General features: G+C 32.9%; 96 protein-coding genes, 2 tRNA genes and 1 riboswitch (2 of these 99 running past the window's edge). Of the genes, 56 read left to right on the forward strand and 42 right to left on the reverse strand.

From position 1 onward, the window contains the following. Both AXG55_RS02865 and cydB read left to right on the forward strand, forming a co-directional pair. Positions 1–929: the 3' portion of a cytochrome ubiquinol oxidase subunit I gene (locus tag AXG55_RS02865; protein ID WP_233231331.1), read on the forward strand. The gene continues 421 nt to the left of window position 1, outside the view; only the last 929 of its 1,350 coding nucleotides appear in the window; its start codon lies beyond the left edge, outside the window; it ends in the stop codon at positions 927–929. A 39-nt stretch (positions 930–968) separates the two neighbouring features. Beyond that, positions 969–1,985, forward strand: coding sequence for a cytochrome d ubiquinol oxidase subunit II (cydB, locus tag AXG55_RS02870; protein WP_148696631.1), 1,017 nt, complete (start codon positions 969–971; stop codon positions 1,983–1,985). Here cydB and AXG55_RS02875 read toward each other — a convergent pair. After that, positions 1,975–2,160: a C1orf53 family protein gene (locus AXG55_RS02875; RefSeq protein WP_148696632.1), complete on the reverse strand. Its 186-nt coding sequence runs from the start codon at positions 2,158–2,160 to the stop codon at positions 1,975–1,977. The two genes, cydB and AXG55_RS02875, sit on opposite strands and share 11 nt — an antisense overlap. Before the next feature lie 302 nt (positions 2,161–2,462). On the opposite strand from AXG55_RS02875, the gene AXG55_RS02880 reads away from it, so the two are divergent. From AXG55_RS02880 to AXG55_RS02915, 8 genes are all read left to right on the forward strand, one after another. Beyond that, positions 2,463–5,528, forward strand: coding sequence for an NAD-glutamate dehydrogenase domain-containing protein (locus AXG55_RS02880; protein WP_148696633.1), 3,066 nt, complete (start codon positions 2,463–2,465; stop codon positions 5,526–5,528). Positions 5,529–5,581: 53 nt separating this feature from the next. After that, on the forward strand, positions 5,582–6,652 hold the full coding sequence (locus AXG55_RS02885) for an AI-2E family transporter (protein WP_148696634.1): 1,071 nt from the start codon (positions 5,582–5,584) through the stop codon (positions 6,650–6,652). 148 nt (positions 6,653–6,800) lie between these two features. Then, positions 6,801–8,267 (forward strand): CRTAC1 family protein, encoded by a 1,467-nt coding sequence (locus AXG55_RS02890; RefSeq protein ID WP_148696635.1) that lies wholly within the window; start codon positions 6,801–6,803, stop codon positions 8,265–8,267. Continuing rightward, a complete protein-coding gene (locus tag AXG55_RS02895) occupies positions 8,264–9,328 on the forward strand; it encodes a phytoene/squalene synthase family protein (protein WP_148696636.1) in 1,065 nt (354 codons plus the stop codon). The genes AXG55_RS02890 and AXG55_RS02895 overlap by 4 nt, the downstream gene beginning before the upstream one ends. 178 nt (positions 9,329–9,506) lie before the next feature. Beyond that, complete coding sequence (locus AXG55_RS02900) at positions 9,507–9,692, forward strand: hypothetical protein (protein ID WP_148696637.1); 186 nt, start codon at positions 9,507–9,509, stop codon at positions 9,690–9,692. 162 nt (positions 9,693–9,854) lie between these two features. Beyond that, positions 9,855–11,105 carry a serine hydrolase domain-containing protein gene (locus AXG55_RS02905; protein WP_148696638.1) on the forward strand — a complete coding sequence of 417 codons (1,251 nt, stop codon included), beginning with the start codon at positions 9,855–9,857 and terminating at the stop codon, positions 11,103–11,105. 33 nt (positions 11,106–11,138) lie between these two features. Next, positions 11,139–12,398, forward strand: a complete 1,260-nt coding sequence (locus AXG55_RS02910) for a serine hydrolase domain-containing protein (protein ID WP_148696639.1) — start codon at positions 11,139–11,141, stop codon at positions 12,396–12,398. Positions 12,399–12,414: 16 nt separating this feature from the next. Then, positions 12,415–13,515 carry a serine hydrolase domain-containing protein gene (locus tag AXG55_RS02915; protein ID WP_148696640.1) on the forward strand — a complete coding sequence of 367 codons (1,101 nt, stop codon included), beginning with the start codon at positions 12,415–12,417 and terminating at the stop codon, positions 13,513–13,515. Between the two features lie 5 nt (positions 13,516–13,520). Here AXG55_RS02915 and AXG55_RS02920 read toward each other — a convergent pair whose 3' ends face one another. From AXG55_RS02920 to rfaE2, 3 genes are all read right to left on the reverse strand, one after another. Next, a complete protein-coding gene (locus AXG55_RS02920; protein WP_148696641.1) occupies positions 13,521–14,399 on the reverse strand; it encodes a hypothetical protein in 879 nt (292 codons plus the stop codon). Between the two features lie 153 nt (positions 14,400–14,552). Beyond that, positions 14,553–14,927 carry a RidA family protein gene (locus AXG55_RS02925; protein ID WP_148696642.1) on the reverse strand — a complete coding sequence of 125 codons (375 nt, stop codon included), beginning with the start codon at positions 14,925–14,927 and terminating at the stop codon, positions 14,553–14,555. An 85-nt stretch (positions 14,928–15,012) separates the two neighbouring features. Continuing rightward, entirely contained in the window at positions 15,013–16,536 is a 1,524-nt protein-coding gene (gene rfaE2 / locus AXG55_RS02930; protein WP_148696643.1) for a D-glycero-beta-D-manno-heptose 1-phosphate adenylyltransferase, read from the reverse strand. A 330-nt stretch (positions 16,537–16,866) separates the two neighbouring features. Between rfaE2 and AXG55_RS02935 the strand changes: the two genes are divergently transcribed. Then, positions 16,867–18,723 (forward strand): hypothetical protein, encoded by a 1,857-nt coding sequence (locus AXG55_RS02935; protein ID WP_148696644.1) that lies wholly within the window; start codon positions 16,867–16,869, stop codon positions 18,721–18,723. Positions 18,724–18,742: 19 nt separating this feature from the next. Here AXG55_RS02935 and AXG55_RS02940 read toward each other — a convergent pair whose 3' ends face one another. From AXG55_RS02940 to AXG55_RS02950, 3 genes are all read right to left on the reverse strand, one after another. Continuing rightward, entirely contained in the window at positions 18,743–19,666 is a 924-nt protein-coding gene (locus AXG55_RS02940; protein WP_148696645.1) for a TIGR00282 family metallophosphoesterase, read from the reverse strand. After that, the gene (gene rny / locus AXG55_RS02945) at positions 19,656–21,230 is read right to left on the reverse strand and encodes a ribonuclease Y (protein WP_148696646.1); all 1,575 of its coding nucleotides are present in this window, start codon (positions 21,228–21,230) and stop codon (positions 19,656–19,658) included. Before rny ends, AXG55_RS02940 begins: the two co-directional genes overlap by 11 nt. 195 nt (positions 21,231–21,425) lie before the next feature. Next, positions 21,426–21,508, reverse strand: a tRNA-Leu gene (locus AXG55_RS02950). 330 nt (positions 21,509–21,838) lie between these two features. Between AXG55_RS02950 and AXG55_RS02955 the strand changes: the two genes are divergently transcribed. Next, entirely contained in the window at positions 21,839–23,350 is a 1,512-nt protein-coding gene (locus AXG55_RS02955; RefSeq protein WP_148696647.1) for a hypothetical protein, read from the forward strand. 4 nt (positions 23,351–23,354) lie between these two features. On the opposite strand, the gene AXG55_RS02960 is transcribed toward AXG55_RS02955, so the two are convergent. From AXG55_RS02960 to htpX, 5 genes are all read right to left on the reverse strand, one after another. Continuing rightward, positions 23,355–24,761, reverse strand: a complete 1,407-nt coding sequence (locus tag AXG55_RS02960) for a DHA2 family efflux MFS transporter permease subunit (RefSeq protein ID WP_148696648.1) — start codon at positions 24,759–24,761, stop codon at positions 23,355–23,357. Positions 24,762–24,763: 2 nt separating this feature from the next. Continuing rightward, positions 24,764–25,594: a nitrilase-related carbon-nitrogen hydrolase gene (locus tag AXG55_RS02965; RefSeq protein WP_148696649.1), complete on the reverse strand. Its 831-nt coding sequence runs from the start codon at positions 25,592–25,594 to the stop codon at positions 24,764–24,766. A gap of 78 nt (positions 25,595–25,672) precedes the next feature. Next, positions 25,673–26,392 carry a hypothetical protein gene (locus tag AXG55_RS02970; RefSeq protein WP_148696650.1) on the reverse strand — a complete coding sequence of 240 codons (720 nt, stop codon included), beginning with the start codon at positions 26,390–26,392 and terminating at the stop codon, positions 25,673–25,675. Beyond that, on the reverse strand, positions 26,389–27,510 hold the full coding sequence (locus AXG55_RS02975) for a PorV/PorQ family protein (protein WP_148696651.1): 1,122 nt from the start codon (positions 27,508–27,510) through the stop codon (positions 26,389–26,391). Before AXG55_RS02975 ends, AXG55_RS02970 begins: the two co-directional genes overlap by 4 nt. Positions 27,511–27,622: 112 nt before the next feature. Next, positions 27,623–28,522, reverse strand: coding sequence for a protease HtpX (htpX, locus tag AXG55_RS02980; protein ID WP_148696652.1), 900 nt, complete (start codon positions 28,520–28,522; stop codon positions 27,623–27,625). A gap of 120 nt (positions 28,523–28,642) precedes the next feature. On the opposite strand from htpX, the gene panB reads away from it, so the two are divergent. Genes panB through AXG55_RS02995 form a run of 3 tightly spaced genes read left to right on the forward strand, consistent with a single transcriptional unit; the run spans position 28,643 to position 30,020 of the window. Next, on the forward strand, positions 28,643–29,482 hold the full coding sequence (panB, locus tag AXG55_RS02985; RefSeq protein WP_148696653.1) for a 3-methyl-2-oxobutanoate hydroxymethyltransferase: 840 nt from the start codon (positions 28,643–28,645) through the stop codon (positions 29,480–29,482). Beyond that, the gene (locus AXG55_RS02990; RefSeq protein ID WP_148696654.1) at positions 29,479–29,748 is read left to right on the forward strand and encodes a (2Fe-2S)-binding protein; all 270 of its coding nucleotides are present in this window, start codon (positions 29,479–29,481) and stop codon (positions 29,746–29,748) included. The genes panB and AXG55_RS02990 overlap by 4 nt, the downstream gene beginning before the upstream one ends. A gap of 26 nt (positions 29,749–29,774) precedes the next feature. Then, positions 29,775–30,020 carry a GIY-YIG nuclease family protein gene (locus tag AXG55_RS02995; RefSeq protein ID WP_148696655.1) on the forward strand — a complete coding sequence of 82 codons (246 nt, stop codon included), beginning with the start codon at positions 29,775–29,777 and terminating at the stop codon, positions 30,018–30,020. 73 nt (positions 30,021–30,093) lie between these two features. Here AXG55_RS02995 and AXG55_RS03000 read toward each other — a convergent pair whose 3' ends face one another. Together AXG55_RS03000 and AXG55_RS03005 are read right to left on the reverse strand one after the other, a co-directional pair. Further along, positions 30,094–30,915, reverse strand: coding sequence for a hypothetical protein (locus AXG55_RS03000; protein ID WP_148696656.1), 822 nt, complete (start codon positions 30,913–30,915; stop codon positions 30,094–30,096). Between the two features lie 303 nt (positions 30,916–31,218). Next, positions 31,219–31,294, reverse strand: a tRNA-Trp gene (locus AXG55_RS03005). 87 nt (positions 31,295–31,381) lie between these two features. Between AXG55_RS03005 and dut the strand changes: the two genes are divergently transcribed. The 6 genes from dut (at position 31,382) to AXG55_RS03035 (ending at position 35,756) form a co-directional block, all read left to right on the forward strand. Continuing rightward, entirely contained in the window at positions 31,382–31,837 is a 456-nt protein-coding gene (gene dut, locus AXG55_RS03010; RefSeq protein ID WP_148696657.1) for a dUTP diphosphatase, read from the forward strand. Positions 31,838–32,411: 574 nt separating this feature from the next. After that, positions 32,412–32,672: a hypothetical protein gene (locus tag AXG55_RS03015; RefSeq protein ID WP_148696658.1), complete on the forward strand. Its 261-nt coding sequence runs from the start codon at positions 32,412–32,414 to the stop codon at positions 32,670–32,672. A gap of 1 nt (position 32,673) precedes the next feature. Further along, positions 32,674–33,186, forward strand: coding sequence for a type II 3-dehydroquinate dehydratase (locus AXG55_RS03020; RefSeq protein ID WP_148696659.1), 513 nt, complete (start codon positions 32,674–32,676; stop codon positions 33,184–33,186). Beyond that, entirely contained in the window at positions 33,179–34,105 is a 927-nt protein-coding gene (locus AXG55_RS03025) for a hypothetical protein (protein ID WP_148696660.1), read from the forward strand. The genes AXG55_RS03020 and AXG55_RS03025 overlap by 8 nt, the downstream gene beginning before the upstream one ends. Then, complete coding sequence (locus AXG55_RS03030) at positions 34,102–35,175, forward strand: type I phosphomannose isomerase catalytic subunit (protein ID WP_148696661.1); 1,074 nt, start codon at positions 34,102–34,104, stop codon at positions 35,173–35,175. The genes AXG55_RS03025 and AXG55_RS03030 overlap by 4 nt, the downstream gene beginning before the upstream one ends. After that, positions 35,175–35,756, forward strand: a complete 582-nt coding sequence (locus tag AXG55_RS03035; RefSeq protein WP_148696662.1) for a hypothetical protein — start codon at positions 35,175–35,177, stop codon at positions 35,754–35,756. Before AXG55_RS03030 ends, AXG55_RS03035 begins: the two co-directional genes overlap by 1 nt. On the opposite strand, the gene AXG55_RS03040 is transcribed toward AXG55_RS03035, so the two are convergent. The 3 genes from AXG55_RS03040 to AXG55_RS03050 all read right to left on the reverse strand — a co-directional run bounded on the left by AXG55_RS03040 (position 35,753) and on the right by AXG55_RS03050 (position 39,587). Next, the gene (locus tag AXG55_RS03040) at positions 35,753–36,805 is read right to left on the reverse strand and encodes a hypothetical protein (RefSeq protein WP_148696663.1); all 1,053 of its coding nucleotides are present in this window, start codon (positions 36,803–36,805) and stop codon (positions 35,753–35,755) included. The two genes, AXG55_RS03035 and AXG55_RS03040, sit on opposite strands and share 4 nt — an antisense overlap. An 89-nt stretch (positions 36,806–36,894) precedes the next feature. After that, positions 36,895–38,100 (reverse strand): radical SAM protein, encoded by a 1,206-nt coding sequence (locus AXG55_RS03045; RefSeq protein WP_148696664.1) that lies wholly within the window; start codon positions 38,098–38,100, stop codon positions 36,895–36,897. Beyond that, the gene (locus AXG55_RS03050; protein WP_148696665.1) at positions 38,097–39,587 is read right to left on the reverse strand and encodes an aminotransferase-like domain-containing protein; all 1,491 of its coding nucleotides are present in this window, start codon (positions 39,585–39,587) and stop codon (positions 38,097–38,099) included. Before AXG55_RS03050 ends, AXG55_RS03045 begins: the two co-directional genes overlap by 4 nt. Positions 39,588–39,819: 232 nt before the next feature. On the opposite strand from AXG55_RS03050, the gene AXG55_RS03055 reads away from it, so the two are divergent. From AXG55_RS03055 to rlmM, 6 genes are all read left to right on the forward strand, one after another. Next, complete coding sequence (locus tag AXG55_RS03055; RefSeq protein ID WP_148696666.1) at positions 39,820–40,038, forward strand: hypothetical protein; 219 nt, start codon at positions 39,820–39,822, stop codon at positions 40,036–40,038. A gap of 272 nt (positions 40,039–40,310) precedes the next feature. Beyond that, positions 40,311–40,766 carry a hypothetical protein gene (locus AXG55_RS03060; RefSeq protein ID WP_148696667.1) on the forward strand — a complete coding sequence of 152 codons (456 nt, stop codon included), beginning with the start codon at positions 40,311–40,313 and terminating at the stop codon, positions 40,764–40,766. After that, entirely contained in the window at positions 40,753–42,519 is a 1,767-nt protein-coding gene (locus AXG55_RS03065) for a cholesterol oxidase substrate-binding domain-containing protein (protein ID WP_148696668.1), read from the forward strand. The genes AXG55_RS03060 and AXG55_RS03065 overlap by 14 nt, the downstream gene beginning before the upstream one ends. Positions 42,520–42,593: 74 nt before the next feature. After that, a riboswitch (cobalamin riboswitch) is annotated at positions 42,594–42,818 on the forward strand. Positions 42,819–42,870: 52 nt separating this feature from the next. Beyond that, positions 42,871–45,021: a TonB-dependent receptor gene (locus tag AXG55_RS03070; protein ID WP_148696669.1), complete on the forward strand. Its 2,151-nt coding sequence runs from the start codon at positions 42,871–42,873 to the stop codon at positions 45,019–45,021. Position 45,022: 1 nt separating this feature from the next. Continuing rightward, positions 45,023–46,252, forward strand: coding sequence for a hypothetical protein (locus tag AXG55_RS03075; RefSeq protein WP_148696670.1), 1,230 nt, complete (start codon positions 45,023–45,025; stop codon positions 46,250–46,252). An 18-nt stretch (positions 46,253–46,270) separates the two neighbouring features. Continuing rightward, entirely contained in the window at positions 46,271–47,359 is a 1,089-nt protein-coding gene (rlmM, locus tag AXG55_RS03080) for a 23S rRNA (cytidine(2498)-2'-O)-methyltransferase RlmM (RefSeq protein WP_148696671.1), read from the forward strand. 258 nt (positions 47,360–47,617) lie between these two features. Here the strand turns inward: rlmM and AXG55_RS03085 are convergent, their stop codons facing one another. Further along, on the reverse strand, positions 47,618–48,688 hold the full coding sequence (locus tag AXG55_RS03085) for a threonine aldolase family protein (RefSeq protein ID WP_148696672.1): 1,071 nt from the start codon (positions 48,686–48,688) through the stop codon (positions 47,618–47,620). Positions 48,689–49,065: 377 nt separating this feature from the next. Between AXG55_RS03085 and AXG55_RS03090 the strand changes: the two genes are divergently transcribed. From AXG55_RS03090 to AXG55_RS03100, 3 genes are all read left to right on the forward strand, one after another. Beyond that, a complete protein-coding gene (locus AXG55_RS03090) occupies positions 49,066–49,845 on the forward strand; it encodes a substrate-binding periplasmic protein (protein WP_148696673.1) in 780 nt (259 codons plus the stop codon). Between the two features lie 26 nt (positions 49,846–49,871). Further along, positions 49,872–50,693 (forward strand): leucine-rich repeat domain-containing protein, encoded by an 822-nt coding sequence (locus AXG55_RS03095; protein ID WP_148696674.1) that lies wholly within the window; start codon positions 49,872–49,874, stop codon positions 50,691–50,693. A 78-nt stretch (positions 50,694–50,771) separates the two neighbouring features. Beyond that, a complete protein-coding gene (locus AXG55_RS03100; RefSeq protein WP_233231332.1) occupies positions 50,772–51,947 on the forward strand; it encodes a multidrug effflux MFS transporter in 1,176 nt (391 codons plus the stop codon). A gap of 365 nt (positions 51,948–52,312) precedes the next feature. On the opposite strand, the gene AXG55_RS03105 is transcribed toward AXG55_RS03100, so the two are convergent. The 4 genes from AXG55_RS03105 to ffh form a co-directional block, all read right to left on the reverse strand. Further along, on the reverse strand, positions 52,313–52,720 hold the full coding sequence (locus AXG55_RS03105) for a hypothetical protein (RefSeq protein ID WP_148696676.1): 408 nt from the start codon (positions 52,718–52,720) through the stop codon (positions 52,313–52,315). Between the two features lie 638 nt (positions 52,721–53,358). Then, positions 53,359–53,883 carry a cache domain-containing protein gene (locus AXG55_RS03110; RefSeq protein WP_148696677.1) on the reverse strand — a complete coding sequence of 175 codons (525 nt, stop codon included), beginning with the start codon at positions 53,881–53,883 and terminating at the stop codon, positions 53,359–53,361. A gap of 44 nt (positions 53,884–53,927) precedes the next feature. Further along, the gene (miaB, locus tag AXG55_RS03115; protein ID WP_148696678.1) at positions 53,928–55,463 is read right to left on the reverse strand and encodes a tRNA (N6-isopentenyl adenosine(37)-C2)-methylthiotransferase MiaB; all 1,536 of its coding nucleotides are present in this window, start codon (positions 55,461–55,463) and stop codon (positions 53,928–53,930) included. A gap of 33 nt (positions 55,464–55,496) precedes the next feature. After that, positions 55,497–57,110, reverse strand: a complete 1,614-nt coding sequence (gene ffh / locus AXG55_RS03120; RefSeq protein ID WP_148696679.1) for a signal recognition particle protein — start codon at positions 57,108–57,110, stop codon at positions 55,497–55,499. Between the two features lie 200 nt (positions 57,111–57,310). Here ffh and fabD point away from each other — a divergent pair, with 200 nt between their 5' ends. The 9 genes from fabD to AXG55_RS03165 all read left to right on the forward strand — a co-directional run bounded on the left by fabD (position 57,311) and on the right by AXG55_RS03165 (position 68,371). Next, positions 57,311–58,255, forward strand: coding sequence for an ACP S-malonyltransferase (fabD, locus tag AXG55_RS03125; protein ID WP_148696680.1), 945 nt, complete (start codon positions 57,311–57,313; stop codon positions 58,253–58,255). A 19-nt stretch (positions 58,256–58,274) separates the two neighbouring features. Beyond that, positions 58,275–59,099, forward strand: a complete 825-nt coding sequence (gene map / locus AXG55_RS03130) for a type I methionyl aminopeptidase (protein ID WP_233231333.1) — start codon at positions 58,275–58,277, stop codon at positions 59,097–59,099. A 3-nt stretch (positions 59,100–59,102) separates the two neighbouring features. Next, complete coding sequence (locus AXG55_RS03135) at positions 59,103–59,786, forward strand: dihydrofolate reductase family protein (RefSeq protein WP_148696681.1); 684 nt, start codon at positions 59,103–59,105, stop codon at positions 59,784–59,786. A 33-nt stretch (positions 59,787–59,819) separates the two neighbouring features. Further along, positions 59,820–61,064 (forward strand): multidrug effflux MFS transporter, encoded by a 1,245-nt coding sequence (locus AXG55_RS03140; protein WP_148696682.1) that lies wholly within the window; start codon positions 59,820–59,822, stop codon positions 61,062–61,064. A gap of 204 nt (positions 61,065–61,268) precedes the next feature. Further along, positions 61,269–62,789: an ABC transporter substrate-binding protein gene (locus AXG55_RS03145; RefSeq protein WP_148696683.1), complete on the forward strand. Its 1,521-nt coding sequence runs from the start codon at positions 61,269–61,271 to the stop codon at positions 62,787–62,789. 42 nt (positions 62,790–62,831) lie between these two features. Next, positions 62,832–65,189 (forward strand): hybrid sensor histidine kinase/response regulator, encoded by a 2,358-nt coding sequence (locus AXG55_RS03150; protein ID WP_148696684.1) that lies wholly within the window; start codon positions 62,832–62,834, stop codon positions 65,187–65,189. A 122-nt stretch (positions 65,190–65,311) separates the two neighbouring features. Further along, entirely contained in the window at positions 65,312–66,094 is a 783-nt protein-coding gene (locus AXG55_RS03155; protein WP_148696685.1) for a flagellar hook-basal body protein, read from the forward strand. Positions 66,095–66,447: 353 nt separating this feature from the next. Continuing rightward, entirely contained in the window at positions 66,448–66,777 is a 330-nt protein-coding gene (locus tag AXG55_RS03160; protein WP_237243990.1) for a winged helix-turn-helix transcriptional regulator, read from the forward strand. 157 nt (positions 66,778–66,934) lie between these two features. Further along, positions 66,935–68,371, forward strand: a complete 1,437-nt coding sequence (locus AXG55_RS03165) for a TolC family protein (RefSeq protein ID WP_233231334.1) — start codon at positions 66,935–66,937, stop codon at positions 68,369–68,371. A gap of 14 nt (positions 68,372–68,385) precedes the next feature. Here the strand turns inward: AXG55_RS03165 and AXG55_RS03170 are convergent, their stop codons facing one another. Together AXG55_RS03170 and AXG55_RS03175 are read right to left on the reverse strand one after the other, a co-directional pair. Beyond that, positions 68,386–69,840 (reverse strand): HAD-IG family 5'-nucleotidase, encoded by a 1,455-nt coding sequence (locus tag AXG55_RS03170; RefSeq protein ID WP_148696687.1) that lies wholly within the window; start codon positions 69,838–69,840, stop codon positions 68,386–68,388. 48 nt (positions 69,841–69,888) lie between these two features. Then, the gene (locus AXG55_RS03175) at positions 69,889–70,992 is read right to left on the reverse strand and encodes a saccharopine dehydrogenase family protein (protein WP_148696688.1); all 1,104 of its coding nucleotides are present in this window, start codon (positions 70,990–70,992) and stop codon (positions 69,889–69,891) included. Positions 70,993–71,103: 111 nt separating this feature from the next. Between AXG55_RS03175 and AXG55_RS03180 the strand changes: the two genes are divergently transcribed. Continuing rightward, positions 71,104–72,456 carry an arginine deiminase gene (locus AXG55_RS03180; protein ID WP_233231335.1) on the forward strand — a complete coding sequence of 451 codons (1,353 nt, stop codon included), beginning with the start codon at positions 71,104–71,106 and terminating at the stop codon, positions 72,454–72,456. 93 nt (positions 72,457–72,549) lie between these two features. Continuing rightward, positions 72,550–74,595, forward strand: a complete 2,046-nt coding sequence (locus tag AXG55_RS03185) for a lytic transglycosylase domain-containing protein (RefSeq protein ID WP_233231336.1) — start codon at positions 72,550–72,552, stop codon at positions 74,593–74,595. A 12-nt stretch (positions 74,596–74,607) separates the two neighbouring features. On the opposite strand, the gene AXG55_RS03190 is transcribed toward AXG55_RS03185, so the two are convergent. The 8 genes from AXG55_RS03190 to AXG55_RS03225 form a co-directional block, all read right to left on the reverse strand. Continuing rightward, the gene (locus AXG55_RS03190) at positions 74,608–76,341 is read right to left on the reverse strand and encodes an ATP-binding cassette domain-containing protein (protein WP_148696691.1); all 1,734 of its coding nucleotides are present in this window, start codon (positions 76,339–76,341) and stop codon (positions 74,608–74,610) included. Positions 76,342–76,361: 20 nt separating this feature from the next. Further along, the gene (locus AXG55_RS03195; RefSeq protein ID WP_148696692.1) at positions 76,362–78,326 is read right to left on the reverse strand and encodes an O-antigen polymerase; all 1,965 of its coding nucleotides are present in this window, start codon (positions 78,324–78,326) and stop codon (positions 76,362–76,364) included. A gap of 31 nt (positions 78,327–78,357) precedes the next feature. Further along, entirely contained in the window at positions 78,358–79,575 is a 1,218-nt protein-coding gene (locus tag AXG55_RS03200; protein WP_233231337.1) for a glycosyltransferase, read from the reverse strand. Between the two features lie 114 nt (positions 79,576–79,689). Continuing rightward, positions 79,690–80,649 (reverse strand): bis-aminopropyl spermidine synthase family protein, encoded by a 960-nt coding sequence (locus tag AXG55_RS03205; protein WP_148696694.1) that lies wholly within the window; start codon positions 80,647–80,649, stop codon positions 79,690–79,692. Between the two features lie 17 nt (positions 80,650–80,666). Continuing rightward, positions 80,667–81,350, reverse strand: a complete 684-nt coding sequence (locus AXG55_RS03210; protein ID WP_148696695.1) for a hypothetical protein — start codon at positions 81,348–81,350, stop codon at positions 80,667–80,669. Between the two features lie 92 nt (positions 81,351–81,442). Beyond that, positions 81,443–83,167, reverse strand: coding sequence for an NAD-dependent malic enzyme (locus tag AXG55_RS03215; protein WP_148696696.1), 1,725 nt, complete (start codon positions 83,165–83,167; stop codon positions 81,443–81,445). Between the two features lie 23 nt (positions 83,168–83,190). After that, positions 83,191–83,889, reverse strand: a complete 699-nt coding sequence (ung, locus tag AXG55_RS03220; RefSeq protein ID WP_237243991.1) for a uracil-DNA glycosylase — start codon at positions 83,887–83,889, stop codon at positions 83,191–83,193. Between the two features lie 141 nt (positions 83,890–84,030). Further along, on the reverse strand, positions 84,031–85,671 hold the full coding sequence (locus AXG55_RS03225; protein ID WP_148696697.1) for a DEAD/DEAH box helicase: 1,641 nt from the start codon (positions 85,669–85,671) through the stop codon (positions 84,031–84,033). A gap of 294 nt (positions 85,672–85,965) precedes the next feature. Between AXG55_RS03225 and AXG55_RS03230 the strand changes: the two genes are divergently transcribed. Together AXG55_RS03230 and lepB are read left to right on the forward strand one after the other, a co-directional pair. Beyond that, complete coding sequence (locus AXG55_RS03230) at positions 85,966–86,223, forward strand: hypothetical protein (RefSeq protein WP_148696698.1); 258 nt, start codon at positions 85,966–85,968, stop codon at positions 86,221–86,223. Between the two features lie 24 nt (positions 86,224–86,247). Beyond that, positions 86,248–86,940, forward strand: a complete 693-nt coding sequence (gene lepB, locus AXG55_RS03235) for a signal peptidase I (protein ID WP_148696699.1) — start codon at positions 86,248–86,250, stop codon at positions 86,938–86,940. A gap of 48 nt (positions 86,941–86,988) precedes the next feature. Here lepB and AXG55_RS03240 read toward each other — a convergent pair whose 3' ends face one another. Next, positions 86,989–88,146 carry a glycerate kinase gene (locus tag AXG55_RS03240; RefSeq protein WP_148696700.1) on the reverse strand — a complete coding sequence of 386 codons (1,158 nt, stop codon included), beginning with the start codon at positions 88,144–88,146 and terminating at the stop codon, positions 86,989–86,991. A 221-nt stretch (positions 88,147–88,367) separates the two neighbouring features. Here AXG55_RS03240 and acpP point away from each other — a divergent pair, with 221 nt between their 5' ends. The 6 genes from acpP (at position 88,368) to AXG55_RS03270 (ending at position 93,341) form a co-directional block, all read left to right on the forward strand. Beyond that, the gene (acpP, locus tag AXG55_RS03245; protein ID WP_419248039.1) at positions 88,368–88,619 is read left to right on the forward strand and encodes an acyl carrier protein; all 252 of its coding nucleotides are present in this window, start codon (positions 88,368–88,370) and stop codon (positions 88,617–88,619) included. A gap of 100 nt (positions 88,620–88,719) precedes the next feature. Next, a complete protein-coding gene (rpiB, locus tag AXG55_RS03250) occupies positions 88,720–89,175 on the forward strand; it encodes a ribose 5-phosphate isomerase B (protein ID WP_148696701.1) in 456 nt (151 codons plus the stop codon). Further along, positions 89,172–90,458, forward strand: a complete 1,287-nt coding sequence (locus AXG55_RS03255) for a serine hydroxymethyltransferase (protein ID WP_148696702.1) — start codon at positions 89,172–89,174, stop codon at positions 90,456–90,458. Before rpiB ends, AXG55_RS03255 begins: the two co-directional genes overlap by 4 nt. Before the next feature lie 13 nt (positions 90,459–90,471). Continuing rightward, entirely contained in the window at positions 90,472–90,969 is a 498-nt protein-coding gene (nrdR, locus tag AXG55_RS03260) for a transcriptional regulator NrdR (protein ID WP_148696703.1), read from the forward strand. Between the two features lie 52 nt (positions 90,970–91,021). After that, the gene (locus tag AXG55_RS03265; protein ID WP_148696704.1) at positions 91,022–91,669 is read left to right on the forward strand and encodes a riboflavin synthase; all 648 of its coding nucleotides are present in this window, start codon (positions 91,022–91,024) and stop codon (positions 91,667–91,669) included. Between the two features lie 34 nt (positions 91,670–91,703). Then, complete coding sequence (locus AXG55_RS03270; RefSeq protein ID WP_148696705.1) at positions 91,704–93,341, forward strand: hypothetical protein; 1,638 nt, start codon at positions 91,704–91,706, stop codon at positions 93,339–93,341. A 5-nt stretch (positions 93,342–93,346) separates the two neighbouring features. Here AXG55_RS03270 and AXG55_RS03275 read toward each other — a convergent pair whose 3' ends face one another. The 3 genes from AXG55_RS03275 to AXG55_RS03285 form a co-directional block, all read right to left on the reverse strand. Beyond that, on the reverse strand, positions 93,347–94,015 hold the full coding sequence (locus AXG55_RS03275) for a hypothetical protein (RefSeq protein ID WP_148696706.1): 669 nt from the start codon (positions 94,013–94,015) through the stop codon (positions 93,347–93,349). 90 nt (positions 94,016–94,105) lie between these two features. Continuing rightward, positions 94,106–94,651 carry an aminoacyl-tRNA hydrolase gene (gene pth / locus AXG55_RS03280; RefSeq protein ID WP_148696707.1) on the reverse strand — a complete coding sequence of 182 codons (546 nt, stop codon included), beginning with the start codon at positions 94,649–94,651 and terminating at the stop codon, positions 94,106–94,108. Between the two features lie 6 nt (positions 94,652–94,657). Beyond that, positions 94,658–95,206 carry a 50S ribosomal protein L25 gene (locus tag AXG55_RS03285; RefSeq protein WP_233231338.1) on the reverse strand — a complete coding sequence of 183 codons (549 nt, stop codon included), beginning with the start codon at positions 95,204–95,206 and terminating at the stop codon, positions 94,658–94,660. Positions 95,207–95,493: 287 nt separating this feature from the next. On the opposite strand from AXG55_RS03285, the gene pal reads away from it, so the two are divergent. Further along, the gene (pal, locus tag AXG55_RS03290) at positions 95,494–95,988 is read left to right on the forward strand and encodes a peptidoglycan-associated lipoprotein Pal (RefSeq protein ID WP_233231339.1); all 495 of its coding nucleotides are present in this window, start codon (positions 95,494–95,496) and stop codon (positions 95,986–95,988) included. Positions 95,989–96,048: 60 nt separating this feature from the next. Here the strand turns inward: pal and AXG55_RS03295 are convergent, their stop codons facing one another. Continuing rightward, positions 96,049–96,816 carry an HAD family hydrolase gene (locus AXG55_RS03295; protein WP_148696710.1) on the reverse strand — a complete coding sequence of 256 codons (768 nt, stop codon included), beginning with the start codon at positions 96,814–96,816 and terminating at the stop codon, positions 96,049–96,051. A gap of 102 nt (positions 96,817–96,918) precedes the next feature. Beyond that, positions 96,919–99,615: a tetratricopeptide repeat protein gene (locus AXG55_RS03300; RefSeq protein WP_148696711.1), complete on the reverse strand. Its 2,697-nt coding sequence runs from the start codon at positions 99,613–99,615 to the stop codon at positions 96,919–96,921. A gap of 157 nt (positions 99,616–99,772) precedes the next feature. Here AXG55_RS03300 and pilM point away from each other — a divergent pair, with 157 nt between their 5' ends. Genes pilM through gspN form a run of 3 tightly spaced genes read left to right on the forward strand, consistent with a single transcriptional unit; the run spans position 99,773 to position 103,119 of the window. Next, positions 99,773–101,494 carry a pilus assembly protein PilM gene (pilM, locus tag AXG55_RS03305; RefSeq protein WP_148696712.1) on the forward strand — a complete coding sequence of 574 codons (1,722 nt, stop codon included), beginning with the start codon at positions 99,773–99,775 and terminating at the stop codon, positions 101,492–101,494. A 3-nt stretch (positions 101,495–101,497) separates the two neighbouring features. Beyond that, positions 101,498–102,151, forward strand: a complete 654-nt coding sequence (locus AXG55_RS03310; RefSeq protein WP_148696713.1) for a hypothetical protein — start codon at positions 101,498–101,500, stop codon at positions 102,149–102,151. Positions 102,152–102,180: 29 nt separating this feature from the next. Continuing rightward, positions 102,181–103,119, forward strand: a complete 939-nt coding sequence (gspN, locus tag AXG55_RS03315) for a type II secretion system protein GspN (protein ID WP_148696714.1) — start codon at positions 102,181–102,183, stop codon at positions 103,117–103,119. Here the strand turns inward: gspN and AXG55_RS03320 are convergent. Continuing rightward, positions 103,113–104,126 carry a pyridoxal-phosphate dependent enzyme gene (locus tag AXG55_RS03320; protein WP_233231340.1) on the reverse strand — a complete coding sequence of 338 codons (1,014 nt, stop codon included), beginning with the start codon at positions 104,124–104,126 and terminating at the stop codon, positions 103,113–103,115. The genes gspN and AXG55_RS03320 overlap by 7 nt on opposite strands. Positions 104,127–104,391: 265 nt before the next feature. Between AXG55_RS03320 and AXG55_RS03325 the strand changes: the two genes are divergently transcribed. Continuing rightward, on the forward strand, positions 104,392–106,674 hold the full coding sequence (locus tag AXG55_RS03325; protein WP_148696716.1) for a hypothetical protein: 2,283 nt from the start codon (positions 104,392–104,394) through the stop codon (positions 106,672–106,674). Positions 106,675–106,701: 27 nt separating this feature from the next. On the opposite strand, the gene AXG55_RS03330 is transcribed toward AXG55_RS03325, so the two are convergent. The 3 genes from AXG55_RS03330 to AXG55_RS03340 are packed head-to-tail and all read right to left on the reverse strand — an operon-like array spanning position 106,702 to position 113,726. Beyond that, positions 106,702–109,137 carry a tetratricopeptide repeat protein gene (locus tag AXG55_RS03330; protein WP_148696717.1) on the reverse strand — a complete coding sequence of 812 codons (2,436 nt, stop codon included), beginning with the start codon at positions 109,135–109,137 and terminating at the stop codon, positions 106,702–106,704. Beyond that, positions 109,118–112,660: a transcription-repair coupling factor gene (mfd, locus tag AXG55_RS03335; protein WP_148696718.1), complete on the reverse strand. Its 3,543-nt coding sequence runs from the start codon at positions 112,658–112,660 to the stop codon at positions 109,118–109,120. The genes AXG55_RS03330 and mfd overlap by 20 nt, the downstream gene beginning before the upstream one ends. Before the next feature lie 43 nt (positions 112,661–112,703). Continuing rightward, positions 112,704–113,726: an NAD(P)H-dependent glycerol-3-phosphate dehydrogenase gene (locus tag AXG55_RS03340; RefSeq protein ID WP_148696719.1), complete on the reverse strand. Its 1,023-nt coding sequence runs from the start codon at positions 113,724–113,726 to the stop codon at positions 112,704–112,706. 201 nt (positions 113,727–113,927) lie between these two features. On the opposite strand from AXG55_RS03340, the gene AXG55_RS03345 reads away from it, so the two are divergent. Continuing rightward, entirely contained in the window at positions 113,928–114,896 is a 969-nt protein-coding gene (locus tag AXG55_RS03345; RefSeq protein ID WP_148696720.1) for an AAA family ATPase, read from the forward strand. 29 nt (positions 114,897–114,925) lie between these two features. After that, positions 114,926–115,343, forward strand: partial view of an HAD family hydrolase gene (locus AXG55_RS03350; RefSeq protein ID WP_148696721.1) — the 5' portion only. 95 nt of this gene lie beyond the right edge of the window; only the first 418 of its 513 coding nucleotides appear in the window; the start codon lies at positions 114,926–114,928; its stop codon lies off the right edge, out of view.

A 115,343-nucleotide genomic window follows, 5' to 3' on the forward strand; every position in this document is an offset into this window, starting at 1 on the left:
TGTTTTCTGCCGTTTGGATCATTATTGCCAACGCCTGGATGCAAACCCCAGCAGGTTATCACATTGTGGGCGAAGGAATGCATGCAAAAGCTGTTATCGATGATTTTTGGGTGATGGTCTTTAATCCATCCAGTATGCGTATGCTTTTTCATGCCATAATTGGCTGTTGGTTGATGGGTGCTTTTTTTATCATGAGCATCAGTGCTTGGTATGTTTTAAAGAAAAAGCATTTAGATGTGGCCAAAAAATCTTTTGTGATCGGACTTATTCTTGCTTTTATTTCCTCATTGGCGGCAGCAGGTTCTGGGCATTTTCTAGCAGAAAAAGTTGCAGAAACGCAGCCAGCAAAATTAGCTGCTATGGAAGGTCATTACATAACGGGAACAGAAGGAGCTCCTCTTTATTTGTTTGGAATTCCAAATTCAGAAAGACAAACGGTAGAATATGGAATTAAAATTCCGGGTGGATTGAGTTTTTTATTGTATGGTGATTTTAAAAAAACAATTGCAGGTCTAGATCAATTTAAACCTGAGGATCGTCCTCCTGTTGGTATTACATTTCAAATGTACCATTTGATGATATCATTAGGAACATACATGCTCTTATTAACTTCAATTTCGTTAATACTTTTAAAAAGAAATAAACTATTTGAATCAAAATTCATGATGAAAATTTATTGTATTTCTGTGTTAGCTCCTGTGCTAGCAAATCAAGCGGGTTGGATAGCGACAGAAACAGGAAGACAACCTTGGATTGTTTATGGTTTGATGAGAACTCCGGATGGTCTTTCAAAATCTGTAAAAGCAAATGAAATTCTCACATCAATTATAATGTTTACCTTAATTTATATATTACTTTTTCTTGTTTGGATATTTGTTATTCATAATAAAGTTAAACATGGTCCAGATGAATCTCTTCATGAAAAATGAAAAAGATTGTTATTTAAGAAAAAGTTTAGGAGAATTAAAGTGGATTTAAATATTTTTTGGTTTGTTACTTTAGGTGTTTTGTTGGCGGGTTATGCCGTCCTTGATGGTTTTGATCTTGGGGTAGGCATTTTGCATCCCTTGGCTAAAAATGATTATGAGCGCAGAATATTTTTGAATTCCATTGGGCCTTTTTGGGATGGTAATGAGGTGTGGCTTGTTACGTTTGGAGGCGCTTTATTTGCCGCCTTTCCCGATGCCTATGCTACTGCTTTTTCAGGTTTTTACTTGCCTTTTATGTTACTCTTATGTGCGCTTATATTTAGAGCTGTTTCTATTGAATTTAGAAGTAAACACGAAGCAAAAATATGGCGTAAATTTTGGGATTGGAGTTTTTGCGGAGCGAGTATACTCGCGACTTTTTTATTTGGAGTTGCTGTTGGAAATTGTTTAAATGGTATACTTGTAGGATCTGATAAAGAATATGCTGGAAATGTTTTTAATTTATTAAATTTTTATTCCGCTGTAATTGGTATTTTAGCCGTCACCACTTTTGCCATGCATGGTTCCATCTATTTATATTTAAAAGTGGAAGGTGATTTAAAACAAAGAGTTCATCGTTGGATATGGCATACCTTTGGTTGTTTTTTAGTGTGTTATATTTTTGCAACAATATATACTTTAGTTTCAGTACCAAGGGCTATTCATAATTTTGAACATCATCCGTGGCTTTGGGGAATTGTTATTATAAATGTTTTTGCCATTGGAAATATTCCTCGAGCGGTCTTTTTACAACGTCCTGGTTATGCTTTTTTATCTTCGTCCTTAACATTAATTGCCTTTACAGCATTATTTGGGGCGGCTTTATTTCCAAATTTAATTACATCGAGTCTTTCTCCAGAATTTAGTCTTACAATTTATAATGCCTCTTCTTCAGAAAAAACATTAGGTATTATGCAAATTATTGCATTTTGTGGAATGCCTTTTGTGATTTCATATACAGCAATAATATATTGGGTTTTTCGAGGAAAAGTAAAGCTAGGAAAATTCAGTTATTAATTTCTTCTTTTATAATGCTTTTTTGAAAATTATAAGGACAATGGAAACAACCACTTTGACAACAGTAGCCTCTTTTTAAATGATACTCTTTTGTAAAGACCATGAGTCCTTTTTCATTAAAATAATAATCAATATTTTCTATTAATTTTTGTTGCCTGTCTTTGTTGTGCTCCATAACTTGAATCCTATATGAGAAAAGAGGATATTCCTTTTGCAATAAATTGATATTATTGTATTTTGAAGTCACAGGAGAGACTCTTTGTGATCCCAGCTTAAAAAATAATACTATATTTTTAAGGATTTATATATTTTAATAAGGGGAATAAATATTTCAATTCTTCATTTTAACTGTTTGCAATCCGATAAAAAGCGGTTCACAAATTTGCAAGCCGCTTTTGATGTGCTAGTTACACTTTAAAGATTGAGGAACGGATCTTTTTTATCCGTTCTGGTTAATTAAATGATGTGGAGTAAGTCATGACCTTGCCAAAAATTCATAGTCAAAAGTGGTTGAGTGAAGTTGAGTTGCTTGATTCTGAAATAGAGCCTTCCGAGTCGCTCAAGCCTGCAAACATAGAGAAATTTTTTGCGGGCTTAAGGGATTCTAAGGCCTGTTCAGGAGCTACGAGTGGAATATTGGATGAAATTTCGAAAGAACTCGAACACACCGTTCCATGGTTCTTGACACAAATGCCCCCTCTTTACCTTTGGTCCACATCCCAAAAAGCTATTATGGACGACATCTTAGAGATCGTATCTGGCAAGGTCTTAGGCGAAAATCAAATCGCAGAGCGCGTTGCGGCAACGACTCAGACTGTTACTTTCATCGCTCCAGGTGAGCATTCCACTGCTTCCGTTCGACTGGCTCCCGTTATTTCCGGTCATCATGCGAAAGTGGCACGGTTGTTCAATTCTTTAGATAAGAAAATTGGCCTTTGCGAAATTTATCAAGCTCCCTATAACAATAAAAATGCTTGGAGCCATAATAAAGCCCAAGAAAAGTTAGAGCCACTTCGTAAGTTGCTCTCTCATAAGCCAAAAAAATCGGTGGATCTCTTTATCAATTCTTTGGATAAAGATTATGTTGAAGTTGCAACTACAAAACAAATGGCACTTGCTTATGAAGCTATTAATTATTGCTTAGAAAATGAAAATACATTTGTTAACTTAACAACAATTGTTGATGAGGAAACAAATGATGCTCGAGTTCGTGTTGATATTTGTTTAAAACACTTTCCTGTTACTGCAGCTATGGAAAATATAATTGGTATATTTAATCGTTATAATTTCCAGGTACGCCGTGTCCTAGCTAATGAAGTATTACTGAATGACAATCAAAAATTTACAGTACTACATTTAATTTCAGCAAGTCCAACGGGTGAAGTTATTACCGATAATATGAAAGCATGGGGAAAAGTTTTAAAAAGTTTAAAAACATTATCCTATGTTGATCATGGTGATGAATTCTCAAGTCTTTTATTAGGTGAAAGCCCTTTTAGTCTTAACGAAACAAATCTTGTTCGTGCTATGGCTAATTGGGTTCATATTTTCTTAACGAAACAAAATCCTTATTATTATTCTACAGATCGTGTTTCAAAAATAATTGCAAATAATCATGCTTATATGGATCTTTGTATCAAATATTTTAGAGCGCGTTTCGATCCACGTTATGACGGAGATCGTAAAAAAGAGTCTGTAAGTTGTTTTGATCAAATTAAATTGATGTATGCAGAATTAAATGATGTTATTGAAAAAAATATTTTAAAAGAAGGATTAAACTTTCTTTCTCATATTTTAAAAACAAATTATTTCTTAATTTCCAAAGGCGGTCTTACATTTAGAATTGACCCTAGTGTTTTGGATAAGCAGTATTACCCAGAAACACCGTTCGGCATTTTTTATATGATTGGCCGTAACTTTAGAGCTTTTCAAGTGCGTTATCGTGATATTTCTCGTGGTGGTATGCGTGTTGTGTTGCCAAGAAATTCCGGTGATTATGAAAATGCTTTAGCAGGTGTTTTTGACGAAGTGAACGGTTTGGCTTCGGCGCAACAACTCAAAAATAAAGATATCCCCGAAGGTGGTAGCAAATGCGTTATGGTGGTTCGTCCTGGTGGCGATAAAAATGAAGCCGTAAAAGCAGCAATTTCTGGATTATTAGACCTCATTGTAACAGATCCTAAAACAGGCGCTTTGGCCGATGGCATTATCGATTATTATGGTAAAGATGAAATTATTTATTTGGGACCCGATGAAAATCTTACAGATGATCTCATTGTATGGATTATCGAGCATGCTTTGCATCGTAAATACAAATACGCATATGCGTTTATGTCATCTAAACCAGACTTTGGAATCAATCATAAAACCTACGGTGTGACTTCCGAAGGTGTGAATGTTTATGTAGACAATGTGTTACGTTACCTTGGTTTGCAAAATTCTACCTTTAGAGTAAAAATGACCGGTGGTCCCGATGGGGATGTGGCGGGTAACGAATTAAATATTCTTTATCGTGAATATGGTGAACGGTGTCGTGTTGTTGCCATAGGAGATGGTTTTGGTGCCGCCTATGATCCGCGCGGATTAAATTGGGTCGAACTGTTGCGCTTATATAAAGAGTCTAAGTCTATTGTTGAATTTGATCCCAAAAAACTCAGTGGTGATAGTAAGGCCTATGTTATTTCTGCAAATACAAAAGAAAATATGAAAATCAGGGACAGTCTCTACGCCACTGCCGAAGCAGAAATTTTTATTCCTGCAGGGGGACGTCCTTATACCGTAAAAGAAAGCAATTGGGACAGATATCTGATGCCCAATGGCAAACCAAGTTCTCTAGCTATTGTCGAAGGAGCCAATATCTTTTTTACGAAAGAGGCTCGTCAAAAAATAGTAGATAGTGGTGTTATCGTTATTAAAGATAGTTCCGCAAATAAAGCAGGGGTCAGTTGTTCTTCTTACGAAATCATTGCTTGTCTCACTATTATGCCTGAGGAATTTGCTGAAATCAAAGATATTTATGTTGGCCAAGTTCTTAATATAATTAGACGCAATGCCGATTTGGAAGCAAAATTATTATTCCGTGAATGGCTCAAAAATAAAAATGAAACCGATCTGGTTAAATTAAGTTATGAAATTTCTACAGAAATTAACCAAGCAAAAGACATTTTACTTGATAAATTAAATAAATTAAGTGATGCAGAACTTTCTGCAAGTAAATTTACTTTCGTGCTTTTAAAACATTGTCCAAATGTTCTTGTTGAAAAATATAAAGATCGTATTCTCAATCTTCTTCCAAGAGCACATAAAATTGCAATTTTAAGCGCCCATATGGCAAGTCACGTGATTTATCGTGAAGGATTAAATTGGTTAGAGTCCATGCATCCTGATCAAATTTTTAAAGTGGCACTTGATTATATGGAAGTAGAACGTAACATTGAGAAGATGATTGCCGAGCTACAAGAAAGTTCTCTTTCATTTAAAGATGAAATAGTTGATGTCTTGAGAGCAGCGGGAGCAAAACATCTTGCTTCAAGCCGTATCTAGCATTGGGCTTAGATTAAGGAAACGCACGGCGACATTTCAATAGGGAGGTCTCTGTGCGTTCTTTTTTTACCAGAGAAACAGTTTTTTTTCTTTGCATAGTTCTTCTTTGTTTTTACGTTTTATATCCCTATCTTCTACCTTTTATATTCGGAATTTCTTTAGCGTATTTATACGAACCACTTCATGAAAAAATTATGGTTTATTTCAAATTTAAAAAGTCTATATGGAATTGGTTTGTTGCAGTATTCCTTGTTTTTATTACTTTAACTGCAATAATTGGGCCTATTCTTTCTTTAATTTCAACAGGTATTCAAGAGTTAGTTTCACTATTAAATTTGCTAGATACTGAATTAAAAAATCCGATGTTTTTTAATGAGCTTTCTAAAAATATAAGTCTATTTTTAGATAAATTTTCTATTCATTATTCAGCAGAAGAAATTATCGTCAAAGGTACAGAAATGCTGAAAAAAATTGTTACCTTTGCTGCTTCAGGTGCGGGTACAGCATTGTCAGCAACTCCTGCCTTTATAATTAAGATAACTGTTTTTCTTTTAACATGGGTATTTTTTCTGATTCATGGCAAAGATTATCGAAATTATTTATTACCAAAATTGCTTCCTTGGGACAAAGAAAGAGAAATGATTTCCAAAACAATTTCCTCAATTTTAAAAGCACTTATTGTTGCTAATGTTTTGGTTTCTTGTATTCAAGCTATTATTATCACCTCTGTTCTGGCCATGTTTGGAATTCCACGTTTTGCGCTTATGGGAATTATTGCTTTTTTTGCCTCATTTATTCCAGTTATAGGTACAGCGCCTGTTATGTTGGGTGCCGCTGCGTGGTGCTATTTTAATCAGGGGAGGTTAGGAGCTGCTATTGGAATTATTATTTGTGCGGCGCTCGTAAGTCTTGTTGATAATATTTTGCGACCCTATTTCATGAAGGGGGGAGCCGATCTTAACTTTTTCTGGATATTTTTAGCTATCGTGGGCGGTATGTCTCAGTTTGGTGTTTCAGGAGCCGTTTTAGGACCTGTTTGTTTTGCTTTATTTGTTGCTGCTGTTAGAGCAAATGAAGAAATCCATCAGCCTGTTATTGAGCAAGAAGAAGCGCCAAATCCTTAGAATTTTAGAATATAACTCTCAAATTAATTCAAAAAACGATAAAAACTACTAAAAAACAGTTACTCTTTTGTCTCGATTACGGTAAAGGGTTGGGGGGTAAAGACAACTTTTTCGTTTTACCGTAACCTTTTTGTTTAATGGATATATAATGTCATTAAAGGCAAAAAAAAATAAAATTTTGTTCAAAGATTCATCACATGCTTTGGAAGAAAATGATTCATCGCAGTATTATGGTGTCACTTTATTTGATATTGATGGTGACAACGAGCTTGAAATTTTAATAGCAAACGCTTCCGGTGGCAATATTATTTATAAATATAATGAGCTAACTCAAACATTTAAAAATATAGCACCTGAAAATTTTAAAGCAGTAGATAAAAAAACTTTATGTTTATGTGTGGGTGATTTTTTAGGTAACGGGTCACCTGCAATTTATATGCAGCATTCCGATACTTTTTCAGGAATGAAAACACAATACGATAATATTCTTGTGCGCGATTCAGAACCAAATGAGAATATTTCCTTTCAAGATTATATCAAAAAAAATCCCGATATGAGCAATCCTTATGCAGGGCGCAGTGTTGCCGCTGTAGATTTTCGCGGTGAAGGGAAACACGGGTTTTATGTAGTCAATTATGATGCCCCAAGTTTATTTTATAATTTTAATTTAGAGAAAAATAAACTTGAAGAAATTTCCAAAGAGCTGGGTTTAAGACAATTTGCAGGTGGACGTAGCATTTTATCGCAATATATTATTAATAAAAAAGCAATTGATGTTTTTATTGGGAATGAGAACGATTCCAATGCCCTATTTACACTTTCAAGAAATGGATTGTATAAAGAAGTGGCTTCTGATTTTGAATTAACTGATTACTTTAATGATTCAAGAGGAATTGCAATTGCTGATTTTGATGGAAATGGATTGTCAGACATTGTGGTAGGAACATGGGAAGGTAAAAATTCTATTTTTATTCAAACCTCAGATGGTATTTTTGAAAATCTTTCCCCCCCTTTTTTTACAGAGCCACGCAGTATAAGAAGTGTGATTGTCGCTGATTTTGATAATGATGGTAAAGAAGAAGTTTTTATCAATACTTATAAAAATCGAAATCGTATGTATCGTTATCTTGGAAATAGAGAATGGGAAGAACTGGATATTGGTTCTCTTTCTGGAAAAAACTTGTGTGGAACCGGTGCTGCTGTAGGCGATCTCACAGGAAATGGTTTTTTGGATATATTTATTACGGTTGATAATCAAACATCACAAGAAAATAAATTATTTTTAGGAGTTCCGAATAAAAATAATTGGCTTCGTATCCAGCCTCTTACAAAAAATGGATTTCCTGCTTTAGGAGCTAAAGTAAGATTATATTTAAAAAATGGAAAATCCCAGACAAAATTTATATGCTCGGGCAGTGGTTACTTATGTCAAATGGAACCTGTTGCTCATTTTGGTCTTGGCTTTAAAAAACCTAAGATTGAAAAAATTGAAATTACTTGGCCTGGAAATGGGATTGAGGATCCTCCCTATCGTGAGATATCAGGAGCTAATGTAAATTATGACACATTTATTCAAATACCATTTCCAAATCATTCAGAAAGTTCAAAGGAATGAATTCAATAAATATTGAAAATAATATAATGAAATATCAACACAATAATGTTCAAATATCTTATCATGAATCATTAAATTATTGTTTGTCTATTTTACCAAATGTATCACGCTCTTTTGCAATTGGAATTCAATTTTTGTCTGGCGAGTTACGTAAATCCGTTTTAGTCGGTTATTTATTATGCCGCATTATCGATACTATTGAGGATGATAGGTATCTAGATTTAAATTTAAAGGAACAATATTTAAACAGATTTTTAAATTGTTTTGACGACATAAAAGAAACCTATACTTATTCTAAAGTATCCTCTGAGCTTCAAGGTGATCCCTATCATCTTGATCTTGTAAAAAATACCCATCGTGTTTTTGAAGTTTATACTTCCTTATCTAAAAACACGCAAAATATTTTAAAAAACTGGGTTTCTGAAATGTCAAAAGGGATGTCTTTATTTGTAAATAGATATCCTAAAGGGATTCGTATAGTATCCTTAGATGAATATAAAGAATATTGCTACTATGTAGCAGGTACTGTGGGGTATCTATTAACAGATTTGTGGAAAGAATATGGTTCTTTTATAAATGAAAACGTTTATAATAAAATGCAAAAAAATTCTGTTATTTTTGGTGAGGCATTACAAACTGTAAATATTTTAAAAGATATTAAATGGGATGCACAAAATGAAAATTCAATTTATATTCCTTTAAATATCCTAAAAAAATATGGTGTGAATCACGAATCCTTATTAAATATCAGCTCTCAGGAAAATGCAGAAAAAGCGGTTCGTGAAATTCTTATACTAGCACAGCAAGATTTACAAATTTCAGTTGATTATCTTAAATCTATTCCAAAAATGAATTTTAGAATTCGGTTTTTCTGTATATTCCCTCTTTTTCTTGCCTTTGCCACATTAAGAGAGCTCGATAAATCTCGTAGTATTCTTTCATCTGAAAAAGTCATTAAAGTTTCTCGATTGGAAGTGAAGAAAATAAAAAAATATTCATTATTTGCATCTTTAAGTAACAAATATCTTGATAGAGCTGTGACTAAGATTTTGAAATTTTAATTAAACTTAAAATTTTTCAAAAATAGGTAAGCTATTCTTTTATAAAAAATCTACACTTGACTATATAAAAATTATAGGTATTCTTTTTCTATAGATGTTAAAAAATTTTTAGTAATAATTTTTTTATGGTAATTAACTTTTGTTTTTTATTATAAATATATAAGCATGGAGAGAGTTTATGCTAAAGTCTTTAAAAGTTATTTCTTTAATTATATCAGTCATGTATTGTGGTTTAGGGCATGCAAATGGGCATCAGTATAAAAATATTATTACAAATTATGAAATAACCAGTATACATAAATCTATATGCAAATGCATTTCAGGTAGCAACCCTAAAAAAAAATGTAAAGGAATAAATCTATAAAATAAAAAATATGTAAAATGAATTAAATATCTATAAAATTAGATATTTGTTAAAATTTGACAATATATCCTCCAAAAGCTATTAACTATTTTGATATTTGAAATAGCAAATTTATTTATATTTTTAATTAAAAAAATAAATTTTAAATTTGGAGGAGCAAAATTGATTCCGAATTTACTTAAGTATTTAAAAAAAATATTTTGCATACAAATAATTTATTTCGTTTTTGGTTGTACCGATTCCTCTTCTAAGCAATCGCCTTCTATAAAATTTAAACCAAAAGAAATATTTAGTATTCAAGCTCGCAATGAAAATTTAATTAAATTAAATACGAAAGAAGTGGGAATAACCGGTGTTCTCACGACAGTACAATGTCCTAAATTCAATAAGGGTGAAGCCTTTACTTATTTTTCTGGTACTCAAAATCTTGAGGGTGCATTTGTCTCTGAAAAAAGTTTGTTTCAAATGGGGACGAGTTCAAAGTTACTTTTGACTGTTATTGCCCTTCAACTTGAAGAAGAGGAGCGTTTAAGTTTAAATGATGAAATAAGTAAATTTTTACCTGATATTTTTCCTAATTGGCAAAATATAACATTAAGGCAATTGTTAAATAATACAAGTGGGATTCCTCCCATAGAAATGAAAAAATATATTAATTCAATAAATGATTTTAAAAAAGAATTTATAATTGAACATATATTAAAAATTCAACATGAAATGCCATTGAATTTTAAATCGGGCTTAAAATGGGAAAATTCCGATACAAATATTTTATTAACTTCCTATATTATTGAAAAAATTACGAGTCACAAAATAAAATTTGAAATTGAAAATAGAATTTTAAATCCTTTAAATTTAAGTCGTTTTTTTTACATTCATCATGTTCCAGATAATGAAATTCCAGCCCATGAAAAAAATAATATAATCCACGGCTATTTTTACTCAGAAGAAAATGGTTTTAAAAAATTTAATAAAATGAGCACGCATCATTTTAGCGTCTCTTTGTATAATGCAGCAGCAGCATGGACTGCAAATTCTATTGAATTAAATTCTTTTATACGATCTTTATTTAATAAAAATTCAAATAATAAATCTCTATTAAAAGAAAAAAAATTAAATGAAATGTTATCGTTTATAGACAACCGCGAAGGGCAGGGAGCTACTACTTTACCCGAAGGTGTGAATAAGGAAAATAAAAGCGGTTATGGTGTAGGAGTAAAAGCTATTTATAATGATTTGTTAGAAGCCCCTCAATATTTAAGCGAAGGAAAAAGCTTGGGAATGACATCTTATATCTCGTATATTCCTAGTCTCAATGCGTCTTATGTTTTAGTTGTGAATTCAAGTCATATGGGAGTCTCCGAAGAAGCACATACAAATTTGAAAAAATTTGTTCATCTACAATGCCTTTAAAAATGAAAATAGGATTTAATTTACAGGAAAGTCATGAAATTTTTTAATTCAAAAAACAAAAAAGTATCTTTTTTAATAATAATCTTTTTCAATTCTATTGTGGGTTGCACTCATAATAAAAATTTAAGCGAGGTGAACGCTGCTCCCTATTCTATGGATTTAGCAAAAGAGCTTGATATTTTTATTGATAAAGAGCAATCGATAAATGAAATTACGGGAGTCTCAGTTACTTTTCAATGTCCCGCTTTTCAAAAAGGCTCTCCTAAAACGTGGAATATAGGTTTACAAAGTAAACAGGGTTTGCCTTTAAGCGATGAAAGTTTATTTCAGAGTGGCAGCATTATTAAATCCATGGTTTCCGTTATTATACTGAAACTAGAAGAAGAAAAAAAATTATCCTTAAATAATACAGTAAAAGATTTTTTTCCAAATGCCTTCGAAAAATGGCAAAATATTTCCTTGAAGCAGCTGCTAAATATGACCAGTGGCATTAAAGGGTCTTTTAGGTCTGAATATGATCCTGTGAAAACAAAATTCTTTGCCAATGCCTATTATAAATTTTCAACAGATGAAATATTAAATTTAATGCATGAAGAAGATATTAAATTTAAACCTGGAAGTGAATATTATTATTCTAATACAAATTATGTTTTACTTAATAAAATTATTGAAAAGGTAACTGGAAATGGTTTAGAAATAGAATTGCAAAAAAGAATTTTTGAACCTTTAAATTTGAATAATTCATATTTTATTAAGCATCTTCCAAAAGAGGATATTCCATCCTATAAACTAGTCAATTTGATGAGTGGATATCTGCATCCTGAAAAAGAATCATCAAGCTTTCATTTAAAAGGAACAGAAACGACAAACTTTAGTTTATCATCTGCTAATGGAGCAGGAGCATTAATTTCTACTACTGGGGATTTAAATTTTTATTTACGGTCCTTATTTTTAAACAATAAGCAAAATAATAATTCCTTTTTTTCTGAAAACCAACTTCAAAAAATGATGACTTTTATTGATGTTTCTAATGGAAATAAAATTCCAGATATACAAAAAAGCAAAGAATCTATTGGTTATGGCTTGGCTTTACTTTCTTCCTATAATGAAATATTTAATGAAAGAGAAATTTTTCACACAGGAGGAACATTTGGATATTCATCGAAAATGTCTTATTTTCCAGAGAAGGAAATTTCATACGTTTATAAAATAAATTCAGATAATCGCATTAAGATTATTGAAATGGATAAGGTAATTCAGAAATATATATTTCAGCAATGCAAAGCTAATTAATAAGGATTTCATTGTTATGCAAAAAGAATTCATTGATTTTATCCAGCAACATAGTTTTGAAACAGGAATTACGGGAGCCTCTTTTACAATTCAATGTCCTACGTATCATAATGGCAAAGAAATTACCTATAATGCCGGTCATCAAAGTAAAAATGGGAAACCGGTAACAAATAAAAGCTTGTACCAAATTGGCAGTTTATCGAAATCATTTTTAGTGGTTGTTGTCCTTCAATTAGAAGAAGAAGGGCTGTTAAATTTAGAAGATAAAGTAGCTCAATTTTTTCCCCATGATTTTAAAAAATGGCAAGATATTTCAATTAAAAAATTGCTTAATATGACTTCAAAAATTCCCTCATTTACAGACGGTAATGACTCCGATGTGATATTGGAATTAATAGCCGATCCTATTTTAAATTATTCCAGTCAAGACATTTTAAATTTAGTCAAGGATAAAGAACTTAATAATTTAAATTGGGAATATTCTAATACGAATTATGTCTTAGCTGGAAAAATAATTGAAAAAGTAACAGGAAATAAATTATCAACTGAAATTCAGTCGCGTATATTAATACCTCTACACTTAAAATCAACCTATTATATTAAATCAATCCCCAAAATTGACATTATGTTTCATGATTTAGAAAATTTAATGAGCGGCTATTTTTATGAATTAGAGGGGAGTGAAAAAAAATTTAATGGTTTGGATATTATAAATTTGAGTATGTCGCGCTTAAAAGCAGCAGGTTCCCTTATTTCAAATTCATCTGATATTAATTTTTTTATTCGCACTTTATTTGAAAGTAAAAACTTTTTATCGCGTAAGCAGCAAAAAAAATTAATCACAATGATCGATCAAGCCACAGGAGACGAATTAAAAAGTACAAGTATTCCCGAAAATTCTTTGGCTTATGGTTTAGGTATTGAAGCAAAACATCACCCTAAATTTAAGACATTGGTTTATGGCCATACGGGGGGTACTTTTGGATTTCAATCAGCAATGTGGTATATTCCCGATAAAAAATTATCGTACTATTTTGCCCTAAATACTTCACACGAAGAGGCGTATAATAAACTTGAATTATTAGTAGAAGAGTATATTGTGCAAAGATTTTTTTAAATAAATTATGTTGGTTTTAAAATGACAACTTTAGCTCTGCGTTTGACAACCCACGCCCCTTTATCTTTATTAAAAAAGGAAATAGCGGGTAGAGTTTCTCCAATAACAAGAGATTTTATTTTTTCACCTTCATCAAAAATTCCTAATTTTTGGCAAAGTTTTAAAATAATAAAAAATTCTTCTGAGCTGCAGTTTTCGGTGACTTCTGCTGTTTGTAAGTCTGGTGCGTAAGATTTCCAAATGCTATCTTCAATTTTTAAATTATATTTTTCGAGTTTGAAATTGATTTGAGCAGCTTGGTGTTGAACAATTTGAAGATTTTTTTGCAGCTTCATCAAATGAATTTCAGTATCTTTGGTATTTAATTTGTCTTCCATAATAGTCTGCAAAACTATGCGGATTTGTTTTGCCAGGAGGTTAGACATTAAAAAATTGCGCATAAATTCCGCAATTTCAATGGCTCCTGAGCATTCCATATAATCATTTTGGGTGGAAAGCATGGCTGATTTTGTTTGGATGAGATCTTGCGATGCATTTTGAATAAAGAAGGTTGCTCTGTCGAAGGAGTCCATGATTTTCTGGTGTAAGGCTTCTTGTTTTTCTGGAATATTTTCCATAATTTTAAGGCGATCGGAGATAGCTTGAATATTATTTTGCTGAAAACTCAGGCTTTCTGCGAGTTGATCGGAAAGAGATTTTATCGATTCCATATTTCTTTGGTTCATTAAAATCAATTCCTGATTTTCAGCACGAAGCGCACTCACTACATTTTGGCTTTCAAAGCCAAACAAACGTGCTAACAACGAAGATTTATGTGCCGTATTAAAGTTTTTAGCAGCAGGAATGGGCTTAATCGCTGTTTTTTGCATGGGTTTCATGTTCATCGAGACCTCCTTATCGCATCCTGACTCATCTTATACTTGTCTCGAGCAATCCGTCAAAAAAAATAAAAAAAGAATGTAGGTTTCATAGGAATGCGTTGGTTTTATAATTAATATTTGATTTTTTTAAATAATATTAAATTAATTTGTTACTTTTTACAGAGAAGCAATACACTCAATTTCTACCATGACATCGAGGGGGAGTTTCGCAACTTGTACGGTTGAGCGCGCAGGAGCATGACCTTTAAATAAGCGCTCATAGACGCTGTTCATTTTTTGAAAGTCATCCATATTTTTTAAAAATACAGTCGTTTTGACAACTTTGTCTAGACTTGAACCCGAAGTTTCTAAAATAGCTGACATGTTTTTAATAACTTGTTCTGTTTGTGTTTCAATCGTAGTGGCTTCTACTTTCATGGTTGAGGGATTTAAGGGAATAGATCCTGAGCAAAAAACCATGTTACCTAATACAATTGCCTGTGAATATGGACCAATGGCTTTGGGGGCATTTTCTGTCGCAATAATTTTCATTGACGATATTCCTTAAAAATATTTTATAAAAATAGCCTTATCCTATTTATCTTAAAAGAAGAATAGGGACAAGCTTGGTATTTTGTTATCTATCTAATTGTGCTTTTTGGATAATGGAAGTGGTGCTTCTACCAGGTAATAAAGAAATGTGTTCTACTTTTCCTCCCCAAGATAAAACTTCCTTTGCTCCAATTGTGTTTTCTAAAGTATAATCGGAGCCCTTTACCAAAATATCGGGTTTGAGAGCTAAAATGGTATCTAAAGGAGTATCTTCTTCAAATACGACAATATAGTCCACGCAAGCCAGCGATGCTAATATCGCAGCTCTATCAGACGATGTCTGAACGGGTCGACTTGCTCCTTTGAGTCGGGAAACGCTGCTATCGGAATTGAGACCGACGATTAGTAGGTCGCCCAAAGCGCGTGCTTTTTGTAAATAATCCACATGTCCTGCATGTAAAATATCAAAGCACCCATTGGTAAATACAAAGTTTTTCTTTTGTGATTTCAAATCTTGTGAGATCTGAATGAGAGATTCCATGCTCATGAGTTTTTCAGGATGCGTTGCTTCGCTCTGATTTTTAAAAGCTTCTAGCAACTCTGTAGGAGATAAGGTCGCCGTTCCTATTTTTCCACAGGCCACTCCGGCCGCAAGATTGCCTAGTTCTGTGGCACGTGAAAGCGGATGTCCTGCAGCCAGGCTCATAGCTAAAAAAGAGATGAGAGTGTCTCCTGCTCCTGAAACATCGGAAACTTGAAGGGCATGGGTTTTAATTTTAAGAGTGTCTTCTAAGTTTTTGCCTTTGCTTAAGACGCCATGTTCAGAGAGGCTCATCACTAAATTTTCACATCCGCTGGCCTCAAGGTAACAGTCTGCTATGGTTTCAATTTCATTTGCAAAAGATGTGGGATGAAATCCTGGTTTTAGGACGCGTAAAACGGAACGCCCTTCACTTAAATTAGGCTTAATGACGGTGGAGCCCGAATAGCGTTGGACATCCTCGCTTTTGGGGTCGGTTACGACAGGAACTTTATATTGTTTACTTAATTGAATAAGAGAGTGTATTAAAGATTTTGTTAAAAATCCTTTCCCATAATCTGAAATCACCAGACAGCGATTCCCTCCGCAATCTAAAAATCTTTCAAAAAGTTCAAGTACTCGTTGCTCTTCTACGGAAGAAATGAGCTCTGTAGATTCTTTATCGACACGGACAATTTGTTGTGCTCCTGAGGAACTTAGCATACTCCCCGAAACAATGCGCATTTTTGTTGTTGTGGGGACTTGATTTGATATAATTAAAGAGCTGGTATCTATGCCAAAATCTTCCAATATTCCTTTAAGAATTTGAGCTTCTATGTCATTGCCAACGCGGCCACAGAGAAAAGCGGCTCCTCCCATGGATGCGATATTGGCGGCCACATTTCCAGCTCCGCCTGGAACGGCTCTTCGATTTGATTCCAGCACCACGGGAACAGGTGCTTCAGGTGAAATACGGTTCACTTTCCCTTCAATATAGGTGTCAAGTATAATATCTCCTGCAATAAAAATACGGGTGTTTTTTAAAGCAAGGACGTCTTTCGGGGTAGATTGCCGGTCAAAATTCATCATGAAACATCATCTCCAAAATGAGAAAAGGAGTCGAATCGCATACTTTGCTTGAATTATCAGGTTGCCCCATGAAATTCAAGAACAATGCGCAAAGACTTAGAGATTGCTTACTTTAAAGAACTCTATGGAATTCTTATGCGAGTTCTTTTTATTTTCAAGAGAGTTTTTATACTATTCTTACAAAATTTTTTTGAAGAGTTTATCTCTATAATTTTTTTAGAATCCTTTTTTATTCACCTCTCTGGATTCATGGTATTCTTTCTTATAAACAATTATACCTAATGGCAGAATCGGGCGTGATGCGTCTGAGTGCAGATTACGGGGAAACTCATGTCAAAACAATTTAAGATAATTGTACTAAGCTTATTGGGAGTGCTTACTTTAATAGCATCGATATGCATTGTTTTTTTAGAAAATAAAAATTCTTTTCTGCAGCCACCTCGGCTATCCGAGGTGGGAACAGCGAGTGCTTCACAGGAAGCTAAAACATTCCCTATTCCTGAAATTGTTTCTTCTCCCTTAAAGTATAATGCGTGGTATGTTGTTAAATTAGGAAATATTCCAATTGGAGAAGTTGTTGTTGGCGTTGATGATCTCAATACAGGATTTCCATCAAATTATGCGGGGCAATTTGTCAGTAGAATTGGTTCCTCTCCCTTGTTGTCAATCTTAAAAGGGGATCTCACTTATGAGGACTCTGGGAGCTATAAATTACAACAGTCTTTATTATCGCAAACTGAAAATGGATCTTTTAAAGAAATTCAAAATATTTGGAAACAAGAAAAAGATAGTGGTTTTTTATTGAATAAAGATGCGGGTGCAAGTTTGCAAGGTGTTATTCCTGCGAATATGACCCATGCTAAAAGTAAATTAAGATTTGATGAATTTTCTTCTGTTTTTTATTTTAATCCAAAGGATAAAAGAGCAAAAACAAATAAAATATTTGTTCCTTTTATTGGAGCTTTTTTAAATGTTCAAGACGTCGATCCTAAATATGATGATGATGGTTTTTTAAACACAGGGAAATTAACCTTTGATGGTGGTAGCGAATTAAATTTTATGCGCATTGAGAAAGATCGTTTTGTTGATTTATCTAAAACAATTTCTGATACATTAATAGATTATGGTTGGTTTTCTTCATTAAATTCAATTAAAACTGAGTTTGATACCTTAAAAAAGTCTTTAGATTCTTGCTCTTCTCGTACGGCTAGTTTAAATAGTCGAATGATTAAATATTTACCGCAAAGCTCCTATTTGTCTTACCGGCGTATTATAAATATGTCGCATTTTTGTGTGAGTTTAAATAGACAATTAAATAATAAAGATCAAGAATCTTCTTCGCAAAAGCTGATGCTTGTTTCAAACGCAGTTAAATCGTTATTAAAAGAAAATTCGCAAGAGTTACCTTATTTCTTAGCATATTCTCCAGATACTATTTTATTTTATAACGATACCATTTCATTTTTATGGCCAAGAATAGCCTCTCTTCTTGCTCAAACTGCTATTAATGAACTTGAAAATAATTTTGAATTAGATCGCAGTCGTAAATCTTTAGTAGGAATTCAGTTAAATATAGCAAATTTACAACCACGTGCTGTTGTGAGAGCGCAAATTCAATTGATAGATTCTCCTATCAATTTTATAATTGAACCCTTTAAAGGTTCAAATATGAATTCTTCAAGTTTAGTAGAAATTCCCAATGATATTCAAAGCCCGTTAAAAGTATATTATATAAATGGACAATCCTTTGCGAAAAAAATGGACATTGATTTCAATAGTTTTTGCAAAGCCAATAAAGGAAAAATTGGTGTAGATTTAGGAGATGCTCCGCAAATTGCAATAAATTCTGAATCTGTACGTGGTGTCTGGGATTTGCAGACACGTATTGAAGTAGCTCGTCAATTTGCTATTAAATCAACAATTGCTAAAGGTTGTACCGATATTTATTTTCGCGTTCCTTTAAGCATGGATAAAGCTTTTGCTAAAGAATTAGATCTCTTTAAAAGTGAAGTATTAGGTTCTGAAAATGAATTGTTACTTTCAAATAATGTGCAAAAAAAACTGTGGATTATTCCTGGTAAATATCGCATTGTCGTAACATCATTGGTCACAGGTTCAGTCATGTCTGCACAGGAGTTTTCCGTTACGAGTGGTGTTAATACAAACGTAACAGCAAAAATAAATTAATTGAGTTATATAATTTAAATTAAACAATACTAGAAATGAGCCAGTTTTCTTCATCTACGCCACGGCATTGAATTCGGTGGCAGGCTAGGGATAAATTCGTTTGCGGACTGACTTCCACTAAAAATCCACAGAGCCAAAGATCATTTTCAGCGACTTCATGAGGAAGTTTTACAGAGGGATTAATAAATTTAGTAAGGACTCTCGTTTTATTCATGCCAATGACGCTGTCATAGGGTCCGGTCATTCCCACATCGGTAAGAAACGCCGTTCCATTTTCGGTTAAGCGCTCATCACTGGTTGGGGTGTGGGTATGTGTTCCAATAAGTGCTGCTAAAATACCATCGTAATACCATGCCATAGCCTGTTTTTCCGAGCTGGCTTCGGCATGAATATCGGCAATGACAATATTTGATCCCGATTTTACTTTACTTATAAAGTGTTCTTTTTCTTTTTGTAAAAATTCAAAGGGATTTTTGTATTCTTCTTTCATTGCAAAATTTCCCATTAAATTAATAATATTTATGGTTTTATTGCGATGGGGGAGGTGAAACTCAGGAGCATATTCGACGCCACTGATTCCATTTAAATTTTGCGGCAAAACAAGATCTTTATGTTGTTGACGAATTAAATGCACATCGGATTTGTCCCTCCAGTGGTTTCCCATGGTAAAGGCATCGACACCAGATAATTTCATTTCATCATAAATTTTACTTGTTATTCCAAAGCCACCTGCTAAGTTTTCGCCATTTATTGTGACGAAGTCTATGTCTAATGATTGTTTAAATTGTGGAATTATTTTTTTTGCAATTTTTCGACCAGCTCTTCCTAAAACATCCCCAAGCATGAGTATTTTAATACTTTCCTGATGGGGTTTTAGAATTTTTTTGAATGAAGAATAGAATAATTCACCGGAGAAATGATTCAATAAATATTTATTTTGCAAGATGTGTCGCCCGTTGTTCTCGTACCATTGTTACTTTAATATTACTTGATTGATGGAGATCGTTACGTAAACGTTTTGCAACAGATTTTGCAAGTAAAGTTACTGCTTCGTCATCCATTACAGTAGGAGAAACCATGGCACGGACTTCGCGACCTGACTTAATAACGTATGCTTGTTCTACGCCATCAAACTCTTCCACAGTAGATTCCATGTCTTTTAATCTGTCAATTGCTTTCTCGAGAAACTCTTTTCGAGCACCGGGTCTGAAATTACTTAAAACATTGGCAGTTTGTACAACAACTGTAATGGGATTTACACCATGTAAATTTTCACTATGATGTTTCGCCGCTGCTTCAATAACTTCAGCTGATTCACCATATTTTTGTAAAAATAAAGCACCCACGTGGGAATGGTTTCCTTCGGTTTCTTCATCCAGGCTTTTGCCGATGTCATGAAGAAGAGCAGCTCTTTTGGTAAGGCGCACATTCAAGTCGAGTTCAGCCGCTATAATTCCTGCAATTTGAGCTGTTTCAATAGAGTGCTGGAGGACGGATTGACCTCCTGTTGTCATATATTTTAGTTTGCCTAATGCCTGAATAACTTCTGGGTGAATGCCCGTAATGCCACAGTCAAAGGAAGAGCGTTCGCCTGCTTCACGAATCATTTGATCGAATTCACTACGGGTTTTTTGGACAACTTCTTCAATGCGGGCAGGATGAATGCGACCATCAGCTACGAGTCTTTCTATAGCTGTTTTGGCTATTTCTCTGCGTATGGGATTAAAACAAGAAATAATGACAGCTTCGGGAGTGTCATCAATGATGAGATCGACCCCTGTTGCTTGTTCTATGGTGCGGATATTACGACCTTCTCGACCAATTATACGTCCCTTCATGTCGTCCGTAGGGAGGCTGATCACAGAAACAGTGGCGTCGGTGACAAATTCGTTGGCTATGCGTTGAATTGAAGTCGCAATTATCCCTCGCGCTCTTTCATCGGCTACTTTACGAGCCTCTTCTTCGGCACTGCGGATTTCAGCGCTGGCAGCTTTACGAACCTCGACTTCAATGGTTTTTTTAAGTTGTTCGCGTGCTTCTTCTTGTGAAAGACGAGCTACAGTCTCAAGGCGAGACTTGCTTTCTTCAAGGGTTTCTTGAGCTTTTTTAAGAGCGTCTTGAATTTTTTGTTCCTCGGCCTCAGCGCTGTCCCATTTTTGCTTTAGCTCTTTTTCTTTTTGGTCTAAGAGCTGTGCTTTTTTCTCAATTGTTTCTTCACGTTTTTGAATTCGTGTTTCCACTTTTTTAATTTCTAGGTTTTTTTCTCTTTGAATGCGTTCAAAATCGCGTCCTTCATTTATGGCAACTTCTTTAGCTTCACGTAGGGCTTTTTTGACAAGTTCCTCGGCTTGTAGACGCGCCTCGGCGAGTCTTTTTTCTGCTTCTTCATGCTTGAGTTTGAACTCTTGGGCTAAGGCGCGCATATTCATAGTGTGCACCCCTAAAAACGCAAGAGCGGCCACAGCTATTCCGATAGCTATGAGTAAGATAAATTCCCAGGCTCCCATTTTAAAACAACTCCAACTGCAACTTTTAAGTATATTGATGCCATGGTAAGTCCTTTCAAGGACATACCGGGCGTATTCAGTTTCCGACCTTAGAACATCGTATAGATTTTTACCAGTAATAGATATATTGTGAAATAGCTTTGCTGATTAAAATAAAAAAAGGCTGGCAATATAAATTGTCAGCCTTTTTTAATATGGTGCGGATGGGCGGACTCGAACCGCCATGCTTGCGCACACGCCCCTCAAACGTGCGTGTCTACCAATTTCACCACATCCGCAGTGAGGGGGTTACTACCTTATGGCGTGACAAAGGTCAACTTTTTTAGGGGTGAGGGGATTAAAAAAATTCAAAAGAAAAATTTTTTAATGATTTTAATAATTTATAATTTTTTAAATTCTCGTTTTTAATGTATTTCCATTATGCCCTAGCAATTTGAAAAAATAACATTCCAATTATTATTATTTATTTACAATAATTTAAGATATAAATTAAAAAAGTAATGAAAAATTAAATTATATATTATGTTGATCTTTTTTAATTACTCTATATTTTCTATATTCTTATTAGATATTTTTCTTTTAATTTCTATCTATTGAGGAAATTTAGTGTGACTTTGAATTTAAATAGTATTTTACCATTAAGAAGTTTTCTGCTAGATGTAAAGAATTACATTGAAAATAAAACATATTTTTTTGATTTTAGAAATAAAGTAAATAGAGAAATTATTTTACCAAATGGAAAGAGAAAAAAAACATCGTTATTTTTAAAAAACATTTATGCTTTGTATATCAAAGATATTGATAAAAAAAACACAATTGCTCAAACTATTGGTGTTTCAAGTAATTTAAAAGATAGTATTAAAATTGAATTAGAAAATAAAGACGTATTTGACGGAAATACACTAAAAAAATGGTATGATAAATTAAATTTATTATTAATATATGTTCAAAAAGAAAATATATTAGCCGAAGATTTTAAAAGCAATTGTATTTATCAATTTTCAATTAAAAATGAAAATATGAATGCTTATAGTAGCCTTATCAGTGCGGTATCAAAAAATTTATTTGATCTTAATTTTATGAATAAATACTATGATTTTTGTTATATGTTTGATGAGTATTTAATTCAATCAAAAATAGTAACAAGTGATCTATGCTTTAAAGTGTTATTCAATACTTTTTTTGAAAAATTATTTAAAAATAAAAAAATATCAACAGAAAAATTTAATCAATTTTTTATTACTATTTACGAATCATTAAACTCCGAAAAATATTACCATGATTACAAAATGCTCATGTATTTCAGGAATTTAAGGTATTTAATGCCCTCTGTGCAAGAGGATTCAATTTCATTATTAGGTGAGTCTTATAAATATAATAATTCAAAATGGATAGATGTATTTAAAGAATTTAAATTTATCAATGTCTTTCCAAATTATAGAATAAATGACAGGAATCATGTTTTTAACATATCGCCCTATTCTTTAAAATTTATTTTAAAGGCATATTCAAGCGCAAAAGCAGAACAAGTGAATGCAGATTTAAATAGAGTCACTATCTCTATAAATTTTATGCCTTATAATTATGTCGTGAATAATATACCGCTAGAGAATTATAAAATATTTTTAAATGATCTTAAAAACAATAAAATATACAATTCCAATGTTTTGTCTTTTTTGGAGCGTTATTCTCATCAAGGAGCACTGCAATTTGGTTGGACTACTATATTATTAGAAGCTGGTGGAAAAGAAAATTTTGTAATTTGCAATAAAAATAATGGAACTCTTTATAATATTGATTATATTCATAATGACACTATTCAAGTTACTTCAATAATGCAATTTAAAGTTATAAATATGCACAATCCAGAAGAAAAGGTTTTATTTACAAAAGATTTGGCCATTTTTTTTCAATGTGTTTTTCAGATTTCTCATACCAATATTGTTCATGTATTTGGAGCAAAAATGGGATTATTAAATGCTTCAAATTCAAATAAAAATGATTTGAAGTTTTTAAATATATTTAAAAAAGCAGTTAGAGACGAAAATATCATAGAAGAAATGAAGAAAGTTAAATTAGGTAAGTTAAAATTAAATAATAATGAATTTAAAATTCATTAAAAAATTACTTCGATCCTTTAGCTGCTGCTTCACCATCTTGTTTTTTAAGGCCAAAGCTAACTAAAATTTGTATTAATATTATCATTGATAAAATAAAAAATGTATAGTGAAATGCTTTAATACCATCAATCGAATAAATTGTTGTATTTAAATTATTTAGAAAGACAATGATTAAATAAGATACGAATCCAATGGAGAGACCTGCTGAAAATTGTCTAATAGTTATGTCGAGGCTGGTGGCATTTGCTGATTTTGCTTTTGGAATGTCAACGTAAATCATTGGTCCATTGCTGGACATTAACAAGATAGTAAAAAATCCTAAAAATCCGCATGATAGACAAATATATAAATAACTACTTTCTTTATTAATAAAAGAAATAGCGAGTAAAGAAAAACATATTCCTAAAGGTGCTATAGAAATAACCCGTTTAAAACCATATTTTTTAATAAGCTTAGGCGAAATGCCTCTCATTATGATTGCACCAACAGCCATAGGGGCAATGAGCAATCCAGACATAGCTGGTGATAAACCAAATTGTAATTGAAATAATAAGGGTAATAAAAAAGCAACTCCTCCCGTAGAAATATACGCTATGACATTGCCAATCACTCCAAAACGAAATGTACGATATTTAAAGAGTTGTAAATTTAAAATAGAGCGGTCTTTATATTGAATAGCATGAATAATAAACATTATGAATGCAATAATACCAACAGATAAAATTATTTTTAATAGGGCAGCGGGAATAATTGTTTCACCTACAGATTCCATAGCGATGGCGAAGCACGAAAGTGAAGTTCCTATTAATAAAAAGCCAATAATATCGGCATCCGTTTTATTTTCAGCAACTTCATTTTCAATATATTTATAAGTTAACAGAAGTGCTGCGATGCCTATTGGAATATTTATGAAAAAAATCCAGCGCCAATTTGAATAACTTGTAATTAGCCCACCCACCAGAGGTCCCATTACAGGCCCTAACAAAGCAGGAATAAAGATATTCATGGTAGCTCTTACTAACTCATGAGGTGGAAAAACTCGAACCATAATAAGGCGTGCGACCGGAGTCATCATGGCGCCGCCAAACCCCTGTAAGGCTCTGAATATGGCCATTTCCCAAAGGGAATTTGAAAATCCACAAAAAATAGAACTTATGGTAAAAACAATAATGGCATTTGAAAAAACAGTTTTAGTTCCATATGTATCTGCAGCCCATCCGCTGATAGGAATAAAAATGGCTAAACTTAAAAGGTAACTAGTTACGGCAAATCTTAAATTAACAGGATTTGTTTGAAATGATTTTGCAATTTCAGGAATGGCCGTATTGATGATTGTTGAATCCATCATTTCCATAAATAAAACAGAGGCAAGAATACCTATGATAATTCTTTTATTCATGGGTTTATTCATAATTAGAAAATTTTCCTATCTGCCAATGCAGGCAATCTGAGTCGTGCTTCATTAAGCATATGCTTGTGAATATCTGCACTTAATATACCACACTCTTCTCCAAGTCGGGCAACGATTTTTCCCCAGGGGTCAATGATCATGCTATTACCATAATTTCTATTTTGATCATTATAATAAGATCCTGTTTGATTGCAAGCTACAACGTAACATTGATTTTCAATAGCCCGTGCGCGAAGTAATATTTCCCAATGATCTTTTCCTGTTTGCCATTTGAATGCAGCGGGTACAAAAAGGATATCGTGCGCTATGGAATTTTGAGTGATATTTTTGCGGACAATTTCAGGAAAGCGAAGGTCGTAGCAAATAATATTTAAGGCATTCCAATTTCCTTCAGAAGAATTCAGAGAGTAAGATTGAGGCAGATCGCCAAATTCATAAGAATTACTTTCACAGTATAAGGGTTCGCCATTTTTATCTTTTAAATTAAATAGGTGAAGTTTTCTGTATGTAGAAATTATTTCCCCAATTTTATTAAAAGTAACACAAGTATTGAAAACTTTCTCAGAATTTTTTTCAATTGCTTCAGAATGACTTCCTCCTACAATATTAATTTTTAATTCCCTTGCTGCTGTTTGTAATTCTAAAAAAACACCTTCACCTATTTTGCATTTTGTATTTTTGCGCAAAGATTCATTGCCCATGTAAGTAAACATTTCAGGTAAAACAACAACTTCAGCGCCTTCTTGGGCGGCTTTTGAGATTAATTTTAAAATATGATCAACATTCTCTATTTTATTATTCTGTGGATTGGTCTGAATACATGAAATTCTCATTATAAATCCTCCTTAAGTTTCACTTTAGAGATTTCATAATACTTATGAAATAAAAATGCTATATGAAAAAGGAATTATTTATTCTTGAGAAATAATGTAATTTGCTACTTTGGCAGCATTTGAGGCACCAGTTGTACTATTAATTTGGTTGATTAAATTTGCAAGAATTCCGGAACCAGAACTCGAGCTGCTTGTGACACCTGCGTTGGTATATCCTGTTTGCGCATTTGTTAAGTTTGAATATATAGAATTTGCATCGGTTGTGCTTATTGCATTTGTTAAACTAGTTGAAATATTTCCTGATGAATCTAAACAATCTTGTTTAATGATTAATATAGCTAGGCTTGCACTCGCTACGGCGTAAAGGTAACTTTGACTTGTGTTCATGCTACTCACTGAAATCAGTGAAATTGTACTTACAGCTTTTGTTAAAAGGCTCACATTTGTAGCGTTACCTGCAGGCATAGCTTTTAAAATTGCTTGAAAATTATTTTTAGAACTTCCGGTAGCGCTTTGAATTGAAACCATTATATTTAATAAATTAATACCACTTAAAAGCATATACGATGTCGTTAACATACCAATTGCTTCGGCATCTCCTGGATTTGATGCAACATAAGGCGCAAGAAGACTTATGGAACTAGCATAATTTCCTGAATTAATATCATCTTCAGCTTGTTGTTTCGTTGTTTCTGGCGTTAGGGAACTAAACAAATTTTGACTTCCACAAGACGAATAAAGAGGGATAAAAATAATTATAAATATAAGTGAGATGAATTTTTTAATATGATTTTTCATAGCAACCATCCTAGCACAACTCTTGCAAATAATCTTTGGCTTGGATACTCACCGAGTCTTGCTCCTAACTCTTCGGTATACATACCACCTTCTACTTTAACGATTTTAGTATGAAGAAACATACCGTAGGTTCCATAGCCCTGATTGAGACCTCCCATGATGCCAAATGTATCCATTAAAGAATATTCAGCACCTAAATGAACTCTTTTTCCAAAAACGGCATTTTGTGTATTTGTGACATCGCGGATATCTGCTGCAATGGTAATTTTGCTTCTTTTTGTTCCGTAAGTAGTGCTTATACCAGCATCTAATACAGTAGGTTCTGCTGTAGGAGGAGCGCTTCCCTCTGGAGTGGTCCAAGGATATTGCATGCCAATATTTCTATATACAATTCCAATTTGTGTATTCGTTTCTTTATTGAGTACAAGCATCATACCTAAATCGGTACCAATGCCATCTCCTTGGTTTAAGGAATTATTAATGACTGATGAAAGAGAGCTATTAGATAGTTGTGTTTCTGCATTTAATGCGGAGATACTTAAATTTAGTTCTTTTTTTTGAATGAATTTTCCATTCATACCAATAAAAAGTTTATTATCCCAAAAATCTCTTGCCAAAGTTAAGTAAACACCCGTTCTGTTTGCCGCGTAGATATTTGCTGTAGGAATTCCTGTTGCTGGAGCAATTCCTTCATAAGCATTCGCATTTGCTCTTTCTAAAATTCCAAGAGCTACTCTTCTAAAGATCAGTCCCGAATAATTTTGTGCTGCGGCACTATAAATACTATTTTGATTTTGTGCCAAAAATTGTATGGCACTTCCGCTGTCACTATTTGAATAACTATTAATAATTTGATTTACATTTTGTGTTGCTTCACCTTGTGGACTTGCTAAAATAATCTCGCTTATAATTCCTTTTCCTTGCGCTATTCCTGCGGGATTATAAAAAATGGCATCTTCACCCGTTGCTGTGGCAATTCCCGTATCACCGCGTCCTAAAAAATAGGCAGAGCGATATTCTCTTTGTAATTCCTGCGCGTAAATATTTTGAAAAATCAATAAAGTAACAAATATCAGGGCAAATTTAATATTTTTCTTTTGATAACCTAATCCATCCATGGATTATCCTTTACCGCGAAATCCTATCCGGGATGTAAAGGATATCGGAACATAAAAAGGAATCTTAACATGTTAAGATTCCTTAATTTCTAAAACATAATAAATGGATTTTTTATAATATTTGATTGTTCTGTCTTAAGGCTTGAATTCTGACTTCAAGGGGAGGATGCGTGGAAAATATTTCGAGGAATCCTGATTTATTCGAAATTTTAAAAGCTGCGATTGATTTGGGAGTTTCTTCTCCTTCAGGCAAAGGACTGTCATAAACACGTTGTAATGCCGCAAGGGCAGCGATCATACTCGATTTACCAGCTAATTGCGCTCCTCCCAAATCGGCTTTAAATTCTCTTTGTCGTGAAAACCAAGCAATGACGATGGATCCTAAAATACTGAACAGTATTTCAAGTACGATGACAACAATCATGTTGACTAAGGGTCTAATGTCCTCTTTCACAAATTGAGTTGTTGCATAGGCAATAATTCGCGCAAAGAACATAACAAAGGCATTTACCACACCTTGAATAAGAGTCATGGTCACCATATCACCGTTGGCAATATGGGCAATTTCATGTGCAAGAACGCCTTCTCTTTCATTGCTACTCATTCGGTCGAGCAGACCGCTAGATACTGCCACCAAGGATCGGCTTTTTGAAGGGCCCGTTGCAAAAGCATTGATATCGGCACTTTCATAAATTCCGACTTCAGGAGTTTTAGGAAGACCTGCACGTTGAGCTAGTTTTGCTACTTGATTGTATAATTCTCGTTCTGTGGCGTTGCATTGCTCTGGATTTATAGGAGTGATCCCCATGGAAAACTTAGCAATCCAGCGCGAAATGGCAAGGCTAATAAAAGCGCCTAAAAATCCCCAAACCAAGCAAAAAGCTAATAATTTGGTATAGTCCAACCCTTTGCTTGTCACGTAATGATTTACACCTAGAATAGATGTAATGGCTGTAATTGTTATCATTACTAATATATTTACAAATAAAAACAAAAATATTCTTTTTGCCATATCGATACTTCCTCCTCTATCGTACTGATTTAAGTTATACTATATAAAACTCAACGAGAAAATGTTTAAATGCAAATTTAAACATTTATTTTCATCATTAGTGTAAAGGTTTTATAATATATGCTTTATTCAAATACAAGTGTTACAAATCCATATATAAAACGAAAGAAAATACGCATTCATGATTTCCTAGAAATGAAAAAAAACGCCCAAAAAATTGCGTCAATAACTTGTTATGATGCTACATTTGCTCGTATTATTGAAATGACAAACATACATTTTGTGTTGGTTGGGGATAGTTTAGGGCATGTCATACAAGGAAAAAACTCCACGATATCAGTTACATTAGAAGACGTTGCATATCATGTGAAATGTGTGAGTCAAGCTATTAAAACTCCGCTGCTTGTAGCGGACTTGCCTTTTTTAACGTCAGGAATAAGTCGTCATGAAACCATGCACAACGCAGGTGTTTTGATGAGAGCGGGCGCTGAAGCTGTTAAAATAGAAGGAGCTACAACTGAAATTTGCGATCAAATTCACTTTTTAACAAGCAATGGCATTCCGGTGATGGGGCATATTGGATTAATGCCACAAAGCGTTCATGCGCACAGTGGTTATCGTGTTCAGGGAAAAACCGATTTTGATAAATCAAAACTTTTAAAACAAGCACAAAGTTTACAAGACGCAGGATGTTTTTCTTTGGTGATAGAGTTGACTCAATCTGAACTTGCTATTGATATTAAAAATAAAGTCAAAATTCCTATAATTGGCATTGGATCGGGAAATTATTGTGATGGTAATATTTTAGTATTACAAGATATGCTTGGGATGAATAAACAATTTAAACCAAAATTTTTAAAACATTATTTAGATCTTGAAGACAACATTAAAAATGCTGTGAATCATTATTGCAATGAAGTGATAGCTTCAAAAAGTGAGAATGAGCAAAATTTATTATGACTGAAAAAAAATTATCCATTGAAGAAATTAAAGCTAAAATAAAAATTGTATGTATTTGTAAAGGAATCAAACAAGGGCGTATTTGTGAAGCTATTCAAAAGGGTGCAAATTCCGTTGAAAAAGTAAATAAACAAACAGGCAGTGGCGATGGAGGATGCAAAGCTACCCGCTGTGGGCCTGTGATTAAAAAATTAATTGAAAATAAGGGAAAAGTGATTTTAGAGCCTTATGAAACAAAAATTGACGATGATGATTATGGATTTTAATTTTTTGTAATTTAAGGAAAATACTGTTGAGTTGGAAATTGTATATTATTGAAACAAAAGCTGGAAAACTTTACACAGGTATTACAACAAATTTAACGAGGCGCCTTCAAGAGCATAAAAATAAAAAAAAAGGAGCTCGGTTTTTTTATTTTTCAGAACCTCAATCTGTCGTCTACGTAGAAGATCATATTTCTAGATCGTCAGCTTCTAAAAGAGAATATGAAATAAAAAAAATGAGTAGAACAGAAAAAATGATGCTTATAAAAAAATGAAGAGTTTAATAAATTATTGTGTAACTTAAATTAAATTTGTTTATTTTTTATAAAATAAATTCTTTATTTTTTACTAATCCGCTCTAAATTTAAGCATATCGAAAGAAAATGATTCCACATCATAATCTTTCATATTGTTAAGAAAAAAACTTTTGAAAGCAAAATAATATTTGAAATGATAAGCGCCTTCATTGGGATCAAAAAATGTGAAACTCTCATTAATTTTATTGTTGAATATCATGCAAACGGCATGAGACCCTCCATCTTTTAATATATACATTATATTAAAAATAAAATGCATATTACTGTTTGCATTGTTAAATTGAGCACAGCGATTTAAAAACTCTTTAATACCATTATCATTTGATTCAATATTAACTAAAGTGCCCATGTAATTGCAATTTATTTTATTTTTTTCAAAAAACATTGTCATAACTTTTTGACTAAAAATATAACGTGGTTTATTTTTATTATAATAAGGTGTGTTTTTAATTTTTAATTCATCTAATAATAAATATTCATACTCATCTTTTTGAGAAAAGTCAGTATTTCTTGCATTTAAAATGCTTTTATATAGATGAGCGTCATTTCGGTATTTATATGTGTCATAAATGATATTTTGAATATCTCTCCAAGTTATTAATATCGGTATTATTTTTTCATGATTATTTATTTTAAGTTTTATGGCAGAAAAGATATTGTCATTAATTAATTTGATTTTTGAAATTTCTTCTAAGTAAAACTTTATGAAAAAAAGTGAATAGATATAACAAACACCACCTCTTGAAATAGATTCGCGAACTCCTGTTTTGTGATAAATATTTTCATATTTTTTAATATATTCAAGATCTTGTTGAAATGGGAACTTTCGACTTAATATTCCGTGAAAAAACATAAGTATCACCTTTTAATTCAAGGGTATTTAAAAGTACATTTTGTATATACTTCAATATAAATTAATAGTAAAATATTTATTATGAGAGCTTTTTTTAAATACTTTTATTTTTCTAAATTTAATAGTTTATTTTGTTTTAATATTATTCAATTTATTTTGTTTCTTATGTTAAAAATTGAACTGACACTATTTTTTTTACATAAATCAGACATATAAACACTTCAGCATGCTTTTTATATAAAAGAAAAAAAATAATTATAAACAGGGTAACTTGCATTTTGCTAAGAAATAGGAAAGAAAAGTTGGCAGGCCAGGAGGGACTCGAACCCCCAACAAGCTGATTTGGAATCAGCCGCTCTACCATTGGAGCTACTGACCTACGCAGGATATCTTCGATAGCAGTTGCCGTGCATGAGGTCAAGCTTTTGCGCGTACTGTGTTCTTCTTTTTATAATGAGGTCATTTTATGTTGAAATTAGAGCATTCTGGAACAGGTGAAATCTTTTATGCCACAAAGCATTCCGCGGGGTTTGATATTTGTGCAAATCAAAATTTGACCATTCGCCCTCAAGAATGGGCTCTTGTTAAAACAGGGTTACGGATTGTGGAATCACAAGGAGCGGGCTTTGTTCAATTTGGTTCTCAGGAGCTGTTTGCTGTGCCCGAAATGCAAATTCGTCCACGCAGTGGTTTGGCATTTAAAAACGGGATTACCGTATTGAATGCGCCAAGCACGATTGATGCGGACTATCGTGGCGAGATTATGATAACTCTTATAAATCATTCAAAAAATGACTTTATTATCAATGCAGGAGATCGTATTGCACAAGGAATTTGTTCTTTAGCTATTCATTTACCAGGGTTAAAAGTAAGAGATGTGGAACGAGGTGAGGGCGGCTTTGGTTCCAGCGGGAAAAATTGAGGGATGTTGATTATTAATCAAAAAAAATATTGACTAATCAGTCAATAGGAGTTAATATGCCCTAACTCCAAGGGAATGCTAAAGGTAAGAAAAGTAAAATGCCCATAAAAGGCGCATTCTTATGAAAGTAAAATCAAAAAAAATATCCAATAATATTAAGATTATAAAATTTAAGAAAAATTCTACTACTTCGCTAAAAAGAACGCTTTATTTTTTACCTTCCTCCGTCCCCTTTAATGAAAAACCTTTTGCTGCATTAAAGAATATTTGTGCCACTATACAAGATGTATTTAGGTACCTTGAGACACAAAAAATAGATAAAATTATATTTCACCCGATGACGACGTCACGGACAAGACGCCAGATTTTAAGGTGGGCAATAGTATACAAGCCTAATATTATTGAAAAATTTACACTTAAATTCCCCTCAAAAAATGCTGATTTCCATAAAATTGCTTAAGAAAAATGAATGAATCATTTTTATATATAGGAAAAATTTCGCATTTCAATCACCTTGCCCTTTCTTTAAGGGTTGGTACAATGAAAAAAGAGTCGGATTTGAGGGTTCTTAAGAATGAATTTATTAATAAATGAATACAGTTACGAGAAGTTAAAAAAATTTCATAGAGTAAAATCATTAAAAGAAATCCCCACTTCAGAAATAATACACCCCATTTTTGAAGACGAAACGATTTCTAAAATAAAAGAAAATATAAATTCATATATTAAGTTAGAACAAATACGGATGAAAAAAATCGAATATTTAACCCATCTTCTCGACAAAATTGAGAAAAAAGTAGTTCAAAAAAAAAATTATAAATTAAATAGGCAATAAAATGAATAGAGTTCTTTTTATAAATGGTCCTAATCTTGGTATATTAGGCAAAAGGCAAGTGCAAATATATGGCTCAGAAACTTTGCATGAAATAACTGAAAAATTAATAAAAATTGCTAAAAAAAATGAAATTATTATTGAGGATTTTCAAAATAATATTGAAGGTGAAATTGTTTCATTTTTAAATAATAATTTTGTTGAATATTTTTACAATGGTGATAAATTTAATATAAATAAAAAATCAAATCAAAAATTAAAGCATAAATTAATTGGGATTATTATAAATCCCGGTGCTTATACTCATACAAGTATAGCCATACGTGATGCCTTAGAGGTATTTCATCATGAAAAGATTCCTATTTTTGAAGTTCATATTAGTAACATTTTTGCTAGGGAAGAATTTCGACATATGTCATATGTCAGTCCTATTGCAACGGGAGTGATTTCGGGGCTAGGATCATTTGGGTATGAAGTTGCATTAAATAAAATCATAGAAATGGAAAAAAATGCTTGATCATTTGTTACAAATGATTTCTATTGAAAGCCTTATATTTTCATTTAAAGAACAAGATTTATTTCAAGAATTTAATCTACATCACGAGACGTATGCCCTAAGAGCGGCAAAGGTAACAAAAGTTTCCGATTCTGATATTTTGAAAAATATCTTACCAAAAGAATTATCTAGTAAAATGTTTGGAGCTGGTAATTTAAATCTTTTGGCTTTTATATTTGCATTAAGGCATAAAATATTACAGCTTAATTTACTATTTCATTTATCAGCACTTAAGAATAACAACCATCATTCTTTTAATGAAGTAAAAGATGAATTATGTGCTATATTTGGTGAAGAAATTTTTAATCAGTATAATTTACTGTTTAATATGCTTATGCCCCCTTTTTGGGGAAAAGATAAAAAGCTTCCCATTCTAGGATTTTCATCAGTGGGATGCCATTTTGTCATGAGAGACATATCGCTTTGCAGAGCATTTGACGCTTATAATCTCCCTTATTGCAATCAGTTGGCAAGAGGCTTGTTTTGCGTGAAGCATTCGATTGAGAATTTTTGGACACAAAAAGTCCCAGAAGAGGCCTCAGTTCAAGCAAAACTCTCTCAATTTTATATAAATCCCAATAATTTTTCACAGTTTGACGAAGAAACTTTGAAAAGGTTAATTCAAAACTTTTTTAGGCATTTTGAGCGTTCACAGGCAGAGAATTTTAGTATTCCTATGGATTCTACAAAAATTAACTTTTTGTTAGAATTTTATAGCTTTTCTTCTCTTGAAGAATTAAAAAAGGAAGGCAGTACGGAGTTGCGGAGGCGCTTTATTGAGTTGGCTAAGCATCATCATCCTGATATAGGTGGATCCCATGAGCATTTTCGAGAAGCTCGTGAATACTATGAAAGTTTAAGAGAGATATTAGAAAAATGAAGAATTTTTTTTATAAAATGGATCCATTTAATTTTGTTCCTTTAATAAAAACACCATGGGCCGGAAAAAAAATTGCAGAACTAAAAAATAAATATTTTCCTAATTCATTGCATTTAATTCCTCTATCAATTGGGGAATCTTGGGAAGTTTCAACTGATAGTGTTTTTCCATCAAAAATTTCCTTACCAGAAAACGAAATTGTAACTTTAGAAGAGTTATTAAAAAGAGATGGAAAAAGAATATTAGGTCACACTATTTCTGAAAAGTATGGTGAACATATTCCTTTGCTTTTAAAATGGCTGCATGCAGATGATCTGCTATCTGTTCAACTGCATCCTAAAAATAACAATCCTCAGTTAAAAGAGAATGAGTGTGGAAAACCTGAAAGTTGGCTTGTTTTAGATGTTGAAAAAAATGGATATCTTTATTTAGGATTTAAAGAAGGTTTATCTAGAGAACAAATTATTCATTATTTGTTAAATGATCAACCTGAAAAATGTCTCCATCGTTTTGAACCTCAAAAATTTGATTATATTTCAGTTCCACCAGGCTGTGTACATGCCGTAGGAAATGGAGTGCTTGTTGCAGAGCCTCAATATATTTTGCCAAAAAAATCTGGTAAGACATGGCGCATTTCCGATTGGAATCGATTGTATGACGAAAATGGTTATAAATCTGATAAGGGTAAACCAAGGGAACTTCATGTTCACGAGTCGTTGGATGCCATTGATTGGAATTTGCCACAAGGTAACAACTTAGAAAAATTATTAGTTCACAAACTACAGCATGACTCTGTTTTTTTAGGAAATCACTACAATCCTTTTGCTGTACAAGTCTTTTGTCATGAAGGACAAGAACGTTATCATCCGCTTATAAAGGATTCATTTACTATAGTGACAGTGTGGTCAGGTAAATTGGTTTTAACTTCTGATTGCGATAATATAGCAATGTGCGCAGGAGAAAGTGCTCTTATTTCTTCCGACTCTCAAGAAGTGTTATTAACCCTTCTTAAGCAGGGTGATGACAATCCTTGTGCCGCTTTTTTTGCTCTTAATGAAGAGGTTCTCTAATGGCATTTATCAATGAAGCAACAGGTGATATTCATTTTAAAGTGCTTTATATTGGTAGTCAAAATTCAGGTAAAACAACAAATTTACAATCTATTTATTTACAAAATAACAATATCTCAGATGAAATAAATGATGTCACTATTTTAGAACATATTCCGCGCAATACATTTTTTGATTTTTTACCAGTCAGTTATGGGACTGTTGCAGAAAGGAATTCACGTATTCATTTATATACTTTACCTTCTCATAATTTATGGCCTAGTGTAAATATCAGTTTAATGCTTGGAGTGGATGGCATAGTCAATGTGATTGACAGCCGCGTTCGTTACCTTGATAAATATGAAAATCAGGTCTTTAATACAAGAAAATTAATGGAATCTTTACAAATCGATCCTAAAAATATTCCTTCTGTGTATCAATTTAATCATAGCGATGCCTATGATGCGATCCCTTTTTCAACTTTGAAAAAAAATTATTCACTTCCAGATGAAGATTGTTTTGAAGCAATTGCCATTCAAAGCAAAGGTGTTAAGCCCTCTTTTTTAAAAATCTCAGAAAAAATAATTCAAAAAATTGTTTAAAACATCCAACCAATTTTTAATATATTCCAATAAGGTAAGGGAGTATTTTTAAGAGTATTTGTAAGAGTGGAACTTATTTGATTATTAAAAGAGGTATATTCTGGTGATTGAAGAGCCAGTGGAACATATTGCTGTACGGTAGGGTCTAAAAAAGTTGTTGATGTGGTTACTGAACTTTGCAATGTCAATTGAACACCAAATTCTGATCCAACGGCAAACCAACCAAATTTTCCTCCCCAAGTGGCAAGCCAACCCATTTGTGGTGTCCAGTAAGTTGAATTAATCTGAACAATTTCATCAAAATTCGTTGATAATCTTGTTGGAATACCTGTAATAGTAAGATTGATTGTTCCTACAGAATTGATTTCTATTTTTCTTTGCCCATATGCGGCACCAATAAAAAAACTTCCTCCAAAAGGAAAAATACTTATTTTTCCTTCCAACTGCGAATAATTCATAAGAAGTGAGTTCAGTTGAAAGTCTGTAGATTGACCATTAATCATAGATTGTAAGTTTGGTATATTAAATAAATTTAAATTATTATAGGCTCCATAGCTAATAGAAAAACCAAGATAATGAAATAATTTTGATTCAATACTGATATTAGGTCCCATCGTAACACCGAATCCTACCATAGGACCAATCCGAAATGATCCGAATAATCCGTCTTCAGCATCTCCCTTGGGTTCTTCTTTTTCTGGTGTTTTTTCTTTGGCTTGCTCCTTTGCCTGTTCTTTAACTTCTTCTTTAGGCTTTTCTTTAACTTCTTCTTTAGGCTTTTCTTTGACTTCTTCCTTTTTTAAAATCTGATTTTGTTCTTTTGCTTTATCCTGTTTTTGAGAATTTGGTGTTACTTTTTGAGGGGTCTTAGGAGGCGGTGCTTGAACCGGAGTTTCTCCAATAAAAGGATTTGAGTTTATGATTGGATTGATTAAGGTATTTTGCAAATTTCTTTGAGGAATTGGTATTGTGGGGTCAACTTGTGCATAATTATTTGAGAAATAGCTAATAAAAAATATAAATATTAATATTTTCAATGAGCCTCTCATAAAGTAGAAATCCTCAAAATTTTTTATCACACAATATTAAAATAATCTTCTATGATAGAAATTATAAATATTTTAATGATTTTTAAAAATTAAATCAAGGAGATGAAATCTGCAACCCAGGAATCACCCCTTATTTTTTCCTCAGGACTTAGTGCAATGGAAACTTCAGATAGTAAAATTTTTCCCTCGTGAATCGCTCTTTTTATTTTTAAATTCTGCTTCAATATTTCATTAATATTTTCTTTATTACTATATTTATTTAGCCAATTTAAGGGAATTCCTTTTGGAGTTCGCAATAATGTGAAAATCATTTCTTCAAAATATTCCCTTTGGGATCGTGGACTTTCATATACGACAGAAAAATTTTTCATTCTATTTATTTTGTCAGAAAAAATAAGTTGATCATTTCCAGGTGCATATGTTTTTTCTGAGTCATTTCCAATTTTATAGCGTATGCCAAAAGGATTTTCCTGCGTCGGAGGTAGTAGGCCATGGGCTCCTGTTCCAATGCCGATATAAGGGTAGCCATACCAGTAAATATTATTATGAAAGGTTTCAAGAGAAGAAAAATTACTTGTTTCATGTTGTCTAAAGTTTAATAAGGAACAGATTTTCAGTATTTCAAGATACTCATGGGCTGCAATATCTTCGTTGGCATAATCTGATTTCGCAAAGAGTGTTCGATTTTCAATAGTCAAGGCATATGCTGAAATACCTGAGGCACCTGTATCATGAAGTTTTTTAATTTCATCTTGAATAGAAATTGTTCTAACTCCTTTTTTCAATCCATAAATTAAATCCACTTGAATATTTTCAAAACCAGATTTACGTGCCCAAGCAATATTATTTAATATATGCTCAGGCTTGTGTTTTCTTCCCAAGGTTTTTAAGGTATTTAAGCACAAAGACTGTGCGCCTAGAGTAATCCGATTAAATCCAATATTATAATAATCCTCAAAACGCCGCTCTATATTTGTATAAGGATTTGTCTCAAGAGTGGCTTCTTCAATAATATAATTTTTTCTTAATATATTAAAAAAATTTTCATAATATGATGCTTCAAATAATCCTGGCGTTCCACCTCCAAAATATACTGTAATATGTTGTTTTGTGTATTCAGGGATTTTTGAAATAAAATACTCTAATTGAATTGTTAATTCTTCAAAAAAGGAGGTGACATCTTTTTTAGTAAATTTTGAAGTTTTAATAAAGTCACAGTAGGGACAAATATGAGGACAAAATGGAATATGAAAATAAAATCCAATTTTTGATTTTTGCAAAGGAAGTTCAATCATTTTTTATAAATCCATTTTCTTGAAGAAGCGTTTCTCCAAATTGTAAATAATGTTTCTAGCGCATTATATGTTTGTACAGGTTCTAAAATTGCGAAATTGATTCTCATAAAATTATTTTCATGATGAAGAGGGTAAAATAATTTACCAGGAGCAATAAATATTTTTTTTTCCAAAGCCCGTTCCTCAATGACAGATAAATTTTCACCAGGAGGAAATTCAAACCATAAAAACATTCCTGCTTCGGGATGATTCCATTTAGAACCTTGTGGGGCCATTTTTTTTAACATAGAAATTAATGTATCGCGTTTCGAGCGAAAACTTTCTTTTAATTTTTGAATCGATTTTTTCATAGTGCCACGAATAATCATTTCATAAATAATTTGTTGGTCTAATATGGAAGATGACATATCTTGCATAACTTTAGAAAGTAATAATTGTTGAATAATGTCTTCATGAGCAGCAATATACCCCACGCGAATACCAGAACCAAAGATTTTAGAGTAGGAAGAAACGTATAATGTTGTATTAAATCCATCCATAGCACAGAGCAGTGGGGGAATAAAATCGTCAAAGTTTAATCCTTTATAAATATCCATTTCAATAATCACAGCATTGATTTCTTTTGCAAGATTCAAAAGTTCATGCCTCTCTATTGAACTTAGTATCCCAGAAGTTGGATTGTGGCAATTGGAATATATAATCATGATTTTAGGTTTTTTAGATCGAATTTCAAACTTTTTTTCATCATTTAATATTATTTTATCTGAGGTTCTTTCTAGGTTTATGATATTTAATTTTTTGTATTTAATGCAATTAAAAAGGATATCAATATTTGGAACCTCTAATAAAACAGAATCCTTTTTTTGCAAATAATAATCTAACAATATATTTAAAGCATGGAGGGCTCCATTGCATATTAAAATTTGTTTAGAATTCGCGATGGGCATTCCTTTTTGTTCGAGTTCAAAAGCGATGGCCTCTCTTAAATTAAGATAACCTTGACCATGTGGGTATTGAAAAATGAGAGAAGAATTTGAAAATATATTTCTTGAAATACCTCGTAATTCTTCCAGAATTCCTATATTCTTGGGTAAATCTCCACTTCCTAAATAAGTGACATTTTCTTCTCTATTTGAAAAGAGGGGAAAAATGGGAGAGTTTTGATTTTTTGTTTTGTCTTTATTCTCAAATTTGTTTTCTAATTTGTGATTTTGAATAAAAGTTTCTTTTCTTTTGGGTTTGAATGTCACATAATAACCACTTCCTTGCTTTGCCCGAATGTAATCCGCATCGCTTAATCTGTTGTAGGCTGTAATCACACCAATTTTATTTATTTGCAGTTGCGCTGAAAGATCGCGAATACTAGGCAATTTTGTTCCAACTAAAAGTGTACCGGTCTGAATGGCATGTATGTACTGGTCAACAATTTGTTCAGATATGGGTATTTTCATATTTTTATCAATTTTAATTTTTTGAAAACCAGCCATTTTACAGAGTCCTTACAGATATTTTATTTTTTCATATGACAAAGAGAAGCATTCCTTTTGTAGCATTCTTGTGTCAATTTATCCAGTACAGTTGCAAAAAAGACATCGGTACAGTTTTTCTTACATAGTGAATTCTGTATCTATAATTTTCTTTGCTAAGGGTTTATTTTTTAATAAAGCGTATAGGGCTTTTCATTTAAGAAGTTTTTATTTTAAAAAGAAGAGGTAATTTATGAAAAATTTTAATTTACACGATGTCCATTCTGTTTACTTAAAAAATCATGTAAGAGGAAGTGAAAATTGGGAACGGATTGAAGGAGTCCATGATGCGCAGGCTCGTATCAATCAGCCTTCATCGTATTCATTGCAAAAAAAGAGAATCCTGCAAAATGCTTTAGGAAAAGAAGGTTTGCCAGGAGCTGTTCGTAAAATTGTACGCCTTTTTAAATAAAAAACATATATAAATCGGAATTTTTTTTGTCATGTTTATTTGCTCTATTCTTTTTAATATAAAATATAATTAACTTCTTATTTATTATTTTTCTAATTATCCTCATATATTAAATCTTTTGTGTAAAATAAAAAATTTTTAATTTTACACAAATTTTAATTTTTATTGACATCCTAATTATTTATAATATATAAAATAATTCAAAATCATAACCATTTATTAAATTCTTTATTTTAGAATTTAATTTTTAAAATTAAATAAGGAGAAAATTTGTGAATAAATATATTTTATTTATTTTTATTCAGTTTTTTATTGGATTTTTTGCTAATTCATTCGAGGTTTTAAAAAACTCTGAATTAAATAATCAAATGGCAGAAAAATCTAAAATTCGTGTCGATCTTCTTCCTGGAGCTGGATATGCCATGTGGATTTGTGGAGCCAATGGAGCTGATTGCTCATCTACTTTTATTATTGGAAACGGTGCGGAAATAGAAGTGGTAAAGGGAGATATTTTCCATGTTTCGATAGCTGCTCTCCCTAGAATATGTGATTTTTATAAGGTTAATCAAAGTAACAGTTTTGCTGTCCTTACATACTGGGGAACTGTATTTAATCCTTATTCAAATGTTTATGGAAATGATACGGTAGAATTTATTAAAAGAGAAACAACTTATAATTTGAGTACAGGATGCGCTGGTTTACAAGGAAAAATAAATGAAAAAAAATAATGAAAATAAAAAGTTTAAATACACAAATTCACGAAGAAATTTTATTTCAAATTTTGGTAAATTTGCTTTTATCTCCACAGCAATTTCTTCGTTACCTTTACTAAAAAAAAGTTTTGCAGGTACATCGAATTTGCCTCAGTTGCCAAATTTTCCAAGTAATATAGAAATAAAAGCTCTGGAATATAAAAACTGGTCATTTGAAATTCAAATCCCCTCAATATGGACTTGCCTCCCTAAAAATACAAATGAACTTTTAGCAGTGATCAATTGGGCTCACCAAAATAATTTTAAAGTCAGACCAAAAGGTAAGATGCACAATTGGGCTCCCTTCACGGTTCCTCACGGAATAAATCCTCAAGTAAAAGTGATTTTAATCGATATGGTCACTTACTTTACAAAAATGTCCGTAAATAAAAATCAAAATCCTTGCACTGTCACGGCTCAGACCGGAATTTTAATGGATTCTTTAATGGCACAACTCGAAAATGAGGGATTGGGTTTTACCGCGACTCCGGCAGCAGGAGACTTGTCTTTAGGAGGCGTACTTGCAATCAATGGCCATGGAGCTTCTTTGCCTTCTTTGGGTGAAAATTCATCTTCATTGGGACAAAGTTATGGTTCTGTTAGTAACCTCGTTGTTTCGTTAACGGCTGTTGTTTGGGATTCAAATTCAAATCAATATGTTTTAAAAACTTTTGAACGTTCTAATTTTGAATGCAGCGCTTTTTTAGTTCATTTAGGCAGAGTTTTTATTGTCGAAGCGACATTGCAAGTCATTCCAAACTTTAGAATGCGTTGTCAAAGTATAATGGGAATATCTGTATCACAAATGTTTGGAGCGCCTCATTCTTCGCCTTATAATTTTTCAAATTTTGTAGATAAAACAGGAAGAGTTGAAGCCATTTTGTTTCCTTATACGGAGAAGCCTTGGCTTAAAGTTTGGACTGTGACTGATGATAAGAAACCTGATACTGCAAAATTAGTAGAAGGCTCATATAATTATCCTTTTTCAGACAGTATTAATGAAAGAACTTACAAATTTATTGACTCTATCGTAGCGGGAAATGTGAGTATCACGCCGACTTTTGGACAATTTGAATATTTTATTGCATCAACGGGTTTGCAATATCATAATGCCTTTGATTTATGGGGGTGGTCTAAAAATTTATTGCTATATATTAAACCGACAACATTAAGAATGTCTGAAAATGGTTATGTTATTATTACAAAGCGTGAAAATCTTCAGCGCGTAATTTATGAGTTTTATAATAAATATATTGAAATAATTAATAAATATAAAGCAGCAAATAAATATCCTATGAATGGGCCTATTGAAATTCGTTGTACAGGTTTAGACAACCCTTCAAATATGAATATTGCAAATGCTGAGACTCCGTTACTTTCTGCGTTAAGTACAAATTTAGCTAATTCAGAATGGGATGTAGGAATTTGGATTGATATTTTAACCTTTCCTGGGACACCGGACGCTCTTTCTTTTTATAAAGAAATTGAGGAATGGATTTTCCAGAATTATGTCGGTAATTATGCAACAGTTCGTGTGGAATGGTCAAAGGGCTGGGGTTATCTTAATAATTCTGCTTGGGCAAATGCTAAAGTTTTACAAAATCAAATTCCTCTTTCTCTAAATGCTGCCCATAATTGGGAGACATGGCAGAGTGCTAAAAGCATATTTCATCGTTATGATCCTAATCGCATTTTTACCTCTCCCTTGCATGATACTCTTGGTATATAAATTGAAAATAATGAAGAATAAACCTGTTACTTTAAAAAATTATTTTAAAATTTGACAATATTTAATATTTATGACAATTTTTAACTGTTGATGGTTTTCTCATTATTATGATTTTAAAATGCATATTTTATGCGAAATTAAAAGGGAATTTAGTGCGAATCTAAAACTGTCCCGCAGCGGTATGAAGAAACAAAATCTGCAATAAGGCACTGGGTAAACTGGGAAGCCGCAGAAAGTAGGAATCCTATTTTTAGGAAATGTCTTTAAGTCCGAAGACCTGCCATCATACGCTCTTTGTAAGCGTTTATAGTACAAGATCCGAGGGGATCTTCCTGTAAAAAAGAATATTTCATGCGTCGTATATTTCCTGTTTATACGGCTCTGTTACCTTATTTTTGTTGTGCGCAAGAAAATGAGGTTCCTATTTTTGTGGGGCCTCTGAATGAAGTTCCTGGAAAGCAGAGTCAATCTGAAAAAAAATACTCTCAGTCTTATGAAGTGATTGACAACCCTGCTTCAGGAAATATCAATCAAGAAACCGTTCCTTCTCTTAATATTCCAGGAAGTTTTCCTTCTCCTAAAAGCTTTTCTGACTTAGTCGATCGCATCACCTCAGCACAAGTGGAACATTATGGTGGTGAGGCGGGCGCATTGCACTTGAGACTTCGTGGGGCGCGCGCCTTTGAACCTTCTTATTATTTTAATGGTTTTCCTTTGGTGGGTGCGGGAAGTGGTGAGCAAAATAATGCATTACTTCCTATTTCGCATATGGGATTGCTTCAAGTTTATCCAGACTCTCCTCCCTTTTGGTTGAGTTCTATGGGAATCAGTGGCGATATCGACATTCAAAGTTGTCGCAGAAAAGATTGTTTTTCCTATGGCAAAAATAATAACTTGCATAAATTTAATGTTTCGCAGCGATTCGGTTCCTATGGTTATCAACAAACCACCGCGAAATATTCTTTAAAATTAAATCCCCTTTCTGAAATTTTTTCTTCTGTAGAATATACGCGAAGTCGGGAAAATTATCCTGTTTTCAATAATAACAATTCCTCTTTAAATTCTGATATTGGATTTTATGAGCCCTTGCAAAATAACGATTTTAAGAAACAGGGAGGAGGAATAAGTTATAGTTATTTTTATGAACCCATTGGTAAATTTAATTTCGATTTTATTTATGGCAGCCAGGACAAAGGACTTCCTGGTGTTATTGGTTCTATTTCGTACGCACGTTTAAAAAGAAATTTACTTTTGGGTGCTTTACGTTCTGAGAAACTATTTCCCAAAAATGGCATTACTTGGAATAACCAAATAGGGGCAATGTATAATACCTCTCAAACGCAAAATTTCACCGACGGTTTTGCCTCACAAGCAAATCGGTCTGTAAATTATTCCATACAATTAAAATCGTGGACATTAATTCCTTCGGAAATCATTTCTAAAGAAAAAACGGGATTTGTTTTTGAAATATTGCAATCCCATCAAAATACAAATACATCTGTTCCTGCAAGTAATAGTCCCGAGTTTAATAGTAATGTTTCCGTAAGCAGAAGCGATTTACGTCCCGCTTTATTTCAATCTATTTTATTCCCTTTTAGCGATCAATTTGCGTTATCTGCCAATGTAAATGCTTGGATTTCTTTTTCGCAAGGAAATGCTAATATAGCATGCAATTATCCTAGTATTCAAAGCAATTGTTCTTCAAAATTTCAGGAACAAGAAGAACCTATTTACGGATATACTTTTTCAATACAAAGTAAATTTGATACATTTATTCCATTTGCACGATACTCTCTCAGTATGAGGAGACCTTATTTATCGGAGTTTTATGGAGCCCCAGGAGGGACGTTACCTAATTTAAATTTATTACCAGAAAGCAGTCGTAAAGTTGAAACGGGTCTTCGAATACCTTGGCTAGAAATTGGATATTTTCATGCGGAAGATAGCAATTTAATATTTTTACAGCAAATTTCTTCTACCACAGCCCAATATCAAAATATTGAAAGTGGTTATCGCAATGGTGTTTATTTAAATAGTGATTATTATATTTTAAAATATTGGAAAGCCTCGCTTGCTTATCAATATCTTATGGCACGCATGATACAAAATGGGGAAGAAAGTGATGTCCCACGCAGTGCCCGTCATTATGTGAATGCTTCGACAAATATGGAAGATTTAAAATTCGGAGAAATTTTAGGGTATCAGGCTCTATTGGGTTCCTATGTAAATATGAATTGGCAAAGTTCTTTTTATTTAGATTATGCAAATATAAATGAAATGAGTATTCCTCCCATTTATAATTCTGGAATTTCTGTAACCTTAGCAAGCGAAAAAAAATCACAAAATTTTATAATAGCATTTGATATTTATAATGTATCGAATGAAACTTATGCTACTGTCTCAAATTCAACAGAATTTGTTCAACAAATGCAAACAAATGGTTATATTGGTTATCCCCCACCAGGACGTCGTTATTACATTTCAATTATAGGAGAAATTTAATATGCTTTATCGTGATAAAAAAATTATAATTAGTTTATTTAGTGTGACTCTTTTTGCAGGATGTGGAGAAAAAAAAGCGAACAAAAATCCCGATGTGAATGTTTCAGATACAAAAAGTTATTTTACGACAAATAAATATGGTCAAAATACAAATTTATATAGCTTCAATTTTAAAAATAATTCGATTGAATTAGTTCTCTCTCGCCCCGGAAGTTCAGACAGTCTTGTATTTGAAAAATATAATAACTCCAATTCAAGAGAGGGGATTTATTTTGTAGAAAGATTTTCTGGAACTAAAGATTCTCGTGTGACTTATTTTGCTGGTTCTGCAACCAGTGAAGGTAAGGAGCATACAAGTTTCCCTATGAATGTGAAAAGTCTTTTGTTTAAAGACAATAAATTAATTTCTATTGGTTATGACAAAGGTGAAATTATTCAGACAGATAAAGAACTTCAGCAACGTTTTTTGCCTAAAACTGAAGTTGAAAATTTAATAGATAAGAAAGGCCCTGGAAATGCTTTTAATTCTAGTTCGAATTTAAGTTCTTTACTTCATGCCAATGGAAAGATTTTTGTTGTTTCTCAAGGAGGTTCAACTGTAAATAATATTAAGCCTTATATATATCAATTATCCGATAATTTAAATTCTGTTGAAACATCTTGGCCTATTGACGAGTGTTTTAATGCCGTAGAACATTTTAAAGTCATTGATGAATCTAAAGTTATTCTCAATTGTAATTTATATAAAAATGATCATTCTCAAAAAATGAATGTCTTTTTAATTGATACAAGCACGGTTCAGAATAAGCAAAAACCTGACATTATTAAACTCATAGAAAAGACAAGAGGAGAATCAGGCATAGAACAAATTTCCGTTGGTGGTATTTCTGCAGATAAAAATGCCATATTTATTTCGGAAAGAAAAAAAAGCAATCCTGACGAATGGGAAAATAAAATAATTACCGCTTCCTACTGGTACGATCTTTCCAATTTAAATAATGTCACTTTAAATGAGGGGGCTCGAAGAATGACGGTCAATAATGTCGCTGGTTCTGTTACCTATAATTTTTCTGCAAACTCTTATCTATTTAGCTGCCAGGTGCAGAATGATTCTACTTGTACAAAAGGTAAGGGTGCGGTATCCAAAACTAAAGCGGCTCTTGACAGCATTCCTGTAGAATTTGGGATGAAAGGGTACGATGATATTAAATTTCCTATCCCCTTGTTTTAAAAGAAAGTATTGAGTTTTATGACCTTATCTCTCCTGTTCTATTGTCGTTCTGGTTTTGAAAATGATTGTGCATCAGAGGTGATGGAATATGTCAGTGGGAAAGGCGTTGAAGGGTTTGTCAAAGCCAAGCCCCATACAGCTCATGTTGTGTTTCAAGGGCATAATCCCGACGACGTCATTTCTTTATGGAATGACTTACAATTGAGTGATTTGATTTTTGTAAGACAAATTCTCTTATGCTCCTCTTTATATCAAGACTTACCTGAAAAAAACCGCACTGTTCCTTTATTTAAAGCATTTGAAGAGAATTTTTCTGGTATTCTGAATGGTAAAAAATATTTAGATGACTTATTTATTGAAGCTCTTGATGCTGATGAATATAAAGAAGTTCTCACGTTTTGTAAAAAATTTACCAGTCCTATGCTTTCGGAACTGAAAAAGAATGGTTACATTATTGGAGATAAAAATCAGCGCGCGTTACGTTTGCACATTTTATTTTTAAACGGACAGTCCTGCTATATAGGGCTTTGTGCCCCTAAAAAAGCTTCGCTCTGGTTTATGGGCATTCCCCGACTTAAATTTCCATCGGAAGCGCCTAGCCGTTCCACTTTAAAACTAGAAGAAGCTTTCCTCACGTTTTTAAATGAAAGTGAAAGGGAAGAACGCTTAAAAACAGGTATGACCGCTGTGGATTTGGGAGCCAGTCCGGGAGGTTGGACGTATCAATTTGTCCGCCGTGATATCTATGTGATTGCTATCGATAATGGAGAAATGGCTTCCCCCCTTGTTAAAACCGGTCTTGTAGAGCACTTAAAGGAAGATGGGTTTAAGTACCGCCCCTATAAACCTGTCGATTGGCTGGTCTGCGATATGGTCGAAAGACCTTCCCGTATTGCCAAACTCATTGCTGAATGGGCTGTAAGAAAAATGGCTCGTGAATTTATTTTTAATTTAAAACTTCCCATGAAAAAGAAACACGCTGAAGTAAAAGAATGTTTGAATTTCATAACGGAAGAATTAAATTGTGAAGGCATTACTTTTCAATTGAAATGCAAACACCTTTATCATGATCGCGATGAAGTCACAGTTTGGTTGCGATTGAAATAATAAAATGAGAATTATTTTAAAATTTATTTATTGACAACCTCTCCACCTTTTAAAGTGCCTGTAAACTTACCACCATTGCTTATGACAACTTTTCCTTTTCCACTTGTAAAAGTGATGTCGCCATTAACAGTACATCTCATAATTAATGTTTTTATAATATTTATTGTTAAATTTTCTAGATTTAATAAAAAAATTCTTCAGTGAAGGCCTTAAATGTCTTATGAAGAACTTTAAACTTGAAATTATTATAGGAATATATCAATTATTCAAAAGAGAAAAATTATAATCTAAAGATTTAAAATCAGAAATTAATTTATTAGCGTCATTTAAACTAGTATTATAAGAAGTAATTAAGCGAATGACACAGGTTTTTTTATCAATATTTTCATTAGAAACATATAAGTAGTATGTTTTTAAAATTTCATCTTTTAAAGTTATTGGCAACTCAATAAATATTTGATTTGTCTCTACGGAATTTAGTATTTTTAAATTTTTGCAGTGACTTAAGCCTTCTGCAATCATTTTACACTTGGTATTGGCGTTTTTTGCATTATTAAGCCACAAATCATTTTGTAGATATGCTATAAATTGCGCAGGAATAATGCGCATTTTTGAAAAAAGTTGCATGGATTGTTTTTGAATATAATTAAAATCTTTTGCTAATTTTTTATTAAAAATGACGGCAGCTTCTGCAATAAGAGCTCCATTTTTAGTTGCACCAAAAGATAAAATATCTACACCAGTATCTGTGACCATTTCTTTTAATGAATTATTTAAAGCAGCGGCGGCATTGGCAAGTCGCGCTCCATCCATATGAACATATAAATTATGAGAATGGGCAAAATTACAAATTTCTTTTATTTCTTCGCAGGTATAAACTGTTCCCAATTCTGTTGCTTGAGTAATAGAAATAGCGGCGGGTTTACTATAGTGAATGTTATTTAAGGAATTATACACTTCTTTAATGGCTTTGACATTTATCTTTCCATCAATACTTTTCGCAGTAAAAATTTTAGATCCTGTAAAGTTTTCTAAAGCACCGCATTCAGCGCCATTTATATGTGCTAAGTCGGAACAAATGACGGCATCAATACTTCTAAGCATAGTTTTCAGAGCCATAACATTACAAGCTGTGCCTGTTCCAATAAAAAATACGGCACAATCCGATTGAAATACTTGTTGAATTTCGAGCTGCGCTTTTTGTGAATAAGAGTCCTGTCCGTAAGGAAGCTCTGTGGTAAGCATGGCTTCGTTGATGATTTTGGCAATGTCAGGGTGGGCACCAACGTAATTGTCACTGGCAAATTGAATGATTTTCGTTTCTTGCATAAAAATTCCTAGTAAATATATCGCAACCCGCTTGCCAAAATCACGAGAAATTTGATAGGCTCGGGTTTGGGTCTGTGCATTTAAGCATAGATACCATCTAAAGCAAACTCTTTTGCAGGGTGCAGAAATGACATCAGCAGCATATTTTTTTATAACTAACTGTACTTATAGATATAAGTTATTCAATACCTCGTGCTTAAATTCTGGTCTTTCTACTCATCACGCCCATTATCATCATATCCATCATTAAAAATTTATTAAGTTTACTTGTCTTTAAACATTCGAATAAATTTGTTAAGTCACAAAAAATACTTTTAATATTAAGCGCATAATATTATTAATAATTTTAAATTAAACTGTGTTGAGGTAGGTGTTTTATGAAAAAATCAGTTGCTATTCTTATCTCTTTTATCTCTTTTTTATATTCTTTAACCTTACGAGCGGCAGAGAAACCCAATGATAGCTTTATTCGCATTAAGCAATTGGGATCTCTAAAAGTATGCTCTCAGGCCGGATTTATTCCCTTTGAAATGAAAGATAATAAAGGAAATTGGAAAGGCTTTGACGTAGAAATCATGGCTGCTTTTGCAAAGCAAAATTCTCTTAAATTAGAGATGATTGACACATCTATGGATGGACTCATTCCTGCTTTAATTACGGGAAAATGCGATATGATAGCCTCAGGATTGACAATTACCGAGGAAAGAAAAAAAGTAATTCAATTTTCAGATCCTGTTTATACCGTAGTTGTTTCAGCTGCTTTACTTGACACTCATGAAAATAGATCGAAGTATAAAAGTTTTGAAGATATCGATACTAAAGGAACAAAAGTGGCATCTCATACAGGCACGGCTGCAACTCTTTATATTAAAAGTAAAATGAATCAAGCAACTCATTTGCAATTTGATTCACAAAGTGATGAATTAAACTCGGTGGTTCAAAAAAGAGTTCAAGCGTTTGTTGAAGATGATGTTTTTATCAATCAAGCATCAAAAGAAATGAAGATAAAATTTTACACATTATTTTCAAATGAAAAAGGTGATTTGGCAATGGCAACTCGTAAAAAGGATATTGAACTAAGAGATAAGTTTAATGAATTTCTGGGTGAAATAAAGAAAAATGGTCAATATGAAGCAATAAGAAAAAATTATTTTTAATATAAAACTATTTTAGGAGGTTTAAAATGGGAATATCAACCCTTTTAGAGTATTTGAGTGTACAGTCCGATTCTCCAGAACATGAGTTTTCTTTAAAAACTATATTTAGAATTACAAAAACAAAAATTCCTCAAGAGGCAGAAAAATCATTAAAATCAATAAAATTTCTTGATTTAAGTTCTTTTCCAGAAGGGAGGAAATTTGTTTTGGATTCCTCTTTTTTTAAGTATTTACCACATATTGAAAATTTAAATTTAGATTACCAAAATGTATCTAATTTAGAAGATATCATTCACATGAAAAATCTTAAAAAAATATCTTTAAAAGGTTTGGGGCTGACTGATTTAAACTTTTTAAAATCATTATCGGGATTAAAAGAGTTAAATGGAGATGAAAATAATTTGTCTACATTAAAAGGGATTCAATTTTTTAAGGAATTGACTCATTGCTCTGTTCGAAAAAACAAAATTAAAAGAATTGATGAATTATCAAATTTGTTAAATTTGGAAGAACTCAATCTTTCTGAAAATGATATTTCTGATATGTCACCTTTAAAAGAAATTATGACTCTAAAAAGACTCATTGCAAATAGAAATATTATTGAAAATTTAGATCCTCTTACAAAAATAAAAAGTTTGACCACTTTGTCCTTAACTGAAAATCAAATTTCTGAAGTGAATCCCATTCAGTATTTAAATAATTTGACAAAACTTGATTTGCGCAAAAATCGTATTCGTAATGTAAAATCTTTAAGAGACCTCAGAAATTTATTTGAGCTGGGTCTTTCGGGAAATCCTTTGTACGATGATGACTATGATTTGTTTCCAAGATCGCTCAGAATTGACTAGTTGAATAAACGATGTAAAATTAACCTTAACGTCATTTTAATATTATCTTTTTGTCGGTAACAAAATATGAACGACAGCATGATAAAAAATCATAAGGTTATTTTTTCTATTGTTCTTTTTTTGGTGCCTGTTTCGCAAACTTCCATTGATATATATTCACCTTCGTTACCAAATATTGTAAAAGGCCTTGCTACAACGGAAGCTTATGTCCAATTAACGATATCTTTATTTCTATTATCTCTTGGAATCGGTCAATATTTTTATGGTGCTTTATCTGACAGTATTGGAAGAAAAAAATCATTATTTTTAGGTATGTTACTTTTTGCAATAAGCAGTTTAATATGTTACTTCGCTCCTAATATCTATATTTTAATAATTGCAAGATTTTTTCAAGGGCTGGGAGCAGCATCGATTGCTGTTCTGTCAAAGGTTATTTCTGTTGATCTTTATGAAGGCGTTGCGCTTATGAAAGCAAGCTCTTGGGTGGGCTTGATATGGGGCGTTGCTCCTATCATAGCTCCGGTGATTGGTGGGTATATCGATCATTATGGGGGGTGGCGGCTTACGTTTTTTGCTTTGAGTGTTTATGGAGTAATTGGCTGTTTATTTATTTTCTTATTTATGACAGAGACAAATCATCAGTACAAAAAATTTAATTTGAAATCAATTATAAAAGAATCGATTGAAGTCTCAAAAAATAAAGATTTCATGGGCTCTACAATTATTATTGCAACAACAAACTTAGGTCTTTTTGTTTTTACTCTAATGGCTCCTTTTTTATTGCAAAATATTTTGGGAGAGTCGCAAATATTTTATGGATATATGGCTTTAATTATAGGAATTATTTATATTATGGGAGCGTTTTGTAGTCAATATGCTATTAAACATTTTGAAGGTGAAAAAATTATTCACTTGTTTTCTACATTATTGTTAATGGTTGGAATTATAATGGTCATTATTGCCCTATTTTTTCCTAAATCCATCTTTATTTTAATGATCACATCTTCCGCCTTTGCCTTTGCTTCAGGATTTCTATACCCCTTTTTGGTGGGAAGGATGTTTGCACCTTTTCAAAATATGGCTGGAATTGTGAGTGCCACCTATGGAATTATTTCTTATGCTTTTTCAGGAGTGATTACTATTCTCTTAAGTACTTTTGTAATAACCTCACTTATTCAGATTGCATATGCTTATGCTTTGGTAGGTATTATTACCTATATTGCAATGAAGCTTATGTTTCGATATCCAAAATAACAAAAAATAAATGTTATTTAATATAAAAAATAAAAAGGATGGCTTAATGAGAAGTCAATGCTATAAATTCATTTTATTGGTAATAATCTTTACGGGTTGTATAACCAAAAATGCAAATTATCGTATTCATGATTCTGATCTTATTTAAATTTCAAAAAAAAATAGAAAATAGAATTGAACTATCTCAACAAAAAATTTCCATGCGCGTTCTGCAATGTGTAAATTAAATAATAATAATATTCTTTTACTCGTAGGATTTTCTGAAAAAGAAGTTCTAATGAGAAAAAGAGGCTTGAGTATTAGAATGTTCTCAACTGAATGAGCGGTCGGTATCTGATGCTATTGTTGTCTATAAGAAATAATTCTTATTTTTTAAATAATCTTACAGAATCAACAACATTTCCTTTATTGTCTACTTTTAGAAGGCGTAAAAATCCGCTGGCTTCATCTGACAAATTATGAACAACTTCAAATTGACTGTTTTCTAGTCCATAAACAAGAGTCATACGATTTGCAGGAACATTTTTAACATCTAATTTTCCAGAATAAGTTGCCGTTCCCATAAGAGTGCAACCTGCAACTATGCCAAGATGATTAAAGAAGCATGAGTTGGGATCTACCGTAACAGCAGCATCGCTTTGAGATGTGACGTGAAGTGTATGGGTTGACTTTCCAATAACATAATCACTTTCCCATTTTGAATGTACAGGTAAGTTGTGTGCAAAAATGGAAGTAGACATTAACATTAAAGAGGCAACAGCAATTTTTTTCATATATATCTCCTTAAGAATATATTATTTAGTTAACAGGAATTTATGTAGGGTTGATAATTGAAATATTTTTTGAAGTCAATTATTTGTTGTGTTGTCTAAAAATGTGAATATTATGGTTATGGAATATTAAATGGAAATATTATTTTACTTATGTTTCTATTGTTTTTTAAAGAAAATAGGATTAAAAATAAAATACTTATTTTCGAATATCTAAATCCTGTTTTAAAGATATAGTTTAAAACTTTATTTTATTGTTAAAATTTTTTTGTTTCAAAAATGAGACATAATTTAAAATAAAAAAAAGACAAATAATCGTTTCTATTTATTTGCCTAAAAAAATGTGGAATGATTTTTTAATAGTTCATTTTTTTATTTAATTTAATCCAGCTATTTTCTTTAGTATTATCTTTTGTTGAATTGTCTCTCTGTCAATAGAATAAAATCGATAATTTGTATTTTCTACAGCGACTGTAGTTATGAGTCTGTCTTCAAGGAGTTCAACGAATTTAGCTTTTCCAGATTGTTTAGAAGGGGATATTTTAGTACAGGATTCTTCATTATTAACAATAAAACATGTATTAGTATCGTGCTCAACGGTAACGAAGTCTTGATATTATTTTAATAATTAATTGTCAGATTTACTTAGTTTGATATAATCCCGAACCTAGCATCCAAGTGTCATCCACTTTTAAGACGAATCCCATTTTATATTCCGTCTTTTTTGATTTAGGATTTATCCAGTTGTATTTTACCCAATGATTTTTTTCTGTGCTCGCTTGAATCAGTCTTTTCGTAATATATTGGCCATCACTGTCCTTTAAATTCATTAAATTTAATCCCACTAAATTGGGCTTATTGCCATGAGCTAAGATTGTGCCTTTGTAATCAAAAGCATAGATATAGAGTTCCCCTTTTTTACCTCTTTTGAAACTGCCATTGGGATTCATGAATTCTTTCAAAGCCCCTTCTTTTCCATTTTCTATTGCAAAATTTACAGCGCTTTGAACAAATTCTTCCACATCTTTTGTGGTAAATTGATCTTTTGTTTCATTTGAAATGAGATCGAGGTTATTTATATTTTTTTCTTCAGAAAATACTTTATTTTGGTATGTGAAAAATAATGGCATAAAAAAAATTGAAAATAGAAACATTTTGAAGATCATAGGATTCTCCTAAATATCATATTTTCAATTATTATAACTAAACTTTAAACCAAATGTCCTTCAAGTGCGGTTAAATTCGCTCCTATTATTTTGACTGGGATTAGCTTTCCAATGAGATTCCGAGGTGATTGGACTTTTACCAAACGTCCTTCATAGCTTCGGCCATACCAGCTGTTTTCTTCTTTTCTATTTTTATAGAGCACAAGAACTTCACGTATTTTTCCAATTTCAGCTCTGTTTTGGCGCTCCGTTTCTTTTCTTTGAAACTCCAGAAGAGTTTGTAAACGACGATCTTTAATGTCCTCAGGGACTTGATCTTTAAATCGTGTTGCGGGTGTTCCTTTACGAATGGAATATTTAAAGGCAAAAATGAATGCATATTGCATTTCTTGGACAAGGCTTAAAGTGTCTTCAAAATCCTGCTCAGTTTCTCCTGGAAAACCCACAATGATATCTGTGCTGAACGCGATTTCTGGTCGAACATCGCGGATCCATTTCACGCGTTCAAAATATTCAGCACGAGTGTATTGGCGATTCATGCGATCGAGCATGTGATCGCTTCCCGATTGTACGGCAAGGTGAAAGGAGTTTGTTACCTTAGGTAAATCGGCAAAGGCCTTCGCTAAAGCGGGAGTAAAGTCGTGGGGATTTGAAGTGGTAAATCGAATTCTTTCTACTTCGGGAACGCTGCTTACTGTGTAAAGTAAGTCAGCAAAAGGTAATTTTCCGTTGGAGGAATGAATATCGGGGGCACCAATAAGATCGAGTCCATAGGAATTGACGTTTTGCCCTAGCAAAATAATTTCTTTTACGCCTTTTTGAACTAAGAAATTGACCTCATCCAAAATCTCTTTTTCAGGACGGCTTTTCTCACGACCGCGTGTATACGGAACAACGCAAAAAGTACAAAAATTGTTACATCCTTTGATGATATTCACGTAACGAGTGACTTCATTTTTATTTTCGTCGTAATAAGGAGGAACAACATCAATAGGTATGGAGTAACCTTCCTCTTTTGCATCAAATTTTGTTATGACCATGGGAGCTGCTTTATTCGTAGAATAGCTTTCACTCACTTTTTTATCAACTTCCGATTTTTCAATGACTTTTTCAAGCAGATTGGGAAGATCTTCAATTTGATCGGGGCCAAAAATGATATCAATATAAGGCACTTCTTTTGCTAAAGCTTGAGACTCTGCTTGAGCCACGCATCCCGATACTGCGATGATTAAATGTGGATTTTCTTCTTTTAATGGACGCAGTTCACCTAGGCGACTGACCACTTTGTGGCGTGCTTTTTCACGAATATGGCAAGTATTTAGCAAGATAAAATCAGCATCTTGAGCTAATTCGGTAGGACGATAATTTAAACGGCCTAATAAACCTAGCATGCGCTCGGAATCGGCCACATTCATTTGGCATCCCCAAGTTTGAATGTAAACCTTTTTTAAATATGCTTCATTTTTTTCACCCACATTTGGATATTCAACCTGTGGTTTAGGTATGTATTTTGCAAAAAGCTCTTGTGGGCTAATTGCGGGTGTGGAGTCCAAAGGAGTTTTTTTTGTATATCCAAACATGGATGATTTCCTATCTAAAGTAACTATGACAATTTAGCGTTTTTTTTGTTTCTTTAATTTTTCTTCTTTTTTTCTTTTTTTCATGCGGTTTAATTCCGCAAGATCCGCAGCGCTCATAGCTCCACCGCCGCCCATTCCTCCGGGCATAGCAGGCATACTGCCACCGCCAAACATGTTACCGAGAGCGCCCATGCCTCCAGGCATGCCGGGCATCCCGCCGCCACCGCCCATCATTTTTGCGACTTTAGCCATTTTTGCCATTTGATTGAGTTGACTTAATCCGGGGATTTTAGACATCATCCCGCCGCCCAAACCAAGTCCACTCATCATTTGCATCATTTGACGCATTTGCATAAACTGTTCAACTAAGTCTTTCACTTCTTTTTCGCTGTGGGCAGAGCCTTTAGCAATACGTGCCATGCGGCTGCGGGCGCTTTGTGATTTTTGGATGAGAAGAAGATCGGGATTTTCTCTTTCCTTTTTTGTCATGGATTGAACGATAGAACCCTTACGAGAAATATCTTTATCGTTGACTTTGTTCATATCATTTTCAGAGATTTGCGAGGCCAAAGGAGTTTTAGCAAGGACATCTTTAATAGGTCCCATTTTTCCAATGGTACCAATCATTTCAAGGAAATCATTAAAGTCAAAATGACCTTCCATCATGCGATTTGCACTTTTTTCAGCATGATCCATGTCGATGGCTTTGGTAAAGTCATCCATTAGACCGACCACATCGCCCATGCCTAAAATACGACCCGCCATACCTTCAGGACGAAACTCTTCAAGTTTGTCTAGAGATTCTCCTGTGCCGGCAAATAAAATGCTTTTTCCAGTAACTTTTTTTACGGAAAGTGCAGCTCCTCCACGAGTATCACCATCTAATTTTGTTAAAATGACACCTGTTAAATTAAGGCGCATGTCAAATGCTGAAGCGGTGCGCACGGCATCTTGACCAATCATAGAGTCGATGACGAGTAAGATGTTTTGAGGTTGAACTGCTGATCTTACAGATTCCAGTTCGGTCATGAGATTGTTATCGATAGCAAGGCGACCTGCGGTATCGATAATAACGAGATCGAGCCATTCGGAGCGCGCAAATTCAATTCCTTTTTGCGCAATTTCAACAGCATCATTAGTGTCAAGTGTAAAGACAGGGACGTTTATTTTATCCCCTAATATTTTTAATTGATCGCGCGCCGCAGGACGATACACATCGGCAGCCACAAGCAAGGGGCGCATTTTATGACGTTCTGCCAAGAGTTTTGCCAGTTTAGCAGCATGAGTTGTTTTGCCGGCACCTTGTAAGCCTACAAGTAATATAACTGTAGGTCCTTTGGTATTTTTAATGATTTCAGTTTGATTGCCACCCAAGAATTCAACGAGTTCATCGTGACAGGTTTTAGTGAAATGATCACCCGCTGAAACTTTAAGACCCGATTTTGCTTTTAAAGTAACCACTTCATCAAGTGCTTTTTGACGAATATTTTCAAGAAATTGTTTAGTTACTTTGAGATCTACATCGGCGTCCAGGAGCGATCTTTTAATCGCATCTAGAGCCGGAGAAATGTTTTCATCTGTGAGGCGTGCTTGCCCTTTAAGCTTAAGGGTCGCATCTTTAAATCCTTGGGTGACTAAGTCAAACATGTTGTAACCTTTCCACAAAAAATCAACTCCAAACGAGTTTCTATAACCCCCAAAATAGCCTAAGGTCAATGTAAAACACCATCGGTCTGATACCAAGTCATTTGTAAGAAGATAGATTTATTTAGACTGGTAGCTTACAAAAGACTCTGGTATTCAAAGCAAGTGCATCAATAACAACGCACGGATTAAGGAGATGATTTATGGCTGACGTTGTTTTTATGTTTCCTGGCCAAGGAAGCCAATCTGTTGGGATGGGCAAAGATTTTTTCGAACAATTTCAGGAAGTGAAACAAACTTTTGAAGAAGCTTCTGACATATTAGGCTTCAATATGGCAAAGTTATGTTTTGAAGATTCAGAGAACAAATTAAATTTAACGGAATTTACGCAACCGACTATTTTAACGTTAAGTACAGCTCTTTTTAGAGTTTTAGAAAAACGGGCTTCTGCTAAATCCACTTTGGTCGCAGGTCATAGCCTCGGAGAATATTCTGCTCTGGTTTCATTAGGAGCTCTGTCTTTTTCCGATGCCCTTAAAGCGGTGCATTTTAGAGGCCAAGCTATGCAAAGGGCTGTTCCTGTCGGAGTGGGAGCTATGGCTGCTTATTTAGGCAATGCAGGGCAGAGTGTTCCCAACATTTGTAAAGAAGTTTCAACAAACAATGCTGTGGTGGAAGTGGTCAATTTCAATTCACCAGGACAATTGGTGTTAAGTGGTCACAAGGTTGCTGTGGAAAAAGCATGCGAAGTGATAGCGGAGAAAAAACTTGGTAAAGCCAAAACATTACCTGTAAGTGCTCCTTTTCATTCTTTTTTAATGCAACCCGCAGCAGAAGAAATGAAAGATTTTTTGTCAAATACAAAATTACACTCATTTGCTGGGCAAATTGTTGCAAATGTTGATGCAAAAATTCATACAAATGCGACCTATTCAAAAGAAATACTTGTGAGACAAATTGCAAGTGCGGTATTATGGACGCAGTCCTTAGCGACAATTCATGATTCCTTGCCTGAAGCCCTTTGGATTGAAGTCGGACCTGGGAAAGTTCTTCAAGGTTTAGCCAAAAAAACAATCGAAAACTCCAATTGCATGGGTACGCATGATCTTGTTGCGTTGCATGCGGCATTAGAATTTTTGTTAAAATAAAAAGGGAGAGCCACTACAAGTGCCAAAATTAAAATCTCAAGAAGATGTATTAAAAATGCGCGAAGCAGGCAGACTTGCGGCGCTTACCCTTCGCCATGCCGGCGAAATGATAAAGCCCGGCATAAGTACTGAAGAAGTGAACCGCGCTGTGCATGACTATATTGTTTCGCATGGAGCCTACCCTAGTCCTTTAAATTATAAAGGATATCCGAAATCAGTTTGTACCAGTGTGAATGATGTGATTTGTCATGGGATACCAAGTGAAAAAGAGCTTTTAAAAGAAGGGGATATTGTTAACGTCGATGTCACTGTTACTTTAGATGGCTACTTTGGTGATTGCTCGCGGACTTTTTATGTTGGTAATCACATTTCTGAGGAAAGTAAAAAAGTGACCGAAGTTGCTGAAGAGAGCCTTGCGCGGGGTATTGTCGCAGCGAAACATGGCAACCGCCTGGGGGATGTAGGTTGGGCCATTCAGGGGTATGCGGAAAAAGAGGGCTGTGGTGTTGTGCGTGATTTTGTTGGTCACGGTATTGGAAAAGTCTTTCATGAGCCCGATTTACAGGTTCCTCATTATGGGAGATCGGGTACCGGTCTCAAAATTGTGCGCGGCATGATTTTTACAATTGAACCCATGATAAATGCGGGTGATTGGCGCATGAAAATGATGAAAGATGGTTGGACTGCAAAAACAGTGGATGGCAAACCTTCTGCGCAGTTTGAGCATACGATTGCCATTGTAGGAGATGGCGTCGAAATATTAACCGCGTTAGAAGATGATCCCATCGCTTTAAGAGCAAAAAAGTTAGGCGCAAATATTTTGTGGCCCGCACTCAAGGCATAAAGTATGTCGCAATTTTCATGTAAAGATTTTCATATTCTGAACGTCATGGCGGCTACTATTGATGGCAAAATTGCCAGTCATAATAGGCAATCTTCCTTGGAAAGAAATTTGATGGGCATGTTGTGCTCTGAAGATTTTGAGCGCATGAGGCATGCTGTGGCTTCATGTGATGTTGTTTTTATCGGGGCGCGTAGTATGGAGTCAGAGTTGGGCGCTTTTCGCGTGTCAGAGTTGACTGCAAATAAGGCAGAGCCCGAATGGATTGTTTTTACCCGATCAGGAAATTTTTCCTTTCAACATAAATTCTGGGGACAAAAACATATTCCAAAGAGTATTTTTTTTGTAACCTCATTCGATTTAAGTGAAGAGCCTATATTAAAAGTAGGGCAAAAAATCGAATTTTGTGGAGAAATAAATTATTATTTAGGTAACATATCGGGATTGATAAAATATCTCATTCATAATAATAAAAAAAGATTTGCTTTATTAGGTGGTGGACAATTAAATGCGGCATTTTGGGAGCAGGGCTTGGTTCATGAATTATGGCTCACGTTAAGTCCTATTTTAATAGGAAATATTCAATCACCTTCACTAGTTTCTTCTTCGCACCTTCTTTCTAAGAAACTAGAATGTCAAAAAGTGACCCAATCAGGGGATTTTGTATTTATTAACTATAAGGTGTCTTAAATACTAACTTTTAGATTGGAAAAATTCATAGATATGGAATCTATTCAGCAACAATTAAATGAAAATTCAACTATTAAAAATGAGTTTAAATTTGGTAAAATTCATAGAATACTTTTTGTTACAAGTATTATTATAATCTGTGCCATTGGATTTATTGGTTCAGATATTTATTTACCATCACTACCTGCGATAGCTGAATTTTATAATAAAGATGCTATTTGGTCACAAAGTACCATGACAGTGTTCTTAATTACCATGGCTATTTTTCAAATTTTTTCGGGTTCTTTATCCGATCGTTTTGGTAGAAAGCGTGTGCTTTTTATTTGTATGATCATATTTATGCTTGCTTCCGTTGGTTGTTTTTTTTCGAGCAGTATTTATGAGCTTTTATTTTTTCGTATTTTACAAGCTATTGGGGCTTGTGGTGGCATGTCTATTGGACAAGCTATTGTCGCCGATTTATTTAATGCTCAAGATATGGCAAGAATACTTTCCATAACAATACCTCTAGTTGCTTTTTCTCCTGCTATAGCCCCTGTTTTAGGTGGTCATATTCAAACTCATTTTAATTGGCAATCTAATTTTTTGGTCTTAGCTATTTATGGTGGTATTATTATTTTTATATTAATGACTCCTATTATTCCTAATATAAAAAATAAGACAATTAAAAATTCAACTTTTGATTTTGCTGCATTTTTAAAAATTATTTTTGATAAAAGATTTTTTGGCTATGCTTTATTTATGATGGCTTCAAATGCAACCTATTTTTCATTTGTGGCGGCTTGCCCTTTTTTATTAAATAAATTTGGTTATTCTCCTGCTACAGTAGGCTATGCTTTTTGTGCAGCATCATTTCCTTATATGTTTGCTTCTTTTTTAGGAAGAAAACTCTCATTTTCTATGACGAGTAACCAAATCATCTTTACAGGTATATCAGTAAATATTATTGGAGGCCTTGCGCTTCTTATCATGTATCTTTTTAATTGGCAGCATTTGTTAGCATTGATGATTCCTGTATTTATTATTACTATAGGGAATGGATTGCTCATGCCTTTTTCCTCTGCCAATGCGATTTCTTTATTTCCTAATAATGCTGGTTTAGTTACTGGTACTTTAGGTTCATTGCAATTAACTGCTGCAGGAATAGGTACAGTCGCTATGGGATTTGTTGAAAATGGAACTTTACTTCCTCTTGGATTATTCGACTTCTTTGTGTCCTTGAGCGCGTTCTTGTACTTTTTAATTGTTTTCAAATTATTTGCATTAAAAAGAGAATGAATTGCTTTAAATATTAGCATATAGTTTACTATTTTTGGTAAGTGAAAAAAAATTAATAATGTTGACTAATTTAAATAGGTTTGCTATTTAAGCAATTTATAAAATCATATTTATTCTGATTTTATAAAGTATAATAAATTTAGAGATTATTTTATTAAATTAGACTTTTAATTTTAAATGCTTCAGTTTTGAGATTCTGACTATATGAAAAAAATACTCTTATCTTCGTCTTTTGCTTTTTTTTGTCTTTTCTCTTTTAATTTAATGGCTAATCAATCTAATAGTATTATTTATTATTGTGAAAGTCATTCGCTCAATGCTTGGGATGAAGATACTATTCTCGCCTGTCGTGGAAGTTTTTATCCCGCTGTTTTAAATTCATTATTGTATCTTGATAATAATGTAGAATTAAGACCTCTTTCTCTAGAATCATTTGATTGGGATTTTAAAAATAAATATTACAAATTGAAATTAAAGGAAAACCTGTATTTCCATAACAATCGTAAAGTCACTTCAAAAGATTTAGAATTTAGTATTTTAAGGCATCTGTTTGCAAAATATCCAAATACAGGAAATACGATGCAAATAAACTTAAAAGGAAGTGAAAAAATCAGGCATGGTCAGGAATACAAATCCGGGTTAGTTGAAGGGTTAAAAATATTAGATGAGAGAACAGTTGCTATTGTTCCTGCAAAATTAAATCCTTATTTTTTATATTCGCTATCACATTTTAGTTTTTCATTAGTGCCTATGGAGGAGCTTAATTCAGATTTGCTTACCTGGAAAAAATGGCCCGTAGGGTCAGGACCATATAAAATAATTGAAGCTGATTACCAAAAAAAAATATTTTATTTGTCATTAATTAATAAATTACAATACCCTAAAGCGGCTCATCATATTATATATGAATTAAATAGAATATATGAGCCCGATATCACTTTAAAGGATTCTATTGCAGCAAATACCCCAAAATACAAACAAGATGAATTGCTTGTCCCGTTATATAGAAGAGTGATTGAATTTAATTATGGCAACTCTTTAGGAGCTAATAAGCATTTTAGAAGAGCTGTTTCCTTAGCAATGAGTAGGAATGAAATTACAAAATCAGTTGATATTCCTGTTAAGCCTCTTTATGAATTATTAACCCCAGGTAATATTGGCCGATTGAATCTTAAAGAAGATATTCAATTAACAGACTCCATAGAATCTTTTAAAAGAGTTTTAGGTAAAAATTTTATGATAAAAATTTTTAAAATTCCATATACTGAAGATTCGTCTTATTTAGGATCAAAATATCGAGACGTTATAAAAACGCAACTCAAAAATGCAGGTCTTAACATTCAATTTATTGAAGTCTCTAAGAATATATACAATCCTTTTGGAAGTGAATTTAAAGATTCCCCATTTTATTTATTATCAACTGAAACCGATTTTTTTGATCCTATTTTAAATTTTGCAAAATATAGTAAAATAAGTCCTTCAATAAATTCTCATGGTAATGACAAAATATTAGAAACTCTATTAGATGAAACGAAAGAAGCATCAAGCAGAGATATTTTAAATGAAAGATTGAAAAATATATCAAGGTATTTTTATGATAATAGAATTTTGGTTCCCTTGTTTGAAATACCTACTGTCGCTTACTATAACCCTTTTAAAATTTCATCTATCGGGAATCAATTTGGAGGAGTGATATTTTATTTGCAACATTTGGAATTAAATTAATAATAAATTTACAATAAATTTTAATTTTTAGGAAAAATTTTCTTGAAGCTAAGACCAATTTCAGAAGAAATTTTAAATCGTTCCGCACGAAATGGAATTTTCTTTGCCTCATTTTCATTGAGTCTCATATTAATTATATTATTTCTTTACATTTATGACATCTTTTTTGGAAGAACTGAAAAATTAGTAAAGGGATATATTCCTGAAATAACATCAGCATTAATCATGGGTGATTATCTCTTTGCTAAAAAATTATTGTCATCTATTGAAAAAAGTAACTATTTTTCCACATTATACATTAGCGAAGGCGTTAGTAACAAGATAGTAACATTAAATGGAGAGAAATTATCAATAATAAATAAGTTAGATTCATCAAGTAAATATTCTTTTTATATTTTAAGATTTGATGTGCTTTTTTTTACTTCAACTCCACTAGGTAGTAAAAGTTCTCTAGAAAAAATGTACTTAGTTAGTGTTCAGAAAGTTAACTGTTTTATTATTATACTCTTTATATGTGTACTATTTTCAATATGGTGCTTCATGTTTTTATATATGAAAAATCAGAGTAAAAAAAATTATGAAAAAATGTTTATTCCAATTAAAATGTTATCTGAAAATATAAAAGAAATATCATCATGTAAGGAAAAATATACTAAGTTTGTTACGTATTCCGAGCTTGATCTTATTTATAAAAATTTTAACAATGTCTATATTGAACTTGCTAAAGCACAAGAACAATTGAAACAAATGGAAATGATGCGAGTGATATCGACAACAATTCAAATGCTGGCGCATGATTTAAGACATCCTTTCGCTCATATTAAAAATGCTCTTCATGTTATGTTGAGATTATCTAGTTATGATGAAATAAGACAATATATTAAGGATACAGGTCGTGCCATAGAAAAAGATATTTTAAAAGTAGAAAATATGCTTTCTGATTTATTGCACTTCAGAACAGAAGGACGGCCTAATTCTATTAATACAAGTTTTTATAAACTCGTTTATTCTGTTATAAAAAGCTGTTTTGAAGTGCAAAGTAAAACTGAAATTCAATTGAAATATAATTTCAATCATAAATTTTTAATTCACATTGATTTTCAAAAAATGGAGCGTGTTTTATCTAATATTTTCTCCAATGCAATTGAAGCAATGGGAGGAAAAGGAAAAATAGAAATTACAACTAGAGAATTTAAAGACAATGGAATTCTTAAATTTGAAATATGTATTGCAAATACAAATTCACATATTGATGACAATTGTAAAGATAAAATATTTGATCTTTTCTTTACAAAGGGTAAAAAACGTGGCACGGGACTTGGATTAGGAATTGCTAAAGAAATTGTTCAACAGCACGGAGGAAGAATATTTTATAATTCTTCAATATCTCAGGGTGTAAAATTTTATATTCACTTGCCTCAGCCTAATACAACAGCAGAAGATCATATTGAAGATTTATATTTTCCAAGTGAAGCAAATTATTTTGAGACTCATTTTGATTCTCATTATAATTCTTCTCAAATTGAATATGAAAAAAAATCAAATAATATTGAAAGTAAAATTTTAAATTATTTAGCTCATGATCATTCTAGCAAAAAATATAAAATTTTGATTCTTGAGGATGATGAAGTTTATGTTAAGAATTTTTCATCACTTATTTCTTCTGAAGATTTAAATAATTATTTTTCAATTTATTCTTATAGTGATTACAACTTAGCTATGGAAGCTGTTTATAAAATCGATCCAGAATATATTATTTGTGATATTGATTTAGGTCTCGATCATTTAAATGGGTTTGATTTTGTTAAAAAATTGAGAGAGGATGGAAACAACGCAAAAATTTGTATTCATACCAATAGATTTTTAAAATGCGATTTAGAGAGAGCCATAGAAGTTAAATCTGATTTCTTTATTGCAAAACCTATGTCGCGATTTCAATTTTTGCGATTTATTTGCTCGCATTTAATTCCACATGATTTTGAGGAATCGATTCAAGATCAAATTATTGAGAGACAAAGAAATCTCAGAACAATAGTTGTCATTGACGATGAAGATGCTTATCATCAATTTTGGAAAGTGACGGTGACCGATGCGCACGTGATGACATTTTTGCATCCTGATGCTGCATTAGAGTTTTTTTATAATAATTTGGAACTCGTTCAAAATATAGAGTGCATTATTGTTGATTTTTATTTTGACAACAGCGGTCAAAATATCTGTGAGACAAATTTTCTTGAAAAACTGAAAGACTTCAATTTTACAAAACCTGTCTTTGTTTCAACCAATGCCATATTAAATAAAGAAACAGCGCGTTATTTTTCAGGGGTCATAAAAAAAGAGCCTTATTCTATGAAAAAGCTAAAAGAAACATTCTCTAATCAATTTGATTTACAAAATTAAGAAATTTTTCCCTGCAAAAGATATCTGTTCAAAAGTTAGCATATAAGTAAATTTTTCATAACTCAGTTAAAACTATGTGGTGTATTATTTTTCTTGAACAGTATTTTGAATAGGAAAATATTATGCTAAAAAACGTTTATGCCCCTTTATCAGGCGGAGTTTTGCAAGAAAGAATTATGGAAATTATTTCAAATAATTTAGCGAATACAAATACAACTGCTTTTAAGGAAGATGATATTGCCTTTCAAGCTCAGGAGGCAAATCCATGGCCGAGTTATGCAACTCCTCATCCTCCCGCGCCTTTTAAAACAAATATGCAAGAATTGTGGCCATTAAAAGGAAATGAAATGGCTTATGTTACTTTGAGTGAAATTAAAACAGCACATACACAAGGTCCTATGATTAAAACTGGAAATCCATTAGATGTTGCTTTTCAGGGTGACGGATTTTTTGAAGTCATGACACCATTTGGTGAGCGTTTGACAAGAGATGGTGGTTTTAGTATCAGCAATGACGGTACTTTAATCACAAAAAATGGTGCTGTTGTTCAGGGTGAAAATGGCGCTATTAGTGGATTGAATGGAAAGGATGTCAGTATTTTACCTACGGGCGAAGTTTATGTAGGAAAAAAATTTGTAGATAAATTAAAAATTTTAGCATTTAAAGATTCTACATTATTAGAAAGGTTAGGGGAGAACTTGTGGATTCACAATGGCCCTCCAGAAAATTTCAAAATGCCAGAGGGTGAAGTCACTGAAGGATATTTAGAAGGCAGTAATGTTAATCCCATGAGAAATCTAACAAATATGATTATTGCTCATAGAAGTTATGAAGCATTACAAAAAACCGTTAAAGCTCATGATGAAACAATGCAAAATGCAAACAAAATATCGGATGTTCAATAAAAAATTTTGTTTCTTTTTTTAAATAATTGTTAAAATAAATTGAAAATTATTTTATCTTATTATTTGTTTTGTTTTTAGTATAAATATTGATATTAAGTTCATTATTTGTGCTCTCTTGTCTGTACTAAAAATGAATATATAATAAAATTTATGACAATTCTATTGTCATAAATTTTATTAATCAAAAAATTTTTTTTATTAAATAAATTTTTATCTTAATGAATGTGTTTTATGAGAAAGGAAAAAAAATTGCTTATTATGAATAATTTTTATTTTTGTTTTTTATTTGTATAATTATCATATTTTTATATATTTATTACAATATTAAGATTTGATTATTAGGGAAAAATAAAATGGTGAAAATGAAAAGAAAAGAAAATATAGAGGGATGTTCTGTAGAGTGTACTTTAAATGTTCTTTGTGGGAAATGGAAGGGGATTATCATATTTCATTTACTTAAATATGGAATACTTAGATTCAGTGAGTTACAAAAATTACTTAAGAATATTGTTACGCAACGGATGCTTACAATGCAACTTCGTGATCTCGAAAAAGAAGGAATCGTATCAAGACATATTTATCCTACAGTTCCACCAAAGGTGGAGTATTTTTTAACCGATAAAGGAAAATCTTTAGCAGTTATCATTCAAGGATTAAATGATTGGGGTAGTGACTATTGTTGATTCCAAACTGAATCTAAGTAGGATTCTTAAATAATGTAAAAATCAAGTCAGTTAAGATTGAAACGAAAATTCATAAGAATAAGGACGCTAAAACTTGAATTGCTGTCACATTTAAGTTAATAAGTGAGTACTATTTTATTTGACTTGGATGGTACAAATGACATTTCATGCTTTTCGAAGGATTACCTACCCCCTCACTGGGATGGTTACATTTTTGTTTATTTATCAAACTTTTGCTCAAGAAAATGAAAATCAAGATCAAGATCATCCTCCTTTATTAATTCAAAATGCGCGTAGCGTAAATTCGAATCAGTTGCTGACATTAGAGTCGGCAATGAATATGACTGAACATTATTCATTTGTGGCAAAAATGTCACAACAGGATTTGCTTATCAGCGAAGCTCAAGAAAATGCAGCTTTAAGAAGTATGCTTCCTAATGTTTCTGGAAGTGCAAATTATATGTTTAATAGCAGTTCTGTTAACCAACTTGTCGGAACCTCACTGGGAGCGCAGTATGGATTTCCTGAAACAAACTCTTCAGCGGGCTCGCTTACGTTAACTCAACCCCTTGTCGGACTTTATTCCTTGTACAATGGTTTAATGCAATCTTCAGCGTTAACGCGTGCTGCCTTGCAGAATCGCACGCAAAGCCGTGTTGATGCCCGATTTTATGGAGCCCAAGCGTTTATTAATGCGCAAAAAGCAGAGCAGTTGTTAAAAACGGCGAAATCATCTATTGAAGTTTCTGAAAAACAATTAAAAGATGGAAATGCGCAATTTAATGCAGGTAAATTAACAAACGCCGATTTGCTTAAATTTAAGCTTGATTATGAGAATTCAAAAACAAATCTCATTCAAGCAGAGACGACTTATAAAGTTACTTTAATTACTTTAGCTGAAGCTATTGGCATTAAAAATATTAACTTAATAACTTTAGATGACAGTGATAAATCTGTTTGGGAAGCCAAATCGCAAAAACTTCCAAATTTAGAGAAAATATTTAGTCCTGGAATGGCAAAACGCCACGATCTCATTGCAGCAAAAGAAAATGTTGAAGCCTCAAAATATGCAACTCAGCAAACTTATAGCACCTATTTGCCCACATTAAATTTCGTCGCAACCTATTCAAGAAATTTTTTAGCAAAAGATATTACATATAATAACGTAACGTATAGCGCTAGCAGTTATTCAGATACACTCTCATATGGGCTTCAACTTACTTGGAATTTAGTTGATTGGGGAGTGAGACAAGCACAAATTAGCAGCACAATCGCATCGGAACAAAAAGCAAAATATAATTTAGAAAATTTAAGCATGAATGCGCGTATCGATATCACAAACAGTTATTTGCAATTGCAAAATGCCATTCAAGTTTTAGATTCTTCTAAGGTGTCGGTGCAATATGCTCAGGATGCTTACTTACAAATGAAAGCGCGTTTCGATAATGGGCAGGTTACTGCTACCGATCTTATTGCGGCTGCCAATGATCAAACAACCGCGAGAGCAAATTTGGCAAATGCAAAAGGAGCTCTCGATTTGGCATGGATGTCATTTCAAAAAAGCATTGGCGGACAGCTTTCAACGCTAAATTAATAACTTTTCATAAATTACTCATCGAGATCATGAGGCATAAAATCTCGTACCGCTCTAAAGTTTTTATGTGGGCCATAGTGAATTAAATTTGTTAATTTACTTGTGTATAAACAAGCGTAGTTTTCAACTTGAGCAGCAAAACGTGAATTTTGTCTACCTGTTTTCATGAGTTCTCCCCAAATGGGGTGGAGTCCTAAGTGATAATTGCGAATTTCTTTTTTTTCTTGTTCTCTTAATTTAAGTAAATCATAACCAACTTTCTTTATTTTTTTATCTAGGTTTTCATTTTTATCAAGAGTATGAGTTGCTCCTTTTTCACGTGATTGAATATCTAATCTTTCAAATTCGTTTTCAAGCAGGACGCGTTTTTCATTTAAAGAATCACATAAAATATATTGTTCTTTTAACTCATATGTTGCAATGATTTCTTTTTCTAGTTCTTCGATAACAAGCATGGTTCTCCAGCCTATTTCTTTTTTACTTCTTAATATATCACCATAAATGTGATCACCGATATATAATATTTCAGATCCTGTTTTTATGCCCAGCATATTATGAAGTAATTTAAAATGTCCCCCCTGATAAACAATCGATTCTTGTTTATCTTTATTTAAGATGTTTACAATGTCGGTATTTTTTAAATAATTTGTTTTTGTATCAACCTCATAAATTTGGTTTTTTGTCATAAAAAAGGAGGGTTTTTGTGAGCCTGTAATAATTAAATCAAATAAGGAAATCCATTCTTGATTGGAATCTTTTTTGGTATTACATAAATAGCTCATTACTATATTTGTGTAATCCCATAAGCTATTTGTAACGATAAATATTTTTCTGCCTGAAGCTTTTAAATCTTTTAATATTGAAACTAAATTTTTATTGTTTGATATGTATTTACTAGGATTATCATATACTTTGTCTTTTATACTTCCATCGCGATGACATAAATCAATGCACATTCTGACGTCGGAATATAAATCAAAATAGGATTTATGATTCATTTTGTCGGTTTTGTCTTTAAATTCAACTAATTGAATAAATAAAAAAGCTTCTGCAAGTGAAAATAAAGTATCAATAAGTGCATAATGTGGTTCTTCATAGACAATGACATTTTCAATATCATATAATTTTCTGCGCTCTTCTCGATTGAGCTCCTTAAATCCATGATAAGCAACTTTAACGTAACGGTGCCTATCCATTTTTAAAATATTCCCATTTTTTTTGTCAATGACAAGACCTCTAATCATATATTTAGGATCAAATTCCCAACTACAAATTTCTTTGGGATATCCAATTTCAATGAGTTTTTTTATGGTCTCATCATACGCTAGTTTTTCAAATGTTTCTGGTTTATAAAGAGCGAGAGTATAATCCATATCAAAGCCTACGGCTTTAATCGATTTCATATTTAAAGAGCGGTTACAAAATATTCTTTCACAAAATGGAATGTCAGCTTTATTATCAGGAAACATGAAAAAACTCTCCTTGAGAAAAGGGATTCCCAAAGAGGGTTTCCCTTATTAAGAATAGTATTTTCCGAAGCGATTGCCTATAAACTTTTCATAAGAAATATCTTCCTGCCGAATGAGTCCGGCAGTAGGCAAATGGGCACTGGCATGAAGATCTAAAACACCGCAAATTCCTGCTGCCGTCGTAATTTGAATAGCCCCCCAATGTTCTCCACCAATATTTGCATTGTAAATTTTTTTCACGAAACTTTGTTGATAGTATTTATCGTTTTTCTGTCCATCTACAGTCACAAATATAATGACAACATCTTGCGATGTCTGTGGCAATGATCTTTCAAAAACACTTTTTAATCCATCTCTATCATCAATAAATTTAAGATCATGCAGGAGTGTGCACAAAATTTCACGGTGTCCGGGATAGCGAATGGATTTATAATCCATATATCTGACTTTATGAGCCCATGATTCTGCTAAAGTACCTAAACCTCCCGAAGTATTAAACGCTTCATATTCTTCCCCATCAATACAAAGCTTTTCTTCACCTTCTAATGCGGGGACGAGAGTTAATTTACCATCATGAATCACTTCACAAGGGTTACAGTATTCGTTAATGAGACCTTCGGTACTCCATGTTAAGTTATATTTTAATCGATTGTGAGGATACATTGGTAAGGCGCCTACACGCATTTTTATAGAATGAACATTATCAAATTGTTGCGCTAAATGATGCGCAACTATCGTGATAAATCCAGGAGCCAAACCGCATTGTGGTATAAAAGCATTACTTGCATTTTTAGAAAGTTCCTTAATGGCAGCAGTTGTTTTTACATCTTCGGTTAAATCCAGATAATTTACTTTTAAATTTCGTGCGACTTCAGCAATTCCTTTGTTACAATAAAAGGGAGCGCAACTCAAAACATAATCTTTTTCTGATAAAACGCGTTCGATGTCTTTTTGTGACATAAAATCAGCATGATCGTATTTTACATTTTTAAGCAATTGTCCTGTTGTCGAATGGCTGGCCGCATCTTTGGCAGATTCTTTTGCAGAATCAATGACAGTAACATGATAATCATCGGTTTGCGAAAGCATATTCACAACAAGCTTTCCTATTTTACCCGCACCAAATACAGCAATATTTTTTTTTAACGACATATGAACGCCTCTCTAAATTTTTATTTTTACTTGATCAGACCCATGTGACCTATGTTAACGGTTAGAATGTATTTTTGTCACTACGCATGCCATTGGTCAAGGAGTTTGATTGTGAAAGAGGAACAAAATGTTAATACGGGAAGTCATTTTCACTTTTGGGATTCTTTAATTGAAAGTGAAAAAACAGAAATAATTAGACAATCAAATAGTCAAATTGGAGTGCATTCTGAAATTGGAAAATTAAGAAAAGTCTTTTTGCACTCGCCTGGACATGAAGTGGAACTCATGACACCACGCAATGCTTCCGAACTTCTTTATAATGATATCATTTATTTTAAAAATATTGTTGCGGGGCATTCGCAATTAAAATCAGTACTTTCTCTTGTAAGTACTGTTTTAGAGGTCAGTGATTGTCTAGAAGACGTTTTAGAAAATGAAGAAGCAAGAAATAAACTTTTAGATAAAATCCTTGAGTTCCAAGGATGTCCTGAATTAAAATCCGAGCTGTTTGCCCTTCCTGCAAGCGAATTGACGCGCGCCTTAGTTACGGGCGTTCCTTTAAAAAGAAACACTTTAGAATCTTTACTTTCTCCAAAAACCTACTCCATTGTTCCGTTACCTAATATGTATTTTATGCGAGATACCAGTATGGTTGTGGGAAACAGAGTTATTGCATCGCGTATGGCCAGTTCCGTCAGATTTGCGGAATCGCTAATTATGCGAACAATTTATGAATATCATCCCGAATTAAAAGGCTATGGTCTTCTACTCGATGCGAGCAAGGAAATTAAGGATCCCCATTTTACAATAGAAGGTGGTGATATTCTTGTTATCAATGAGGATCTTTTGTTAGTTGGAATAAGTGAAAGAACGACACCTAAAGCTCTCGATACTTTGGTAGATGCGCTTTTAAAAGCCCGTAATGAAGAAAAAAAGACAGAACCTTTCAATGTGTTATGCGTTATTTTACCACGTGAAAGAAGCACCATTCATCTCGATATGATTTTTACCGTTGCTAATAAAGAACAAGCCGTTGTTTACTCTCCCTATGTTCTAGGACGCGAAAGAGCGCGGGTGGTTCGTATTCGCGTGAAACCCGATGGCGATAAAAAATTTAAAGAAGTGGAAGACCTTATCCTGGGTTTAAGGAGTGTGGGTGTGCGTATGGATCCCATTCCTTGTGGGGGGGACGATCCTTTGCACCAACAACGTGAACAGTGGAATAGTGGCGCTAACCTTTTTTCATTCGCTCCAGGTAAGGTTATTAGCTATATCCATGAGCATACCTTGAGAGCCTGTGAATCTGCTGGTTTTAAAATCATGTCGGCGAAAGACGCTGTAAAGCACCCTACTCTATTACAAAGCAATTATCCCCTTATTGTCACTGTTGAAGGAAGCGAGCTGTCAAGAGGGGGGGGAGGACCTCGTTGTATGACCTGCCCTGTATTGAGAGATCCTGTTTGATCACCTCTTTTTCTCCACCCCTTTGCATTGATGCTTTTCTCAAGTAATAATAATCATTGACGATAAAATATTTGAATAAGAAGGGGTATCATTTTGAGATGTTTTATAATTAAAAAAAGGAAATTACTTTTTGTTACCTTTTTCCCTTTTTCCCTTCTTTTCATATCGTGTTCAAGTCATACAATTTTAACCGAAAATCTTGAATTATCATTGCCAGAACAAAAGGATATGTTATCAAGTATTCAAAGAAACAACGATAATCTCTATCTATCAAATTTGAAAAATTATACGCCACCAAATGAAAATCAACTTATTGAAGAAGCAAAATTTCATGATCTTAAACGATATAATGTTAGTGTTCGTATACTTTCAGACTGGGTATTAAGAAATCTTTCTCAAAAAGAACGAACACAAATGGCAAAAAATTGTGAATCTCTTGTCGGCGGATTTAAAAATCAATTTCCTTTAAATGAACAAACATTAGCATGCTCAGCTTGGTGGCTTGAAAAAAAATTTAATGATGATTTAGCTGTCGCTGCTTCTAAAATGCAATTTTTACAACCTGTACCTAAATATCATTTATCAAGTAAACAAAAAAAAGATTGGCAGAATTTTAAAGGAATGTCTTTTGCAGATGCCTTTTCTTTAATAGATCCTCAATCATTTAAAGATGCTCAAAATTTAACGACACAAGCGATTGAAAATGCGTCGAATTGTGCTTTTATGGGTGCAAGTTCTTCACTGATATTAAGATTAGAAACATTTTTACCTAAGAAAAATGTTTATTCCTCAATAGAAAAAATATATACTAAAATGGAAAAATGTTTACTCCCTAATGTTGATCCCAGTGAAAAAATTCATCTGCGTATGGGGCTTTTGAGATTGATTTCGGGTTATCCTCAATTAGCAAAAGAATCTTTAGAAAATGCTTTGCTTGAAAAAGACCCTATTGAAAGCTCTCGGAGTTTATTCTGGCTTGGTGCAATTTACCAAAAAACAAAGAAATTGAATTCTACAGACAATCCTTATTGGCAACGTTTAATTAAAGAAAATGGAATTTCATTGGCTGCTATATTAGCATCGCAACAAATGGGAATAGACCCCATTAATAATTTAGTTTCTGATGAAGATATTCCTGTACAAGGTCGTGAATCTTCGGTTTGGAATTCAAACAATTTAGAGGCTTTTATATTTGATTTATTTCGCGCAAAAAAAGATAATCTTGCTGCTACAGAGTGGTCTGCATTTGTAGGACGTAGCACTAACGTAACAAATCCTAATTTAATTCTATACTGGGCTTTAGGGCAAAATATAATGCATAATTATCGTTATTCGATATTTATGTTGGGACGCTATGGAAAATATATAAAAAATTATCCTGTCAGTAAAGCAATGCTATATTTACATTTTCCAAAAACTTATTTGAGAGAAATATCAACGCATGCTGGTAATATCGATCCTGTCTTTATTTTATCATTAATCAGGCAAGAAAGTGCATTTGATCGCAATGCTCGTTCGGGAGCTAATGCGAGAGGGCTGATGCAAATTCTTCCTTCCACTGCAAAAACAATTAAACGGAGAACATCTGCAAAGCAATTGTACGATGCTGATTTAAACTTGGAAATAGGAAGCGCCTATTTAAATAAACTATTAAAACGTTATGATGGACATATTGAGTATGTATTAGCGGCTTATAATGCGGGTTCCACAAATTTAGATAAATGGAGAGAGCGGGTTAGTGGCGATAATATGATGCTTTTTTGTGATTTCATGCCTTTTAGAGAAACGCGGAGTTATGTTTCTTTAATATTAAGAAACTATTATTGGTATGGACGTCTCTTAAAAGAAAAAGAGGATGCTATTACTAAAAAAGTTTTAGTGCAGAGTGAGCACGCACATTGGAAGTCAGACAGGGTTTCGGCTTTATTATCATACACTTGGAAGTCTGAATTTGAGCCTCGGCAAAAGGCACTTTTAGACAGGATTTATATTTTCGGCAAAAAGTCTTCTAGCATTTCATCAAATGCACCTGAATGGATGAAAATAAATAAATCTAAAAATAAATCCTATGAAGATCCCTATGATGAAGTTCAGAGCGAAGATAAAACTGCATTTACTTTAGATAATAACATTAATTAATTCGTTTTTAACTTAAACAATATTCTTCATATCTATAATTTTATCTGTAAATGCTAAAATTCCATAGCGATGAGATACGATAATTGTTGTGCATGATTTCTTAATGTTTTTTAAAGCTTCTGCAATTAAAGATTCATTATTTTCATCTAGATTTGCAGTTGCTTCATCTAAAATAAGCAGTGAAGGTTTGTTGAGAATGGCTCTGGCAAGGCATATTCTTTGCTTTTGACCTGCAGAAAGTCCAGATTGATCTTCTGATAATTTATAAGTTAAGCCCTTTTCTTTTATAAGATTATCTAAGGAAACAAGTTTAAGTGTATCCATAATTTCATCATCATTGACTGGATTTGTTAGCCCATAACATAAATTTTCCTTTAAATTACCTTTAATTAAAAAAGGTTCTGGTCCAACATAGCCAATACGCGCCTCTTTTTTTGAAATATATTCCCAAGCAGGCATACCATCAATATTAATTTTTCCAGAGCTAGGCTGTAAAATACCTGTCATAAGCATTAGCATTGTCGATTTACCTGTACCGCTGGAACCTATCAATCCTACTTGTGAGCCTCTATCAATTGTGAGATTTATTTTATTAAAGAGAGGTGAAGATTTAGGATATGAAAAAGAAACATTATGTAAAATAATTTCTGGAGATTCTTTGTTTATTTCACTAATCTCATTTTTATCTGTATTTTTTATTTGCATTTCTTTCGATTTAAATAAACCAAAAAAAGTAATTTTATTTTCGGAATCACTTGCTATGATGTGAAAGTTTGAGTTTGAAACTGATTCTAATGAAAGCTTGTATTGTGCAAAAAAGATATTTGCATTTCCGAAATACCCAGTTAATATGGAAAGACTTTGCACAAAACGAGCTAATAAATATATGAATGAGAGCAGTATGATTGAACTCGTCTGCCAAACATGATTGCTAATAATAATGATTAGGACAAGTAATAAAATACCAAGGAAAGGTCCCATTTGAGCGCTAAGGTTGCTGTAAAAATGAGCGCTTATAGATTTGGAAGAATATTCTTTGAGACCATCACAAAATGAATTATATTCATCTTCTCTTTTTTTCATAAGTTTGATGAATAAAAAATTACGCGCGATTTTTTCTATCCCTTCATTTATTTTTTTTTGCTGAACAGGGACTTGCTTTGCAAATAGGGAAACTTTTTTATTTATGTACAATATTGCACATCCAATGAGTGCAATTCCAGTTGTAGCTACTATGGATTCTTTCCAGGCTATAATAAATAAGATTAGGAATAAAAAAGCACTTTGAATAAACATAAAAATGAAATGGGAAAAATTTAAAATAAACTCTGAGGATTTTGAAAAAACTTCTGATAATTTAAAATTCATAGAAGACGAGCTTTTTTCTTGAAAATCATCTTCAAAAAGGACTCTATATAGAGAGTTTTTTTTGAGTCTAAGTAGGACATAGTCTCTTAAAAAGGCGGCTGTTTGGGTTGTTGTCAACTGAACACAAAAGCGAATAATAGCAACTAGAATCAGCATTGCGGTGACGGTATAGATGGAGAGTTGAGGTAATTGATAATTAAAAATTTTATAGTTTGAGCCAATAAATCCAAAGCTGCTCAAGAGAAGTTGAATTATGATGGAGATGCAAAGCTCCACAATGGCAATACCTATAGCAGCTAATGTGGCAATAAAAAGATATTTAATCCCTCTTTTTCCTAGAAGTTTAATAGAGCTTTTAATAAGTGATTTCGAATCCAAAACGAACTCCAAGGATTTTTTTATTTAATATATTGATTTTCAATATAAAATCCAATTGATTTAAAAAGTGAAGGTTCCCAAGCAGGGATAACACTGATATGATAATAACAGAATGCTGTCATAGAAACATCATCAAAACATGATTCAAAAGTTTTTTGTTTTGGAACAGTCAAATTGACCCAAGTGGGTTGTTGCAAAGTCAAATTTTCTTCACTTTTTTCTCTTTCCTTTGAATAAAATTGAACTGAAACTTTTACAGGAAAATGTCTTGTTTCAGGTCCAACGAAGATTCTAAATGTAGGATTTACAACTATGATTTCTGTTTGCGGTTTGAACCATTGCCCGACATCGCCATCAAGTGGCTTTATCAGTAAAGAATTGCCACCAAGAATGTCATTGAGTAAATCTGAAAAATAGATTTTTTTCTTTTCAGTTTGCCCTTCGGGTTGGGGTAAAATCCCTAAGGGCATAGGCACTTGGGCGGTTCCTCTTTCCTTCCATTTGAAGAGAGGAACAGGGGGTGCGGTTATAGCTAATATCAAAGAGACAATAATTAAGTATATGCTGCATAGATAAAAGAATAATGAAAAAAAATTATTCTGAAAATGATTACTTCTAGTGTAATTTACAATCCAGGGGGCTATTATGAGACAACTTATATACGACAAAGATGGATATATAAACATATAAAAAACATTTGATACAATAAAAAATGGAATAGTGCCCAGAATAGGGATGATATATAGAATGAATATGGCGTAAAAATCTAAAGAGTGCTTATTTTTTATGAAATTTATCGCATATTTTATATATAGCAATGTACAAAATGAAATGACTGATAATCCAATAAACCCAAGATCAGAAATAATAGAAAAAATACTATTTGTTGCTATATCTAAAATAACTGGAGTTTCAAATTTTAGTTTATTAATTTGGTTATAAAAATTTATAGCAAAAGAACCTAGTCCTGTACCCATAAAAAAATTTTCTTTAATATTTTCCCACATGATTTGAAGATGACTAGCCCTTTGAAAATCTAATACAGAATATATATTAAATAAATCTCCATTTAATCCAATTCTTTTTAATTCATTATTTATCCTGTAAATACTTGAGTTATTGTTTTTATAATTTGTAACTATTTTTGTTATTATAAGGATTAATAATGAAGTAGATGTTATCAAAAGTATTAGTTTGTATCTTTTATTTTTTATTTCAATTATTAATTTAATGACGATTAAAATAAAAACAGATAAAAATAATCCGAGGAAAAATGACCTGGAATTATTTAATAGTCCTGAAACTAAACATAGTATAAAAATTAAAAAATTAAAAAATTTATACTTATTACTAATAGATTTTAAAAATATACTTGAAAAATAAGTAAAACCAAAAATTGCTAAGAAAAAGCTTGCTGCTCCTGAGTCATCTAATAGACCTGGAGGACGATTTGCTCCTAATGATGTCCCACTGCCTTGAGATAGAAAGTTAATATTGAATAGACCTTGATAAAAAAAAGTAAAACAATTTATAACTACACATAAGCTTAAACAGTAATAAAATATCTTAATTATTTTTTTACTGCTTCCATCTTTTGAAATATAATTAAAAAATGATATTGCAGGAAAAATAAAGAAAACAAAAAAAATCATGTAGAGACGTGTTTGTGTGAATATAAAATCTGAGGTAATAATGCCATTTAAAATATAATTTTGGATTGATACATTTTGTTTTAAAGAGGGTTGGTAAAAATTAGAAAAAGCATGAATTACTATTGAAAAAATAAAAAACAATAAAGAAAAAGTAATTTTTTTATTGGTTTTATAGCATGATATAATGCCAAAAATACAACCCATTAAAAATATCAGATATATCCCAAATCTTAAAATAGAAAAGTTAATAATATCAGGAAGTCTTATGAAAACAAAGGAAAAAAATAAATTCATGACAAAAATGTAATTTGAAATCTTATGAACGACTGACATAAATCCTCTAGCTATTGAATTATAGTTGATTTTATATGCTGAAATTATCTTTTTTTTGATTTAATAAATCTATAATTTTAATAGCATTTGTGTTCCAATTTTTCTCTGGTGAAAAATATTTTGTTTGATTTTTTTTGAACTTATTTATATTTAATTTGTTATCCCATATTTCCTGCATTATATTTTTGAATTCATTTTCTTCACAGCTGAGACCTCCATAATGTTCTATTAATTCATCAATAGGTGCGCAGCCTTTTAGTGCGAGAACAAAACAATCGTGATAAATAGCTTCCGCAGTAATCATAGAATATGCTTCATATCTTGAAGAAATGACTAAAGCAAGTGCCTTTTTTAGCAATAATTCTTTTTCAATGTCGTTAATTTTTCCAACATAAATAAATCTAGGATCTTTGGGGAGTGTATATTTCAGATCACCAGCAAAGACGACGCTACAATTTTGTGGAGTATGTTTAATGATAAAATCTATATTTTTAAGTCTATCAATTCTACCAATGTAAATAAAATACTTTTTTGTGGATATTTCTTTTATATTATTTTGAATAATTTGATTTTCATTGGTATTAAAATGAATACCTGGCGGAAGTATTATAGAATTTTTATTATTTGAATTAAGCCATATACTGTTGCATATTTTTTTTTCTGATTGAGAAACAAATCCAAGAGTTGTTGCTTCTAATAAAAATTTATAAACAAATTGAAATCGAAACTCAGGTTGATCATGTGCAGTGACAATAAAAAGAGTTTTTACTTTATTTGATATTTTTTTTATAGCGTAATAATTTGGCGCATATAAATATGATTTTATAATCACAAGTGAGTAGTTTTCCGAATTTTTTTCAAGCTCATTCCATAGTCCTGGACACCAGGGACCCTGGCTTCTTAAAAAAAGATAATCTAAAAAAACACTTAGTTTTAAATAAATAAAATTAAAATATTTCAATAAAAATAAATTAAATCTTTTTATAATTCCAAAAAAAATTTTAAATCTACCGTGTAATACTTTAAATCTTTTAATTTTAAAAGAAACTCCTGATGTTTCTATGATTTCTTCAGAAGGTAAATTATTATTCCAATTAATGTAGTCATCACTTTTGCTCGTTAGTATTTCTACTTGTAGACCTTGTTCAGCCAAAGATTGAGCTAAATGAAAAGCATATAATTCAGCGCCCGCAGCAATATCTTTGCTACATCTTTGCACAACAATTGCAATGTTTTTTTTATTTGACATTAGTAAAGCTCTTTCGGAGCAAATATAAAAAGTAATCATATAAATTCCAATAAAGGAATACTAATTTATAAATTTTAAGTTGTAAAGTTAGTGGTTTTATATATTTTTATTTAGTTAATTTATAGTTTTCTTAGAATGGCTTCCGTATTGTTTAAAAAAGGCTATGGGAATCTCATTAAGAGTAAAATGTCCGCCTACGGGAGCAATTATTTGCTTTTCTTCGTAAACTTGTTCTTTACTTTGTGCATATGAATTTGATTTAAACTCAAGGCAATCTGTAAAATAGTATTTGTAATCGAGACTTCTATTTTTTATTGAATTTGGATTTATGAAAAATGAAATTAATTTTAACAACAATGATTGTCCGCGATTGAGTGGATAGCAATTAAAAAAATCAAGTTTTTGAGTATTAGTATATCCATTTATTTGCAGTTGAGATACTAAGTTCTCTGCATTCAGCTTACCTAAACCACTGGTATTGACCATCATATAAAATGTAGAATTATAGTATTTTAAAGATTTTAAAGCACAATTCATGAAAATTCTTAAATCTTCATAGTTTTGAGGAGGATCAAAACACACAACATCATAATTGTGCGACAAAAAGTTTGGTAAACCTTGGTAAAGATCAGCATGGAAAAATGTGATGGGATACTTCGCATCTTGAGTAAGTATTTTGAGTTTATGTAGCAATGCCATATCGCAATCTAGTACAGTTATATATTTAAAATTCCGAGAGGCTAATTCAACAGAAACAAGATCATCATCACCTAGCAAAAGAATCTCTTTATCTCTAAATCCATTGCGTTCAAACAGATCCGCTCTTTTTTTTCTAGTATCTACTGTGCAAGGTAATTGATTATAACTCTGCACAAACTTCAATGATGATGATTTTTGTGCAAAATATTCTTGTGGCTCAGTTTTAATTTGTTTCAGATTTTCGTCAATAATTTTTATTAAAAATTCTTTTTTATCGTGCCCACTTAATTTTAAAATATGCCTTATAGTTCTGCTTCTAAAAAAAATGGATAGAAAAGAACAAAATATTTTGTGCATTTTTTCAAGTAATTTCATGAGGGCAGTCCCATTGATTAAGAGAGAAAAATTTTGAGAAAAAGTGCGGAGGCAAAGAGAAGAAATATATAACCGACAATAACTTCAATTCGCACAACATTAATACATAGCATTTTATCTTGAACCCGACCCGCAAAGAATCGATAGGTCTTAAAGATAAGCAGATCTCCAAAATACACTCCTAAGGCAATGGATATTGCTACCAGGTAAATGGGTGGTTTATAGGCAAAATTTTGTCCCATCCACCAAAGATACCAGAACGGGAGTAAACTCGGAATCGTCAATGTTCCAACAACCCCTTCAAGAAAATGTCGCAATAATTTGCCATGATTTTTTTTTTCATAGCTTAATACATCTGGAATCGAATTTGATTTTGATTCATATGCTTTTGATGAAATAATATATCTAAATCCCATTAAAAGTAACATTAAAATGAATAATATTTGAGTTATAAATAAATATTTTTTTTCAATTGAAAGAAAAAAGCTTGTTTGTAAAGTTTTTTGAGCCATTAAATTCGTAATAAAACAGCATCCTATGTCCGCTAATATAATTCCAGATTGGAATGCAGAAAGTTTTGATTTTTCTTTTTTGAGAAAAAATATGAGTAATCTTATGTTTAAAGGCCCAGGAGGGACTGTCGAAACAATTCCTCCTAGCATAGCGGTCATAAAAAAAATGATTAAGACTCCAACTTCCATAAAAGCCTTTGGAAAAATAAAAAAAGGACATTACCCTTATGGTAACATCCTTTTATATAAAACCCAAATTTAAAATATCTTTAAGAAATGAATTATTTATCTATGGCATTTTTAGGAGTGTAGCGGACATAGCTCGTTTTCCAAATATTTGTGTGAATATTATCATGAATTTCTTTTTCAGTTGTTTTAGGGGCAACGCCCGTTTCTTGTGCTGCTTTTGCAGTGGCATAAGCAATTTTATATGAGACATCGTTGATTTCAGTAAGCGAAGGCAAAAGTGAAAGGTTAGGATCGCGATTGATTTGAGCACATTCGCTTATAACTTTTGCGCATGCAACGAGCATTTCATTGTTGACGCGTGTGGCTTTGGATGCAACAACTCCCAATCCGAGTCCTGGAAATACGAAAGCGTTATTGCATTGACCAATAGGAAATACTTTTCCATTATAGCGCACATCGGTAAAGGGGCTTCCTGTGGCAACAAGAACTTTGCCTTGAGTCCATTCGATAAGGTTTGCAGGAGTTGCTTCGCATTTTGATGTCGGATTTGAAAGTGGGAATATGAGGGGGCGTTCACAGAAGGTAGCCATCATTTTTACAATTTCCTCTGTAAATGCACCTGTCTGTGTTGATGTTCCAATTAAGATAGTTGGTTTGACATTTTTTACCACTTCATGAAGTTGTATGATTTTTCCTTTGACGCGATCCCAATCGCTATAAATTTCTACAGGCTGTGCAAATCTTTTTTGAAAATATTCAAGGTTATCCATATTAGAATGCAACATACCATTCATATCAATTAAAAACATTCTGGATAAAGCTTCTTTTTCTGACAACCCATCGGACATCATGGCAGCAACAATTTGATCAGCAATACAGCATCCCGCTGTTCCGGCGCCATGGATAACGACGCGTTGCTCACTCATTTTTGTGCCATTGACGCGAAGGCCTGCTAAAATCGCTCCTAACGTAACAGCCGCTGTTCCCTGCATGTCATCATTAAACGTACACATTTCATCTTTGTAACGATCTAAATTTTTGCGTGCTGTTTGACGGCCAAAGTCTTCCCAATGTAAGTAAACATTAGGGAATCTTTTACGTAATGATGTTACAAAAGCATCGATGAAATCATCGTATTGCTCACCGCGAATACGTTCATGACGCCAACCTAAGTAAAGTGGATTTTGTAAAAGTTCTTTATTATTTGTACCAACATCTAAAACAATGGGTAAAACTTTAGTGGGGTGAAAACCTGCACAAAGTGTGTACATAGCGAGTTTGGCAATGGAGATAACAATTCCTCCAACACCTTGATCTCCAATTCCTAGTATGGCCTCTGAATCCGTTACGCATACGGCGCTGACTTCATATGCTTCAGGTAAATTATTTAAAATGTCTTCTATTTGAGCCATTTGTGGATAGGATATAAAGATACCCCTAGGACGTCTAAAATTTTGGTTGAATTGTTGAACGACATCTCCAACGGTAGGAGTATAAAATACAGGAACCATTTCAACTAAATGCTCTTGTAATAGTCTAAAAAATAGTGTTTCGTTACGATCGTAAAGTTGGGTTAAGAAAATATTTCTTTCAATGTCGGTTTCTTTTTTTAAATATTGTCCATAAACGCGCACAACTTGTTCATCCAGTGTCTCAACAACATTGGGAATTAAACCGTCTAGTTTAAATTCTCTTCTTTCTTCAAGGGTAAATGCAGTATCTTTATTTAAAAAAGAGTTTAATAGAAGTTGTTTTCCAGAAATGCTAACTTCATAGTATTTTTTGCCATCAAACGAATTTCGTTTTTCCTTAAACATGTATTGCTCCAAAAAAAGTAAATTTACATAGTCCAATCTATTTCGGATTTTTCTTGATTTTTTAAAATTTGATTCACGGTTGAAAAATGTTTACAGCCAAAAAAACCTCTATATGCCGAAAGAGGTGAGGGGTGAGCTGCTTTTAATATTTTAAAATTTGGATTTGTGATTAGTTTTTCCTTTGATTGAGCCGCTGCTCCCCAGAGTAAAAAAATAATTGGTGATTGTTTCTTGTTCAGCAGTGAAATAATTTTATCGGTAAAAATTTCCCATCCAATTTCTCGATGTGAAAAAGCTGTATTAGCACGAACAGTGAGAACCGTATTTAAAAGTAAAACCCCTTGTTTTGCCCAACTTTCGAGACAAGATTTATGAGGACGTGCTCCCATATCCGATTCAATTTCTTTAAAAATATTTACTAATGAGGGGGGTGGGGGGACATTATTTTCCACCGCAAAAGAGAGTCCATTGGCTTGACCTGAGCCATGGTAGGGATCCTGGCCAATGATGACAACGCGGACGTCATCATAATCCACTAATTTTAAGGATCTAAATATTTTATCTTTGGGAGGAAAAAATTCATATCCTTTATGTATTTCTGATTTAAGATGTTGTCGAATTTTATCAAAATAAGGTTTTTTAAACTCATCAAAAAGTAAAGACCTCCAACTTTCAGCAAGAAAGCTAAGGTCTTTATTCTGATGTATTTGAGCATCACTCACTTGTATATCTCCGGTAAATTTCAGAGGAAATTTAGTGCTGAGAAGCACATGTTCTCAAACACCAATCCTACTATCATTTTATCGGAATACTCAACTTTTTAAGCATTTTACTTCAAAGCACAAGGCTAGAAAGGATTCCTTTTAGGCAATAGGGTAATTTCTTTTGCCATTACTTTCACTAGATTTTTTGGAAGTTCCACGACCACCAAAGCCTTTTGAGCCTGACTTTTTATTATCGTTAGAAGAAGAGCTTCCAAACTTACTTCCGCGGTCAGAATAGGAACGACCTCCTCCGCTACTACCAAAGCGACCGCCGCGATCACCTCCACGGCCAAAACCACCACGGGAGCGCCCACCGCGATCTCCGCTGTGTCCACCACCATTGCTAAACTTAGAAGTGTCGGCATTCATGCCAAATTCTGTTTTATAAGGAGGTGCGATGTCTTCAACATGAAGACTCTTACCAAGCTGTCTTGATGCTTCTGATTTTAAAAGAGTTGCTAACACTTCTTTCAACTTATCTGCATCAAGTTTTGAAATAATTTGTTCGACAGATTGATTGATATATTCTTGTGCTGCCACAGAATTTTCATTTACGCGGAACAACATGTTATTGAAAAATTGAGTCGCAATTTTCTTTGCATCAGGGAGATCAATGCGTGTAGGATTGATTTTAATTTTGTTGCAAACGAATTGGAATTCACGGCGTTCCATGTGCGTAATGATTGTCCAAGCTTTTCCAGTTGCCCCAGCGCGGCCTGTACGACCGGCACGGTGTGTGTATGTTTCCACATTTGTAGGAACTGTATAGTTGATAACATGGGATAAACCAGAAATATCGATACCACGTGCAGCAACATCTGTTGCTACTAAGATGCGGAGTTGACGATTTTTAAAGCGATCCATAGTTTGGCTACGGTCGTTTTGAGTCATTTCACCATTTAAAACGCCTGCAGCAAAACCTCTTTCTAAGAGAGCATTGTGAATATTGCGTGTTTCTTCGCGAGTTTTACAAAATATAATAGCATGTTCTGGATCATGATAAATTAACAAGCCTAAGAGGGCATCAAGATTACGTCCCATTTTAACTTCGATAAAGCCATGTTCAATTTGACCTGTGCTTGTATCTGTACTTGCGACTTTAACTTCAAAAGGGTTTGACACCATTTGGCGTGCAATATTTGTTACTTTTGGAGGAAAAGTTGCTGAAAATAATAAAGTTTGGGATTTTTTTCCAATGGCACTTTTAATTTTGATAATGTCTTCTGCAAAACCAAAATCAAGCATTTCGTCCATTTCGTCTAAGACAAGGATTTCTACTCCCGTTAAGCTGACGGCACCTTGCTCTAAAAGGTCGTTTAAACGGCCTGGAGTTGCCACGATAGCATCCACACCACGTTGTAAGGTTGAAGTTTGGAAGCGGTAGCTTTTGCCACCTGTAATAGCTAAAATTTTGAAGCCTTGAGGTTTAAAGTTTGCTTCAAAAACATCAGCAACTTGTTGTGCAAGTTCGCGAGTCGGAGTAAGCACAAGAATTCGAGGCTTACCTGCTTGTGGTTTTTCCAAGCGTGCAAAGGACGGCAATCCAAAAGCAAGAGTTTTCCCAGAGCCTGTTCGGCTTTGAGCAATAACGTCACGTCCTGCAAGAACAGGAGCGTATGATGCTTGTTGAATAGGTGTTGGCTTTGTAATACCTTGTGCGATTAGTTTCGTACGAAGCGTTTCAGGCAATAAGTTAAAAATAGAGGACTCTTCTGTTGCGACAGTATTGTTATTTGTCATTTGGTTCCCAAAAAATAAAGAATAAGACGGGGTTAGCTATAATTAGCTAAATACACTCAGGCGAGAATTGAGAAAGAATTATACAAGCCTGTAAAATAAACAAGCGATATTAAGTGGTTGCAATATTGTGCTTCTAAATAAGGCACTTTGCAACAAAAGAGTTAGTCTTTCAGAACCCCTGCCAGCAGACCCTTAAACTGTATTATAGGTTGGGTGTCAAGAGGGTTTTTTTTATTCTTCAGTAATGGTATGTTAACCCAGTTTTTGAATGAGTAGAGCATAAGAGGTGTAACTATGCAGAATCAAGAAGATTTAAGATTAGAATTAGAACGACTCAGAGCGGAAAATTTAGCGCTTAAAAGTGAGAAAAAAAGCCCCACAGCCCGTGAAATTAGCTTTAAGGTTGCGGAAAAAGGAGGTTTGTCTGTTTATGGCTTAGGTCGCTTTCCCGTGACTCTCTATAAGGAGCAATGGGTTCGTCTTTTAGATAAAGAACAGGATATTAGGTCATTTATTAAATCCAATGAAGAAAAGTTAAAATCTCGAGAATAACTTTAAAAAGAATGGCAGAATGAAGTGAAGTATTTAAAAGAATTCAAAGAAATTTTAATTGTATTGATTCTTGTTGTTTTATTTCGTTCCTGCATATTAAATTGGTATTATATACCTTCCGGATCTATGATTCCCACTTTAAAAATTGGTGATCATGTTGTGGTCAATAAACTTTCTTATGGATTCATGCTTCCCTTCATGGAGACACAAATCTTGAGTTGGAATTCGCCGCAAAGAGGAGATGTTGTTGTCTTTCAAGGGCCTTCTTCCGAGGGGGCTCAAGTTTTAATTAAAAGAGTGATTGCTACTTCAGGAGATAATGTTTCTTTTGTAAATGGTGTCTTAAAAATAAATGGAATAGAAGTTCAAGAGACCGTAAATAAAGATCGCTCCCTTTTACAAGATACAGGTAATAACGACGATATTTCCGATTTTTCATTAATTTCTGAGTCCGGTTTTTCAAAATTTTCTCACTATATTTTGCGAAAAAAGAATGGGGGAATCACATCTACAGAAAATAGAACTTGGGTTGTTCCTGAGGGGAAAGTTTTTTGTATGGGTGATAACCGTGACAATTCTTATGACGGAAGATTTTGGGGTTTTACCGATGAAAAGTCTATTTATGGCAGAGCTTTTCTTATTTCTTACTCAACGGGTGATAAAGGAATGTGGCCGCATCTTCGCAATGAGCGTTGGTTTATGACGTTAGCAAACTAATTTGCAAATAAACAATTCTTTTCTATTAAACAAAAACAATTTTATAAATTAATGCCCGCCTTTTTTTGTTATTTTATCAGCAAGATCTTGTCCAATATGGTAAAGTTTAATTTTAGAATTTTTCATCAATTCATTGGCTGTCAATCCTGTATGACCTTCTTCTATGAGAGTGATAATTTCAGATAAGCCCAATTTGCTTTTTAATTCCTGCTTGTTTTTTGTTACTTTACCGAATATTCCAATTAATTTATGGTGATTTTGAATTGCTAAATCAGAAACAGTACTGACTACTTTTCCATAGAGAGTTAAATCATCTAAGCTTCCTTCGCCACAAACAATAAGATCGGAACCTGAAAAGCTGGGAGCAAGAGCAATGGCTTTTGCAATTTTTTTTGAACCCATTTCAATTTTTAAATTGGGAAATACCGCGGATAATGAAATGCAAATACCGCCGCCTGCTCCCGTGAAAGCATCTTCAAGTCTAGGAATAGTAGGGCAATAATTTTTCAAGGAATTCCAAAAATGAAAAATCTGTTTTTCTACATAAGGAATATTGTTATCAGATGCTCCCTTCTGCTTTAGAAAAGATGCTAATGAAACTCCTGCTCCTTTAGCGGGGGCATTCACATCACATAAAGCAGTGATGCGGCATTTTTTCATATATTCAGGAAGATCTTCTTGCTGAAATGTTTTAATTTTATGCATATTTTCGATACAGGGTTTTAGTCGATTGCCAAGATCGTCATAGGCCGAAAGGCCAAAGGCACTGGCAAATCCCCAGCCGGCATCAGCTGTAAGTGTCCCACCAATACACAACCAAACTTCTTGGGGTCTTAAGGGAAACGCTTTTTGTAAAAGGCGGCCAAAACCCCAGGTATTTGAGTTTAATAATCCTTCTTCTGTGGCTAAGGATTTTGCATTGCCAAGAATTTCTGCAGATTCGAGGACAGCAAGACGTCTTGCATTTTGCCAATAAACATTAGCTTCTGTGGTTCTGCCTAGAAGATCCGACACTTCGACACGTAAGGATTCCATACCTAGGCTTGCCGCGAGAAGAGCCGCACTTCCTTCACCACCATCGGCCATGGGTCTTTGAATGATTTCAATTTTGGGATTGCGGTTGCGAATTCCTTCCGCCACCAATTCGCAGACTTGGCGTGCGCTAAAAGTTCCTTTGAATTTGTCAAAAGCAAGAACAATACGCATTTTGAGCCCCTTACTCCCGACAAGTTTTCGGAGTTTTTGAGTTTCTATTTCAAGTTTAGTATATTACGAAAATTGAACTTGTTCAAAAGTTACTATTAAATGCGCATTGCTTTTCTTAAAGGCCTTTGTTAAAGAACCCTAAGCAGAGGTATTTGTTAGAAACACTACAAACTGCTTCTTTTTTAGATTAAATTCTTATATCTTTCATTGGGGTAATTACGATGGACACGCAGGTTGAGGCAAAACAAATGGAAATGAAACTTATCAAGATCGTTGCAGAGAAGTTAAATATAGAGGAAAAAAACATCACTACAGCATCCCGCTTTCAAGAGGATCTCGGGGCAGATTCCCTTGACATAGTAGAGCTTCTCATGGAGATTGAAGAAGTGTTCGGTGTAAATATTTCTGATGAAGAGTCAGAACGCCTAAAAACAGTTGGCGATGCTGTAAAATTCATCGCAGCAAAGCTCTAAGAATGAAGCGAAAATCAAGGCACCGTTTTGGTGCCTTTTTTTTTGTTTAGAAATTATGTTTTGTGCAAATGAATAAAACACCAAATTTAAGGAAATTTACATGAAAATAGCAATTGCAGCAGATCACGCAGGAAGAGAGTTAAAAAGTTATGTCATTGATTTTTTAACTCTTACCAATCACCAAGTACTTGATTATGGTGTGGCTGCTGATTCTTCAGCATCTGTCGATTATCCAGATTATGCAGATATTGTTGCTTCAGAAGTGTCTGCTGGCCGTTGCGACAGAGGAATTTTAATCTGTGGAACAGGCATTGGTATGTGTATGACGGCAAATAAATTTCCAGGTGTTCGTGCTGCCGTTGTTTGTGATGAATTTACAGCACGCATGAGTCGCGCTCACAATGATTCAAACATTATGTGTTTGGGTTCTCGTATTGTGAATTATCAACGCGCCATTGATTTTGTAAAAATTTGGCTCGCGGCGGAATGCGAAGAAGGTCGTCATAGAAGTCGCATTGGTAAAGTTACAGCTATAGAAAAGAGGCTTGCTCAATGAATCATTTTCTTTCCTTTGAACGTGCAGATATCTCTAAATCAGATCCTGAAATTGCGAGTTTATTTGCAAAAGAAAGTCATAGACTCAACGAGGGTTTAGAGCTTATTGCGTCTGAAAATGTAGCTAGTCCTGCTGTGTTGGCAGCATTAAGTAGCGTATTGTCTAATAAGTATGCCGAAGGTTATCCAGGACGACGCTATTATGGTGGTTGCGAATTTAATGATCAAATCGAGCAAATTGCCATTGATCGTGTGAAAAAACTTTATGGAGCAGAGCATGCCAATGTGCAACCACACAGTGGAGCTCAAGCAAATCAAGCAGTATTTCTAGCATTTTTACAACCAGGGGATACTTTTTTAGGGATGAGTTTATCTCATGGCGGGCATTTAACACATGGTTCTCCTGTAAATATATCCGGAATGTATTATAAGGCGGAGTCTTATGGCGTTGATAGCAACGGATTTATTGATTATGCTGAAGTTGCTAAAAAAGCACAGGAATGCAAACCTAAGCTCATCATTGCAGGCGCAAGTGCATACGCTCGCTCTATCGATTTCGCAAAATTCAGAAAAATTGCTGATGAAGTGGGTGCTTTATTTTTAGTGGATATGGCTCATATTGCAGGTCTTGTTGCAGGAGGGCAGCATCTCAGTCCCGTTCCCTTTGCTGATTTTGTCACCACAACAACTCATAAAACTCTTCGCGGCCCTCGTGGTGGCGTTATTTTATGTAAAGAAAAATATGCTAAAGCAATTGATAAAGCGATTTTTCCGGGCTTGCAGGGAGGTCCTCTCATGCACGTCATCGGTGCTAAGGCTGTCGCTTTTGGAGAAGCTTTGCAGCCTTCCTTTCGTAATTATGCAGAACAAATTGTTATTAATGCACGCGTTTTAGCTGAAACCTTACTATCCCATAGCATTAGTATCGTATCAGGCGGAACTGATAACCATCTCATTTTAATTGATTTGAAGGAATCTCCTTTAAGCGGAAAAGATGCCGAAGAGCGCCTTGCTAAAATCAATATTACAGTGAATAAAAATAGTGTTCCTAATGATCCACGTAAACCAATGGTAACAAGCGGCATTCGTATTGGAACCCCTGCTATCACAACGCGGGGACTTGTCGCTGAAGATATGAAGGTTTTAGGAGAAGCAATTGCTTTTGCATTAAAAAATGATGACTCTTTAATTCAAAGAGCCAAAGAAATGATAGATTCTCTTTGTAAAAAATATCCTCTTTATAGCGATGGCCTGCAACACAAAGGTTACGTTTCACCTAAGTAAGGATATTCTTCTCATGAAGTGCCTGCAATGCCAAAACCCCGAAAGTAAAGTGCTTGAAAGTCGTGAAAGCCGCGATGGAAGGACTGTTCGGAGAAGAAGGGAATGCGTAAGTTGTGGACATCGATTTACGACATTTGAACGTTCCGAAGAGCAACCCCTTTCAATCATTAAAAGAGATGGCATGAGAGAGCTTTTTAATAGAGAAAAATTATTAAAAAGCATGGGAATTGCTTGTCAAAAGCGTTCCGTAAGTCCTAAAAGCCTTGATGCTATCGCTGATTGGGTAGAGAGCACTTGCCATTCTCTTGAAGATAGAGAAATCACCTCGCAAAAAATTGGTGAACTTGTGCTGGAGGCTCTTTTAAAACTAGATCCTGTGGCATATGTTCGCTTCGCTTCGGTTTACAGAGCATTTTCGAGTCCAGAAGATTTTGTTCTAGAATTAAAGCGACTTACGGAGAAGGCGCAAAGTAAAAATGACTTTCTTCTTGAGTTACAAAGAGATGTATAAGCTGTCTCAATAATGCGCTTATTCTTAAAGGCAAAAAAGAGGAGTGTCTTTTATGTTTACTGGAATTATTCAGGATATAGGGAAAATTGATTGTATTTCTATTCTTAAAAATGCAATCAGAATGACTCTTTTAACAGAATTAGACAGTCGTCATTTGGTTTTAGGAGCAAGCGTGGCTTGTAACGGTTGTTGTTTGACAGTTGTCGAAAGTTTTAAACATGCAGGAAAACAATATTTTACAGTTGATATTGGTTACCAAAGTTTAAGTCTAACTAATTTTAATAAGTTGGAAGTCGGTTCTTTGGTGAATCTTGAGCCTGCACTTTGCGTGGGTGATTCTCTGGGGGGGCACCATATGACGGGGCATGTCGACGCCTTATGCAAAGTGATCGATTTTCAAAAAGCAACAGATGAATTTTGGAAGTTGACTCTTTCTATTCCTCAAAATTTTTCAAAGTGGGTCATTCCCAAAGGCAGTATTGGGGTAGCTGGGATCAGTTTAACTGTGGCTAACATAATATCATCAGAATTTTCAGACACTTTGGTTGAAATTATGATAATTCCTCATACATTTTACAATACAATTTTACAATATATTGCTCCAGAAATAAGCATAGAAGTCGAGTTCGATCAGACGGTCAAGGCTATTGCGTCCCTACTCGAAACTATGTTACCTAATTATATTCAGGCTTGTAAATAAACGGCTTTAACAAATCAGGAAAATAATACAAATTATGTCATTTGATCTGCAAAAACATAATGTTGCGGTTCATGCCTCTCGCGTAACGAAGGAATTTCGAAAAGCAATTCATTCTGAGCCCGGTGTCTCAACGGTCAAACATGCCTTTTCTCCTCGTCAGCTTCATGAAACGAGCTGTGCGCATCTTCAGGCCATTCCGACTCGTGAAGATTGTCTTTTATTGTCTGATTCACGTATTTATGCCTTGAAAAAGAGACTTCTTGCTCCTTCATGGTGGGTGGAAGGGGTTCTATTGAGTTTAGGCGCCAAGGAGGCTTGGTTCGATTCTTTGATTTCGAAAAGAACAGGGCGCTTGATAGCGGCGCCATCAAGCGTTAATGCGAAAAATATTTCGCTTATGTTTGCTATATGGCATGAGGCTTTATCTCAAATTTTTTCATCAAAAAATGATGAAATGGTTCTGCGATTTCAAATAAATAAATATTTAATTGGCACACAAAAAGATGTTTTAGACAGTTGTAAACAGCTTGAAAGTATTTGGGCTACTCCGCTAAATTTGTATGAAATAAAACCTGCTAAAAAATCACGTTCTTTATCATTATCACGTTCGGGGAGCTTAGGTCTTATTCGGCATGCTCAAATTGAAAATGATGTTGATGGAATTTGGTTTTCTTTAAGTTTATCCCAGTCACTAAAATCATTTTATAGTCAACAACAAAAGACCGATTCTAATTCTGCAGGTCTAAATTCTTCTTTTATTAGTATAAATCCTGTGGTTATTCAGTCTATGGGAAGAAAAGCAAGTATTAAAAAAATATTAAATTATTTGTTTTTGGAATATGCAAAACAAGAAAATAGTCATAATCAAATAAACAATTGGAATTCTATTCCTATTGATTCTAAAAATATCACTTCATTTCATAAAGATATTTTAGTTAATGTTCCTTCTTTATATGATCATGGTGTTTTAGGATGGAATATATCTGCTCCTAATGTAAAACTTTCAGAATTAAAAAATAAAATTCTTGTTCATTCTGAAGAGGGAACAGAAGCTTCGCATGGTGCTATTGTCTATTGTTGGCAATTATCAGATCAAGCAAAAGAAGCATTTGAGCTAGAACAGGCAATTAGTGAAAAACTCATGTCACAATTACCACAAACTTATTATAATCAGTCTAATCATTTTTCTCTTCCACTTGTTAAAGTGACTAAAAAAGTGCCATCTGAAAAAACATTATTTCCCGAGCCCCCTCCAGATGAACTTAAAAAAGCGCGTAATGAAAAGAAATTAAAAATCTTAAAGTCCGAAAAAATTGTTAAAGAACCTAAAAAAGTTAATAAAAGAATTATTATAGATAAAGAAGAGCTCATTGAAAAAAAAGTAACAAAAAGGGCGGTGTCACAGACATTATTTGATTCAATCGATAATAATGTGGTACAGGAAATTAAAATGATTCCCGTGAAAAAAGAAATTATTAAAAAGAAAGTTGTTTCTGTAAAAGAAGTTTTATCTGATAATGATTTTATAATATTGGTCTCTGAATTTTATGAGTCCTTAAAGCCCTTGCAAAAAAAAGCTTTTGAAAGAGAAAGGGCAGGTATGACACCCGAGCAATTTCGGGTGTACATGACACCTATTTTAAAGCGCAAAAAAACCATAAAAAATAAATAATTTTTTTATCTATAATATTTTACGGGAATATCGACATTGCCTCGATCAGTTTTTACTTTTAAATATAATGTATTTTGATCATTGCTATTTTGGATATGTTGATAATTAAGTGAAAATTGTTGCATTTTGAAATTACAGCTTTCATTGTGTTTTAAGGTTTTATTATCGCAGTTATTATTTAAAATCGTAGGCATGCCTCTTATATCTCTCGCATTTTCGTAATTTAAATCATAACCAATTTCTTTTATATTTATTGAGTTATTGTTGGTATTTTTAATATTAATTGATTTATAATGTGAATAATACTTGCCTTCGTGACTATCGGGGTAGTATTCATATGGTTCTTCTAATGTTGTATTATATTTATCAAAACCAATATAAAACCCTTGCTTCATAGACATATAAACAGTGAATTCTGGTTTTAAAATTTGAAATTGCAAAGCTTCACTTGCGTTGTTGTTTGTATTATGATTTAGAGGCTCATTTTCTGCAGGAGAACTTGTTGGTTGAGCTGGCTTAGGTGTTTTATTGGGTCTAGTAGGTGTTTTTGCTGGTTCAGGTTTTTGCTTCGGTTCAGGAGTTTGGTTGTCATTTGCTGAGATTTGGCTTTGTTTTTTTTCTCCGCAAGAGACTATTAGAAAAGCTATTAATGAAACGTTAAAAATTTTTATCATAAATAATTCCCTATGTATATGAAAAAGTTTTTTATTTTATTCTCCAAAAGTTTCATGAAATAAAGCGTGTGTTGTTTTATCCAGCATGCTTTATTTCTTTTTTGAGAGCTGTTTTAAGATTTCAAGAATGCGGTTTTTAGCAACAGGAAAGCTTTCTTTTTCAAGGCTATCAAGCTCTTGTTGGGTAAACTTGCCCAAAACCCAATTTGCCGTCGCGCTTTTATGGTCAGGTTTGCCAATACCCACTTTTACACGATAAAACTTTTCAAAGGAAGTTTTATCGAGAATGTCGCGAATACCGTTATGTCCGCCGTGGCCTCCGCCAACACGGGTTTTTACGGCGCCTGGCGCTTGATCTAGATCATCAAATAGGACGATCAATTCTTCTTCATTTATCTTAAAAAATTGAGTAGCTTGCTGAACACTATTTCCAGAGACATTCATATAGCCTTGTGGCTTCATGAGGAAGACATCGTGGCCTTGCCAATTTGCGCGCGCCGTAAGAGCGCCAAATCGATTCTGCGATAAAAAAACACCGGATTCAGATGCTATTTGGTCAATAAGCATGAATCCGATGTTATGTCGCGTGTTTTCGTAATTGTGCCCAGGATTCCCTAAGCCAACAAGAATAAACACGAGGTATTAGATCTTGACGAGAGAAGCAAGAGCAAGGTTTTTGCCTTTGCCTGTACGGACAGTAATGCCTTCTCCGATAGTTATATCATGGAGTTGGATGGATTGATCCGCTTTTAAACCGCTCACATCAACGTCGATAGCCTTGGGAAGCTTAGAAAGAGGAGCTTTGACTTCCAAGTAACGAGTACGGATGTTGAAAGCACCTTCTTTTTCTTGCTCGCGTGTGAGGCCAACAAAGTTTAAAGGAACGTGAACACGAATAATGTCGTTTGACCCAACTTCTTGAAAATCGAAGTGAATGGGCTTGTCATTAAGCGGATTGACTTGAACTTCGCGCATGAGGACAGTCTTTTCAGCGCCATCAAGAACGAGGGTCATCACAGAGGAGCGTGTGTGCGCCTTTGGAAGATTTGACATAGCGATTTCAATTTTAGTTGAATCACCTTTTTTATAAAGGATTCCAGGTACAAGCCCGCTATGGCGACGCTTGCGAACGGTTCCTTTGGATGCATCTCCGCGCGCAGTGGCGTGGATTACGGTGTTTTCTAAGCTCATTGAGATTACTCCAATTAAGAACATTACCATAGAGGTATGGCAATGGGTTTCCATATCTCAAAAAAGTCTTGTGATCAAGAGAAGGTTTTGTTTATTGAAAAAAAAGACCCAATATGATCGCCGCCCTGCCTGACTTCCCGAAAAGAAAAAAGCCTTTACAATTATTAACTTTTAAGATGGTTTAATAAAACCAAAATAAATTTGATTTTTCTTCGGTTGTTCGTTTATAACTGCATATCTAAGTTGCTTTTGAGTTCGTTTCTATTTCGTCAACTATGGAGTTCCCTATGAATTTTTCTAAAGTTATCCTTTCGACATCTATATTAACTTTGGCATTTCTTGCCGCGAGCTGTTCCAGTACCAAAAAACCAGGCTCATCCGAGCCATCTAAGCCCGTTGAAGTGAGTTCAGAACCAGCTGCAAAAGTGACAACTCAAAATCCAGGCTCATCAGGTTCATTAAATACAATTTATTTTGATTTTAATAAGTATGATATTCGTGAAAACCAAAAGGAAGCTGCCGATCAAATTGCAGAGTCATTAAAATCAAATTCATCACTTGCTATTCAAATTCAAGGTAACACAGATGATCGTGGTTCTACAGAATACAACATGGCACTTGGACAAAAACGTGCTGTTGCTCTTAAAAATTACTTAATGGCAAATGGTGTTAAGAATAAAATTGAAACCATTAGCTATGGGAAAGAGCGTCCTGCTGTTCAAGGAAATAATGAGGAAGCTTGGTCGAAAAACCGTCGTGATGATATTGTAAAAATGAAATAATTTTAAAAATCATTTATTGCAACGACGAAACACCTTTATATTAAAAATAAAAGGTGTTTTTTATTTTTGTCGCATATTTTCTTCCAAAGAAGCAACAATATCTTTTAAATTGAGCTTATTGCCAACCAATAGAGTTTGAATGCCGAGAGTGTGGGCGGGAAGATCATAATAAGGATCGTTTCCAATCATAATGGTTCTTTCCGGAGTTGTTCCTATTTTCTTTAATGTTTCGTTAAAAAAGGTGGAGTGCGGTTTTGTGCTTTTCATGACATCCCATGATGTTACCAGGTCAAAGTCGTGCAAGTATAAGTCACTTGCTTTTAATCTTAATTCAATTTCTCTGCGCCCAAATACAGGGTTGGTTGCAAGTGTAATATGTCTATTACTTGCATGCAATAAATCAACCAGTTTGCGTGCATAAGGATCGGAATGTAAAAATAAACAGATAAAAGGATAATCGGAATCAAAAAATTTAGACATAAACCGTTCTATTTTTAAGCGGCTGGTATTGAGTTCCGATGCTAATGTTTCAAAAAAAGCATCTTCATTAGAAGAAAAAGAATGATTAGAAAGTAGAATTTCCTTTGTTTTTTGTGCGGCTTTAAAAAGTTGAGAGAACGAGCCAAAACTGCGCATTCTAAAAAGAATGCCTAAAGCAAACAAATTATGAAATAAAGCACCGGGTTGATCAATCAGCGTTCCGTCCATGTCTAAAAGGACATGTGTTTTGCCATCCCACCAATCGCCAGATATTGTAATTTTATTTCGAATTCTTTTTAATTCGGCGCTTTTCTGTTGTATATTAGAAAGATCTTTTTTGTTTCTCATTCTTAAGATTACCTATTGGAAAAATAACAAGAGCGTCACAAAACACATTTGCTAAAAGTCTTCAAAAATAATATTCCTTTTTCATGCTGTGAAGTCAATTGATTAGCAAGCTAAACCTATGGGGCTCGAATCAAATTTATTTCCAACGGTAATAAAAATTTCTTCTACCATTTTTTGTTCAAATGAATTTGTAGGATAAATATGGAAAATTTGAGTGATAGATTCTTTTGTTGTGTCGTTAAGTTGTCCCGCTCTTTCCAAGCCCTTAATTAAAAAATAAAGACTTTGTATAGAAGCGTTTGTGCTTATATTATTTTGCATTTTTTCGATGCCAGCGGAATATTGGCCTTGTGCAACAAGAATATATCCATGAAGTACTTTTGTATCTAAAGGAACTTTATGTATATTGTCATAGGAGTCAATGGCAGCTTCTAAAAGAGTTTGGGCTTTTTTCAGATCGGCACCTTTCATAGTAATGCAAAGTGCTTCAAGTTCGAATAATTTTTGTTTCGTAAGTTTTGCAGAAAGTCCATGATTATTTTTAGCAATGGAAAGCCATTCATCGACGAGAGTCCAGTTGCCTGAAAGGCTATAAATTTGTGCAATACAAGCGGCAAGCGTAGCAAAATTAAAATCCTTAATACTACTATTTTGTTTAAGTAACATCAACATTTCTTGAACAGCAATGCGAGAATTGTAACTTGCACCTGCTTTGGTTAAAAAATGAATCAATGATTCATTTACTTTTTCAGAAATTAATATAGTACTTTTTGCAAGATTCCAAGCATACTCTGCATGATTATTTTGAATACAATCTAATCCGTGCTTAATAATTTTTTCAATTAAAGCTTCTCTTTGTGAAGTTGTAGCCGAACTATTTAAAATGATTTCTTCTAAGTTTTTAACAACGGTTTCATGATCTTTTAAAAAGCTACTCTTTTCTATATTCAGACTAGATCTCAATAAAAGAATGAGGTAGGAATGATTCCAAGGGTCACTTTGTAATGATTTTTTAATTTCATCATAAGAATTTACATAATCACCTTCAGAATAATATGTAGCGGCGATACTCCAATGCATTTCGTTGGTTTGTTGCTCGGAAAGACTCGAAAATTGCAATCCTTCTTGAGCAATTTCTCTTGCACTCGCATAATCCTTGGTTTTTAAAAGAAAGAAAATATATCTTAGAATTCCATCTGTATTATAATAATCTAAAGAAAACATAGATTGAAAATGTTTCTTGGATTCTTGATAATGACCTAATCGGGAATGGATTTCTCCAAGATAATACTGAACTTCGGGGTCAGAGGAATAAATTTTATTTAAATCTTCTAAGATTTCTAATGCGCCTTGATTATTTATATCTTTTGAAATAATTTCACGCGCCTTATTTTTCTTAATCATATATTCAGAAATATCAGCTTGAATTATTTTCAATCCGCAAAGTAACATGCAGAATCTAATTTCTGGGCTTCCTTTTGAATTTTTATAAGCTACTTTTAAGCATTCTAAAAGACCATCAGAAGGGCACGAACTGACGCAATGGGAGGCTGTTTGAATCAGAAGTTCAAGTGGTGTATCCTTAGAAATTAATATTGCAAAGTAACAAATCCGCGACACTGGTTTTAAGCCATATTCTTCACAAAGTTGTGCAATAAAATAAATTTGATTCATATCTCGTGGAGATTTTTTACATGCAATGACAATATTTTCTACTTCAGAACGACATGCTTCTGCAGCAGGCAAATTATTATCTAATTTATATGCTTGCATTGCGCCTAATAAGCAAAGTATTTCAATTTCAACCGGAACTTCTCCATATTGTTTTTGTAACCAATCAGCTAAAGTGCGCAACGCGTTTATCGCGTTTTTGTGATCACCTACTTTGATAAATTCGTTATATAAAGTGGTATGAGTTTCAAAATGTCCATGAACTAAATATTTGTCAAGTGCTTCAAATCTTTCTGAATAATTTGTGCTAGGATCTGAGATGACGCCAATTTGTTGAAGCTCGGTTAGAGTCGCAAGTATTGAAGTTGATTCAGGGTTTAATTTAAAAGCGTGATTCCATATTTCTATGGCTTCACTTAATCGACCCACGCTTTCTAAAGCGCAGCCTGCAACATACCAGGCGGCATAGTTTTCAGGATTATTCATCTGAAGATCAATTGCTTTATTGTAAAGATCTTCTTTATTGCTTATACTTTCTTTAATTATTTTATCTTTCTTGTTAGGAAATAAAATATCAGGAGGTGGTGGATCCTCAGGAAAATAATCATCAGGGATTTCCAAATTTCTGTTTATTCTGATTTTTTTATTAGATAAAATATTGATAAGTGGTATTCTATTATTTTGAGGAAATTCAATATCTTTATGCACAGGTACGGTATTTTTTCTCAGATCAATTTTTTTATCTTTTTCTGAATTATTTTTGGAAAATATTCTAATACTTCCTAATAATATAGCAAAATCTATTGCTTTTGAGTTAGGATATTCTTTGCGCATTTTTTTCAAGTCGTGTAAGAGTTCTGAGAGCGTGTCCCTTTTTGAACAAACTTCCACGCGCCTAAATAGAATTTCATAATCATTTGGGTATTTAAATGAAAGTTGTTTTAAAATGGACTCTGCTTTTTCAAAATCTTGAACAAAAATATATTTATTTGCTGTTCTTAAATTGTTTTCTAGGCTTTTCCCATTTAGTTTCCTAAGGCGACTTTTCGCAGAGAAATTTAAGCTTGAGACAAGATTTTGTCTGATTCTCGGGCTATTAGGTTGTGAACTTTTAGTTCTTACCTGCATAATTTCTCCAACAAAGGTTTGACTCCATAACACTATTTCGGCCTGTCGCGGGTAGAGCTAAAGCTTAATTTGAAAGATTGCCGGAGAATCGCTTTATGGGTATGGATGTTTAGTATAAAGCACTGATTGTGCTGCCTATTATGGAGTAGTTTAAAAAATGCAGAAGATTCTGGGTCTTGATATTGGAACCCATTCAATAAAGGCTGTTATTTTATGGAATGACTATAAAAATTACAGAATTCAACAGTGCTATGAGCAAAAAGTTGAATATAAAGAAAGTATTAGTGAGGGCGTGGCTCAGGCCGATGCCATTGATAAGCTGATTAAAATAAACCAACTGGAATTTGACGTTGTTTATGCCGCCTTGGATGCCCGTCATGTTTCTATGCGCAAAGTGGACTTTGAAAATATCCGTAAAAGAGATATTCCAGGCTTTTTAGAAAATGAGTTAGAAAGTTCAAGCCCCTTTGCTATTGAAGATTCCATCCTTGATTACCAAATAATAGATTACTCCAAATCAAAATCATCTGTTTTAGCTATTTTGAGCAAAAAAGAAGTTATAAAAAATATTCTTGAAATCATAGAAAAAGAGCATTTGAGAGTTAAGGTATTAGATGTTGATAATCTAACGTACTTAAACATGATATCTTATCTGATGAAGGATAATCTTGTACATCAAGAACAACATACATCACAAGAGAAAGTTGAAAATACATTACTTATTCAATCATGTATAGTTATTATTAATATTGGCCATAGTAAGACAACTCTTACTTTTATGGCAGATAAAAAAATACTATACACGCGTATCATAAGTATTGCAGGCGATTACTTTAATCAAATATTAATGAAAAAATTTGACTTAAGCTATTCCGATGCTGAATTATTAAAATGCTTTGTTGGATCTATTGAGCTTGATCAAACAGAATCTGGCGAAAGTAAGAAAAATATTGTTGCTGCCGTATTAAAAGAATCCTTAACAGAACTGAGTATTGAAATATTAAGAACAATACAATCATTTCAAGCTAAGGAAGATATTTCAATTCAATCAATATACTTAACTGGTGGCTCAAGCAAAATAAAGGGGATCTATCATTCTCTGGAAAATACATTAAAAATCCCTGTATCAAATGTTTTATTAAAAAAAGAGAATTTTATTTTCAGTGAAGATTCCGAAAATGATTTTTCTACTAGTGAAAATATGGCTATTTATTCTCAAACAATTGCCATTGCTATGAGGGGATTACCTGTCATTGGCGTCTCCTCAAAAATCAATTTGAGAAAAGGTGAATTTGCTCAAGTAAGTAACTACGATAAATTAATTAAACAAATTTTTCTATACTCTGGAGCAGTGGCAGCAGTAGTGCTCTGCCTTTTGTTTAGTTATTTTCTGAGATCTTTTTTATATAATAAGGAAATTAATTCTTTAAAAAATCAATTTAGAAAAGATATTATTTCAATGTTTTCAGGAGAACCTTACTCTCTAAGAGCTATTTCATCTAAAAAAGATTGGAATTTTAAAAACTATGGCGATGAAGCTGTTGCATTAGTAAAGCAAAGTATGAAAGATAAAAAAGATTTACTAGAGAAATATGCAAATGAAGAAACTCCTTATGTCTTGCAAATTTTAAATAAAGTTTCTCAAGCAGTCCCTAAAAATTTATATTTTGAAGTTTCTGAATTTAATTTAAGAGATGGTCAGTTGTATATTGAAGCAGAAACTAATAGCCCTGAGAATATAAATAAAATTATCGAGTCATTAGCAAAAATTAAAGATTTAAATCAGGTTACAAAAAAATCTCAATCAATAAAAGTTGGTAGTGATAAAAAGTTGACTCACTTTTCTATTGCGGCGTCTCTCTCAAAAGAAGAAAGGTGAAAAATGTCTAAATATTCTGAAAATCTGAGTCAAGCTCTACAATCGACAAAAACATTTATATTTGGTGAAAATAATCAAAGACTTGATTACCTAATCGAAAATTTTTATCGTTTAAATCATGAGCGTCGATCCCTTATCATATTAGCTTCAATTGCAACTGGTGTTATATTTTTTGGTCTTTCTATTTTATTTTATTTAATTGGCTTATTTTCATTGCAGTCAAATTTAAATAGCGCTTACTCAAATACATATTCTTTAAAGGAATTAAAAGCGCCTTACATGGCGATTCAAGGGAATTTTGATGAGTTGGTAAATGGAATTAAATCATCTAATGATAATCTTAATCTTAATTCTTTGCTCGATCAAAAAGCTAAGGAATTAGGAATTCAAGCATCAAATTTTCCTAGCAAACCAACCATTACAAAATTTACAAGTCAAAGTCCTTTGGCAGAGCAGTTTCAAAAGGAAAGTATCGACTTTAAATTAACGGGAGTGAGCTTAAAGAAGACTATGGAATACCTAAATGCTATTGAACAGATGCCTAATAAATTAAGAGTGGCTAAGTTTCGCATTTTATCAATAACTGATGCAAAATTATATTTCGATGTTTTATTAACGGTTGAAGGCCTTATACCTGAGGATAAACAAAACTTTTAAAATCTTTTTTATAAGGTACTCTATAGTTTATGAATCGAAAAAAAATTATTGGTTATACTTTAGCTGGTTTTTGTTTACTTTTGTTTCTTATATACCATACTTTTCCTTATCATCTTGTTAAGGAAAATTTAGTTTCTGAAATTCAAAAAAATCTAAATAAAGAAAATATTCCAATTAAACTAACTGTGAAATCATTAAGACCACATTGGTTAAGTGGTATTAAGTTATCTGGTGTTGAAGTTAATGATAAATTTGAATTAAAAGATTCATTAAAGCTCGATGAAATTATAATCGACATTTCTTTGCTTTCTTTAATAATCGGTAATTTGACTGTTGATGTAGATATTTATCAAAATGAAGGTCATGCTTTTACCTCAATTAGTTTTCCAATTTTTCCATTAATTTCAGGCAATCCTAAATTTAAAGAAGTAAATATTGAGTTTAAAAAGTTTTCATTAGACAGTATTTTTACACAACTATTAACTATTGTAAAAGCTAATGAAAAACCTGAAATGGCTTTAATTTTACCTATTATATCAAAGACTACTTTGGGCGGGAGTCTAAATGGTTTTATTGATTTATATAATAAAGGACCTGCAAAAATTAATTTAAAACTTGTCAATGGATATTTAAATATACAAAATGAGGCTTTAAACATTCCCCTACAAAATTTTTCTAAAGCAAACATAGCATTAAATTGGGATGGTAAGAAAATAATTTTAGAAAAAGAAACAGGCCTTGATTCCCAGGATATGAAGTTTGCTGCCGATGGATTTATTGATACCCCTGAAGATCCTAATAAGTCTTGGCAAATCAATCTTGCATTAAATGTCACGATGAACGGTGCCATTGAAAAAGATTTTGGTTTTTTAATTCCGCAATTACTAAATTGCCCTGCAAACTCTGTTGTTGCAGGAGTTATGAAAATAAATTTAGTAGGACAAGCTAATAATTTGTCTTGTCAATGAATATATTTCTGTAATTTTTCTTCAAAGCCAAATAAGGAAAGTCCTCCACCTGAATGAACAAATAATAAATTTCCTTTTAATTGGTTATCAATAATTATTTTTTTTCCTTCAAAAAATAATTTAGCGCTGTAAATAGGATCAAGAAGGATCCCGTTTGTTCTTCCCATGCTAAGAATTGTTTTAAAAACAGTTGCATTAGTGGCTCCAAAAGATTTAGCAACGTTAGGAGAATAAAGATAAAACGGAGACAAATGTTTAATTTCTAATTGAAAAATATTTTCAAAATTTTTCCTATGTATTTCTAGCTCTTTTAAAAACTCATTTTCATCACCTGCAATTTGAACAATATGTAGCTTGGTTTGTTTATTTAAGAATGAAAATGCCAGTAGAGTCGCAATTGCCATGAGACCTGATCCCGAATCTAAAAATATATGGCTAAATTCCAAATTCGATTCCAATTCATTTCTAAAGATATCAAGAGCTAAGGTAATTGCTCCTGGTAATGATTCTTTCATATTGGCACCTTCAGAAATGATTCCGACATCAATATTATTTATTTTTTTTTCACGGATATATAATTCAATTTTATCTTGCAATTTTTCAGAATCATCAAAATATATTATTGATGTTTCGTTTAATATTAAAGACGATAATAAGAAATTCCCAGTTATTTTATATTTTTTATTCTTAGGTATGAAAACGATAGGTTTAATATTATTTTCAGTTAATAATTGTGCTGCTGTTAGAACATTATTTGAATAAGGGCCTCCTATTATTATGACCTCTTGATAGTCTTTTTTAACAAGAAAGGGGATTAAACTTAGATATTTTCTAATTTTAGAGCCGCTTGCCCCAAACCCTAATTCGTCATCTCTCTTTATATAGATGTTCTTTTCCTCTGAAATAAAGTTTTTTAATTTATGTATTCGAGATTGCTGAGGATAATTTTCTAAAAAATACGAATTGACTTTAAATTTCAATTTTTCTATTTGAGTTTTATTTGCCATACTTTGATCCATATTAATCCTTGTTAAAAAAGAATCATATATCTATTTGAAATATTTATATAAATAATTATATGTTAATAATAAAATTAACAATAATCATTATTATTGGTTATATATTTAAATGCTTGTATTTGAAAGTTTTTTTAAATTCTTAATTGATTTTTTGTTTTAAATGATAAATATATAACATTGTATTTGTATATTGATTTTTTATATAAATATTTATTATCTAAAAAATGCAATCCTTTATTATCGAGTATAAATCATGAATAATTCAAATTTAAGAGATGAGATTTCGAATAGAGATAGCAGAAAAGTTGATGCTAAGTCTTTAGATAGATTAAAATATTACGGTTTGCAAGATAATAATTTATTTTTGAAAGTATCATTATTTTTTAAATTTATTAAGGAGGATTTTCAAAAAAACGAATCGATGTGTGATGTTAATCACAGTTCATTTATTGATTTTTATAATGAATTACCGCAAAATTATATGTTTAATAATATTGAAAAATATTATACTATAATGAAAAATAATAATACTCCATATTTAATTCAACAAGAAAAAGAAAATACTATTTCAAAAGCAATTGAGTTTGAAAATATTTTTGGAATTAGTCTCTTTGATGAATCCTGTGATGTTTCGTTAATGACTGATGAAGTTAGAAAAAAATATGAAGCAGAAAAAAACAAATTATTGTCAAAATTAAAAAAATTTGGCGATATAAGTACAGATCTTAATATAATCTATAATGAATATAATTCTGTTGGAACTAGGAAGAATTTGACAAACTTAGATAATTTGCCAGAGTCATTTTTCGAAAAATTTCTAGAAAATTATTCCGATAAAAATGAAAATTTAACTGAAGAAGAAAATGTTTATTATTTATTAGATAGATATAATAATTTGATAAACGCAATTAAGCAGGACTTAAATGCGCAAATAGAAACAAAATATTGTCATACTAAATTTGAACTTCCTTTTATAAAATATTTTGAGACAGATTTGTTAAGAATATCAAATAAAATAAATTTAACTTATTCTTATTTTTACTTTATAAATACAGTTTCAGATAAGAATAAATCATATGGAATATATTTGTACATTAAATTTGATAAGCCGTATGTTATTTTTTATATTCCTGATGTTGGTATAAAAAAATATAATTATAGAAATTTATCGTCTTTTAAAAAAGATTTCAATTCAGTTATAAATAATTATGGAGAAAATTATTTCTCATTTAGGGTGAAAATAAAACCTCAAATGACCCAAACAATTCCTTTTTCATCTTTAGAAACAAATTTAAGTATTATTCGCGAATCTAGTCATCAGTACAAAGTTTTTGTTAATAAAAAAAATAAGTTATTTTTGAACTCAATTGAATCTACTGAGAATATATTTGTTGAAAAAATAAGAAATAAATTTAAATTAAAGGGTTTTAATAAAACTGATCTATTCATCAATTTTGCAATTGAATTAAGGAAAGTTTCAGATTTAATATCTATTAATAAATATAATCTTAGTAGTAAAAGTTATTGGATGTATTTTTTGGTAAAGTATCTTGAAAAAAATGAAGATTTCTCTAAGAAAAAATTAAATGAATTAAATTTTTGCTTTCCTCCTATAAAAGTCCATGAATTTGTTGAAGAATTATTTAATAGATCTGCGCACAATATATGCTATGAAAAGAATAAAATTATTTCATTGATATTTTATACTGTAATAAAAAATATCATGAAAAATAATTTTTTATTACAATTTGAAATTGCATTTAAGTCTATTAAGAGTTCAACATTTAAGGAATTTCCAAACTTATTTTTTAGGAATTTTTACATTGATAAAAATATGACTTTTAAAGAATGGAATAGGTGTCATATTGTTTATAATCAGACATACATTTCAAGGAGTTTTAATAATTCTTCCTCTGAATTTAAAAGTATTAAGGAAATCTTAAATTTGGAAAGGTACAAAAAATTTACAAGCCGCGATCCAAATCCAGAATTAGAAAAACTAAAAAATCACATGAAACATTTTCTTTCTGCAAAGGATGAGAAACTTTATAAATTTTGTATAAGTTTCATTAATCAAAATAACATATTCTCATTAGTGGCAGTTTTGTTAGAATTTTGTTTTAAAAATAAAAAAAATATATCACTCTCAATAAATTGCTACTTCTTATCTATAATAGATGTATCACCTCATGTATATGAGTTTGTTTCCGTTTATTGTATTGATGGATTTACCTCAATTAATGATCCCTCAGCAATGAAAAAATTGTTTATGAAGAATGATCCCTCTCTCACTAATGTAGTTTTTAATGAGATGATTTATTTTTCTTCTAAATTTATATTAGAACTCAAAAATGATAGATATGATACTAAAAATTTTGATGTAGGATTTTTAGAGTTTAATAAAAAAAACAATGAATCAAGTGATAAATTAATGGTAAAAAATATTATAAAAGAATTTTTTAATAGTAAATATATTGAACAATATTTGAGTGGGAATAAAAATCCGAATCACCAATCAGTATTCTATCAAGCATAAATTAGTATTTTTTTTATAAACTTTCTTTTAAAATATTCCTGTCATCATTAGAGATGCACCAGGTCTATAAACATTACCGTTATCTGGATAGACTTTATCATATTCAAATGTTGCGGTAAATGTTCCCACAAGCCATTCATAAATAAAATAATTTATTGCAGCAGAGGGAATAAATTTATAAGTACTTTGAATAGGCGAAATAAATGTATATAAAAAGTCAAAAGTGTTTCCAAATTTTAAACTTGTTTTAGAATCTATTGAATATGTTGCTGAAGGAGTAGCAATAACTTCAAAAGTGTTCCCAACTGTAGTGGAAGTTTGGAACATAAGCTGTTCCTGGGCTTGCAGGTTTAAATCAAAAATAAAGTCATCATATTTTCCTAAATTCATTTGATAGTATTGATTGTATACCAATCCACTTTTTTTATCTGAATCTGCTCTGTTTGAAATATCAACTTGAACACCTGCATTTAATTCTAAATTATTATAAATACCGCCGCCTAAAAAATAAAGAGTATCTTGCTGATTATCAACTATAATATCGCCTGCAGTTTGATACACTCGGACGGTATCTTTTTCCTTTTTTGCTTCGTCCTTTTCCCATCGATAAGTTTCGTAAATACTGCTTTCAAGTACAAGAGTATCGAGATTGCTGTAAGAAGTTGGAAAGTTTTTTACATAAAAAGCTTTAGCCCCTCCCCCTAAAAACCACCCATTATTTTTATTTTCTTTTGAACTATCATTGGTATATATAGCACCAGCAATACTTCTAAAAGCACTTTTTTCTGAATATTGCGTCGGCAGTGATTGGTTTTGTGCAATGGATAAAACATTATTGTCGTATTGAATTCCTATGGGAACAATTAAGGTCCAAGGTTTTTCAATATTAATTTTGCTTAAAAAATCTGCGGCTGACTGTCTTAGTGCAGGATCAAGTTCACTATCCCATACAGCACTTTGAAAACTATTTTTTGCAAGTAATAATTTATTATTAAAAAAATAGGGAACTCCAATATAGTAATCATATTCATGAGAAATTTTGCTATTCGAAGGAATATTTTTGTGTGCTAATAAGAATTCATTTTCCGCGTTGCTGTAATTTTTTTCTTCTAAATAAATGAGTGCCAATTGCCAATGTGCCATGGGATATTTATTATCCATATCTTTTGCAATTAAAAAGTATCTTTTCGCATCTTGATTTTGATAAAGTCCTTTTTTTGCAAAGCCAAGATAATACGGAATTCGTATGTCCTTATTCATATGATTTTGCAGAGGAGTTAACAAATTTAATAGTTCAAAATACTCTTCATTATCAGCAAGAACTGTTGCTCTTGCAAGAATATCGGGTAAAGCATCTTCGCTGGTATTTTGTTTTCTTTCTTTTACTTCATGGGCTGTTGTTGTAAATGCAATAAAATTCTCAATTGTAGAGTGATTTGGAACAGCTAATGGAGTGATAGTGCCATTTTCAAAAATTTTAAATTCCAGCCCTGTACCTAATGAAATTTTTTTACTACTAAGGCTATCAGAATTTTTTAAAATATTTGGATTTGGTTCAATAAAAACTTCTCCACTAAAAACAATAACTCTAGTAAAATACTTATTACTTTCTTTATCTCTAGTCAAAACAACGTCACCGCCTCGTGGAACGCTTAGAGTGAGTTCGGGTGTTGTCACTTCCATTTTATTATTAAAAAATTTATTTTTCTCATCAAGATTAATTTTATTCCCTGAAGCCTTGAGTCTTATATTGCCATAGTCAAATCTTGCTCTTCTAATATCATCAGTTTCAACTTGTTTATGGATTGATAGAGTAGAAGAAGGTAACAAAAACCATACTCCTGATTCAGAGTCTGCAATTCGTAAGGTATCAAGATGATCTGTTTGAAATATGCCTTCGTCCCAATTAAAATTTCTTTGCAAAGAACCTATGTACAATATGTAATCACTTTGAATGAGAGTGCCTTTCCCATATAGAGCTGAAACTGTTTGTGATGAAAATGAGTTTGACTGAGAATTTTTTAAGTAAGCAGTATCTTGATTTAATGATTTTGAGTCGAATCCTTCTTTTGAACGCATTTCAAATTCATAGGTATATGTTGTGCCTCCTGTATCGTTATAAGTGATAATTTGCAGAATCGGCACTGTATTTTGAAAATCTGATTCTTTTAAAAGTATAGGGCAGTATAAACCTGAGCATATTTTTTTATTATTAATAGACCAAATGATATTTGAATTTTGTGAAGAATAATCATCGGAAACAGTGACTTCAAGTTGTATTTCTTTATCATATGCAGCTTGAATATGAAGGGGGGGGCCTGATTGAAGTGTAGGTAAAGTATCTAATTTAAGACTACTTGGGAGATCTGCTTGTACATTTAAGTCATAAAAAATAGTAAATAAAAAAATAAAAAAAGTAAAAGACAATTTATTTATTAGATATTTATGTAACCTTATCCTCATAAGCTTCCCCAGCCAGGAGACTTAAAATTCTCTTTAACTCTGATATTGTAGAGTCCTTATCCTGTATGAAGTTCTTTTTGCGAAGTGCAAAAAGCAGTCTTCCATCTGGTGTAATCCGCATGCCCTTAACCTTACGATTGCAGACATCAAGAATTCGTTTTATAAGCAATTCGCTTGCTTCATCTTGATATTCTGGTTGCAAAATCCCTTTATTAAGGCGGATTTCTGTGGAATCATCACTTACAATAAGTGAAAGAGCTCCAAGTGATTGCAGCCATCTTCTGATACGCGCAAGTTCTGCCAGATTTTTTACTTCAACAGGCATTGTTCCAAATCGATCTTCGCATTCTGTGATAAGGTTTTGCAATGCACTCTCCTGGCGAGCACCAAAAAAGCGACGGTATGTGCGCAAGCGTTCTTTGGAATTTTGCACGTAATTCTCTGGAATTTGGGCTACGAGTGGAATTTGAATTTCAACTTCCGTAATATTTGTTAATTTAATTCCTCCTAGTGTTTTAATCGCATCATCTAGCATTTGTAAATAAGTCTCAAGTCCGACATCACTTACTTTACCGCTTTGTTCATCACCCAAAATATTTCCAGAACCGCGCATTTCCATGTCATGGCTTGCAATAACAAAACCACTGCCGAGTTCTTGATGTTCCTTTAATATTTCAAGTCGCTTCATTCCCTCTTGATCTTCTTTTGCATTTTGTGAGTATAGAAAATAAGCGTAACCACGTGTTGATCTTCTTCCTACGCGACCGCGCAATTGATACAATTGTGCAAGCCCAAAATAATCCGCATTTTGAACAATGATGGTATTGACATTGGGCATATCAATTCCCGATTCAATAATGGTTGTGCATAGTAAAATATTATATTTTTCGTCTAAAAAATCGATAATTGTTTTTTCAAGATCTTTTTGCGCCATTTTTCCGTGGCCAATACATATTTTAGCATGAGGAATTAAATTATGCAGATAAGAATAAACTGTATTTAATTCTTCGACACGGTTGTGAACATAAAATATTTGTCCGCCACGATTTAATTCAAATTGAATGCTTTCTTTAATACTTTCTTCATCAAAAGGGCAGACAAAAGTTTTTGTTGCGAGACGTGACTTGGGAGGCGTGGTTAATAAACTTAAATCTCTCAAGCCGACCATAGCCATTTGCAGAGTTCTAGGAATGGGCGTTGCCGTCATTGTGAGCACATCAATACCATAGGACATGGATTTGATTTTTTCTTTTTGCAATACGCCGAAGCGTTGCTCTTCATCGACAATAAGAAGTCCTAAATCCCTAAATTCTATGTCTTTTGATAAAATACGGTGTGTTCCAATTAAAATATCAATTTCACCTTTTTTAATTTTTTCTAAAACTTTTGATGTCGATGTTATAGATCGATCCAAAATTGTAATATTGGCGGCAAAATCGGCAAATCTTTCTTTAAGAGATCGATAATGTTGATGTGCTAATACTGTAGTTGGAACAAGCCAGGCCACTTGTTTTCCATCTAAAATACAGCGGAAAGCAGCGCGCATAGCAACTTCTGTTTTGCCAAATCCCACGTCTCCGCAAAGCAGTCTGTCCATGGCTTTAGGTTTATTCATATCTGTCATAATTTCTTTTATGGCGCGCTGTTGATCAGGGGTTTCATCAAAAGGAAAGGCATCTTCAAAGGCAATATATTCTTCATCAATTTTAGCGAATGCATGCCCTGGTGTGATTGATCTTTTGGCTTGATGTTCCATTAATTCTTTAGCAAGTTTTTCAACATCTGCCTTAGCTTTTGCTTTTCTTTTTTCCCAGGTAGAACTTTTTAAAGCATCTAGAGAGGTGCCTTCTGATGATCCAATATATTTTTGGATGAGATTGAGTTTATGAACGGGAACATAAATTTTGTCATTTCCAGCGTATTCTAAAGCTAAGAAATCACCCGTTATGTCAAGAATTTTAATGGTCATTAATCCACGAAAACGTGCAATACCATGTTGAATGTGTACAACAAGATCTCCTTCGACAAAATCGGCGTATTGAGCACTTAAAAATGCTTCGGAGTTTTGCTTTGAACTCTGTGGATTTTCTTCTTCTTGGAAAGTTTCAAATTTTTCTGCAGAAGCGGTTCCACGAATCCATGATTCTGATATTGCTAAGGTTTTACTTTTGGGAAGATAAAATCCTTCTTTAGAATTTAATAAACAGAAATGCAATTGATCTTTAATTTTGTTGTTTATTAAATTTGAATTTAAAATATCATTTAAATTGAATTTATTAATATTGGTTTGATTTTCATAATTTAAATTTAAATATTTCGAAGTAATACCTAAAAATTCAAGAAAGCTGTCTTCTGAATTTGACAGAATAAGAAGATTTTTAATTTGTGAATCAGGATTTTCATTTACAAATAATTCTTGAATTTTTGTAATTCTATTTGATAGTTTTTGCTTCTCGCATGATTTTAAATCTTGCGCAATTTTTTCTGGAATATGAAATCGAGACTCTAGACAATTTGTTACGTTAAAATAATTTTTCGCAAGAGCTAAATTAGGAAATACAGACTCTATTTTACCAACGGGATAGTTTTTAGATGTGGCAGAAATTAAAGCATTTTCATAAAGTTTTTCAATTTCTTGAATTGCGTTTAAATAAACATTTTCAGATCCTATATAGCCTAGAGAAATTTTTACATTGTTTTTTTGTGCATATTCATGAATAAATTCGTGAAAAGAAATTAGGGAATCAGATATAAACATATAAAAAAGATCATCAATTCCTGCAAAAGGAACATTGGCTTTTAAATCTTCTAATAAATTTGCCCTGCCCACTCCCATTACATGTTGACTTAAAATATAAGAATTAAATTTTTCAATTGCCGCTTCCATTTGGCTGGGGTAGGGCCAAATAAACTCACGGGAAGGTAACATTACGACTTGTTCTAGAGTTTGAAATGATCTTTGATCCGATGCTCTAAAAGAACGAATTTTATCTATTTTATCATCAAATATTTCAATTCGTGAGGGATGCTTTTCTCCAGGTGTCCAAAAATCAATTATAGATCCTCGAATACTAAATTCACCTACCTCTTCAACTCGTTGGACTTGCAAATAAGCAAGTTGTGATAGCTGTTCCATTAATAAATCGGGATCGAGATCTTCGCCAATTTTTATTTCATATTTGTTTTTTTGTAACCAATGAAATGAGGGAAAATTTCTCGTAAATCCAGCTATACTGCAAATAATAATACGAGGAAAATGAGTTCCAAGTAAAAAAGAGGATTCTATTCGTTTCGCAATGATCTTTCTTGCCGATTCATAACGAAATACTCCTGCTTGAAAAAAACCAGGAATATATAAAATATCTTTTGTAGTCAAAAATCCTTCTGAAATATTTTTTATAAATTCTTCAATTTCTTGAGCTTCTGATTCGCTATTTGCAATTAAAATTTTCGTGACACTTTTTGATTCCATTAAAGAAGCAATCACTTCAATCAGATTGGGCTCAAGAGAAAAAAGATTCATACTGTATAATTTCCTTAATTTTATTCATATTTATCTTGATATTTTACCAATTAAATTCGCAACCCTGTTGTCTTTCAATTAATAATGAGACGGCATCACGAATAGGTGTGCCTTCATATAACACTCTGTAAACAGTATTGATAATGGAAGATTCTACGTTGTGTTTTTTAAAGAGTTCATTTGCACTGAGAGCTGTTGAAATGCCTTCGACAACTTGATTCATCGATTTAATAATGTCGTCTTTGCTTTCACCCAACGACATGCGCAAACCAAACTGACGATTTCGTGAAAGATCGCCGGTGCATGTTAAAATTAAATCGCCCACGCCACTCAAACCTAAAAAGGTGATGGGATCGGCGCCGAGTTTTACTCCTAAACGAACGATTTCTGCCAAGCCTCTTGTCATAACCGCAGCGCGCGCATTGTTTCCTAGTTTTAGTCCATCAACAGCGCCTGCAACCAAAGCGATAACATTTTTTAATGCCCCTGAAAGTTCAACACCTATAACATCTTTTGAATCATAAATTCTAAAATAGGGACTGTGTAATATTCTTGAGGTGACATTTAAAAGCTCTTGATCCTGTGATGCCACAACCACACAAGTAGGCAATCCATTTAGCATTTCTTTTGCAAAACTAGGGCCACTTAAGCTTCCAATGGAAGCCGTTTCACCCCAAAAACTCTCTAAAATTTGCGAGGGTAGAAGAAGAGTATTTTGTTCGATGCCTTTTGCGGCTGAAATAATATTTAATTTTTCAAAGTTTGGAATTCTTTTTTCATTAGATTTATTCCAATGTTCAATCATCCACTCGGAAACATTTCTTAGACTTTGGCAAGGTATTGCAAGTATAATAAGCTTAAATTCACTGAAACAGGAATTAAAGTTATCAAAGATTTCCATTTTACAATGTTTAAGTGTATCATGGCTTTTAAGAGCATTAAAGTTGTCTTCGCTCTTAGCAATTATGGTAACAGGATTTGTAGAACTATGAATGCAGGAGGCAATGGCTGTGCCAAATGCTCCCGCTCCTATGACAAGGGTCTTTTCTTGTGATCTTAAGGTCATAGTAAATTTACTCCTTTTTGCACCTTCATTTTATCAAATACCTTTATTTATTAAGGAAGTGAAGGATGCTTAGAACGTGCTTTAACAGTTTCTCATTGCCCGCTTTTTTGGTTATAGGTCATTGAAAACTTTCCCTTTTTGTGACGAAGGGATAAGATTATTACTGTGTCATGACCCTTACTGAAAGAAGAGGTGTGAATAATGCCGGATTTTCAAGAAACTTCTAATGCTTCTCAAAAACTTATCGAACAGCTAAATAGCAAAGTTTTTGGTCAAAGTGAAATTATTGAACATATCGTTATCGCAGTTATTTGCAATGAACATGCTTTGCTAACGGGCGCTCCTGGGGTTGCTAAAACAACTTTAGTAAGAAACTTAGCTTCCGCCTTAGCAAGTGGATACAAAAGAATTCAATTTACCCCCGACTTAACACCCTTCGATATTTTAGGGGGAGATACTATTCAATTTGATGAAAAAGATCCTGATTTAAAAAAAATAGCTTTTTCTCCAGGTCCTATTTTTTCTCCTTTTATTTTAGCCGATGAAATTAACAGAGCTTCTCCGAGAACTCAATCTGCTTTATTAGAGGCTATGCAGGAAAGACAAGTTAGTTTAGGAGGAATATCGCGTCCTTTACCAGCCCCATTCTATGTTTTTGCGACTCAAAATCCAATAGAAAATGAAGGAACTTTTCCCTTGCCTGAAGCCCAGCTCGATCGTTTTTTATTAAATTTGGAAATTCCTTATCCGGATTTTGACTCTGAAGTTAAAGTCGCTATGTTACCTAAAAAAACAGAGGATTTAAAAGCAACTTCTTTTGCAACAACATTGCTTAATGCTCGTTCTATTGTCGAAAGTATGCCCATAAGTAATGAGCTCTTGCATGGTGTTGTGCGCATTGTGCGCAATACAAGACCTCAAGAATCTAAACTTAATGTGGCTAAAGATTATCTCGATTTTGGTGCCAGTCCGCGTGCAACCCAAGCTCTTTTAATTGCAAGTAAAGCACTTGCTCTTATTCGTGGTAAAATTGAAGTGCAATATGAAAATATTGCCGAAGTGGCTCCTGCTGTTTTACGTCACAGGTGTGTTTTAAATTTTAGGTCGTTGTCTGAAAAAAGAAGTGCAACGAGTATTGTCAATCAAATTGTGCAGGAAACAATTCTATAAATTATATATAAATGAGTAAGAAATAAAATATGGAAATTCATAACAATAGTGAAAGCTACGCTGTTTTTTTAGATGCATCGGGAACAATATTAGGTGGTTGTTCTACAAATGCTTTGGGTGTTCAAATTTTACCAGATGCAAAAAATATCTTAGCAGCTTTCCGAAATAGAAAAATTAATAATATTCCTATCAAAACTGGCATTATTACCAATTGGGGGAATCGTATTAATGCGATGTTAAGAGCTTTAAATATCGACAATTGTTTTGATATTATTGTTAGTTCTGATACTGTGTTAAAAGGAAAACCTGATCCCACGGTCTTTCAGCATGCTTGTTTACTTGTTGATATTAATATTAAAAATGCCATTCACATTGGAGATTCTTTACATGATGATGCCTTAGGCGCCCAACACGCAGGGATGCATGGTATTTGGATAAAGCGTTCGC

It is taken from the genome of Silvanigrella aquatica (assembly GCF_001907975.1).
GTDB lineage: Bacteria > Bdellovibrionota_B > Oligoflexia > Silvanigrellales > Silvanigrellaceae > Silvanigrella > Silvanigrella aquatica.

Bases quoted from the DNA above. Each gene is read 5' to 3' on its own strand.
- AXG55_RS02920 (WP_148696641.1), bottom strand. From the start codon at position 14,399: ATGAACATGAAACCCATGCAAAAAACAGCGATTAAGCCCATTCCTGCT.
- AXG55_RS02875 (WP_148696632.1), bottom strand. From the start codon at position 2,160: ATGGAGCACAACAAAGACAGGCAACAAAAATTAATAGAAAATATTGAT.
- AXG55_RS02900 (WP_148696637.1), top strand. From the start codon at position 9,507: ATGCTAAAGTCTTTAAAAGTTATTTCTTTAATTATATCAGTCATGTAT.
- AXG55_RS03055 (WP_148696666.1), top strand. From the start codon at position 39,820: ATGAAAAATTTTAATTTACACGATGTCCATTCTGTTTACTTAAAAAAT.
- acpP (WP_419248039.1), top strand. From the start codon at position 88,368: ATGGACACGCAGGTTGAGGCAAAACAAATGGAAATGAAACTTATCAAG.
- rlmM (WP_148696671.1), top strand. From the start codon at position 46,271: ATGACCTTATCTCTCCTGTTCTATTGTCGTTCTGGTTTTGAAAATGAT.
- AXG55_RS03330 (WP_148696717.1), bottom strand. From the start codon at position 109,137: ATGAGGATAAGGTTACATAAATATCTAATAAATAAATTGTCTTTTACT.
- AXG55_RS03065 (WP_148696668.1), top strand. From the start codon at position 40,753: ATGAAAAAAAATAATGAAAATAAAAAGTTTAAATACACAAATTCACGA.
- AXG55_RS03050 (WP_148696665.1), bottom strand. From the start codon at position 39,587: ATGGCTGGTTTTCAAAAAATTAAAATTGATAAAAATATGAAAATACCC.
- AXG55_RS03300 (WP_148696711.1), bottom strand. From the start codon at position 99,615: ATGCAGGTAAGAACTAAAAGTTCACAACCTAATAGCCCGAGAATCAGA.
- AXG55_RS03110 (WP_148696677.1), bottom strand. From the start codon at position 53,883: ATGATCTTCAAAATGTTTCTATTTTCAATTTTTTTTATGCCATTATTT.
- AXG55_RS02915 (WP_148696640.1), top strand. From the start codon at position 12,415: ATGCAAAAAGAATTCATTGATTTTATCCAGCAACATAGTTTTGAAACA.
- AXG55_RS02935 (WP_148696644.1), top strand. From the start codon at position 16,867: ATGTCAAAACAATTTAAGATAATTGTACTAAGCTTATTGGGAGTGCTT.
- AXG55_RS02975 (WP_148696651.1), bottom strand. From the start codon at position 27,510: ATGGATGGATTAGGTTATCAAAAGAAAAATATTAAATTTGCCCTGATA.
- AXG55_RS03165 (WP_233231334.1), top strand. From the start codon at position 66,935: ATGACATTTCATGCTTTTCGAAGGATTACCTACCCCCTCACTGGGATG.
- AXG55_RS02965 (WP_148696649.1), bottom strand. From the start codon at position 25,594: ATGAGAATTTCATGTATTCAGACCAATCCACAGAATAATAAAATAGAG.
- AXG55_RS03030 (WP_148696661.1), top strand. From the start codon at position 34,102: ATGAAGAATTTTTTTTATAAAATGGATCCATTTAATTTTGTTCCTTTA.
- pilM (WP_148696712.1), top strand. From the start codon at position 99,773: ATGCAGAAGATTCTGGGTCTTGATATTGGAACCCATTCAATAAAGGCT.
- AXG55_RS03075 (WP_148696670.1), top strand. From the start codon at position 45,023: ATGCTTTATCGTGATAAAAAAATTATAATTAGTTTATTTAGTGTGACT.
- rpiB (WP_148696701.1), top strand. From the start codon at position 88,720: ATGAAAATAGCAATTGCAGCAGATCACGCAGGAAGAGAGTTAAAAAGT.
- AXG55_RS03230 (WP_148696698.1), top strand. From the start codon at position 85,966: ATGCAGAATCAAGAAGATTTAAGATTAGAATTAGAACGACTCAGAGCG.
- AXG55_RS03295 (WP_148696710.1), bottom strand. From the start codon at position 96,816: ATGAGAAACAAAAAAGATCTTTCTAATATACAACAGAAAAGCGCCGAA.
- AXG55_RS03255 (WP_148696702.1), top strand. From the start codon at position 89,172: ATGAATCATTTTCTTTCCTTTGAACGTGCAGATATCTCTAAATCAGAT.
- AXG55_RS03310 (WP_148696713.1), top strand. From the start codon at position 101,498: ATGTCTAAATATTCTGAAAATCTGAGTCAAGCTCTACAATCGACAAAA.
- AXG55_RS03340 (WP_148696719.1), bottom strand. From the start codon at position 113,726: ATGACCTTAAGATCACAAGAAAAGACCCTTGTCATAGGAGCGGGAGCA.
- AXG55_RS03155 (WP_148696685.1), top strand. From the start codon at position 65,312: ATGCTAAAAAACGTTTATGCCCCTTTATCAGGCGGAGTTTTGCAAGAA.
- AXG55_RS03215 (WP_148696696.1), bottom strand. From the start codon at position 83,167: ATGTTTAAGGAAAAACGAAATTCGTTTGATGGCAAAAAATACTATGAA.
- AXG55_RS03135 (WP_148696681.1), top strand. From the start codon at position 59,103: ATGTCGCAATTTTCATGTAAAGATTTTCATATTCTGAACGTCATGGCG.
- AXG55_RS02990 (WP_148696654.1), top strand. From the start codon at position 29,479: ATGACTGAAAAAAAATTATCCATTGAAGAAATTAAAGCTAAAATAAAA.
- AXG55_RS03020 (WP_148696659.1), top strand. From the start codon at position 32,674: ATGAATAGAGTTCTTTTTATAAATGGTCCTAATCTTGGTATATTAGGC.
- rny (WP_148696646.1), bottom strand. From the start codon at position 21,230: ATGGGAGCCTGGGAATTTATCTTACTCATAGCTATCGGAATAGCTGTG.
- AXG55_RS03040 (WP_148696663.1), bottom strand. From the start codon at position 36,805: ATGAGAGGCTCATTGAAAATATTAATATTTATATTTTTTATTAGCTAT.
- AXG55_RS02890 (WP_148696635.1), top strand. From the start codon at position 6,801: ATGTCATTAAAGGCAAAAAAAAATAAAATTTTGTTCAAAGATTCATCA.
- AXG55_RS03095 (WP_148696674.1), top strand. From the start codon at position 49,872: ATGGGAATATCAACCCTTTTAGAGTATTTGAGTGTACAGTCCGATTCT.
- AXG55_RS03285 (WP_233231338.1), bottom strand. From the start codon at position 95,206: ATGAGCTTAGAAAACACCGTAATCCACGCCACTGCGCGCGGAGATGCA.
- AXG55_RS03210 (WP_148696695.1), bottom strand. From the start codon at position 81,350: ATGGAAGTTGGAGTCTTAATCATTTTTTTTATGACCGCTATGCTAGGA.
- AXG55_RS03205 (WP_148696694.1), bottom strand. From the start codon at position 80,649: ATGAAATTACTTGAAAAAATGCACAAAATATTTTGTTCTTTTCTATCC.
- AXG55_RS03195 (WP_148696692.1), bottom strand. From the start codon at position 78,326: ATGTCAGTCGTTCATAAGATTTCAAATTACATTTTTGTCATGAATTTA.
- AXG55_RS02960 (WP_148696648.1), bottom strand. From the start codon at position 24,761: ATGAATAAACCCATGAATAAAAGAATTATCATAGGTATTCTTGCCTCT.
- AXG55_RS03070 (WP_148696669.1), top strand. From the start codon at position 42,871: ATGCGTCGTATATTTCCTGTTTATACGGCTCTGTTACCTTATTTTTGT.
- miaB (WP_148696678.1), bottom strand. From the start codon at position 55,463: ATGTTTGGATATACAAAAAAAACTCCTTTGGACTCCACACCCGCAATT.
- AXG55_RS03085 (WP_148696672.1), bottom strand. From the start codon at position 48,688: ATGCAAGAAACGAAAATCATTCAATTTGCCAGTGACAATTACGTTGGT.
- AXG55_RS03275 (WP_148696706.1), bottom strand. From the start codon at position 94,015: ATGATAAAAATTTTTAACGTTTCATTAATAGCTTTTCTAATAGTCTCT.
- nrdR (WP_148696703.1), top strand. From the start codon at position 90,472: ATGAAGTGCCTGCAATGCCAAAACCCCGAAAGTAAAGTGCTTGAAAGT.
- AXG55_RS03270 (WP_148696705.1), top strand. From the start codon at position 91,704: ATGTCATTTGATCTGCAAAAACATAATGTTGCGGTTCATGCCTCTCGC.
- AXG55_RS03325 (WP_148696716.1), top strand. From the start codon at position 104,392: ATGAATAATTCAAATTTAAGAGATGAGATTTCGAATAGAGATAGCAGA.
- AXG55_RS03025 (WP_148696660.1), top strand. From the start codon at position 33,179: ATGCTTGATCATTTGTTACAAATGATTTCTATTGAAAGCCTTATATTT.
- AXG55_RS03140 (WP_148696682.1), top strand. From the start codon at position 59,820: ATGGAATCTATTCAGCAACAATTAAATGAAAATTCAACTATTAAAAAT.
- AXG55_RS03160 (WP_237243990.1), top strand. From the start codon at position 66,448: ATGGTGAAAATGAAAAGAAAAGAAAATATAGAGGGATGTTCTGTAGAG.
- ffh (WP_148696679.1), bottom strand. From the start codon at position 57,110: ATGTTTGACTTAGTCACCCAAGGATTTAAAGATGCGACCCTTAAGCTT.
- AXG55_RS03170 (WP_148696687.1), bottom strand. From the start codon at position 69,840: ATGTTTCCTGATAATAAAGCTGACATTCCATTTTGTGAAAGAATATTT.
- AXG55_RS03175 (WP_148696688.1), bottom strand. From the start codon at position 70,992: ATGTCGTTAAAAAAAAATATTGCTGTATTTGGTGCGGGTAAAATAGGA.
- AXG55_RS03225 (WP_148696697.1), bottom strand. From the start codon at position 85,671: ATGACAAATAACAATACTGTCGCAACAGAAGAGTCCTCTATTTTTAAC.
- pal (WP_233231339.1), top strand. From the start codon at position 95,494: ATGAATTTTTCTAAAGTTATCCTTTCGACATCTATATTAACTTTGGCA.
- AXG55_RS03345 (WP_148696720.1), top strand. From the start codon at position 113,928: ATGCCGGATTTTCAAGAAACTTCTAATGCTTCTCAAAAACTTATCGAA.
- dut (WP_148696657.1), top strand. From the start codon at position 31,382: ATGTTGAAATTAGAGCATTCTGGAACAGGTGAAATCTTTTATGCCACA.
- fabD (WP_148696680.1), top strand. From the start codon at position 57,311: ATGGCTGACGTTGTTTTTATGTTTCCTGGCCAAGGAAGCCAATCTGTT.
- rfaE2 (WP_148696643.1), bottom strand. From the start codon at position 16,536: ATGATGAATTTTGACCGGCAATCTACCCCGAAAGACGTCCTTGCTTTA.
- AXG55_RS03105 (WP_148696676.1), bottom strand. From the start codon at position 52,720: ATGAAAAAAATTGCTGTTGCCTCTTTAATGTTAATGTCTACTTCCATT.
- AXG55_RS02895 (WP_148696636.1), top strand. From the start codon at position 8,264: ATGAATTCAATAAATATTGAAAATAATATAATGAAATATCAACACAAT.
- AXG55_RS03045 (WP_148696664.1), bottom strand. From the start codon at position 38,100: ATGATTGAACTTCCTTTGCAAAAATCAAAAATTGGATTTTATTTTCAT.
- AXG55_RS03265 (WP_148696704.1), top strand. From the start codon at position 91,022: ATGTTTACTGGAATTATTCAGGATATAGGGAAAATTGATTGTATTTCT.
- AXG55_RS03145 (WP_148696683.1), top strand. From the start codon at position 61,269: ATGAAAAAAATACTCTTATCTTCGTCTTTTGCTTTTTTTTGTCTTTTC.
- gspN (WP_148696714.1), top strand. From the start codon at position 102,181: ATGAATCGAAAAAAAATTATTGGTTATACTTTAGCTGGTTTTTGTTTA.
- AXG55_RS02880 (WP_148696633.1), top strand. From the start codon at position 2,463: ATGACCTTGCCAAAAATTCATAGTCAAAAGTGGTTGAGTGAAGTTGAG.
- AXG55_RS03240 (WP_148696700.1), bottom strand. From the start codon at position 88,146: ATGCGTATTGTTCTTGCTTTTGACAAATTCAAAGGAACTTTTAGCGCA.
- AXG55_RS03320 (WP_233231340.1), bottom strand. From the start codon at position 104,126: ATGGCAAATAAAACTCAAATAGAAAAATTGAAATTTAAAGTCAATTCG.
- AXG55_RS03015 (WP_148696658.1), top strand. From the start codon at position 32,412: ATGAATTTATTAATAAATGAATACAGTTACGAGAAGTTAAAAAAATTT.
- AXG55_RS03100 (WP_233231332.1), top strand. From the start codon at position 50,772: ATGATAAAAAATCATAAGGTTATTTTTTCTATTGTTCTTTTTTTGGTG.
- AXG55_RS03090 (WP_148696673.1), top strand. From the start codon at position 49,066: ATGAAAAAATCAGTTGCTATTCTTATCTCTTTTATCTCTTTTTTATAT.
- AXG55_RS02910 (WP_148696639.1), top strand. From the start codon at position 11,139: ATGAAATTTTTTAATTCAAAAAACAAAAAAGTATCTTTTTTAATAATA.
- AXG55_RS03000 (WP_148696656.1), bottom strand. From the start codon at position 30,915: ATGTTTTTTCACGGAATATTAAGTCGAAAGTTCCCATTTCAACAAGAT.
- AXG55_RS03200 (WP_233231337.1), bottom strand. From the start codon at position 79,575: ATGTCAAATAAAAAAAACATTGCAATTGTTGTGCAAAGATGTAGCAAA.
- mfd (WP_148696718.1), bottom strand. From the start codon at position 112,660: ATGAATCTTTTTTCTCTTGAGCCCAATCTGATTGAAGTGATTGCTTCT.
- panB (WP_148696653.1), top strand. From the start codon at position 28,643: ATGCTTTATTCAAATACAAGTGTTACAAATCCATATATAAAACGAAAG.
- htpX (WP_148696652.1), bottom strand. From the start codon at position 28,522: ATGGCAAAAAGAATATTTTTGTTTTTATTTGTAAATATATTAGTAATG.
- AXG55_RS03035 (WP_148696662.1), top strand. From the start codon at position 35,175: ATGGCATTTATCAATGAAGCAACAGGTGATATTCATTTTAAAGTGCTT.
- AXG55_RS02970 (WP_148696650.1), bottom strand. From the start codon at position 26,392: ATGAAAAATCATATTAAAAAATTCATCTCACTTATATTTATAATTATT.
- AXG55_RS02925 (WP_148696642.1), bottom strand. From the start codon at position 14,927: ATGAAAATTATTGCGACAGAAAATGCCCCCAAAGCCATTGGTCCATAT.